Source organism: Pseudomonas sp. TWR3-1-1, assembly GCF_049896545.1.
GTDB classification, from domain to species: domain Bacteria; phylum Pseudomonadota; class Gammaproteobacteria; order Pseudomonadales; family Pseudomonadaceae; genus Aquipseudomonas; species Aquipseudomonas weihenstephanensis.
Map to the genome: position 1 here is coordinate 249,655 of NZ_JAFCUO010000002.1, position 114,086 is coordinate 363,740.

Sequence of the window (114,086 nt, forward strand, 5' to 3'; positions counted from 1 at the left end):
CTAACCATTTGCCTATTAATGCCACTGGCCGCCCACGCCACCAATCGTGAGCAACATCTTCCTTCGGGCTTCACCGGTTACACCGCAAAATCATCTGCGAGTGCTCCGTTTGTCGCCTCTAACAGCAAAACCGTCACACGCCCGACCTCCAGTAAAGTTCATCGCAAAGCCCCAGGCAAAATTGCGACCCCGGCACTGGTCGCGGCCAACAAGCAAAGCAGCAGTGTACTGAGCCGTGCCGTCAACGTGCTGGGTACGCCTTATCGTTGGGGCGGTAGCAGCCCAAGTAAAGGCTTTGATTGCAGCGGCCTGGTCAAATACGCGTTCAACGATGTGGCGGCCGTCAATTTGCCACGCAGCTCCAGCGCGATGGCCAGCGGTCATGGCCAAAAGGTTGATCGCAAGGACCTGAAGCCAGGCGACTTGCTGTTTTTCAACATCAAGAGCCGCAAGGTCAATCACGTTGCTATTTACCTGGGCAACGACCGGTTTATCCATGCCCCCCGTCGCGGCAAGTCGGTCTCTATCGACACCTTGAAAAAACCTTACTGGCAGAGCCACTACGTGGTCGCCAAGCGCATTTTGCCCAAAGAGAAAACCACCCTGCGGGTTGCTCAGCGCTAAACATCCCATCTCTGTAGGCGCGGGTACGCTCGCGTTTACAGGATGTCGCCCCTCTGTCTGAGCCGTGCCAGGCTCATGTCCAGGGTTTGCATCCCTACCGCGCCGCCGGTCTGGATTGCCGACACCATTTGCGCCACCTTGTTTTCCCGAATCAAATGCCTGATGGCTGGCGTGCCCAGCATGATTTCGTGCGCCGCCACGCGCCCGCCTCCCTTTCGCCTGACCAACGTTTGCGCAATCACCGCCCTCAGTGATTCGGACAGCATCGTGCGTACCACGGCTTTCTCTTCTGCAGGAAATACATCCACCATGCGGTCGATGGCTTTTGCCGCAGACGGTGTGTGCAACGTCGCAAAGACCAAGTGCCCGGTTTCAGCGGCGCTAAGCGCTAAGCGAATGCTGTCCAGGTCGCGCATTTCGCCCAGCATGATCACATCCGGGTCTTCACGCAGCGCTGAACGTAGCGCGGCGCTAAAACTGCCTGTGTCGCGATGCACCTCGCGCTGGTTAATCAAGCACTGGCGCGGCGTGTGGATGAACTCAATCGGGTCTTCGATGGTGAGAATGTGCAGGGGGCGGGTGCTGTTCAAGTGGTCAATCATGGCCGCCAAGGTAGTGGTTTTACCGGACCCCGTGGCGCCCGTAAGCAGTATCAACCCGTGCGGCGCATGACTCAGCTCACTGAACACCCCGCTCAAGCCCAGTGACTCAAGGCTGGGCACCGTCGAGGCAATGCTGCGAAACACCGCACCCGCGCCGCGCTGTTGCTCAAACGCATTCACCCGAAAGCGGCCCAAGCCCGCCACCGCGTATGAAAAATCAGCTTCGCGCTCGGCCTTGAACGCGACACGCTGTGGCTCGGTCATGACGCTGTGGATAAGCCCACGCACAGCGTCTGAGTCCAGCACGGGCCACTCGCCCCGCTGCATGTCGCCGTCGATACGCAGCATGGGCGCCACGCCCGCTGACAGGTGCAAGTCTGAAGCCCCGCGATTGACGCAAACGGCCAACAGGTCGGCGATGTCCATCCCCCCTCCCAATTCCAGTAGAATGCCGCAGACTTTCACCACGGCGGGCTTAATTGAATGTCCACGATAGCTGACAACATCGCTCAGGTTGAGGCGCGCATCCGTGCAGCGGCACTGGCTGTGCAACGTGATGTAACGAGCATTCACTTGCTGGCAGTCAGCAAGACCAAACCCGCTGGCGCACTGCGCGAAGCGTATGCCGCCGGGGTTCGCGACTTCGGCGAGAATTACCTGCAAGAAGCCCGCGCCAAACAGACTGAATTAGCTGACCTGCCCTTGTGTTGGCACTTCATCGGCCCCATTCAATCGAACAAGACGCGCGACATCGCTGAACATTTCGCGTGGGTGCACTCCGTGGACCGTCTGAAAATCGCCCAGCGCTTGTCTGAACAGCGCCCGGCTGAGCTGGCGCCGCTGAACATCTGCATTCAGGTCAACGTCAGTGGTGAAGCCAGTAAATCCGGCTGCACCCCGGCAGATTTGCCCGCGCTGGCTGCCGCGATCCATGCGTTGCCCCGTTTGAAGCTGCGCGGCTTGATGGCGATCCCGGAACCCACCGAGGACCGCGCCGAACAGGATGCTGCCTTTGCGACGGTACGCACGCTGCAAGAGAGCCTGAACTTGGGGCTAGACACGCTTTCGATGGGCATGAGCCACGACCTGGAGTCGGCCATTGCCCAAGGCGCCACATGGGTGCGGGTCGGTACTGCACTGTTTGGCGCTCGAGACTACAGCCAGGCCTGAGAAAGCCTGCCTCACTTTTGATAAGGATCTGTTATGAGCAAGACGCGTATTGCCTTTATCGGAGCCGGTAACATGGCTTCCAGCCTGATCGGCGGCCTGTTGGCCAAAGGTCTGGACGCTGCACAGATCCGCGCCAGCGATCCCGGCGCCGACACTCGCGCCAAGGTCGCTGAACAGCACGGTATCGAGCTGTTCGCCGATAACGCGCAAGCCGTTCAAGACGCGGATGTGATCGTCATCGCCGTCAAGCCGCAGGCCATGAAAGCCGTGTGCCAGGACCTACGCCCACACCTCAAACCGCATCAACTGCTGGTGTCGATTGCCGCCGGCATTACCTGCGCCAGCCTGCTTGAATGGCTGGGCACTCAGCCACTGGTGCGCTGCATGCCCAATACGCCTGCCCTGCTGGGTAAAGGCGTGAGCGGTTTGTACGCCACTGCTCAGGTGACGCCAGCACAACGCCAGCAGGCCGACGAGTTGTTGAGCGCTGTGGGCATCGTGGTCTGGGTCGAAACAGAAGCCCAGATCGACGCGGTAACCGCCGTATCGGGCAGCGGCCCGGCGTATTTCTTCCTCTTGATCGAAGCCATGACCGCCGCCGGCGTCAAACTTGGCTTGAGCCATGAGGTGGCAGAGCAACTGGCGGAGCAGACCGCACTGGGCGCTGCCCATATGGCTGTGAGCAGCGATGTGGACGCAAGCGAACTGCGCCGTCGCGTGACCTCGCCTGCGGGCACCACTGACGCTGCAATCAAATCATTCCAGGCCAGTGGTTTTGAAGCCATGGTCGAAAAAGCATTGAGTGCCGCCGCGCACCGCTCGGCCGAAATGGCCGAACAACTGGGTCAATAAAGGAGCAAATGATGTCAGGACTTAATGGCGCTGCCATTTTTGTGGTTCAAACCCTGGGCAGCCTGTATTTGCTGGTCGTGCTGCTGCGCTTCATCTTGCAGCTGGTTCGGGCCAACTTTTACAACCCGATCTGCCAGTTCACCGTCAAAGCGACGCAAACCCTGCTCAAACCGATGCGCCGCGTCATTCCAAGCGTGCTCGGCCTGGACATGTCCTCGCTGGTGCTGGCGATTCTGGTGCAGATGGTGGTGTTCGCCATTGTGCTGACCTTGAGCTACATCCCGTTCAACGTCCTCGGGCTGTTGGTGTGGGCGATCATTGGGGTGACGGCACTGTTTCTCAAAGTGTTCTTCTTCGCCATGATCATCAGCGTGATTCTGTCGTGGGTGGCACCGGGTAGCACCAGCCCTGGCGCCGAGCTGGTCAACCAGATCACAGAACCTGCACTGGCACCGTTCCGCCGCTTCTTGCCGAGCATGGGCGGCCTGGATATTTCACCGATTCTGGCGTTCATGGTGATCCAGCTGATCCAGAGCTACGTGATTCCGCCCCTGGCGGTGTACGTCAACATGCCGCCTGAGCTGTTCGGCCTGATCTGATGAGCTATTTCCGCTGGGACGGTGACGACCTGATTCTCGACTGTCACTTGCAACCCAAGGCCAGCAGCGATGAGTTTGCTGGCCTGCACGGTGACCGCCTGAAAATCCGCCTCACCGCCCCACCGGTTGAAGGCAAAGCCAACGCCCACCTGGTGGCCTTCCTGGCCAAGGCGTTCGGCATTTCCAAGAGCCAAGTGAGCTTGATCAGCGGCGAACTCAATCGCCAAAAACGCGTGCGTTTGCATGGCCCTAAAAAGTTGCCAGACCTTCCAGGGCTTGCCAAACCTTGAGTCAGCCTCTGTAGTCGCTGCCGCAGGCTGCGATGGAGGCAGGCCGACCTCCAGCAGCGCATTTGCATGCAGCCTCGGTAGCGACTACGGGTTTGGGGCAGGTGATAAATCAGCCCCGAGCATTGCTTGCCGCTTGCTACCGCGCTCATTAGACTTACGCCTCATTTAAATGAGAGCAGGGTCGATGCCAACTGCCTTTCCCCCCGATTCCGTTGGTCTGGTTGTGCCACTCGTTGCACACTTCGGCGAACCGCTGGCTTTGGCCTGCGGGCGCTCACTGCCTGCCTATGACCTGATTTACGAAACCTATGGCCAGCTCAATGCCACGGCCAGTAACGCGGTACTGATTTGCCACGCGCTGTCGGGGCATCATCATGCCGCCGGTTATCACAGCGTCGACGATCGCAAACCCGGCTGGTGGGACAGTTGCATTGGCCCCGGCAAGCCCATCGACACCCGTAAATTCTTCGTGGTCAGCCTCAACAACCTCGGTGGATGCAACGGCTCAACCGGCCCGAGCAGCATCGATCCGCAAACCGGCCGCCCCTTTGGCGCCTCGTTCCCGGTACTGACCGTTGAAGACTGGGTGCACAGCCAGGCGCGCCTGGCGGATCGCCTGGGCATCACGCAATGGGCCGCCGTGATCGGTGGCAGCCTGGGCGGCATGCAAGCCTTGCAGTGGAGCATCAGCTACCCCGATCGCCTGCGCCATTGCCTGGCTATCGCCTCGGCACCCAAGCTGTCCGCGCAAAACATTGCGTTCAACGAAGTCGCGCGCCAAGCCATCCTCACCGACCCCGAGTTCCACGGCGGTTCGTTCCAGGAAAAAGGCCTGATCCCCAAACGCGGCCTGATGCTGGCACGCATGGTGGGCCATATCACTTACCTGTCGGATGACTCGATGGGCGAGAAATTCGGCCGCGGGCTTAAGAACGAAAACCTCAACTACGACTTCCACAGCGTCGAGTTTCAGGTCGAGAGCTACCTGCGTTATCAGGGCGAAGAGTTTTCCGGACGCTTCGATGCCAACACCTATTTGTTGATGACCAAGGCCCTGGACTACTTCGACCCGGCGGCCAACTTCAACGATGATCTGGCCAAAACCTTTGCCGGGGCCAAGGCGCGCTTTTGCGTGATGTCGTTCACCACCGACTGGCGCTTCTCGCCTGCGCGCTCGCGCGAACTGGTGGATGCGCTGATGGCCGCGAAAAAAGACGTGTGTTATCTGGAAATCGACGCGCCGCAGGGCCATGACGCCTTCCTGATCCCGATCCCGCGCTACCTGCAAGCCTTCAGCAACTACATGAACCGCATAGACCTGTGAGAACGCCATGAGAGCCGACCTGGAAATCATCCAAGACTGGATCCCCGCCGGCAGCCGCGTGCTCGACCTCGGTTGTGGTGATGGCGAACTGCTGAGCTGGCTGCGCGACAACAAGCAAGTCACCGGCTACGGCCTTGAAAACGACCCGGACAACATTGCCGAGTGCGTGGCCAAAGGCATTAACGTCATCGAGCAAGACCTCGACAAAGGGCTGGGCAACTTTGCCAGCAACAGCTTTGACATCGTGGTCATGACCCAGGCGCTGCAAGCGGTGCATTACCCCGACCGGATCCTCGACGAAATGTTGCGCGTCGGCCGCCAATGCATCATTACCTTCCCCAACTTCGGCCACTGGCGCTGCCGCTGGTATCTGGCCAGCAAAGGCCGCATGCCGGTGTCCGAGTTTTTGCCGTACACCTGGTACAACACGCCCAACATTCACTTTTGCACTTTTGAAGACTTCGAAGCGCTGTGCCGTGAACGCGAAGCGCAGGTCATCAACCGTCTTGCCGTGGATCAACAACACCGGCATGGGTGGGCGAGTAAGTTATGGCCTAACCTGTTAGGCGAGATTGGCATTTATCGTGTCAGCAGTCCTGGCCTTCAGGATCACAAAGTCGCGGTTTAACAGGTTCGCTCAAAGGAGAAAGACCATGGGTCGTATTGGATTACTACTGCTTTCAATGTGTTTGGGGGCGAACGCGCTGGCCGCCGACCAAACGGGGGCCCAACGCCAGCAGACATTTGGCGATACCACGGTGTACTACAACGCCTTCCCGTCTACTTTTCTGACGCCCGGCATCGCCAACACGGTGGGAGTCACGCGCAGCAAACAGAATGCCGTGTTGAATATCACCGTGAACAAGGCGGGCAAGAATATTGCCGCCAATGTGCAGGGCAGCGTAAAAACCGGGGATGAAAAAGCAACACCGTTGAGGTTTCGTGAAGTCGGCGAAAACGGCGAAATCAACTATCTCGCTCAATTCCCGGTCAAAGGCCCGCAGACTTTCACCTTCAAAGTGGACGTGAAAGCTCCCGGAGCCACGTCTGAAACAATCGAATTTACTCAAATGGTCGCTCCAATCGAATGATGAACTTCACGCAACTGGTACTCGCAAGCCACAACGCGGGCAAACTCAAAGAACTTCAGGCCATGCTCGGCGAGTCGGTGCAGTTGCGCTCGATTGGAGAATTCAGCAGCGTCGAGCCGGATGAAACCGGCTTGTCGTTTGTTGAGAACGCGATTTTAAAAGCCCGTAACGCGGCGCGAATTTCGGGTTTGCCAGCCTTGGCTGACGACTCGGGGCTGGCCGTGGATTTTCTGGGTGGCGCGCCGGGCATTTACTCGGCCCGCTACGCTGACGGCCAAGGCGATGCGGCGAACAACGCCAAACTGCTCGATGCCCTCAAAGACGTGCCCGACGCCGAGCGCGGCGCACAGTTTGTGTGCGTGCTGGCGTTGGTGCGCCACGCTGACGACCCCTTGCCAATCATCTGCGAAGGCTTGTGGCACGGGCGTATTCTGCCCGCCGCCAGTGGCGAGCACGGCTTTGGCTACGACCCGTTGTTCTGGGTGCCTGAGCGTAACTGCTCCAGCGCTGAACTCAGCCCGACAGAAAAAAACCAACTGAGCCACCGCGCTCGCGCCATGGTCTTGCTGCGCCAGCGTTTGGGCCTCAAATGACCCACGACACACCGCCACAGCCGCTCTATCTGGGCGCGGCTGGCTTTACCCAGCAGGCGCCACGCGCGCCGCTGAGCCCATTGCCTCCCTTGTCGCTGTACATCCATATCCCGTGGTGCGTGCGTAAATGCCCGTATTGCGACTTCAACTCCCACACCGCCAGCCCTGTGCTGCCCGAAGACGAATACGTCGACGCCCTGCTCGCCGATCTGGACCAGGACCTGCACGCAGTGTATGGCCGTGAGCTGAGTTCGATCTTCTTTGGCGGCGGCACGCCGAGCCTCTTCAGTGCTGCCTCGCTGGGTCGCCTGCTCGCGGGGGTTGAAGCGCGCATTCCTTTTGCCAGCGACATTGAAATCACCCTGGAAGCCAACCCCGGCACGTTCGAGCAAGAAAAGTTCGTGGCGTACCGCAAATTGGGGATCAATCGCCTGTCGATCGGCATCCAGAGTTTTCAGCAAGAGAAACTCAAGGCGTTAGGCCGCATCCATAACGGCGACGAAGCAGTACGCGCCGCTGGCATGGCGCGTCAGGCCGGTTTTGACAACTTCAACCTGGACTTGATGCATGGCTTGCCCGATCAGTCGCTGGACGATGCCCTGAGCGATCTGCGCCAGGCCATCGCCCTGAAGCCGACGCACCTGTCGTGGTATCAACTGACGCTCGAACCCAACACCGTGTTCTGGAACCAGCCGCCCACGCTGCCGGAAGACGACACGTTGTGGGACATTCAAGAAGCCGGACAAGCCCTGCTCGCCGAGCACGGCTACGCGCAATACGAAGTGTCCGCATACGCGTTGCCCGACCGCCCCGCGCGGCACAACCTCAACTACTGGAGCTTTGGCGACTTCATCGGCATTGGTGCCGGTGCCCACGGCAAGTTGAGCCATCCCGATGGTCGTATCGTACGCACATGGAAAACCCGTCTGCCAAAGGACTACCTCAATCCGGCCAAAAACTTCCAGGCCGGGGAGAAAACCCTGACTGCCGAAGAGCTACCGTTTGAGTTTCTAATGAACGCCTTGCGCCTGACGGACGGCGTAGATTCAGAGCTTTACCCACAGCGCACCGGCCTGACTCTCGACAGCTTGAAAACAGGGCGAGAAGCTGCCGAACAAAGTGGCTTATTGCAGGTCGAACCGACACGCCTGGCGGCGACTGCCCGCGGCCAATTGTTTCTCAATGACCTGTTGCAGCACTTTTTGACCTAAGGAAATCGAATGGACTTGGTACTCGACCTGCTTGCCACAGTATCGCGCTGGAGCCGCAGCCACCTTTCAGACATCTCTCTGGCGTTGATTGGCTGTTTGCTGGTGTTGTTTGGGGCGGACTTCAAGGGCTGGGTCGAGCAGCGTCTGGGCAGCATCGCCGGCGCCCTGCGCGTCCCCTTGATGGCCTTGCTGTGCCTGGTGGGCAGCGGCGCTGCATTAATCTACGCGACCCCCTGGGTAGAGCGCGGCCTGAGCCAATTCAACAACTACAGCTTGGCGCCCGTATTGCTCGTGGTGCTGGTACTGATTGGTGTGGTTGCAGACCGCCGTTGATTTCGCCTGTTACCTGTAGCAGCTGCCGCAGGCGGCGTTGAACCAACGTATTCATTCCACCTGCTAAACCGTGCCCTCAGCATTTGCGATCGCTGCGCAATCGGACGCAGCCTTCGGCAGCGACTACAAGTGTGCGTCAACTACCTCTCAACTTCGTAGTAGCTGCCGAAGCCGTCGTTGAACCCGCGCACTCAGTCCACCTGCTAAACCGTGCCCTCAGCATTTGCGATCGCTGCGCAATCGAACGCAGCCTTCGGCAGCGACTACAAGTGTGCGTCAGCCACCTCCCAACTTCGTAGCAGCTGCCGAAGCCGTCGTTGAACCCGCGCACTCAGTCCACCTGCTAAACCGCGCTCTCAGCATTGGCGATCGCTGCGCAATCGGACGCAGCCTTCGGCAGCGACTACAAGTGTGCGTCAACTACCTCTCAACTTCGTAGTAGCTGCCGAAGCCGTCGTTGAACCCGCGCACTCAGTCCACCTGCTAAACCGTGCGCTCAGCATTTGCGATCGCTGCGCAATCGGACGCAGCCTTCGGCAGCGACTACAAGTGCGCCGCAGACTCCCCGGCGGCGAAGCCGTCGGTGAACCCGCGCCTTCATTCCACCTGCTAAAACCGTGACCTCAGCATTTGCGATCGCTGCGCCAGCGGCTACAAATTGTGGGCTACGCTTGGGTATCGCTTACTGTGAGCACCGCCCATGCCGAAGGTTTTGAATGGCAATCTCGATGCGCTAAAGGTTGTGCTGGCGATTTGTGTTGTCGCGTTGCACTGCAAGGTCTTCGGCGGCAATGACACTGCCATCGGTTACATGCTGGGCAACGGGTTGTTTAGGGTCGCAGTACCGGTTTTTTTCATCATCAACGGGTATTACCTGTTCCACACCCTCAGCGAAGGCCATTCTTTCAGCAAGTGGTTCCAGCGCGGGCTGTGGATGTACCTGTTCTGGATGCTGATTTACAGCCCGTTTTACGTCGATCCGGCCACGCTGGGCAGTCTCAAAGGCGTACTGGGTGTGGTGAAGTCTTTGCTGATCGGTTATTTCCACCTCTGGTATCTGGTGGGTATGCTCGGCGGCGGCTTGATTCTGTATGCCCTGCGACACGCGCCAACCCAGCGGCTGATCACGTTAGCGCTGATCGCCTACCTGATCGGTCTGACGCTGCAATACATGCGCGTTTACTACGTGCTGCCCAACCCTTTCTTGCAACACTTCAATCAAAACGATTACGCCGCGCGCAACTTCCTGTTTATGGGCTTCCCGTTCATGTGCCTGGGATTTGTGTTTGCCAAGCATAAAATCACTCAGACCGTTACACGCCCTGTGGTGTGGATCTGGCTGGTATCCGGTACTGCGTTGATGCTGGCCGAGTCGTACACAAACTACTCGCTGCGGGCCAATCCACAGCTGTACTTCGACTTTATGTTCTCGCTGCCCATCCTCACTCCTGCGCTGTTCATGCTGGCGTGTGTGTACTTCAGGGCGGCGACCAGCAACGTACCGGCCAAGGTGTCCTCGGCGGTGTACTACATTCATCCATTGTTTATTGTGGGCGCCCTGGCAGCGGGTATGGCCTACGGCAATCTGCTTGCACTGCTGGTCATCGGCCTGGCGCTGGTCGCGGCCCCATTGCTGATTGCGCTGAGTAAACGTGTGAGGTTTGTTTTGTAGTGCAAGGCGACGGTCGTCGCGCAAAGAAACCGGCCTCGGGGCTGAGGCCGGTCATTGAAAAACGGCTTAGGCCAGTTTTTCGAACTTCAAGTCCCACACGCCATGCCCAAGACGTTCGCCACGACGTTCGAACTTGGTGATCGGACGCTCAGCAGGACGCGGCACACAGAGGCCGTCTTCAGCCAGGTTGCGATAACCCGGCGCCACGTTCATCACTTCCAGCATGTACTCGGCGTAAGGTTCCCAGTCGGTGGCCATGTGCAGCACACCGCCTACTTTCAGCTTGGAACGCACCAGTTCGGCAAACGACGCTTGTACGATGCGGCGCTTGTGGTGACGGCTCTTGTGCCACGGGTCCGGGAAGAACAACAGCAGACGATCAAGGCTGTTATCGGCCACGCAACGGGTCAGCACTTCAATGGCGTCACAGTCGTAGACGCGCAAGTTGGTCAGGCCCTGGGTCAACACGCCATTGAGCAGTGCGCCCACACCCGGACGGTGAACCTCGACCCCAATGAAGTCTTGCTCAGGCGAAGCAGCAGCCATTTCCAGCAGGGAGTGACCCATGCCAAAGCCGATTTCCAGGGTGCGCGGCGCAGAACGACCGAACACCTGGTCGTAATCCACCGGCGCATCGGCCAACGGCAATACATACAGCGGCGTGCCTTGATCGAGGCCACGTTGCTGGCCTTCGGTCATGCGCCCGGCACGCATCACGAAGCTCTTGATGCGACGGTGCTGGCGATCTTCGCCTTCTTCCGGGGTTGGGGTATCGAGTGGTTCAGTCATCAGGGGCTCTTACTTGATCAGACCATCCAGCGGCGAGGAGGCGCTGGCATAGAGTTTTTTCGGCATGCGCCCGGCCAGATAGGCCAAACGACCCGCCTCAATGGCGTACTTCATGGCTTGAGCCATGATGATCGGGTGCTGGGCATTGGCGATGGCCGAGTTCATCAGCACCGCTTCGCAGCCCATTTCCATGGCGATTGTCGCGTCGGAGGCTGTGCCTACGCCCGCATCCACCAACACCGGAATTTTTGCTTCTTCAAGGATGACCCGCAGGTTGTACGGGTTGCAGATGCCCAGACCGCTGCCGATCAGGCCGGCCAGTGGCATCACGGCCACGCAGCCCATGGCTTCCAGCTCGCGGGCGATAATCGGGTCATCGCTGGTGTAAACCATCACGTCAAACCCTTCCTTGACCAGCACTTCGGCGGCCTTGAGGGTTTCGATCACGTTAGGAAACAGGGTCTTCTGGTCGGCCAGCACTTCCAGCTTGACCAGGTTGTGGCCGTCAAGCAGCTCACGGGCCAAACGGCAGGTGCGCACCGCTTCAATGGCGTCAAAGCAACCGGCCGTGTTCGGCAGGATGGTGTAACGGTCGGGCGGCAGCACATCGAGCAGGTTCGGCTCACCGGGATTCTGACCAATGTTGGTGCGACGAACCGCCACCGTGACGATTTCAGCACCCGAGGCTTCGATGGCCAAACGGGTTTCTTCAAGGTCACGGTACTTGCCAGTGCCTACCAGCAAACGCGATTGGTAGGTACGGCCGGCTAAAGTAAACGGCTTGTCGCTGCGAACATTGCTCATCGGTAATCCTCTTGGAATGTGAGTTCTCAGTGGGGCTGGGTTCAAACGTCGGCCCGCAGCCTAGCCGCCACCGATGGCGTGCACCACTTCAACCTGGTCACCCTCTTTGAGCACGGTCTGTGCGTGCTGGCTGCGCGGGACGATGTCCAGGTTCAGCTCAACTGCCACGCGACGGCCGGTCAGCTCGCGCCGCGCCAAAAGGGCCGCGACGGTCTCGCCGTCCGGCAGCTCAAAGGGTTCACCGTTCAACTGAATGCGCATGCGCGACGCTGCCTTCGTTTTTAGGGGGCCAGCATTCTAGCCCGATCCATCAGGTCGACCCAAGCCATTCATCTTGCAGGTTCAGCTCAGGCGCCAGGCGGCCAGCCCCAGACACAACCAGCCGGCCAAAAAGGCGACGCCGCCAATCGGTGTGATGATGCCCAGCTTGCTGATACCGCTCAGGGTCAGCAGGTACAAACTGCCGGAAAACAACACGATCCCCAGCGTGAAGCAGATACCGGCCCACGTCACCAAACGGCTTTGCAACTGCGTCGCGAGCAGCGCTACACCGATAATGGCGAGGGTATGGACCAACTGATAGGTCACGCCGGTGTGAAAAATGGCCAGGTACTGCTCGCTCAAGCGGCCCTTCAAGCCATGTGCGGCAAACGCGCCCAAGGCCACGCCGGTAAAACCAAAGAAGGCAGCCAACATCAGAAATACGCGCAACATGGAACATTCCCCTCAGGATCATCGAATGACGCAGGGTCTGTATAATGGCCCGCTCAACGGGTTCGGCCAAGCCATCTATGCTGCGTTTACTGGTTCATCGTTTGCTCAAAGCCTTGCTGTGGTTCGCAGCGGGCAGCGCGTTGCTCGTTTTAATCTTTCGGTGGGTGCCACCACCAGGCACCGCGCTGATGGTCGAGCGCAAGGTTGAATCCTGGTTCGATGGCCAGCCCATCGACTTGCAACGCAGCTGGCGCCCCTGGGATGAAATCTCCAACGAGTTGAAAGTGGCCGTGATTGCCGGGGAAGACCAGAAGTTCGCCGAGCATTGGGGCTTTGATTTCAGCGCCATTCGCGCCGCTTTCGTGCACAACGAGCGCGGCGGCACACTGCGCGGGGCCAGCACACTCAGTCAGCAAGTGTCGAAGAATGTGTTTTTGTGGTCGGGCCGCAGTTGGCTGCGCAAAGGTCTGGAAGCCTGGTTTACGGCATTGATCGAAGTGCTGTGGCCCAAGCAGCGAATCCTTGAGGTGTACCTCAACAGTGCTGAGTGGGATGACGGCGTGTTCGGTGCAGAAGCGGCCGCACAGCATCATTTTGGTGTAAGCGCTGCACGTTTGAGTCGCCAGCAGGCCAGCCAACTGGCCGCCGTGCTGCCTAACCCGCGCAACTGGAGTGCCAGTCACCCGACGCCGTATGTGAGCACGCGAGCCGCCTGGATCCGCCAGCAAATGCGCCAGCTGGGGGGCGATAGCTATCTCGATACGCTGAATAATTCGCGTAAGGCGCCGTGGGCTGAGTAATCACGCGCTTACAGGATAGGGCCGAGCATGGTCGCTGAAGCTCGCCGCCTTCGGCAGCTCCTGCGGGATTGCGCATACAAAAACGCCCCGAATGATCGGGGCGTTTTTTTATCGGGCCGGTTTAGGCGGCAATCGACAGTTTGAGCTTGTTCATCGCGCTTTTTTCCAGCTGACGAATACGCTCGGCAGACACGTTGTACTTCTGCGCCAGGTCATGCAGCGTGGCTTTCTCTTCAGCCAACCAGCGCTGATAGAGAATGTCGCGGCTGCGGTCGTCCAGCACTTCCAACGCTTCGTGCAGGTTGCTGGTGGAGTTATCGGTCCAGTCAGCATCTTCCAGTTGACGCGCCGGGTCGTACCGGTGGTCTTCCAGATAATTGGCTGGCGACTGGAACGCACTGTCGTCGTCAGCTTCGGCAGCCGGGTCGAACGCCATGTCATGGCCAGTCAACCGGCTTTCCATCTCGCGCACTTCGCGAGGCTCAACACCCAGGCTTTCAGCCACACGATGCACTTCATCGTTGTTCAGCCAGGCCAAACGTTTTTTCTGGCTGCGCAGGTTGAAGAACAGTTTGCGCTGAGCCTTGGTGGTGGCTACTTTCACGATCCGCCAGTTACGCAGGATGAATTCGTGAATTTCGGCTTTGATCCAGTGCACCGCAAACGACACCAGACGCACACCCATTTCAGGGTTAAAGCGTTTAACCGCTTTCATCAGGCCAACGTTACCTTCCTGGATCAGGTCAGCCTGTGCCAAGCCATAGCCCGAATAACTGCGGGCAATGTGTACAACAAAACGCAGGTGGGCGAGCACCATCTGCCGAGCCGCCTCAAGATCCTGCTCATAATAGAGACTCTCGGCCAGTTCACGCTCCTGCTCCGGTGTCAGCAGTGGAATGCTGTTCACGGTGTTTACGTAGGCCTCAAGGTTCGCACCAGGGACTAACGCATACGCAGGTTGCAAAGAAGTGGTCATACGAAAAACCTCCGACTCACATAACTCGTGCAGTTCAGCACTGCGAAAATTGACCGGGAACCACGAAAAAAGTTCCCACATAAGCTGAAAAGGTCAACAGGTAAAAATGAAACTACTTGGGTGAAAGCTCACGTAAATGACGTGCTACCGCAATCCATGCACCGATATACCCTAACAGCACCGCGCCAAGCAAGAGAGACAGACCATCGGCTACCGGCACACCGGCCAGTGCAAAATTACTGCCGTACAACCCGGCAAGCCCCACAACCGCGTCGTTGAGCCAGTTCAGGCCAAAGGCCAAAACGCCCCACGAAAGTACGCCAGCGCCCAAACCATAAAGCGCACCCATGTATAGAAACGGCCTACGCACATAGCTATCAGTGCCACCGACCAGCTTGGTGACCTCGATTTCGACTCGGCGGTTCTCAATATGCAGGCGAATCGTATTACCGATGACCAGCAACAGCGCCGAGACCAGCAACACCGTCAAACCGAACACAAAACGATCACCCAACTTCAGAATGGCCGCCAGGCGCTCGACCCAGACTAGATCAAGCTGCGCCTGTTGCACCTTCGGCAGCTCGGAAAGACGCTCGCGAAGGGCTTCAAGGGTGGCTTTGTCAACCTGATTGGGGGTCACCAGCACTACGCCGGGCAGCGGGTTATCCGGCAGCTCTTTAAGCGCTTCGCCCAGCCCTGACTGCTGCTGGAACTCTTCGAGGGCTTTTTCGCGGCTGATGAATTCAGCGTCCGCGACCCCTGACATACCTTTTATCTGATTGCTCAGCTGTTCGCCTTGATCACCACTGGCGTCCATCTGCAGATACAGCGAAATCTGTGCCGCACGCTGCCACGAACCGCCCAGGCGCTCTACGTTGTTGAGCAACAACGACAGGCCCATCGGCAAGCTCAGCGCCACCGCCATCACCAGGCAGGTGAAAAAGCTGCCAATCGGCTGTTTGCCTAAACGTCGCAGGCTGTCGAGCAGACTGGCGCGATGCGCTTCGATCCAGGCGTGAAACAACATGCCAAAGGTTGGCCCGTCGTCTTCATCGTGTTTTTTCTTCGACGGCTGTGGGTCGGCAGCCTTGGGGGCTACGCGCTCAGACACTTTGGGGCTGCGTGTTGCACTCATTGCCCTGCCTCCCCGTCACCGATCAATCGGCCGCGCTGTAAGGTCAGCATGCGGTGGCGCATGCGGGCGATCAGGGCCAGGTCGTGACTGGCGATCAGGACACTGGTGCCCAAACGGTTGATGTCTTCGAATACGCCCATGATTTCCGCCGCCAGACGCGGGTCGAGGTTACCGGTGGGTTCATCGGCCAGCAGCAAGGCCGGGCGATGCACGATTGCGCGCGCAATACCCACGCGCTGTTGTTGGCCGGTGGACAAGTCGCCAGGGTACAAATCGGTTTTATCCGACAGCGATACGCGCTCCAGCGCCGAATCAACGCGTTTGGCGATTTCAGCCTTGGACAACCCAAGAATCTGCAACGGCAAGGCTACGTTGTTGAACACGGTGCGATCAAACAGCAGTTGGTGGTTCTGGAACACCACGCCAATCTGACGACGCAGAAACGGGATCTGCGCATTGCTGATCTGGCTCAGGTCCTGGCCGGCCAGTAGCAGTTTGCCGCTGGTGGGCCGCTCCATCGCCAGTAACAGGCGCAACAACGTGCTTTTGCCCGCGCCAGAATGGCCGGTCACAAAAAGGAATTCGCCACGGCGGACCCGAAAGCTCAGCTCGTGCAGGCCCACATGTCCATTTGGATAGCGTTTACCGACCTGCTCGAAACGAATCATGGACGCTCCCGCTCCGCAAACAGAGCTTGGACAAAGGGTTCGGATTCAAAGGTGCGCAAATCGTCGATACCTTCACCGACACCGATAAAGCGGATCGGGATGCTGAATTGCTTGGCCAGCGCGAAAATCACCCCGCCTTTGGCCGTACCGTCAAGCTTAGTCAAGGCAAGCCCTGTGAGCGCGACGGTCTGGTTGAATTGCTTGGCCTGGCTGATCGCGTTCTGGCCGGTGCCCGCGTCGAGCACCAGCAGCACTTCGTGTGGCGCGTCTGCGTCGAGCTTGCCGATCACGCGGCGCACCTTTTTCAACTCTTCCATCAGGTTGTCTTTGGTGTGCAGGCGCCCGGCGGTGTCAGCAATCAACACGTCCACGCCACGGGCTTTGGCGGCCTGCACGGCGTCGAAAATCACCGACGCCGAATCAGCGCCCGTGTGCTGTGCAATCACCGGAATGTTGTTGCGCTCGCCCCACACTTGCAACTGCTCAACGGCAGCCGCACGGAAGGTATCGCCCGCAGCGAGCATGACTTTCTTGCCTTCGAGTTGCAGCTTCTTGGCCAATTTGCCGATGGTGGTGGTTTTACCCGCACCGTTGACGCCCACCACCAAAATCACGAAAGGCTTGTTCTGTGATTCGATCTTCAGTGGCTGTTCGACCGGCTTGAGCATCGCCGCCAGCTCGTCCTGCAAGGATTTGTAGAGCGCATCGGCGTCGGTCAGTTGCTTGCGGGCAACCTTTTGCGTCAGGTTCTTGATGATCACCGAGGTGGCTTCAACGCCCACGTCAGCGGTCAACAAGCGGGTTTCGATCTCTTCAAGCAGGTCGTCATCAATGGCTTTTTTGCCCAGAAACAGGCTCGCCATGCCCTCGCCGATGCTGGCGCTGGTTTTCGAAAGGCCTTGCTTGAGGCGCGAGAAGAAACCGCTTTTAGCTTCTGGAACCGGTTCGGCTTTGGGCGCAGGCGCTTCAATGACAGCGGGCGGTGCCTGCACGACAGGTGCAGGGACCGCAGCCGGTTGTACAACCGCGACTGGCGCGATGACCGCGACTGGCTCTGGCTCTGGCTCTGGCTCTGGCTCTGGCTCGACAGGCTCTACGACGGGTTCAAGCACTTCAAGCACTTCGATCACAGGCGCAGGCGCAATCACCGGCTCAACCGCCACCTCAACTTCGGGCACAGGAATCGGCGGTACAACATGCGGCGCTTGCACGTCCTCAACCAGCGCAACCGGTTCTTCTGCCACCGGCAGAGTTGGCCACGGTTGATGCGTAATTGGCGGCTCGGCAGCAGGCGTTGGTTCAGGCTCAGCGAGCACTGCCACTTCACGCACCGTTTCGATCACGACGGGCGTGGGTTCGATCAGCGGCTCGGGCGTGACTTCGGGAGCAGATGGCTGCTCAACGACGGTTTCCTGCGGCTTTCTGCGCAGCCACCCGAACAGGCCTTTTTTCTCGCCAGCCTTGGCTGGGTTCTTCTTGTCGTCGTTGGAACCAAACATGGAGGACGGCTATCTCATCGTAGCGACGCGCCACTGTGGCGCCCCGGCAAATAATATTCGGTGTGAAAAAGACTGTATTTTCGTCAGCTCGTTCGCACACAACTTAGTCGAAGGGTAAAAAACACCTGCGAAACTTCGTCTTTACTCGGACTTTGAACAGAAAAATCGGCAAAAACATGAAATTTACCGACATGCATCCACATCGCCAAGCGGGCTTCTATACTGCCCGATCAAACGTCGCCTGATCGTCAAAGGCCGGATAGACGTGGCCGCCAGTAAAACGGATCAGTATCCTAGCACCTCCTCACCCGCCGACGCTAAGGCCAAGCGGGCAGCCCAACAGGTTTAAAAACGAATGAATGCTCTAGCCCGCCGCGCTGCTGGCCTGTTGCTCAGCACAGTTTGCCTCCCGCTTTCGGCCCTGGCGGCCGAACCGCAGCCTACCCACGAGTTCCGCCTGGACAACGGCCTTAAAGTCATCGTGCGCGAAGATCACCGTGCGCCGGTGGTGGTGTCACAGGTCTGGTACAAGGTGGGCTCCAGTTACGAGACGCCCGGCAAGACCGGCCTCTCGCACGCCCTTGAACACATGATGTTCAAAGGCAGTAACAAAGTCGGTCCCGGCGAAGCCTCGTTGATCCTGCGCGACCTCGGCGCACAGGAAAACGCCTTTACCAGCGATGACTACACCGCCTATTACCAAGTGCTGGCTCGCGACCGCCTGGGTGTGGCGTTCGAGCTTGAAGCTGACCGCATGGCCAGCCTGCGTCTGCCGCCAGAAGAGTTCAAGCGCGAAATCGAAGTCATTAAAGAGGAGCGCCGCCTGCGCACCGATGACCAGCCCATGAGCAAAGCTTACGAGCTGTTCAGCGCAATGGCCTACCCCTCCAGTGGCTACCACACGCCGACCATTGGCTGGATGGTTGACCTGGAGCGCATGAACGTTGCCGAGCTGCGTGCCTGGTATGAAGAGTGGTATGCCCCCAACAACGCCACACTGGTGGTGGTGGGTGACGTGACCCCGGATGAAGTCAAAAAGCTGGCCCAGCGTTATTTCGGCCCGGTAACTCAGCGGCACATTCCAATTGCCAAGGCACCGCTTGAACTGGCGAGCCCCGGCGAACGGTTGCTCAAAGTCCACGTTCAAACCGAACTGCCAAGCCTGATGATGGGTTTCAACGTACCGAGCGTGTCCACCGCCAAAGACCCGGTCACCGCCAACGCCTTGCGCCTGATTTCAGCCTTGCTGGATGGCGGCTATAGCGCGCGCATGCCGACACAGCTGGAGCGTGGTGAAGAACTGGTGTCCGGCGCTTCGTCGAGCTACGACGCCTTCACCCGTGGCGACAGCCTGTTCCTGCTCAGCGCCATGCCCAACAGCCAGAAGAAAGTCACCCTGGCTCAAGCCGAAGCGGGTGTATGGCGCCTGCTCGATGAGCTGAAAAAAACGCCGCCTACCGCGCAAGAACTGGAGCGCGTGCGCGCCCAAGTGATCGCCGGGCTGGTCTACGAGCGTGACTCGATCACCTCCCAAGCCACCTCTATTGGTCAACTCGAAACCGTCGGTTTGTCCTGGAAGCTGATGGACACTGAACTGCAAGACTTGCAAAAAGTGACCCCGGCCGACATCCAGCAAGCCGCGCGTACCTATTTCACTCGCGACCGTCTGAGCGTTGCGCATGTACTGCCCGAGGAGAAAACCCATGAGTGAGCGTAAAGGTCCCCGCTACGCCCTGCTCGGCCTGACCACCGCAGTCCTGGTCGGCGCACTCGGCTATTACTTCGCCAGCCCGGCCGTGTCCGTGGCCAGCCCCGCACTTGAACACGCCAAGACCGGGCACACGCTCGAATCGCTGGCCGAACTCGACGGCAAGGCCCCCAGCCATCGCGCGATGAACGTGCAAACCTGGAAAACCGCCGAGGGTTCCAAAGTGCTGTTTGTCGAAGCCCGGCAACTGCCGATGTTCGACCTGCGCCTGACTTTTGCCGCCGGCAGTAGCCAGGACGACAACACGCCCGGCCTGGCCTTGCTGACCAATGCCATGCTCAACGAAGGCGTGGCGGGCAAAGATGTCGGCGCGATTGCCCAGGGCTTTGAAGGGCTGGGCGCTGATTTTGGCAACGGCGCCTATCGCGACATGGCGGTGGTCTCGCTGCGCAGCCTGAGCGACCCGGCCAAACGTGCCCCGGCGCTTAACCTGTTCGCTGAAGTGATTGGCAAACCGACGTTCCCGGCCGACTCCCTGGCGCGCATCAAAAATCAGTTGCTGGCCAGCTTTGAGTTCCAGAAGCAAAACCCCGGCAAACTGGCCAGCGATGAACTGTTCAAGCGCCTGTACGGCAACCACCCGTACGCCCATGCCAGCGATGGCAACGCTGACAGTATCGCGTCGATCACCGTCGATCAGCTCAAAGCCTTCCACAACAAGGCCTACACCGCAGGCAATGCGGTGATCGCGATTGTCGGTGATCTGTCGCGTGAAGAAGCCCAGGCAATGGCGGCGCAGGTTTCAGCTGCACTGCCTAAAGGCCCGGCGCTGCCCAAAACCGTACAACCGGGCGAACCCAAAGCGGGCGCTACCCACATTGAGTTCCCGTCCAAGCAAACTCACTTGCTGTTGTCGCAATTGGGCATTGACCGTGACGACCCGGACTACGCGGCACTGTCACTGGGCAACCAGGTGTTGGGCGGCGGCGGTTTCGGCACGCGCCTGATGACCGAAGTACGTGAAAAGCGTGGCCTGACCTACGGCGTTTACTCAGGCTTCAGCCCGATGCAAGCGCGCGGCCCGTTCATGATTAACCTGCAAACACGCGCCGAACTGAGCGAAGGCACGCTCAAACTGGTGCAAGACATTCTGGCCGACTACCTGAAACAAGGTCCGACGCAAAAAGAACTCGACGATGCCAAGCGTGAGTTGGCAGGCAGCTTCCCGCTGTCCACCGCCAGCAACGCGGCAATCGTCGGCCAACTGGGCGCAATGGGCTTCTACGATTTGCCTTTGGACTATCTCGAAACCTTCATGCAGCAGTCCCAGAACCTGACTACCGAGCAGGTCAAGGCCGCCATGAACAAGCACCTGAGCGCCGACAAAATGGTCGTAGTGACCGCCGGCCCAACCGTGCCGCAAAAACCACTGCCACCTCCAACCGACAAACCTTCAGAGCAACCTCTTGGGGTTCCGGAGCATTAATGGCAAAGCCAAAAAACACATCGCACTCGGGTGCGGGTCAGTTACGCATCATTGGCGGGGAATGGCGCAGCCGCAAGCTGGACTTCCCCCACGTAGAAGGTCTGCGTCCTACACCCGACCGGGTCCGTGAAACCCTGTTCAACTGGCTGGCACCGCACATCGGCGGCGCCAAGGTTCTGGACGTGTTTGCCGGTAGCGGCGCGCTGTTCCTCGAAGCCATGTCCCGCGGCGCTGCCAAAGGCGTGGCGCTGGACAGCAACCGCGATGCGATTTCCAACATCCGCGAAAACATGGGCATCCTGCGCTGCACAGTGGGTGAAGTGCAGCAAACCGACGCCCTGCGCTACCTGGATGCAACGCCCAGTGACACCTTTGACGTGGTGTTCCTCGACCCGCCGTTCCACAAAGACCTGCTCAAGCCTGCGTGCGACTTGCTGGAACAACGCGGCTGGTTGGCAGACGAGGCGTGGGTATACACCGAAAGTGAACTGCGCCCCTCTGAACTGGGCCTGCCCACCAATTGGCGCCTGCACCGCGAACAAAAAGCCGGGGGCGTGAACTATGCCCTGTGGCAGCGTGAAGCGCTTCAAGCGTAAAACGTGAACCCAGCCAGCGCACCTATAAACGGTGTGCTGGCTGTTTGGCGCTCTGCCCAGCGACCTGTTGCGCCTCCCGCCCCGTCTACCCGACACATCCGCACTGATTTCTTACCCTGCGCACTATTTATCTACCGCACGCCTAAGTGCTCTGTCCCGCATTCTGCCGCCTCTATCAGTCGTACGCGCACAAGCGCGTCCCAGAGCAATGGAATGTGAAAATGACACTCTTTACCGCGAAACCGACCCATACGTTCACCCTCGACAACGGCTTGCAGGTGATCGTGCGCGAAGACCACCGCACCGCTGCATTTTGTGCATCGTTATTTCATAAAATCGGCACCCGCAATGAACGCCCAGGCCAGCGCGGTCTGGCTTATCTGACAGGCAGCGCAGCATTCAAAGACAAAGCGCTGGTGAAGGCGTCAGGCGGCGTGGCCAACGGCTGGCTCGATTACGATGTGAGCACCTACAGCCTCGAAGCACCCCGCGCAGCGCTGGCCCCGATGCTGAACCTGCTGGCGATGCGAATGCTCGCGCCGGTACTGTCGCAAGAGCGTCTCAATGCGGGCATCAAGCACACCCAGACACTGGAGTTGGGTGAACCCTATTTCACCTCTGATTACTGGATTACACCCGCGTTCGAACAACTCATTTTTCCGAACGCCGGCAAAGCCTACAAGTTTGGCGACATCGCCGATCTTGAGCGCATCACGATTGACGACGTGCTGGGTTGGCACAAAAACGGCTACGCCCCTGACAACTCTATTCTGGTGATTGTTGGCGATGTCTCGCTTGAAGAAATCCAACCCGTGGTTCAGCGCCTGTTCGGGGATATCCCGCGGGTCGATGGTTTGGCTCGCCTCGATCAAGCCGCAAGCGACGTACAAACAGACCCGCGCACACTGACTGAACACCTCGATACCGCGCGTCAACGGCTGCAAATGGCCTTCAATGTACCGAGCCTGGCCACCGTCGCTGACGTGCGCGACATGCGAGCCCTGCAAGTCATCAGTGCGCTGCTGACCTCAGGGCCCGAGGCTTGGTTACCCGGCCGTTTATCTGAAGGCCAGGCAACGTTGAGCAGCGTCATTACGCGCCTGCCAGCGTATCGCCGTTCGGATGACCTTTTCCTGATCGCCGCCACTGCGGGTGAGCACACATCACTGTCGTTGCAGCACATCGAGCTGGAGATCAAACAGCTGCTGGAGACCCTCAAAACCCAGACACTGGACACCCTCACGCTGGCGTACGCCCAACAACAGGCCATTGAGAAGCTCAGTGAGCTAGAGACCCTTGAGACCCAGACATCAATCATTGGCAACCTGCACGTCATTGGCCAATCCTGGACGTTGAGCGATAGCGAAGCGCAACAACTTCAAAGCATTACGGCCCAGGACATCCAGCGCGTCGCCAGCCTGTACTTCACTCCAGAACGCTTGAGCGTCGCCTACATCTTGCCGCGCACAGCCTGATCAAAATACCTGTGAATACGGCCTGATAGCTATGTACCACCTTGCAGCCTGAGGGTTGATCCAACCTGTTCTGACATACACGCAGAACACTTAAGGATTGCCCCTCATGAAACGTTCGATACTCGGTCGCTGGCTGATCACGCTGTGGCTACCAGCGACAGCCTTTGCTATCCCCGCGCCTTCCACCCAAGAGTTCATCCTGGATAACGGGCTAAAACTCATTGTTCACGAAGACCACCGTTCGGCCGTGGTGCATACGCATCTGTGGTATCGCGTCGGCTCAAACAACGAACCGCCGGGGCAGTCAGGCATATCGCACGCCGTGGAACATATGGTGTTCAACGGCAGCAGCAAACTCTGTTCGGGTGAGGGCGACCATATTCTCCAGACCCTGGGCGGCAGCGACAATGCAACCACGCGTAATGACACCACGCTGTACTTTCAAACCCTGGCCCCGCATGCGCTCGGCGTGAGCTTTGAAATACTGGCCGATCGAATGAGCACAGCCCACCTGTCCGCCGCGCAATGGTTGGGGGAGCGCGAAGTGATCAAAAACGAGCGCAGTGAGTCCGTTGACAACAGCCACGTGCAACGAGGGCTGGAAATGACACTGCGCATCGCCAGCCCTTCCAGCGCGGCAGGCAACCCGACCATCGGCTGGAAACACGACCTCGATCGACTGAACGTCGAGGAGCTGCAACATTGGTATCGCAGTTGGTACGCACCTAACAACGCCATTTTGGTCGTCACAGGCGGTATTGAGACAGAGCACGTCAAGGCACTGGCCGAGCGTTACTTCGGGGGTATTGCCCGGCGTGAGGTACCCGTGAACAAAATAGCGCTCGAAGTGGCGGCACCGGGCGAGCGCAAAATCACCCAATACTTTGCGCATCAACCGGCCATGCTGCACATGCTCTTCAACGTACCGAGCATGAGCACCCAAACAGACCCGCGGACTGCCCCGTCGCTGGAGCTGCTCAGGGAACTGCTCGCGGGAGGACGCAGCGCCTTGCTCAACGCTCAATTAGTGCATAACGAAGCGCTTCTGATTGCAGTCACAGCGGAATATAACGCCATCAGCCGCAGTGATGAATTGTTCAGCATCACCAGCTTTCCTGACCTTGAGAAGGCCAAATCCACAGACGCTGCCACCCAGCGTATATGGGCCGTTATCGACTCACTGAAAAATGCGCCTCCCGCCCTCGAAGACCTTGAGCGAGCGCGCACGCAGCTTATTGCCCAACAAGTGTTTAAGCGCGACGAACTAGAAGACCATGCACGCTACCTCGGCGAGCTGGAAATTGCCGACCTTTCATGGCGCACAGAACAAGCGCGTCTGGATGTCATGAAGTCCATTACCCCTGAGGACATACAGCGTACCGCGCAGCGCTTTTTGGTCCGTGATCGTTTAACCACCAGCGCTGTACTGCCTCTGGAGCGTGCTCATGAATAACCCAAACTTTATCGCGCGCTGTAAAACCGCGTGCGTGCTAGCCCTGCTGTGCGTTGCCCAAGTCTGCGCGGCGTACGCTAACGTCACACCTGCCCCGCCCAGCGCTCACCTGCAATCACTGCGCGAGCTGAAGGAGCCGTCCGTGGTGCACCGCTTGCCAGTCATCAAAGCCTGGAAGCTTGCGCAAGGCACTAAAGTGCTATTTGTCGAAAACCACAATTTGCCGATGATCGACCTGAAAATCAGCTTTGCAGCAGGCAGCTATCAAGATGGCGATACACCCGGGCTGGCAGCCATGATGCTGGCTCTCTTCAACGAAGGCTCCACGCTAAAAGACGCCACGGCCCTGGCCAGGGGGTTCGACAATCTGGGCGTGGTAATGGGCAACGGAATCAGCAAAGAGCAAAGCTTTTTCACGCTGCGCACCCTGAGTGCGCGCGAAATAGCAGACCCTGCAATGGCTTTATTCACCGAAATGCTCGCTCAACCCGGGCTGAGCGTTGACGCCATACGCCGGGTCAAATATGAACTCGGCTTGCTGCTTAAAGCCGAACAGGAAACGTCGTACGCACGAGCACTGACACGCATTCACCATGCTCTGTATGCCGATCACCCCACGTTGCGCTCAGTGTGTGGCTCACCCGCCAGCATCGAATCTATTGAGGCTGCGCACTTGCTCGCGTTCTACCGCCGCGCGTATACCGCTGCCAACGCGCAAATTACGATTGTCGGCGACCTTACGCCCGAACAAGCCCAAAGGATGAGCAAGGCTTTGGCCGATGCCTTGCCGGCAGGTCCCGCACTGCCTGCTCCGGCAGTACTGGTTGCATTGGCAAACACAGACAACACGTTGCATACCGAGGATGACAGCACAAACACCCTGATCATGATGGCGCAAGATGCAGTGCCCCATCAGCACCCCGACACAGTGGCTTTACGCATTGGTAATGTGGTGTTCAACCAGATCCTGAATGAGCATTTGCGTGAGCAGCACAGTGTCACCTACGGCGTGTCGTCCGATATTGCTCAGGTGCGGGGCTCAGCGCCGTGGGTCATTCATCTCAACACGCCGTCACGCTACAGCCTCGACACAATGGCCCACATCAAAACCCTGTTTGCCACTTTTTTGCGGGACGGGCCTACGGATGAAGAGTTGGACGACATCAAAAAATACTTGAACAAAGCTCTGCCACAGCTCACCTCGACCAACAAGGAGATGCGTAACGAACTGTCGATTATCAACCGGTTTAACCAGCCCTTGAGCTTCGATTACAAAACCCGTGAAGTTCAAAAAATGACGCCCGAACAGATAAAAGCAGCCATGAATCGCCACTTCAAAGCGGACGGCTGGGTCAGCCTGACCTCAGGCCCCCGTGTTGAACAATTACCGCTGCCTGAGATAAGCACTCCCGAGGCGATTGCACAAAACGGCTGCACCTCCACCAATTGACCCGTTCAAGGCAAGCACACAACACTTGGGTGCGGGTCTGGGTTGTGGCAACTTAAGCACACCCCTGTCCCCGCTACCCGATGAGAACCCAAGTGCGCGACATCGCTTCCCCTGTCATACCTGCTCAACCGTTTACCCCGGCTTCGGGCCTTGGAAATCCTCATGTCCAAACGCTGTGGGGACCGTTGTGGCGCACCAAACCGCTCATTGATCATCAGCGTGAGCGCCTGTGGCTGGACGACGGCGACTTTCTGGACCTGGATTGGCACGGCACCCCGTCAGCCTATGCGCCGCTGGTGTTGCTGCTGCATGGCCTGACCGGCTCTTCGGCTTCGCACTACATCGTGGGCCAGCAGCGCGCATTAGCGGCGCAAGGCTGGGTCAGCGTCGCCCTGAACTGGCGCGGCTGTTCCGGCGAGCCCAACTTACTGGCCCGCAGTTACCACTCCGGCGCCAGTGAAGACCTGGCCGCCGCCGTGGCTCACCTGCGGGCCAGATACCCACTGGCACCGCTGTATGCCGTGGGCTATTCGCTGGGGGGCAACGTGTTGCTCAAGTACCTGGGCGAAACGGGGGCGGTCAGTGAGCTGCAAGGCGCCGTGGCGGTGTCGGTGCCCTTTCGCCTCGACCAGTGCGCCGACCGCATTGGCCTGGGGTTTTCCAGGGTGTACCAGGCTCACTTCATGCGTGAGATGGTGGCGTACGTCAAAAACAAGCAGCGCCAGTTTGAGCACGATGCCAAACAGGAAGGGCTGGCCACACTGGCCGAACTGGGCACGCTCAAATCCTTGGGCAAAATGCGCACGTTCTGGGAGTTCGACGACCGCGTCACGGCCCCGCTCAACGGATATTTGAATGTCGACGATTACTACCGTCGCGCCTCCAGTCGCTATTTTCTGGGGGCTATTCAAACGCCGACACTGATTATCCAGTCCCAAGACGATCCGTTTGTCTTCACACACAGTATTCCCGAGGCCTGCGAGCTGGCGCCCGACACTGAGCTGGAGCTGCACGCCAAAGGCGGGCATGTCGGTTTCATCGAAGGCTCGCTGAGGACGCCCCAGTACTATCTTGAGCGGCGCATTCCACAATGGCTGGCTTCCCTGCACTGCGGTTCGGCGTGATGGACAGCGAGCAGGGTGAGTCCATCCGGTTTTGGCAAACGCCGCCCTTGGCGGGCGTCGAGTTGCTCACCGCTCGCTACATCGAACACCGCTTTGTGCCGCATGTGCATGATGGCTTTGTGATCGGCATGATCATGGCGGGCGCCCAGCGTTATCGCTATCGCGGTGCAGAGCATCTGGCGGCCACGGGCACGCTGGTGTTGATCAACCCCGACGAGGTGCATAACGGTCACAAGGGGCATGACGCAGGCTGGCGTTATCGCGCTTTCTACCCGGATAACGCGCAAATGCACCGCTTGCTGGACGAACTGGAACTGCCCGGTGCACACCTGCCCCTGTTCAATGACACCTTGCTGCAAGACCCTGAACTGTTCAGCGGGTTGTGCCAGTTACATCAATTGCTCGAAGGCCCGGAATCAGCGCTGCAACAACAAACGGTGTGGCGCCAGATGATGTTTGCCTTGCTGCATCGCCACGCACGATTACCCACGCCCGCCAAACCCGGTGTCGAACACCGCGCGGTGAATCAAGCCAAAGAGTTGTTGCAGACGCGGTTGGCACAGCCGCCGTCGCTGGAAGAACTGGCTGCGGCGGTCAATCTGTCGCCGTTTCACTTTGCGCGCGTGTTTCAACGGGCCACCGGCATGCCGCCGCACACCTGGCTGATGCAACAACGCATCGCCCATGCCAGAGCGTTATTGCAACAAGGGTGTTTGCCCGTGCAGGTCGCCGCCCAGTTGGGTTTTGCCGATCAAAGCCACTTGAGCCGGCAATTCAAGAAGGTCTATGGCGTTGGCCCGGGGGCCTATCGCGCAGCGCGTAACAACGCTCATTTGACGTAGCGATCGCAGCTTAATCGCCCGTAGCAACGCCTCGTTGCGCATCGTTGATCCATTCGCTCCACGACCCCGCGTACAGCTTGCCCAGTGGATAACCCGCCAACGCCAGCGCGAACAGGTTATGGCACGCCGTTACCCCGGAACCGCAATATGCCACCAGTGCATCTGGCGAACGCCCCGCCAGTTTTTCAGCAAAGCGTTGTTTAAGTTGCTCAGCCGGTAGAAAACGCCCCGTGCTGTCGAGGTTTTCGCCAAACGCTGCACACTGCGCGCCCGGAATATGCCCTGCAACAGGGTCTATCGGCTCAACGTCACCGCGAAAACGCGGCAGCGCGCGCGCATCGATCAAGGTCAATTGTGGATCACCCAGGCGCGTTTGCAGCTGCTCGGCACTCAGTACCAAGTGTTTATCCGGCGCACCCTCGAAGGTGCCGAGCGGCGTCGTCACGGCATCCAGGCTCAACGAGAAACCGGCCGCATGCCACGCTTTCAAACCGCCATCGAGCATAAACACACCGTCGCGCTTGCCCAGCCAGGCAAGCAACCACCATGCGCGTGCGGCAAACGCACCTGGTCCGTCGTCATACACCACCACGTCGCTGTCTGCATTGACGCCCCACGCCTGCAAGCGCTCAACCAATGCCCGCGCATCGGGCAACGGATGACGGCCCGTCACGCCTTTGACCACCGGGCCGCTCAGGTCCCGTTCCAGGTCTGCATACTGCGCGCCTTCGATATGCCCTTCGCCATAGCTGCAACGGCCATAGTCGGGGTCTTCCAGGGCAAAGCGGCAGTCCAGAATAATCAGGCCGGGTTGCGCCTGACGTTCTTTCAGGGCGTGAGGGCTGATCAGTTGCGCAACGGGCATAGTGAACTCCTGTGAAGGGGTGAAACGCAGTTAGTGATCGTCTAGCGCAAAGTCCAGCGGCACATAATATTCCTGAATCAACTCATCAATGGCATCACGCGCCTGATCGGTCACAAAACCGGCTTCAAGGACCAGCAGTTGATAAACACCCCGTTTGATCGCTTGCTCACTGAGCTGATCACTCGTCTCACGGGTGGTGCACAAAAAACCGATCCACGACGTAAGAATGATCCAGGCATTGAGGGTCACCGATTCGATTTGCAGTGGCGTCATGTTGAGAATGCCAGCGTCGACAAACCCTGAATAAATCGCCTGCGCCTGCTTCAAGCATTGCTGTGAAAAATGCCGATATCGGGTGGCCAGCTCGCTGTCGCTGTGCAGCAAGTGCTCGATATCGCGGTACAGAAAGCGGTAACGCCACATGGCATCGAGCAATTGCTGCAAATAAAAATGCTTATCCGCAACGGTGGGTAAACGCCCTTCGGGAAGGCGCAGAAAACTCAGCACCAGCGCTTCATACTCGTTGAACAACACCGAGATGATCGCCTGCTTGTTGGGGAAGTGGTAATACAGATTGCCCGGAGATATCTCCATATGGGCGGCAATGTGGTTGGTGCTGACAGCGCGCTCGCCCAGCTGGTTAAACAACGCCAGGCTGTTGTTGACTATGCGCTGGCTGGTTTTTATTCGCGTGGCCATAGGCTTGGGCTTTAATTTGAGAACGGACGGCATCTTACGGCCTAACCTCAGTTCGATAAACATCGCGGCGGGCAGGCCCCCTGATTGACAACTTAGAGCATAGGCTCTAGAAACGTCCTTGCTCTCTTAAAAATTACACCTATAAAAATCAGCTCGGAGCGACCCATGTCTGTCGACAGTGCCTACCCCAAAGACGCCTCAGACTTACTGAGTGATCTGCATCTTCTGCTCGACAAACAACGGCAGGCTTACGCTGCGCATCCTTACCCACCCCTTGAGCAACGTCAGCAATGGCTAAAAAGCCTGCGCCAGCTGTTAAGTGATGAGCGTGAAGTCTTAATCGACGCCATCAGCCAGGACTTTAGCCATCGCAGCGCCGATGAGACCTTATTTGCCGAACTGATGCCCAGCCTGCATGGCATCGACTACACCCTCAAACACCTTAAACGCTGGATGAAACCCTCTGCCCGCAGCGTAGACGTCATGTTTCAACCTGCCAGCGCCCACGTCATGTATCAGCCCTTGGGGGTGATCGGCATCATCGTGCCGTGGAACTACCCGCTTTATCTGGCAATGGGCCCGTTGATCGGTGCATTGGCGGCCGGCAATCGGGTGATGCTCAAACTCAGCGAGTTCACCCCGGCCACCGGGCGCCTGCTCAAAGACTTACTGGGGCGCATCTTTCCTGAAGACTGTGTGGCGGTGGTCTTGGGCGAAGCCGATGTCGCCGTTGCGTTCTCCGGGCTGGCGTTTGATCACTTGCTGTTCACCGGCTCCACCCAGGTCGGCAAGTTGGTCATGCGTGCCGCCGCTGAACACCTCACCCCCGTGACGCTGGAGCTGGGCGGTAAATCTGCGGCCATCGTGTCGGCCGATGTACCCCTCAAAGACGCAGCACAGCGCATTGCCTGGGGCAAAAGCCTGAACGCCGGGCAGACTTGCATCGCCCCGGACTACGTATTGGTGCCAGAAAACCGCGTTCAAGGGTTTGTCGACGCTTACCGCCAGGTGATGCACAGCTTCTACCCGACGCTGATCGATAACCCGGACTACACCGCCATCATCAACGAGCGCCAACTGGCCCGGCTTGAACACCTCAAAACAGACGCCGTGGCCAAAGGCGCCCGCCTGATCCCTCTTTATGAACAGGGTCAGGGCCGACGCATGGCCCACTGCCTGGTACTGGATGTCAACGACGACATGCAGGTGATGCAAGAGGAAATTTTTGGTCCCTTGCTGCCCGTCGTGGCATACCGCGACTTGGAGCAGGCGCTGGCCTACATCACTGAGAGGCCGCGACCGCTAGCGCTCTACTATTTTGGTTACAACAAAGTTGAGCAACAGCGTGTGCTGCAAAACTCCCACTCAGGTGGTGTGTGCATCAATGAAACCTTGCTGCATGTGGCCGTTGACGACCTGCCGTTTGGTGGTGTCGGGCCTTCCGGCATGGGCCGTTACCACGGCCATGAAGGGTTTCTGACCTTCAGCCATGCCAAAAGCGTATTGGCCAAGCAGCGAGTGAACAGCTCACTGGCCATTTATCCGCCTTATGGGCGAAAGCTGGGGCGTTTGGTTCAGAAGCTGTTCATTCGTTAACGAGGCCCGACCATGCCCGAACCCCGTGTTGAAAACGCGCTGCTCTCACGTCGTGGCGCCCTTAAAGTGGGGCTGTGTGCCAGTGCGCTACTGGCGACAGCCGGGTTGGGCGCCAGCCTCACAGGCTGCTCGGCCCGTGACAACGCCCGCGGCTTTGCGGTACTGCGCAGCAGCGATCTGGCTTTTTTGCGCACGCTGATTCCGGTGATGCTGGCCGCCAGCACTGCCGCGCCGCTCATGCCCAGCGCTGCCGATGCTACGTTGCACACGCTGGACGATAACCTCAACCGCCTGTCACCCGCCTTGTTCACTCTCACCCGGCAATTATTCGACGTCGTGGCCATGCCCATTACGCGCGGCCCGTTGACTGGCGTCTGGGGTCGCTGGGAAACCGCCAGCCCTGAGCAGGTTCGCCACTTTCTTGAGCGCTGGCAAAACAGCAGCCTGAGCCTGCTGCGCATGGGTCACGCCTCCTTGGTGCAACTGGTGATGATGAGTTGGTACGAGCGGCCAGAGTCCTGGGCCCATTGCGGGTATCCGGGACCGCCCACAGTCTGAATGCCCCCATAAAAACACGTTCGCGCCTACCGGTTTTCAGTGAGCAGACGACCTGCCACTCATAAAAATAAAAAGACAAGGAACACCTTAATGCCCGTACCGGATCTCTTTCGCGAAGGCTTGGCCCGAGGCTGGAAAACCTACAACGGCTCACAACTGGACAGCGACCTGACGCTGCACGCTGATGTGGCCATCATCGGCAGCGGCGCGGGAGGCGGCACCACGGCTGAAATCCTCAGCGCGGCGGGTTTCAAAGTGTTGATCATCGAAGAAGGCCCGCTCAAAACCAGCAGCGACTTCAAAATGCTCGAAGGCGAGGCCTACACCAGCCTGTATCAGGAAGGCGTAGGCCGCATGACCCAGGACGGCGCCATCAGCATCCTGCAAGGTCGGGCCGTGGGTGGTACAACGCTGGTCAACTGGACGTCCAGCTTTCGCACTCCCGCGCAAACCCTTGAACACTGGGCTCGCGAACATCACGTGGTCGGCCACAGCAGCGAACAAATGGCACCGTGGTTCGAGCAGATGGAACAGCGTTTAGGCGTAGCGCCGTGGCTGATACCCCCGAATGCCAACAATCAAGTCATCCGCACCGGCTGCGAAAAGCTCGGCTATAGCTGGCATGTAATCGCGCGAAACGTTCGCGGTTGCTGGAACCTGGGCTATTGCGGCATGGGCTGCCCGACCAACGCCAAGCAATCCATGCTGGTGACCACTATCCCTGCGACCCTCGAAAAAGGCGGCGAGCTGCTGTATCTGGCCCGCGCCCAGCGCTTGATAATCAAGGGCGATCAGGTCACCGGCCTTGAGTGCCAAGGCATGGACCCGCGTTGCGTGACACCCACTGGCCGCACCATCACTGTCAAGGCGCGGCATTACGTGATCGCGGGCGGAGGCATCAACACCCCCGGTTTACTCATGCGCTCAGATGCTCCAGACCCGCATAAAACACTGGGCAAACGCACCTTCCTGCATGTGGTCAACTTCTCTGCGGCAACCTTTCCCACGGCTATTAATGCGTTTGAAGGCGCACCGCAGTCGATTTACTCCGATCATTTTCAGTGGAAAGACGGCACCACCGGCTCAATGGGCTACAAACTCGAAGTACCGCCGATCCACCCCGCACTGGCTGCCACGTTATTCGCCCGCTACGGCGAGAGCAGCGCCGAACACATGGCCCAACTGCCCAATACGCACATGATGTTGGCGCTGATGCGCGACGGTTTTCATCCAGACAGTCGCGGCGGCAACGTCCAATTGCGCAATGACAGCACCCCGGTGCTCGATTACAGCCTCACGCCGTATGTCTGGGAGGGGTTGAAACGCGCTTACCACAGCATGGCCGAGATTCAGTTTGCGGCGGGTGCCAGCGCCGTCATGCCGCTGCACAGCGATGCGCGCTATGTGAACAACTTGAGTGAAACGCGTGAACTGATAGACAGTTTGAGCCTGGAGTTGTATCGGACACGTCTGGCCAGTGCCCACGTCATGGGTGGTTGCGCTATGGGAGAAAATCCCCACATGGCGGTCACCGACAGCCTTGGGCGTCATCATCAATTGCGCAACGTATCGGTCCACGACGGCTCGCTATTCCCCACCAGCATTGGCGCAAACCCACAATTATCGGTGTATGGGCTCACTGCAAAACTGGCGACTCAGCTAGGCAAGCGTCTTGAAAATCCGTGAAAAAGGACGAATTCGGCGGCGTCTATAGTGCTTTCTTCTGCGAATGGCGACTTGGCCGACCGGGAATGCTGCGATACCATCCGACTCCCCAACGGATTCCCGCCAGGACGACGCGATGAACCGAGTGTTGTACCCAGGTACATTCGACCCTATTACCAAGGGCCATGGCGACCTGGTTGAACGCGCCTCGCGCTTGTTCGACCACGTCATCATTGCTGTTGCGGCCAGCACCAAGAAAAACCCGTTGTTCCCTCTGGAACAGCGTGTTGAGCTGGCACGTGAAGTCACCAAACACCTGCCCAATGTCGAAGTGGTGGGGTTTTCGACCCTGCTTGCGCACTTTGCCAAAGAGCAGAACGCCAATGTGTTTCTGCGTGGCCTGCGTGCGGTGTCTGACTTCGAATACGAGTTCCAGCTGGCGAACATGAATCGCCAACTGGCACCAGACGTCGAGAGCCTGTTTCTCACGCCGTCAGAGCGCTATTCGTTTATATCGTCGACATTGGTCCGTGAAATTGCGGCATTGGGCGGCGATATCAGCAAATTCGTGCACCCGGTGGTCGCGGACGCATTGACCGAACGCTTTCGCAAGAAATGACCGCTGAAGCGGCGCCCGCGTGCACTGCGGGCGCCAATGCGGCACAATTGCCCGCATTCGATTTCAGTTGCCCGGGCCGACCGCCCCGGCAGGAGTACCCATGTCCCTGATCATCACCGACGATTGCATCAATTGCGACGTCTGCGAACCCGAGTGTCCGAACGCCGCCATTTCCCAGGGCGAAGAGATCTACGTCATTGATCCGAACCTGTGCACCCAGTGCGTCGGCCATTACGACGAGCCGCAATGCCAGCAAGTGTGCCCGGTCGACTGCATCCCGCTGGACGAAGCCCACCCGGAAACCGAAGCCCAATTGATGGAAAAATACCGGGCGATAACCGGCAAAGCGTAAGTCGGTATCGCCGGCAGCCGTTGCCGAAGGAACGAGGCTACGCCAGAGCCGCGTGCTACTTCGCCAACGTCCTTGCGACATGAGACTTGCGGCTTGCCCGACGCAGAGCAAACCTGATCTCACAACGGGTTCGCTGCCAGACGCAGCGTCGGGCTGCTTGTCAGCGGCTAGGGTTTTTCGTGATTGCGTCTACGACTGGCAGCGCGGGCAAAATACGCTGGAGCGCTGGCCCAGTTTGACCTCGCGTAACTCGCTGCCGCATACCTTGCACTGCTCGTAGGCCCGGCCGTACACAAACAGTTCTTGCTGAAAATAACCGGGCTGACCATCGCCACCGATAAAGTCGCGCAAGGTAGTGCCTCCGCGCTCAATGGCGGCGGCCAAAATCCGTTTGATTTCAATCGCCAGCTTCAAATAGCGCGCCCGCGAGATGCTTTTGGCTTCTCGGCGCGGGTCTATGCCGGCGGCAAACAGCGCTTCGGTGGCGTAGATATTGCCCACACCCACCACCACCGCGTTGTCCATGATGAACGGCTTGACCGCCATCGAACGTTTGCGCGACAGCTGAAACAGCCGGTCGCCATCAAACAGGTCGGTCAGTGGCTCCGGCCCCAATTTGATCAGCAGTTCGTGATTAAGCGCATCGTGGGTCCACAGCATCGCGCCAAACCGGCGCGGGTCGGTGTAGCGCAAGGCCAGCCCGGACTCCAGTTCGATATCCACATGCTCATGCTTGGCCGCCAGCGACCCGGCCTCAACCAGACGCAAATTGCCCGACATGCCCAAATGGCTGATCAGCGTACCCACTTCGGCGTTGATCAATAAATACTTGGCGCGCCGCTCGACCAATACGATTTTCTGCCCCGACAAACGTACATCCAGGTCTTCGGGGATGGGCCAACGCAGGCGCCGTTCACGCACAATTACCCGGCTGACCCGTTGCCCTTCCAGGTGAGGAGCGATACCGCGACGGGTGGTTTCAACTTCAGGTAATTCAGGCATGCAAGACTCCTGCGGGGAAAAACCTAGTGAGCACCCAGCTCGCGGATGCTCTCTTTGAGGTTTTCAAAGTCGTATTCGGACAAACCGATGTAATCGAGCACCAAGTGGCTGATGCTGTTCCACTCGTGGTCTTCGCGCTGATTACCCAACACCTTGTGCGAGGCGCAAATGTGCTCAGCCATCTTGAGGATGGCCAGCAGGTTTTTCAGTTGGCTGTTGCGCGACGAGTCATCGCTGAAAATCGCCAGCGCATTGTGGTGATTGGCAATGGCGTGGGTCAGGTGTTCCGGCAAACGCCAGGACTTGGCCGTGTAATAACCGACCACCGCGTGGTTGGTGTTGAAATGGCGGTTTTCGGTGTCAACCACACGGCTGGCCGGGCCGGCATTGGCGTAGGCTTGCTCCAGCACGGTCATGTAGTCAGGGAAGCGCTTGAGCATCAGCGGGATGCCGCAATCGTGAAACAACCCCAGCGCGTAGGCTTCATCGACTGCCTGAGAGCCGGTGCGTTTGGCCAGCGTCATGCTGGTCATGGCCACGTCCTGCGCGGTGTCCCAAAAACGGTTGAGGGTCACGATGGTTTCATCGCACATCTCGCCCTTGATCGACTGCGCGTTGATCAGGTTGATCACGGTACGGCTGCCCAGCAACGTGACAGCACGTTGAATCGAGGCAATTTTGTTGCTCAGACCGTAATGCGGCGAGTTGACGATCTTCATCAAGGCGCCCGATAAACCGGGGTCTTGGGCAATCAGACGGGCGATCACTTCCAGGTCCGGATCGGGCATGTACTGCTCCATCTGCAAATCCACCATGATTTGCGGTTGAGGCGGCACACTGATGCCTTGCAGCGTTTGGCTGATCTGTTCGGATGAAAGCTCTGGGGGCATGACGACACACTCTGGAATAGCCCGCGATTCTAACGGAATTTTCGGCAGGGTTGGGCACGTAATCCGACGCAATGCGGTGAATCAACCAAGCCCCACGCTTGCGTCTAAGGCTATAATCGCGCCCTTTTCAATACCCGGAGCGACGTCATGTCCCTGCCAAGCCTGCGCCTTAAAGCCAATGCCGATCGACGCCTGCGCGCCGGCCACTTGTGGGTCTACAGCAACGAAATCGATGTAGCCACCACTCCGCTGCACGGCTTTAAGGCTGGCGACCAAGCGGTGCTGGAGACTGCTGGCGGCAAATCGCTGGGCATCGTTGCCATGAGCCCTAACAACCTGATCTGCGCGCGCCTGCTGTCGCGCGACGTGAAAGTGCCCTTAGACAAATCGTTTTTGGTTCACCGCCTCAACGTGGCCTTGTCCTTGCGTGATCGCCTGTTCGACAAGCCTTACTACCGTTTGGTGTTCGGCGATTCCGATCTGCTGCCAGGCCTGGTGGTGGATCGTTTCGGCGACATCCTGGTGGTGCAACTGGCCTCTGCAACCATGGAAATGCACAAAGCTGACGTGATTGCAGCCTTGGTCCAAGTGGTCAAGCCAAGCGGCATTCTGTTCAAGAACGACTCGGCTGCCCGTGATGCCGAAGGCCTTGAGCGTTACGTCGAAACCGTCTTCGGCCTGGTGCCGGAGTGGGTCGCGCTGGAAGAAAACGGCGTCAAGTTCGAAGCACCGGTCATTGCCGGTCAGAAAACCGGCTGGTTCTACGACCACCGCATGAACCGTGCCCGCCTGGCACCGTACGCCAAAGGCAAACGTGTCCTGGACTTGTACAGCTACATCGGCGGCTGGGGCATTCAAGCAGCGGCCTTTGGCGCCAGCGAAGTGATGTGTGTTGACGCGTCCTCGTTCGCACTGGACGGTGTTGAGCGTAACGCGGCACTGAACGGTTTTGCCGAGCGTGTGACCTGCATGGAAGGCGACGTGTTTGAAGCGCTTAAAGAGCTCAAAGCCAACGAAGAACGTTTCGACGTGATCGTGGCCGACCCTCCGGCGTTCATCAAACGCAAAAAAGACCTGAAAAACGGCGAAGGCGCGTATCGCCGCCTCAACGAGCAAGCCATGCGCCTGCTCACCAAAGACGGCATCCTGTTCAGCGCATCGTGCTCCATGCACCTGCCCGAAGACGACCTGCAAAACATCTTGCTGACCAGCGCCCGCCACCTGGACCGCAACATCCAGTTGCTGGAACGCGGCAGCCAAGGCCCGGATCACCCGGTACACCCGGCGATCCCAGAAACTCGCTACATCAAAAGCATCACCTGCCGCTTGCTGCCCAACAGCTAAGCAGTAGGGTCAACCCGTAGCCGCCAGCGGCTACGGGTTGCGCTTCATGGCTGGGGTTCGCGGTCCAGTTTGGGGTTCAACTCAACCTCGCCAATCTGCAATGACTGGTAGCGCGGCTTCACCACCTTCACCTTCCCTGCCCGAATCTGATCAATCAGTTGAAGTGGGCTTTCGCCACCTTCATAGGTGCCCGCACGCTTCCATTCGCCTTGCGCATCGCGCGTAAAAAAGTACAGCCCGTCAGACCAACCTTGCTTGGGCAATTGCAGTACTTCCACCTGCCCGTCGTTGTCCAGATCCACGGCCCACAGTGCGCAACCCGGCGCCCAGCACGGCTGCCCGCCTACGCCCGGCAGATCAAATTGCTCACTGCCTTCAACCTTGGGGCCGATCCATTCCAGCACCCGCGCATTCGGCGCTCGAACACCACCGCCGGTGTCTGCATCCTTCAGACGTTTGAGCAGCACTTGGCGCTCAGGCTCCGTCAATACCTGCCCTTGCTCCACTTGCGCCAGCAACGCGTCATAGGCCTGTTTGCCGGGAAGCCCCAAGCGATAGCGCAAGGCATCGGCATCAAAGGTTTCGACCGATGACTGGCCACTCAAGACCCGGTTTATCTGGTTTTTGGCGCTGAACTGCAACGGGCTGAACCACGGGGTGTGAATCGCCAGCAACACCACCACGCTCAGCAGTGCAATTACCGGGTTGCTGACCCGCAAGCGCCACAACCACTGACGCTGCGGCACCACGGCGGCCCAAGCGGCGGCCACGCTGTGCACCAGCATCACGACCACCAGCAGCATCGCCAGTAAACGGGTTGGCGTCAGGCCGTACTGCTCAATTCTTAACCAGCTCGAATACCCGGCCAACACCACCAGTACTGGCAGGCACAACAGGCACAGGTCGACCATGCGCAGCAGCCACTTCGGATAGCCGCTTTCGTGCTCGCCGTCTTGCACCACACCGTTGAGCAAAAACAGATTGACCGCCACCAGGCACAACATGATCGGCGTCGAATACCCCGTGTCCCAGATCGGGCCTAACCCGGTAAAGGCCAGGGCGAAGGTGAACACGAGGGCAATCAATGCCCCCAGAGGCAGCAAGAAGCGGCATAGCGTGAGCAGAATGCCGCGCAACAGGCCAATGACCCGATCGTTGTCGCGGCCCATCTTCACGCCCAGTGCAAACACTACGGCTGAACTGATGTAGATGAACCCGTCCGTGGAGAACAGTTGGTTAAGCGCCACAATCCCGAGCATCTTGAACAGGCTGCCCCACAGCAGAATCAAGGCCCAGAACACGCCGTTAAGCAGCAATCCCAGCAACACGATGAACACCGTGTCCCACGCGTGACGGAACAAGTCTTCGTAGCGCGGACAGCGCCCTTCGCGGGTTGGCCAGCTTAAGATGAAGGCCGTACAAATGTAGGCAATCACCACGGCAAAACACGTCCAGCTGCCGGTCAGCCAACTGCTGGAGCGCCACTGCTCCCCGCCGTCCCAAAACACCCAGGCGCTGATGGCCGACATCACCACCGTCAACGCCACTACCAGCCACAGGGTGCCGCGCTGACGCAGGGCATCGCCCAGTAGCAGCGCATTGGTGCCCCCCACCAAAACCGCCGTGACCAGCGCAAACTTGATGCCATGTTCGCTGATACCGCTGGCCAACCAGAGCAGCAGTCCCTGCACCAGGCCAATGCCCAGGCAGGCCTTGATAGAGCGTGTAAGGAGTGGCATGCAGAATCCCTTGCTGAAATTTTCTGGTTAGCACTCTATCGCTTCAACCCACCTGCGCCTACACCGCGACTGAATGAGGTTAAGCCATGTGCTATAGGCCTCACAGGCTGAAAAATGGTTTTTCCTACACAAAGACAGGCCCTGACTGACTCGATACCCCGTTGAAACTGCCGTCTCCCGCGCCCGACACTGCCCGCTCAAAAAGTGAGGGTCGCATGACGCAATCGAATTCACCTGTCAGCCCATTGCAACGCTGGACAGCCGTCTGGTTGCTTACGGGTATGACCGTGCTCGCAGTGTTCCCCCTTGATGTGGTGCTGCCTTCCTTTCCAGCCTTGGCCGCACATTTTCAACGTTCCCCCGGCGATATCGCGTTTTCCATCAGTCTGTTCGCAGTCAGTGTCGCCCTGTCGCAGTGGGTGATAGGGCCGTTGTCTGACCGCATGGGACGTAAACGCCTGCTGCTCACGGGTATCGGCGTCTCCGTGATTGGCGCTATCGGCTGCGTGCATGCGAACGACTTCATCTGGTTCTTGTTTTTCAGGTGCATGCAGGCCGTTGGCTGCGGGTGTTTTGTCGTGTCTCAGGCACTGATCCAGGACCTGTTCAGCGGCAACCAACGCGATCACCTGCGCATCCTGATGGTCACCGTCAGTGGGTTGGCCATTTCCCTGTCGCCTTTGGCCGGCACGGTGTTGCAAGAAGCATTTGATTGGCCAGGCAGCTTTTGGGCGTTTATCTGCCTGGCCGCTGTAGTCTGGGTCAGTGCCTGGCGCCAACTCAAGGACACTCGCCCCAACGTGCCGCCCACGCAGAGCATTTTGAGGGCCTATGGTGTGGTCTGCCGAGACGCGACCTTCATGAGCTACTGGCTGATTTCAGGCATCGCCTTTGCCTGCCACTTCTCGTTCATTGTGCTTTCGCCGCTGCTGTTTCTGGAGCAGCTACAACTGTCCAGCTATACGTACTCGTGGATTTTGCTGCTGTACGGCGTAGCTTATTTGGTTGGCGGCCTACTCGCGCATAGGCTCAGCAGGCGAATGAGCGCAGATGCACAAATCATCACAGGGTTGTTGCTGATGGTGTCCGCTGGCGTACTGATGTTCATGCTGCACGCGTTGTGGGGGCAGACGGTTTTTAGCGTGTTAATGCCCATGATCGTCTGCACCACAGGTATCACCATCGCTCGGCCGATCGCTACCTCACGGGCGATGGACGTATTTCCAGATCTGGCTGGCACAGCCTCTGCTGCCGGAAGTGCGCTGATTTTCATGTGTGGGGGAGCCGTCAGCGCGGTTGTGAATCTCAGTCCCGTCAGCCTGCAAGACACGCTGGCCAGTGCGTTTATCGTACTGAGTCTGATTGCGTTGGGTCTGATCTGGCGGATCAGCACACATTCGGCGGTATCACCTCCTGTGTAACGCTTTTGCGCATTAGGCCAGCGTTGTGGCCCATTCCCTCCGCACGCCAGCCGTGTAGAATCGACGCATTCATCGCCAATCATCCCCGGCGGGTTTATGAGCTCAGGCCCAGGCACGCGGCGATCCCGCAGCGCTCACGGCAGCTTTCGGACACGTAGTCATTTTCTGTGTGGTCCCTCAGTCATTAGAAGCTCACTTCCCTGTTTGTTACCTGATTAGCCGCCCGGAGTTGTTCCATGCCTGACTATCGTTCAAAAACCTCCACCCACGGCCGCAATATGGCCGGTGCCCGCGCTTTGTGGCGCGCCACGGGGATGAAAGATGCCGACTTCAAGAAGCCGATCATCGCCATTGCCAACTCCTTTACCCAGTTCGTACCCGGCCACGTCCACCTCAAAGACATGGGTCAACTGGTTGCCCGCGAGATCGAACGCGCTGGCGGCGTTGCCAAAGAATTCAACACCATCGCCGTCGACGACGGCATCGCCATGGGCCACGACGGCATGCTGTACTCGCTGCCGAGCCGCGAGATCATTGCCGACTCCGTTGAGTACATGGTCAACGCGCACTGCGCCGACGCCATCGTGTGTATTTCCAACTGCGACAAAATCACCCCCGGCATGCTGATGGCTTCGTTACGCCTCAACATCCCGGTGATTTTCGTCTCGGGCGGGCCAATGGAAGCGGGCAAAACCAAGCTCGCCAGCCACGGCCTCGACCTGGTAGACGCCATGGTCATCGCCGCCGACTCCAGCGCTTCTGACGAGAAGGTTGCCGAGTACGAGCGCAGCGCATGCCCCACCTGCGGTTCGTGCTCCGGCATGTTCACCGCCAACTCGATGAACTGCCTGACCGAAGCCCTGGGCCTCGCCTTGCCGGGCAATGGCTCGGCACTGGCCACCCACAGCGACCGCGAGCAATTGTTCCTGCAAGCGGGGCGCACCATTGTCGACCTGTGCCGTCAGTACTACGTCGAAAACGACGAGTCGGTACTGCCGCGCAACATCGCCAACTTCAAGGCGTTCGAAAACGCCATGACGCTGGACATCGCCATGGGCGGCTCCACCAACACCATCCTGCACTTGCTGGCCGCCGCCCAGGAGGCCGAGATCGATTTCGACCTCAAAGACATCGACCGCCTGTCGCGCCATGTGCCGCAGCTGTGCAAAGTGGCGCCAAACATCCAGAAGTACCACATGGAAGACGTGCACCGCGCAGGCGGCATTTTCTCCATTCTCGGCTCGCTGGCCCGTGGTGGCTTGTTGCACACCGACCTGGCAACCGTCCACAGCAAGACAATGGCCGAAGGCATTGCCAAGTGGGACATCACCCAGACTGACGACGAAGCCGTCCACACCTTCTTCCGCGCAGGCCCGGCCGGTATCCCGACACAAACCGCGTTTAGCCAGTCAACCCGTTGGGACACGCTGGACGACGACCGTGAAAACGGCTGCATCCGCAGTGTCGAACATGCGTATTCGCAAGAGGGCGGCCTGGCCGTGCTCTACGGCAACATCGCGCTGGACGGATGTGTGGTTAAAACCGCTGGCGTTGACGAGTCGATTCACGTGTTTGAAGGCAATGCCAAAATCTTCGAAAGCCAGGACAGCGCCGTGCGCGGCATTTTGGCAGACGAGGTAAAAGCCGGCGATATCGTGATCATTCGTTACGAAGGCCCTAAAGGCGGCCCCGGCATGCAAGAGATGCTCTACCCCACTTCGTACCTCAAATCCAAAGGGCTGGGCAAAGCCTGCGCGCTGCTGACCGATGGCCGCTTCTCGGGCGGTACTTCGGGCCTGTCCATTGGCCACGCTTCGCCAGAAGCGGCCGCCGGTGGCGCGATTGGTTTGGTGCAGGACGGCGACAAAGTGCTGATCGACATTCCCAACCGCTCGATCAACCTGTTGATCAGCGATGAAGAAATGGCCACTCGTCGTGCCGCGCAAGACAAAAAGGGCTGGAAGCCGGTGGAAGTACGCCCGCGCAAAGTCACGACAGCATTGAAGGCGTATGCCTTGCTGGCCACCAGTGCCGACAAAGGCGCGGTGCGTGACAAAGCCTTGCTGGACAAGCTGGTGCCATAAGCCAGGCGGCTCCATTCAAAAATCCCGGCCACGTGCCGGGATTTTTGTATCGCGCAGGGGGACGAGGCTTATACCCAAAACATAGGTAGTCATTCCAGAACGGTATATTTCTAGCTATATCAACCTGTTAGCATTTCCGGTTCGAAATTGTTACAACCCAAGACTGGTACAAGTCGCCCCCCCGGAGCTTTCATGAATTACCCGCTGATCCTCAATCTGCTGGTGTTCCTCGCGTTGCTGTTCGGCTTGTCGCTGACCCGCCACACCGCGTGGAGCCTGGCGAAAAAAGTCCTGCTGGCGCTGGTTGTCGGTGTGATGTTTGGTCTTGGTTTGCACCTGATCTACGGTGCAGAAAGCCCAACCCTGAAAACCTCTATCGGCTGGTTCGATCTGGTCGGCAGCGGCTATGTGCAACTGCTGCAAATGATCGTGATTCCGCTGGTCTTTGCTTCGATCCTCAGCGCGGTCGCGCGCCTGCACAACGCATCGTCGTTGGGCAAGATCAGCTTTCTGACCATCGGCACCCTGCTGTTCACCACCATGATTGCAGCGCTGGTCGGCATCGGCCTGACCAACCTGTTCGGCCTCACGGCTGACGGCCTGGTGGCGGGCGCAGCTGAAATGAGCCGCCTGCAAATCATCCAGAGCGATTACGCCGGTAAAGTGGCCGACCTGAATGTGCCGCAGTTGCTGCTGTCGTTCATCCCGCAAAACCCGTTTGCTGACTTGGCCCGTGCCAAGCCGACGTCGATCATCAGCGTGGTGATCTTTGCCGCGTTCCTGGGGGTTGCTGCGCTGCAACTGTTCAAGGACGAGCCTGAAAAAGGCAGCAAAGTGCTTAACGCCATCGACACCCTGCAAGCCTGGGTGATGCGTCTGGTGCGTCTGGTGATGAAGCTCACCCCGTACGGCGTGCTGGCCTTGATGACCAAAGTGGTCGCCATGTCCAACCTGCAAGACATCATCAAACTCGGCAGCTTTGTGGTGGTGTCCTACATCGGCCTGGCGCTGATGTTCGTGATTCACGGCGTGATTGTGTCGTTTTCCGGGGTTAACCCGCTGCGTTTCTTCCGCAAAGTATGGCCAGTGCTGACGTTCGCGTTCACCAGCCGTTCGAGCGCCGCCAGCATCCCGTTGAGCATTGAAGCGCAAACCCGTCGCCTGGGGATTCCGTCGTCCATCGCCAGCTTCGCGGCCTCGTTTGGCGCGACCATCGGGCAAAACGGCTGTGCCGGTCTGTACCCGGCGATGCTGGCGGTGATGGTTGCCCCCACCGTGGGTATCAACCCGCTGGACCCGCTGTGGATTGCCACGCTGGTAGCGATTGTGACCCTGAGTTCGGCCGGTGTGGCGGGCGTGGGCGGTGGTGCAACCTTCGCCGCGCTGATCGTCTTGCCAGCGATGGGCTTGCCGGTGTCGCTGGTGGCGTTGCTGATCTCGGTCGAGCCGCTGATCGACATGGGCCGCACGGCCTTGAACGTGAGTGGCGCAATGGTCGCCGGTACGGTAACCAGCCAGATCATGAATGAAACGGATAAAGCCATTTTGGCTGAAGACGATCATGGTGAGCTGGCGCACGCGTAAATTCGCGTAACCCCGTTGGAACTGCCGCAGGCTGCGAGCTTCAAGAGCAAAAGATCGCAGCCTTCGGCAACGCATACGCAACTGCGCGTAAAGCGTTTACAAAATGTTAGACCCTTTCCCACACCTCAAAACTGAAACCCGGCTTGCCCTCTTCAGCCGCATGCGGCTCATTCGACACCCGCGTCCACTGCGCCTGATCAAACTCAGGGAACCACGCATCGCCTTGCGGGCTAAGCCCCACACGCGTCAGGTACAACCGGTCGGCATCTGCCAGCGCCTGGGTGTACAACTGCGCGCCGCCAATCAACATCACTTCGCTCACGCCCTGCTCTTTGGCCCACGCCTGTGCGCGCTCCACGGCCGCATCGAGCGAGGCAAACACCTCGGCACCTTCAAGCTGCAAGTCGGCCTGACGACTGACCACCAGGTTCAAGCGCCCCGGTAAAGGGCGGCCCAGCGAATCCCAGGTTTTGCGACCCATAATGATCGGCTTGCCCAGGGTGGTGGCCTTGAAATATTTGAAATCCGCCGGCAAATGCCACGGCATGCTGTTATCGACGCCGATCACGCGGTTTTCACCGAGGGCTGCGATCAGGCTGAGGGGGAGAGTTTTTTTCATGCTGGCGAGGATACCAGAGCGACCCGCGCCCGCAGTACCCCGTGCGACGTAACAGCGGTTATGCTCTTGGCTCACTTGAATGGATTGGCCTGTGACTCAACTTTCCCCTTTGCAACGCCTGTGGCTGACTGAAACCGTGCGCCTGCGCGAAGAACACGCGGGCCCGCTGGATGACCAGGAAGCCAATCGTCGCGCCCGCAGCAGCGGCGGCGACCTGACCCACCGCCTTGAGCATCGGGCCTTGTGGTTGGCTGAACGCGATGGTTTGCTCAGCGCCCTGCACCATTGGCTACAAGGCGCACGGCTGGCGGTGCTGGTGCTGGCGGTGTTGGCCGTGATCAGTGGCGCAGGGCTGGCCTTTGCCGCGCTGGGCAACGGGCAAACCCCGGTTAATGTGTTCTGGGCGCTGGGCAGCCTGCTGGGCCTCAACTCGATTTTATTGCTCAGTTGGGTGCTTGGCCTGCTGTTGGCCGGTGAGCACGGCGCCAGCCTTGGCCGCGTATGGCTGTGGCTCAGCGACAAGCTCGCCCGCGATGCCAAGGCCGCCCAACTGGCCCCCGCCCTCCTGTTGTTGCTGCAACGGCGCAAGCTCAATCGCTGGGCGCTCGGCGCATTGGTCAACGGGCTGTGGCTGCTGGCAATGCTCAGCGCATTGGTGATGATGCTGCTGCTCATGGCCACCCGCCGCTACGGGTTTATCTGGGAAACCACCATTCTGGGGGCCGATGCGTTTGTCGCCGCCACACGGGCACTGGGCGCTCTGCCGAACTGGCTGGGGTTCAGCGTGCCCACGGTGGAAATGATCCTCGTCAGCACTGACAGCAGCCTCTACAACAACGAACTGGTACGTCAGTCGTGGGCGATCTGGCTTGTCGGCGCGGTCCTTATTTATGGCGTGATCCCGCGCTTGCTGCTTTACCTTTTCTGCCGCTGGCGCTGGAAGAGCGGGCGCAATGCGCTGCAACTGGACCTCAACTTGCCCGGCTACAGTCAACTGCGCGAAACCTTGATGCCGAGCAGCGAACGCCTTGGCGTGAACGACATCGCGCCCGAGCAACTGCACACGGTACAGGCTGGGAACACAGATCTGCACACCGATGGCGCACTGATCGTGGCCATCGAACTCGACGACCAACACCCGTGGCCGCCCACATTGCCCGCAACGGTGAAAGACGCAGGCATCCTCGACAGCCGCGAATCACGCCAAACCCTGCTGGAGCAAATGACCCGTTTCCCGCCTGCGCGGCTGGCGATTGCCTGTGACCCCAGGCGCTCACCGGATCGCGGCAGCCTGGCGTTAATCGGCGAACTGGCCCGCAGCGCTGCTCAAACACGGGTCTGGCTGCTGCAAGCCCCGCCCGGCCAGGCGCTGGACGCCGACCGCCTGAGCGACTGGCACACCGCGCTCAAGCAACTGGGCCTGCCGTTCGCCACCAGCGCCCCCTTGAACTGGCTGGAGACAGGTCATGACTAAGCCTCTGACGCTGGCCGTGGTCGGCCACACCAATGTCGGCAAAACCTCGCTATTGCGCACCCTCACGCGGGATGTGGGTTTCGGTGAAGTGTCCCATCGCCCCAGCACCACTCGGCATGTCGAAGGGGCGCGGCTGTCGGTGGACGGCGAGCCGTTACTGGAGTTGTACGACACACCGGGGCTGGAAGATGCCATTGCGCTGCTCGACTACCTTGAGCGCCTCGACCGCCCCGGCGAACGTCTGGACGGCCCGGCGCGCGTCGCGCGCTTTCTTGAAGGCAGCGAGGCCCGCCAGCGCTTTGAGCAAGAAGCCAAAGTGTTGCGCCAATTGCTGGCCTCGGATGCGGGGCTGTACGTGATTGATGCCCGCGAACCGGTGCTGGCCAAGTACCGCGACGAACTCAGTGTGCTGGCCAGTTGCGGCAAACCGTTGCTGCCAGTATTGAATTTCGTCAGCAACCCGCAGCAACGCGAACCCGAATGGCGCGACGCACTGGCGCGTCTGGGCTTGCATGCGTTGGTGCGCTTCGACAGCGTGGCCCCGCCCGAAGACGGCGAGCGCCGTTTGTATGAAAGCCTGGCGCTGTTGCTGGAGCACTCACGGGACGCGTTGCAGCGCCTAATCACTGACCAGCAGGCTCAACGCGTGGCGCGCAAGCACAGCGCATTGCGCCTGATCGCCGAATTGCTGATTGATTGCGCCGCGTGTCGGCGCAGCGTAATCAGCGAAAAAAGTGCCGAGCAAGACGCCATCAACCAACTGCGACAGGCCATTCGCCAACGTGAACAACGTTGCGTCGAAGCCTTGCTCAAGCTCTATGGCTTTCGCGCCAGCGACGCAGCGGCCAGCGATTTGCCGCTGCTGGACGGGCGCTGGGGCGATGACCTGTTCAACCCTGAAACCCTCAAGCAACTGGGCGTGCGGGTGGGCGGCGGTATTGCCGCGGGCGCCGCGGCGGGGGCGGGTGTGGACTTGATGGTCGGCGGCCTGACCTTGGGCGCGGCGGCGTTGGCCGGTGCCATTGCCGGTGGCGCCCTGCAAACCGCGCGCAGTTACGGCAGCCGCCTGCTGGGCAAGATCAAAGGTCAACGCGAACTGACCGTGGACGACAGCGTGTTGCGCTTGCTGGCCTTGCGCCAACGCCAACTGCTGCGTGCGCTGAATGCGCGGGGGCACGCGGCGGTGGACAGTATCAAGGTGGCAACACCGCAAGAGAAAACCTGGCGCGAAGGCAAACTGCCAGAGGCGCTGAGCAAAGCGCGGGCACACCCGCAATGGTCGTCCCTCAACCCGCACCCGAAACTGAGCCAGGCCGAACGCCAAGCGCAAATCGAAGCGCTGGCCGAGCAGATTTGATGCCGGACGCTGTCGCAAAGAGGCACGAGGCTGCGATGGGTTGCGCAGCGGCCCACTTATGTTGAAGGGCCTGCGGCCCTTATCGCAGCCTGCGCCAGCGACTACACAGCTCAGGCCAGCAGCTTTAACGCTTTGCCCTTGAGCAGGTTCAAGTCGATCAGCGGTACGTTCATGGCCTTGGCCTGTTCATCCCACACCCGCATGCGCAAGCTCAGGGCGCACAGCGGGTCTTGCTCGAACGCGTCAGCCTCGGCGTCACTCATGACCCCGCCCTGATAACCCAGGGTTCGCAGGCTGGCCTCACTCAATAGGGCGTAATAGCCCGGCTGACGCAGTGTGAGGTAGCGTTTGGCCTGTACGTGGTACTCCACCAGTTTGGCGATGCGCTCACTGAAGCCTTGATCGCGCAGATACCTGGCGCCCAGCAACTCGTGGCTGATCACACCGTAACCGCCCATGTTGTTCGCGGTTTTGGCGCAAATGTGCCCGATATCGTGAAAGAACGCCGCCAGCACCACTTCATCGTCATACCCTTGCGCCAACGCCAGCTGTGCGGCCTGGGACATGTGCTCGATCTGCGACACCGGTTCGCCGATGTAATCGTCAGCACCATATTGCTGATACAGGCCAAATACCTCTTCAACCACCTGCTGCGCGTTCCTCATCACAGCTCCTCCAGCATCCGGGCGATGTTGGCCTCGGCCATGGCGGGGCCAACGCTCATCCCCACGCCTGTATGCATCAGTGCTGCATTCAGGCCAGGCGCGACGCTTAACCACGTAAACGGTTTGGCGCCTTTAGCGCCATAGACACCTTGCCAGCGCTCGACCACCTGCACGCGACAACCCAGTGTGTCTTCGCACAGTTGCAGCATCCAGTTGTCGACCTGTTCGCCGTTAAAGGGGGATGGATCGTCAGCGTAATCGTGAGAATCGCCGACGATCAAATCCCCGTGCGGCGTAGGGCTGATCAGCAGGTGAATGCCGTGTTCATCCAGGTGCGGGCTGTCACGCAGGATGTTCGCCCGCACCGCTGCGGCTTCGGGCAGGTCGGCGAACGCACCGTAATGCACGCAGCTCAAACCCGTGAGCAAGGCGTGTTGCAGGTTTAAATCCACCGCAGGGCGTACGCGCAGCATTTGCAGGCGACAGATTTTCGGGTCAAGCCGCGCCATCGGTTGCGCTAATAGCGTCTGGTAGTCATGGCCCGAACAGACAATGACGTGAGCGCCGCTGAAAGTGCCAGCCGTGGTGTGTACCACGCCCGGTTCAACCTCGCGCACCAGCGTCGAGAAATGAAATTCGACACCCAGCTCGCGGTGCAGAAACTCGATCAATGCCGGGATGGCTTCGCGTGAGTAGACCTGTTGATCGTCCAGCCCATGCAAGGCGGCGCGGTGGTGTTTGAACTGGCCGCCGTACAAATCGCGCAGATCCCCTGCGCGCAGTAACTCGGCGCGATAGCCATAGGCCGGGGCACGATTTTGGCAGAAGGCATCGAGCAGGTGCTCTTCGGCTTCGGTGCGCGCGAACAGGTAAGAGCCGTTGCGCTTGAGTTCGAAGCCTGCCTGTTGTGACCATTGAGCCCAGATGTCGCGGCTGGCGCGGGCCAGGTCCAGCATCACACCGGGTGGCTGGCCGGTGACCAGCGCCTGGCCAAAGTTGCGCACCGAGGCACCCAGTGGCGTGGCGGTGCGTTCGAAAACCCGGACCTTAAGCCCGCGCCTGGCAGCGGCGTAGGCATGGGACAGGCCCAAAATACCGGCGCCGACGATGAGAACTGGAGGGGATGGGGGCATTGCGGATTCCTTGTCTGACTTAACCCTTAGGGACTTTACGGCGCCGCTTTCTCAGACTTGCCGTCATAGCGCTTACGCCATTCGGTCAAAATTTGATCGCGGTTCTGCGAAGCCCACACAAAGTCGTTTTTAATCAGCCGCTGCTCGTAATCAGCGGGCAACTCCGTCTGCGGCTTGGCAATCCCCGGCTGGGCCAACACCGCAAAATTTTCTTTATAAAGCTCCATCGCCTGCGGACTCGCCGAAAAATCCGCCAGCTTTTGCGCCGCTTCCGCATGCGGTGTGCCTTTGATCAGCGCCGTGGCTTCGATCTCCCAGCCCAACCCCTCTTTGGGCAAGATGATGTCCAGGGGCGCGCCCTGACGCTTGAGCTGCACCGCCGGGTATTCAAACGAGATCCCTATCGGAAACTCACCCGCCGCCGCCAATTTGCACGGCTTGGAACCGGAGTGAACGTATTGACCAATGTTCTGGTGCAAGTCGTCCATGAACTGCCAGCCCTGCTTTTCGCCAAAGGTTTGCAGCCACGCGCTCACGTCCAGAAACCCCGTGCCGGACGACGCCGGGTTGGGCATTACGATCTTGCCTTTGTACTCAGGCTTGGTCAGGTCTTGCCAGCTCACAGGCTTGGTCAGCCCCTGTTTTTCAGCCTCGATGGTGTTGAAACACAGGGTCGCGGCCCACACGTCCATGCCCACCCACGCCGGGGGGTTGGCGGCATCGCGGTAGTTCGGGCCGATTTTGCTCAAGTCTTTGGGTGCATAAGGCTGCAACATGCCTTGTTGATCAAGGATCGCCAGGCTTGACGCCGCCAGTCCCCACACGGCATCCGCTTGTGGACGGGCTTTTTCGGCCAGCAGTTTGGCGGTGATGATGCCCGTGGAGTCACGCACCCATCTGATTTCGACGTCCGGGTTGGCTTTCTCGAAGGCTTGCTTGTAGGTCTTGAGCTGCTCGGCTTCGAGGGCGGTGTACACCGTCAACTCGGTTTTGGCCGCAAACGCATTGACGCTAAACGCAGTGAGGACAGCAGCAACAAGAGCAAGAGGCTTGAACATGGTGCGTTTCCTTTTGGTTTTAGGGGCACGAATCATTGCGCAGGTACGTCCTGACGCCAGGCTTGGGAGCGACGCAGCACGCCGCGCGACGCCCAGGCCAACAACAGGGAGACACCCGCCGAGGTGAACAGAATCAAGGTCGACATCGCGGCCGCGCCGCCTACGTTGCCTGCGTCATCCATGTTCAACACCGCCACCGCCGCAAGGATGGTGTCCGGGCTGTAGAGGAAGATCGCAGCCGACACCGTGGTCATGGCCGAGACGAACAGGTAGCGCACGATGTCCAGCAACGCCGGCAGGCAAATCGGCACCGTGACCCGCAAGTAGTGGCGGTACAGCGGCGCCTTGAGCGACAGCGCGGCGGCTTCGAACTCGCTATCGAGCTGGCGCAGGGCCGTGGTGGCGGTCATGTGTGCGGTGGTCAAATAATGAGCAATGGTGCACACCACCAGCAGGATCATGCTGCCGTACAGCACATGCAGCGGATTGCCGGGCACATTGAAAAAGAACACGTAGCCCAGCCCCAACACCAGACCCGGCACAGCCATCGGCACAAAACTGAGCATGCGCAGCGCCAGATTCAGGCCTTTTTGGCCTTTGGTTTTCTCCATCAGGTAGGCACCCGTGAAGATCACCGCGCTGCCGATCAACGCCGTGTAAAACGCCATCGTCAGGCTATTGCGATAGGCCAGCCAACCGCCGCCCGCCGTGTCGTTGAACTGATAGTGATGCAACGACAACGACAGGTTGTACGGCCAGAACTTGACCAGTGAGGCGTACACCGCCATCCCGAATACCAGTAACAGAGCGGCGCATATCAGCATCACGATGGCCAGGTAGCAGCGGTCGCGCCCTTTGCCAGGCACAGGCTTGAACACTTGAGCGCGACCGCTCATTGAGTCGCCCTGCTGACGGCGCAGCCACGCATCCACGCCGAAGCTCAACAGTGCAGGCAGCAACAAGACCATGCCAATCAAGGCCCCGCGCCCAAATTGCTGCTGGCCAACCACGGCTTTATAAGCCTCCAGCGCCAGCACTTGGTAATCGCCGCCTACCACGACGGGCACGCCGAAGTCGGTGATGGTCAGGGTAAATACCAGGCAGAACGCTGCGAACACGGCTTGTTTTGTGCCCGGCCAGGTAATGCTGCGAAAGGCTTTGAACGACCCGGCACCCATGCTCGATGCCGCGTCAAACAGGCGCGCATCGGCCAGCGACAACGCCGACAGCAAGATCATCAGCGCATGCGGAAAGGTGTAGATTGCTTCGCCCAGCACGATGCCCCAGAAGCCATAAATGTTGTCTGACACCAGACCGCGCAACAGGCCCTGATTGCCGAACAGGTACACCAGCGCAATGCCCGGCAGCATCGACGGTGCCATCAGCGGCAACAGCGATAGCCCGCGCCACACGCGCTTGCCGGGAATCATCGTGCGTTGCAGGGCGTAGGCAAACAGGTATGCCAGCGGGACGACAATGACCGCCACGCTCAGCGACACCTTAAGGCTGTTGCCCAGCAACCAATGGAAGTTGTCACTGCTGACCAGCTCCCGCGCAGCGATCCAACCCCCACCCTGGCCGTCTGCTGCACTGAACCCGCGCCAGAAAATCGCCAGCAACGGCATCAACACCGCGACGCCCAATAGCAACAGCAGCAGCCATTTGCCGCCGACCACGAAAATCTTGTCAGCGCGCTCGGCTCGCGACGTGAGGCCGGTCATTTTGCCGGTGTGCGGCAGCGTCATGTCAGCGGCCATCTCAGGCAAACACCTGCAAGCAGCTCGGCGGCAGGGCGACCACGATGTCCTGATTGCCCAGGCGCGGCAGGTCGTGGCTACCCACTTCGGCCGTCAAGGCGTGGCCCGGCAGGTGGTTGAGTTCAAAACGCATGCGGCAGCGATTGCCGAGAAACGTGATGTCGCGCACCCGCGCCGGGAACAGGTTTTCCTGATGCTGCACCGGATTCACGGTGATGGCTTCGGGGCGGCAAAACAGGCGGCCAGACGCCACACCGCTGGCGTCGTCGGCCAAACGCATGTTCAGGCCGCCGACCTGCGCGTGGCTGTCGCTGCTGCGCTGGAACGGCAGCCAATTGCCCTGCCCGACAAACTCGGCCACAAACGGCGTGGCGGGTTTGTTGTAGATGGCCTGCGGGGTTGCGTACTGCTCGACCTTGCCGTGGTTCATCACCGCGATGCGGTCAGCCATGAGCATGGCTTCGTCCTGGTTGTGCGTGACCATCAGCGTGGTGATACCGAGCTGGCGTTGCAGTTGGCGCAACTCCGTACACAAATGCTCGCGAACCCTGGCGTCGAGGGCCGACATCGGCTCATCCAGCAACAACAACGAAGGCGCTGGCGCCAAGGCGCGGGCCAGAGCCACACGTTGCTGTTGGCCGCCCGAGAGCTGGCCGGGGAATTTCTTTTCGCTGCCGTTCAGGCCCACCAGTTCGAGCATCTCGCTCACGCGCTTGCGCACCACGTCGCGGTTGCTGCCCGCCAGCCCGTAGGCGATGTTGGCTTCGACACTGAGGTTGGGGAATAACGCGTAGGACTGAAACAAAATGCCGTAATCGCGCGCTTGCGGGGCGAGGTCAGACACATCGCGACTGCCCAGATACAACACGCCGCTGTCCTGACGCTCAAGGCCTGCGATACAACGCAGCAGGGTGGTCTTGCCGCAGCCGGACGGCCCGAGCAGACACACCAGTTCACCGGCGGCGACTTCCAGCGACACATCATCCAGCGCGGTGAAAGCGCCGAAGCGTTTGCTCACATTGCGCACCTTCATCGGCACGCCGGGTTGGGACACAGCGGTTGCGTTCGAGCGGTTCATGGATGCACCTCATCAAGCAGATGAGGGTCATCCTAGAGAGGCAATGCGTACACGATGTGGCAGCGAGGCAAAAGTTGCCGATAGTGGTATTGGTGGATTTGGGTGTGATGCACGATCAAAAGCCCCTCTGCCCCGGGTGAGGGGCGAGGTTGCCCCCGGTCTTACTTCTGCGTCCCGTCATCATGTTGCAAGTTGGCCTGGGTCAGGTTGCACCCAGCCGGTACGCTGCGGGTCAGCCACACATTGCCGCCGATGGTCGAACCCTGACCAATGGTGATGCGCCCCAAAATCGTCGCCCCGGCATAAATCACCACGTCGTCCTCAACAATCGGATGGCGCGGGTGACCTTTTTGCAATTGCCCCGACTCGTCCGCCGGGAAGCGTTTGGCGCCCAGGGTCACGGCCTGATAAATCCTCACGCGCTCGCCAATGATGGCGGTTTCACCAATCACGACGCCCGTCCCGTGGTCGATGAAGAAGCTGCGGCCGATCTGCGCGCCGGGGTGGATGTCGATGCCGGTGGCCGAGTGGGCAATTTCGGCACTGATGCGCGCCAGCAAAGGCAAACCTGCACGGTACAAGTGGTGCGCCAAACGGTGATGAATCACCGCCAGAATCCCCGGATAGCACAGCAGCACTTCGTCCACACTGCGCGCCGCCGGATCGCCGTGATAGGCCGCCAGCACGTCGGTGTCGAGCACGCTGCGCAAGCTCGGCAGGGCCAGGGCGAAATCCTGAATCAATAAAGTGGCCGTGGCATCCACACCGTCATCGAGCTGGCCACTTTGGCGCGCCGCGTAACGCAATTCCAGACGCGCTTGTGCCAGCAGGGCGTTGAGCGCCACGTCCAGCGTGTGGCCGACGTAGAAGTCTTCGCTTTCTTCGCGCAGGTCCACCGGGCCAAGACGCATGGGGAACAATGCTCCGCACAGCGCTTCCAGAATATCGGCCATCGCTGCACGCGAGGGCAGTTCACGCCCGCCCAGCTCGCCACTGACACGCCCGTTCTGCGTGCGCCATTGATTACGCGCCGTGCGCAACTGGCTGACGATGGTTTGCAATTGCCAAGGATTGGAACGCTCGCTCACGATGAATACTCCGCACGCTGGCGGCCGGATTAACCGGCCGCGAAATGGCAATGATTTTACGGTATCAAGGGATGTCGGACTCGGACAATTACGCGCTCACTGATGACGATGACGCCAAACACGCCAACCCAGCCCGATCAACACCAGCAGCGCCAGCGCCGCCAGAATCACCCCGCTCAAGCCGTTATAGCTGAACAGCGGCTTTTCGATGCGCACGTAACCCGGCTCTGCAAACAACTGGCGCAACGCATGATTGGCCTCCTCCAGGCTCACAGCCTGCAAGCGTTTGGCCGGATCGGCAAAGCGGCTTTGGTCATAGTCACCCAGCGCGCTCCAGTAATAATCGGCCAGCGCACTGTTGCCCTGCACCGCCCACGCCTGCCGCGCAATGGCCGCTTGCTTGAGGCGGGCGAAGCGCTGCGGGTCGAGGCCGTCGTTGAGCAGTTGAGCTTTGAGTTGGGACATGACCTGCTGGGCCTTGGCCACATCGTCGCGTTCAAGGTCGGCATTGAGGCTCAAGAATCCTACGCCGCCAAACACCTCGCGCTCTGACCACGGCCCGTACGACAACCCGTGTTTGAGCCGCAGTTCGCTGTACAGCGCCCACTCTAGGTAATCGCGCAGCAAGTCCCAGGTGTCGTCGCTTTGGCCCGCAATCACCGGTTCCGGCAACAGCCAGTGCAGCTTGGCCGTGTCACCGACGACGCCGCGCAGCAACACGCGCTCTGCGTCGGCGCGGGCGTCAATGTCGGCCAACGGTTTGTGATCGCTGGGATCGACCGGCTCCAGCGCCCCATAGGTACGCTCCAGATAGGCCGGCAACACGCGGTCGAGTTCGCCGACGATAATCAGCGTCATGTTATTGGGCGCGTACCACGCCTTGCGCACGGTTTCGAGCTGTTCACGGGTGAGGCCCTGAACCTGCGCGCGCTCGGCGCATTTGAGGCCCAGCTCAACCGCCAGTTGATTACTGGCGCTGTGGCCCACGTCCTGCCGATCGAGCCAACGTTGCAAGTGCGAGTAATGGCCGCCGTCTTCGCGCTCAACCACTTGCTTGGCCTCTGCAATGCGCTGTTCGGTGAGCTGGGTTTGCGTCAATAAGCTGAGTAACAGGTCGAGCACCTTGCGCTGGTTCTTTGCCGGGGCCTCGATCACAAACGTGGTGTCTGCGTGGCTGGTAAAGGCGTTCCACTCACCGCCCAGCGCCTGCATGCGTTCTTCAAGCCCGCCCTCGCCGGTGTCGTCTGTGCCGCTGAACAACAAATGCTCCAGCAAGTGCGGCAGTTGTTGGTCGGCACAGCTGAAATCGTCCAGCCCGACGCCCACCACCAAACGAATCGACACATGGCCGCTATCACGGGTGGGCTTGAGGATCAGTTGCAGGCCGTTGGGCAGTTGATAGCCCTCAACACTGGAGCGATCAAGGGCAAAACTCTGGGCTGCGCCAAGCAGCAGGCAGATGAACAGCAGGCAACGCATAAAAAATCCCTGAATCCCTGTTGGGTGATGAAGCAGTCAGTGCAGGTTAGTCGCTGCTTAAAGACTGACAACAGTGAATTGCGCAACGTTCAAGGCGAGTGTGTGGTGTCAGTGATCTCATCGAGCAGCAATGCGCCGGTTTCAGAGGTTTCGAGCACCACGTAGGCGCTGGCGCAAAACAACGAGTTGAGGCGTTGCATGTCGGCGATCAGTTCCAGGTGCATGGAGCTGGTTTCAATGCTTTGGGTGATTTTGCGCTGTAAACGGCTGACGTGAGCGTGGGCCAAGCGCCGCTCCTGCGCACGAAAACGGCGTTTTTCACGCAGTAATTGCCGGGCACTTTGCGGGTCACCGGTGAGGAAGACCGTCAGCCCGAGTCGCAGGTTGTCGATCAACTGGCGCTGCAAACCGGTCAACTCTTCAAGCCCGTCTTCAGAGAAGGAGCGGCGTTTGGAGGTCTTCTGTTGCTGCACTTTGCGCAGCATGCGTTCGATAAGGTCACTGGCCAGCTTGAGGTTGATCGCCAGTTCGATGATTTCAGCCCAGCGCCGACTGTCTTGCTCGCCCAAGTCCTCGCGGGGCATTTGTGCCAGATACAGTTTGACCGCGCTGTAGAGCACTTCGACGTCATCGGCCAGGGTGCGCATCTCTTGGGTGACGGCGGTTTGCTTACCGCGCAGCACGTCGAGCATGTTCACCAGCATGTTGTCGATCAAGTCGCCAATGCGCAGGGTTTCACGTACCGCGTTGGCCAACGCCAGGCTTGGGGTTTCCAGCGCTGTAAGGTCCAGATGGCGGGGTTTGACTGCGCCGTTGGCCTGCTCGCGCTCGGGCAATAACCAGGCGCACGCCCGGGCCATCAGGCCGACGGTGGGCAGCATCAAGAAACACCGCGCGGTGTTGTAGAGCAGATGAAAGCCAATCACCAACTCTTGGGCGCTGTAACTGAGGGTGTCCATCCACGCCACCAGCGGGTCAAGCACCGGGATGATCAACAGCAACCCAAACAACTTGTACAACAGACTGCCCAATGCCACTTGGCGCCCGGCGGCGTTTTGCATGCTGGTGCTGAGAAACGCCAGCACGCCACTGCCGATATTGGCCCCTATGACCAGGCCAATGGCCACCGGCAAGCTGATCACACCTGCGCCCGCCAGTGTGGCCGTGAGCAGCACGGCGGCCAGGCTGGAGTAGGAAATCATGGCGAACAGGGCGCCGATCAACGCATCGAGCAAGATGTCGCCCGTCAACGAGGCGAAAATCACTTTGACGCCTTGGGCCTGAGTGATGGGGGCGGCGGCTTCGACGATCAGTTGCAGGGCCAGAATGATCAGGCCCAGGCCGATGCCCACCCGGCCCAACTGGCCCGCGCGGGTTTGCTTGCGCGACAGGAAAAAAATCACCCCGAGAAAAATCAGCAGCGGCGACAACCACGACAGGTCAAAAGTCAGCACCCGCGCCATCAGCGCCGTGCCGACATCCGCCCCGAGCATCGTGGCCAGGGCTGGCGTCAATGCCATCAAGCCCTGGCCAACAAACGAGGTGACCAGCATCGCGGTGGCGTTGCTGCTCTGCACCATGGCCGTGACCACGATCCCGGCGACAAACGCCAGCATGCGTTTGGACACGTTTTGCCCAATCACATGGCGCAGGTTTGAACCGTAGACCCGCAGAATGCCGGTCCGGACAATGTGCGTGCCCCAAATCAGCAAGGTCACGGCGGAAAGCAGATTAAGCAGGGTCAGCATGCAGGCTCCCTGTGCGATGGATGCCCTGGTGGGCTGGATCAAAGGGCTGCGGCCATTTCCTACAGTCGTTTCTTAAGCTGTAGTCGGCAAATAAGCAGAACGCCAGCATCGCATAGCTGGCGCAGCGTTGAAACATTTCTGAAACACTTACCGGAGGTTGCCGCCATTGCGCAGGAGCCGCCGCAAGCTGCGACCGTTGAACCGCTCGCAGCCTTCGGCAATCTCCTACCAATACTGCGGGTTAGAGCGTGCTGTAGAGCGGGAAGGTGCCCAGCAGTAACGCTGCCACCAAAATGCACAGGCACACTAAAACCGCCCACTTGAGCGTAAAGCGCTGGTGATCGCCAAACTCGATACCCGCCAAGGCCACCAGCAAGTAGGTCGACGGCACCAACGGGCTGAGCAAGTGTACGGGCTGACCGACAATCGAGGCACGGGCCATTTCGACGGCGGTGATGCCGTAATGGCTGGCAGCTTCGGCCAATACCGGCAACACGCCGTAGTAGAACGCGTCGTTGGACATGAAGAAGGTGAACGGCAGGCTGACCAACGCGGTGATCACGGCCAGGTACGGCCCCATCGCTGGCGGAATCACGGCCAGAAGGCTTTTGGACATGGCATCAACCATGCCTGTACCCGAGAGGATGCCGGTGAAAATACCCGCGGCGAAAATCAACCCGACCACCGATAACACGCTGCCAGCATGGGCGGCCACGCGGTCTTTTTGCTGTTGCAGGCACGGGTAGTTGACGATCATCGCAATGCTGAACGCGACCATGAACAACACCGGCAAAGGCAGCAGACCTGCGATCAGGGTGATCATCAACGCCAGGGTCAATGCACCGTTGAACCAGATCAGTTTGGGACGGCGGGCATCCGGGAACTGCGAGACGCTGATTTCGCTGTGGTCCACTTCGTCGCCATGCAGGTGCAGTTCACCCAGCCGCGCACGCTCACGCAAGCCATAGCACCAGGCGATGACCAGAATCGCCGCACAGCCTGCGAGCATGGCCGGGATCATCGGTACAAAAATGTCAGAAGGGTCGACATGCAGCGCACTCGCTGCCCGCGCCGTCGGGCCGCCCCACGGCGTCATGTTCATCACGCCACCGGCCAGGATAATCAGCCCCGCCATGATTCGCGGGCTCATGCCGATACGCTTGTAGAGCGGCAGCATGGCGGCTACGCAAATCATGTAGGTGGTCGCGCCATCACCGTCCAGCGACACCACCAGCGCCAGCACAGCGGTGCCGACGCTGATTTTCAACGGGTCGCCTTTTACCAGCTTGAGAATTTTGCGCACCGCCGGGTCGAACAGGCCGGAGTCGATCATCAGCGCGAAATAGAGGATGGCGAACATCAGCATCACGCCGGTCGGGGCCAGCTTGGTAATGCCTTCAAGCATCATCGGCCCGATTTTGGGCGCAAAACCGCCGAAGACGGCAAACAGGATCGGTACCAGGATTAACGCGATCAGCGCAGACAGGCGCTTGGTCATGATCAAGTACATAAACGTAATGACCATGGCAAAGCCAAGGAAGGTCAGCATAAACAATCACCATTCTTATTGTTGTCGAGTGGGCGCTGGCAACGGCTTACACCGCGGCTCTGGCCTGCCGGTCTAATGCCGGGGGTGACGGGATGCTAGTGATGATTTCTTTCATCCCGCTTTCACGGGTAAGTTTTCTGAGCAGTGGCGCTGAAATACCTGAGAGAACAGGCCTAAAGAGAAGAGTCTGACCACTGGTAGCGGATTATTCCTACGCGCTGGCATATGTTTAATCACAGGCTGATTGCAATGCGCCAGCCCTGGTGTGAAGGACTTGCCTGTGAAGGGTTTCAGCTCCATGCGCGAATCACCGCAGCGGCATTCGGCCAAGGCGTTGATGTGGCTGGCGGGTGGGGTTGTGCTGCTCACACTCACGGCGCCAGCGGCCTGTGCATTCAGTACAGCGCCCGACACCCACGCTGCGCGGGCCTGCAATGAACGCCCGGCCAAACCCGTCAAACGTCGCGCCTGGGTGCCGGACAACCCCGCGCTGGGGTATGTGCCGGGTCAGAGCCTGATCCGCAACCGCCCGCGCCTGTCGGCACCCATCGTGCCGTGGGTGGCGCAGGGCGAGCGTTATCCGTTCCCGTGGCGAGGTGGACCGTTCCGTCTGACCCAAGGCCCCGGCGGGTCTTACAGCCATCAGGACGTGCGCAGCCGATACGCGATGGACATCGCCATGCCCGAGGGCACGCCCATCATCGCGGCGCGTGCGGGCCGGGTGCTGGATCTGGAGAACAGCCAGAGCGGCGCGTGGCCCAACCCATCAGGCAATTTTGTGCGGGTGCTGCACAGCGACGCCAGCACCGGGGTGTACCTGCATCTGAGCCGTGGATCGGTGCGGGTGCAGGTGGGGCAACAGGTGATGCTGGGGAGTGTATTGGGTCTGTCTGGCAACACCGGCCACAGCAACGGGCCGCATCTGCACTTTGTGGTGCAACGCAACTCGGGGCTGGGCTGGGTGTCGATCCCGTTTCAGTTCAACCAACCGCTGCAGGGCCTGCCGAACTTTGCGCTCGGCAGGTAAAACCCCCTGACCTGTCTACGCGTTGGGGTTAGTCCAGCTTGAGGACTTTGGCCAAGACGATTTTCGGGCCTTTCATCTTTTTGATGATGATGCGCAGGCCTTCGACTTCCAGCAGCTCTTCTTCTTCGGGCACCCGCTTGAGGGTGTCGTAGATCAAGCCTGCGACGGTTTCAGCTTCGACGTGGTCCAGGTCAACGCCGAGCAAGCGCTCGATCTTGAACAACGGCGTGTCGCCCCGCACCAGCAGCTTGCCCGGCTGGTACGACAGAATGCCGCGCTCGGCCTTGCGGTGTTCGTCCTGAATGTCGCCCACCAGCACTTCGAGCACGTCTTCCATCGTCAGGTAGCCCACAACCTTGCCGTCAGCTTCTTCGACCAGCGCAAAGTGCGCGCCGCCCTTGCGAAACTGTTCGAGCAACTGCGACAGCGGCATATGGCGCGACACGCGCTCCAGTGGCCGGGTCAGCTCTTCGAGGTTGAAGGTTTCGGGCAGGTGATCAAGGTCAGCCAGCTCCAGCAACAGGTCTTTGATGTGCAACAGCCCGACGAAGGTGTTGTTTTCGGCGTCGTAGACCGGGTAGCGGCTGAACTTGTGGCGGCGGAACAACGCCAGGATTTCTTTGAGTGGCGCCTTGGAATCAAGGGTCACCAGGTCTTCGCGCGAATTGGCCCAGTCGACCACCTCCAGCTCACCCATTTCGACCGCCGACGCCAGCACTCGCATGCCTTGATCGCTGGGGTCCTGACCACGGCTGGAGTGCAGGATCAGTTTGAGCTCTTCGCGGCTGTAGGCGTGGTCGTGATGGGCGCCCGGCTCACCTTGGCCGGCAATCCGCAAAATCGCGTTGGCACTGGCGTTGAGCAAGTAAATGGCCGGGTACATGGCCCAGTAGAACAGGTACAGCGGCACGGCCGTCCACAGCGACAGGGCTTCGGGTTTACGAATGGCCCAGGACTTGGGCGCCAGCTCGCCGACGACGATGTGCAGGTACGAAATGATGAAGAAGGCGGTAAAGAACGACACGCCCTTGACCACTTCGGCCGACTCAACGCCCAAGGCGCTGAGCAGCGGCTCCAGCAAGTGCGCGAACGCCGGCTCGCCGACCCAGCCCAGGCCCAGCGATGCCAGGGTGATACCCAGTTGGCACGCCGAGAGGTAAGCATCGAGTTGGTTGTGCACGGTGCGCAGGATACGTCCGCGCCAGCCGTTCTGGTCAGCAATGGCCTCGACCCGGGTCGAGCGCAGTTTGACCATGGCAAATTCGGCCGCAACGAAGAAGCCGTTGAGCAAAACCAGGATCAGTGCAAAAAGAATCATGCCGAAATCGGCGAACAGTGTGGCGAGGGTCAAGCCAGGGGAAGGGTCCATGATGGAGTTTTAATGGTTCCGTTGTTTCAAATAGGGGGAGGGTCAGGTGCCTGAACAACAGGCACATGGCAAGCAATGTAACGACTGACGTAGCCCTTGCCTAGTGGGCTAACGCCGCATGGCTCAGTCGATCGGGTCCACGCTAAGGGTTTTTGTCACCTGAACCGGCGCGAAATGGCAGGTAAACGTACTGCCGTGACCCAACACGCTGCTGATCTCAAGGCGGGCACGATGGCGTAACAGCACATGTTTGACGATGGCCAGGCCCAGGCCGGTGCCGCCGGTGCTGGCATGGCGGCTGGAGTCGACGCGGTAGAAACGCTCGGTCAGGCGCGGCAGGTGTTTGCTGTCGATTCCGACCCCGGAATCTTGCACGCTCAGGTGCGCACCCGAGGCGTCGGCCCACCAGCGAATCCGAATACTCCCACCGTCCGGGGTGTATTTGACCGCGTTAAACACTAGATTCGAAAACGCACTGCGCAGCTCAGTCTCACTGCCTTTGAGCGCTACATCGGCTTGCGCCTCCAGCGTGATGGTCTGGTTGCGCTGACCGGACAACGCCTGTGCGTCGCTTTTGACTGTGCGTAATAAACGCTCGACCTGCACCGGCTGGTTATCTGAGGGGTAATCGGTGGCTTCCAGCTTGGCCAGCAGCAGCAGGTCGTTGAGCAACGTTTGCATGCGCTCGCCCTGTTGCTGCATTTGCGACAGCGGGCGCTTCCAGCGCGGGTTCACGTCGTCGACGTTATCGAGCAGGGTTTCCAGATAGCCACAGATCACTGTCAACGGCGTGCGCAATTCGTGGGAGACGTTGGCGATGAAATCTTTGCGCATTTGTTCGAGCTGATGAATGCGCGTGACATCGCGTACCAGCATCAAGTGCTCATTGTTGCCGTAGCGGGTGATGTAGAGCTGGATACGCAGGTGATCGTTGACCGGCGAAGGGATGTCCAGCGGCTCAGCGTAGCTGTCCTGTTCGAAATATTCCTTGAAGCGCGGGTGACGCACCAGGTTGGTCACGGGCTGGCCGCTGTCCTGTGGCGTCTTGAGGCCCAGCAAGGTCTCTGCGGCGCGGTTCCACCATTCGAGGTTGCCGTCGCTGTCGAGCATTACTACGGCGTCTTTGAGCGCTGCGGTGGACTCTTGCACGCGGTCGATCACAGCTTGCAAGCGCCCGCGTACCCGTTGATCGCGCCGTTGCAGGTGATAAATGCTGTCGAACACTTCACCCCACAGGCCATAGCCATCAGGGGGGGCTTCGTCGGGTTGGTGATTGCGTAACCAGTCGTGCAGACGTAACAGCTGTTTGAGCGTCCAGCCCAGGTACAGCGTCACACCTGCGGCCAGGCTCCAGCCGTAATAACCGCTGACCAGGCCGATCAACAGGCAGGCGGTGACCAACAGCAACAAATGACGAATCAGCGTGCTATGCCAGTTTTGATTCACGTCGCGCGGGTCCTTGCTTGGCGTTGAGTCTGAAAGTGCAAATCAGGCTTTGGTCGAAAAACGATAGCCCGTGCCGCGCACGGTTTGTACCAGATTCTCGTACGCCTCGCCGAGCGCTTTGCGTAAACGGCGAATGTGCACATCCACGGTGCGCTCTTCGACATAAACGTTGCCGCCCCATACTTGGTCGAGCAACTGGCCACGGGTGTAAGCGCGTTCCTGATGGGTCATGAAAAATTGCAGCAGGCGGTATTCAGTGGGGCCCATTTCCGCGGGCGTGCCGTCGATGGTGACGCGATGGCTGATGGGATCGAGCAGCAAGCCGCCGATTTCAATCGGTGACTCGCCATCGGCCGGGCCAGCGCGACGCAACACGGCCTTAAGGCGTGCTACCAGCTCGCGTGGGGAAAACGGCTTGGTGATGTAATCGTCAGCGCCGACTTCCAGACCCTGGATCTTGTTGTCCTCCTCACCTTTGGCCGTGAGCATGATGATCGGAATATCGCCGGTCATTTCTTCACGCTTGAGGCGTCGGGCCAACTCAATGCCGGAGGTGCCGCCGGGCAGCATCCAGTCGAGCAGGATCAAATCAGGTTTGCGGTCGACGATGATGGCGTGGGCCTGCTGAGCATTCTCTGCTTCGAGGCAGTCGTAGCCCGCCATTTCCAGGGCGACTGCGATCATTTCGCGGATCGGTGCCTCGTCATCAACAATCAGAATGCTCCTGCCAACCATGCCGTAATCCCCATGTCATTTAACTGTCTTGTGGCGCATTAGATAACGGAATTATTGCAGTCGTGTGACAACTTTGGGCAAGCGCCACGTTCGAAGGGCGAGTGAACTACGCTTGTAGGTTCAAATCGTACAACCACCTAGAGGACGATTCCGATGACTCACAGCTCGTTTTCCCTGAAGTCACTGTTTTTAGGCGCTGTATTGGCGCTGCCTGGCCTGGCGTTTGCCGCAGAACCGGCAATGACCCAAAACGGTGTGCTGGTTGATCATAGCGGCATGACGCTTTACACCTTTGCCAAAGATGCGGATGGCAAATCGATGTGCAATGACAAATGCGCTGAAAACTGGCCGCCGCTCAAAGCTGAAAGCACGGACAAAGGCGAGGGTAAATGGACCACCATTATTCGTGATGACCAGCAGATGCAGTGGGCCTATGACGGCAAGCCGCTGTACACCTTTGTCATGGACAAGAAGGCCGGGGACAAGACCGGGGACGGCAAAATGGAAGGTGCGTGGAAAGTGGCCAAGCCCTAGAAAGCTCAACAGCCCATAAAAAAACCTCGCCCCTGCATGCAGGAAGGCGAGGTTTTTATACCGCTGCCTTAAACCGCGCCGGGCGATTTAGGACGGCGTACATCAGGTTGCTTCCACGACTCTGCCGCCGATTCGTCAATGGCTTGCTGAATAGCCTTTTTACGATGCTCCTCAGCACGACGGCTGAAGAACCACACCATAAAGGTCACCAGCGACACCGCCAGCAAAATCAAGCTGGCCACGGCGTTGATCTCGGGTTTAACCCCCAGACGTACCGCCGAGAACACTTCCATCGGCAAGGTCGTGGAACCCGGCCCGGACACGAAGCTGGCCAGTACCAGGTCATCCAGTGACAAGGCAAACGACATCATGGCGCCCGCCGCCAGCGACGGCGCAATCATGGGGATGGTGATCAGAAAGAACACTTTCCACGGTTTGGCACCCAGATCCATCGCGGCTTCTTCGATCGACAAGTCCAGCTCACGCAGGCGCGATGACACCACCACGGCCACATAGGCCGAGCAGAACGTGGTGTGGGCGATCCAGATGGTGACAATGCCCCGCTCTTGCGGCCAACCAATCATTTGCGCCATCGCGACAAACAGCAGCAGCAACGACAGACCGGTGATCACTTCGGGCATGACCAGCGGCGCGGTCACCAGACCGCCAAACAGGGTGCGGCCCTTGAAGTGGCTGATACGCGTCAGCACGAAGGCGGCCAACGTGCCCAGCGCGACCGCTGCAATCGCCGTGTACAAGGCGATTTCCAGCGAACGCATCACCGAACCCATCAACTGCGTGTTGTCCAGCAAGCCGGTGTACCACTTCAGCGACCAGCCGCCCCAAACCGTCACCAGTTTGGAGGCGTTGAACGAGTAGATCACCAGAATCAACATCGGCAGGTAGATGAACAGCAACCCGACGACCAACATGAAGCTCGAAAAACGGACGCGATTCATATCTTGCCCTCCAGCTCTTTAGCCTGGCTGCGGTTGAACAGGATGATGGGCACGATCAGGATCGCCAGCATGACCACGGCAAGCGCAGACGCTACCGGCCAGTCACGGTTGTTGAAGAACTCTTGCCACAACACTTTACCGATCATCAGGGTTTCGGGGCCGCCCAGCAGTTCCGGGATCACGAACTCACCCACCACCGGGATAAACACCAGCATGCAGCCCGCGATAATGCCGTTTTTGGACAGCGGAACGGTGATTTTCCAGAAGCTGTTGATGGTGCTTGAACCCAGGTCAGACGCGGCCTCCAGCAAGCTGTGGTCGTGCTTCACCAGGTTGGCGTACAACGGCAGGATCATGAACGGCAGGTACGAATAGACGATGCCGATATAGACCGCGATGTTGGTGTTGAGGATCTGCAACGGTTCGCTGATCCAGCCCATCGACATCAAAAAGCCGTTGAGCAGCCCGTTGTTGCTGAGGATACCCATCCACGCGTACACGCGGATCAGGATCGCCGTCCAGGTCGGCATCATGATCAGCAGCACCAGCACGGTCTGCATCTCTTTGCGCGCATTGGCAATGGCGTAGGCCATTGGATAGCCGATCAGCAGGCATAACGCCGTGCTGAAAAAGGCCATCTTCAACGAGCCAAGGTAGGCAGCGATATACAGCTCATCGTCGCCCAACATGGCGTAGTTGCCCAGGTTCAGCAGGATTTGGATCTTTTGGTCGATGTAGCTGTAGATCTCGGTGTACGGCGGGATCGCAACGTCGGCTTCAGCAAAGCTGATTTTCAGGACGATGAAAAACGGCAACATGAAGAACAAAAACAGCCACAGGAATGGAATCCCGATCACCGCATGGCGGCCCTTGGGGGTTATTCGTTGCAGACGGCGTTTAAGTTTTCGCATGTTCATGAGCGCAGTACCACGCCGCTGTCGTCTTCCCACCACACGTAGACTTCGTCGTCCCAGGTAGGACGCGCGCCACGGCGTTCGGCGTTGGCCACAAACGATTGCACCAGTTTGCCGCTCGGCAACTCGACGTAGAACACCGAGTGGCCGCCCAGGTAGGCGATGTCATGCACCTTGCCGCGCGACCAGTTGTATTCACAGGTCGGCTTCTCGGTGGTGACGAGCATTTTTTCCGGGCGAATCGCGTACGTGGTGTGCTTGTCTTCAACCGAGGTGCTGACGCCGTGACCGACATAAATATCGTTCTCCAGCTCCGGGCAATTGATGCGCGCATAGCCTTCCGCGTCGTCGACCACTTCACCCTCGAAAAGGTTGACGTTACCGATGAACTCGCACACCAGCCGGCTGACCGGGGTTTCGTAAATATCGATCGGGCTGCCGATCTGTGCGATCCAGCCCAAATGCATGATCGCAATGCGCTGGGCCATGGTCATGGCCTCTTCCTGGTCGTGGGTCACCATGACGCAGGTCACGCCCACGCGCTCGATGATTTCAACCAGTTCGAGCTGCATTTGCGAACGCAGTTTTTTATCCAGCGCGCCCATCGGCTCGTCGAGCAGCAACAGTTTCGGGCGTTTGGCCAACGAACGGGCCAGGGCCACACGCTGACGTTGACCACCGGACAATTGGTGCGGCTTGCGCTTGGCGTACTGGCTCATGTGCACCAGCTTGAGCATTTCGTTCACGCGCGCATCAATCTCGGCGCCGGACATTTTGTCCTGCTTGAGGCCGAACGCGATGTTCTGCGCCACGGTCATGTGCGGAAACAAGGCGTAGGACTGGAACATCATGTTGATCGGCCGTTCGTACGGCGGCATATCAGTGATGTCTACACCGTCGAGGAAAATACGGCCCTCTGTTGGGCGCTCGAAACCGGCGAGCATGCGCAGCAAGGTGGATTTGCCCGATCCCGATCCGCCGAGCAAGGCGAAGATTTCGCCTTTGTTGATTTCCAGGGACACGTCGTCCACCGCAATCGTCTCGTCGAATTTTTTCGTGACCCGGTCGATTTTGACCAGCACCTGTTTAGGTGTCTGGTCGCCCTCGAGGGCTTTCTTATAGGCGCCGGAGGCAACAGCCATTACGAAACTCCCAACAAATTTAGCAGCCCGACTTCAATAGCCGGGCCTTGGATAGGCGGTCGCGGGGGTTATTTACCCGTTTTGACCTTGGTCCACGTGCGCGTCATCAGACGCTGCACTTTCGGGGGTAGTTCGGTGGAAACGTACGTTTTGTCCAGCACCGCCTGGGTTGGGTAAACCGCTTCGTCGGCACGAATGGACGCATCCATCACCTTGTCGGCGGCCGGGTTGGGGTTGGCATAGCCGACATAGTCACTGACCTGAGCGATCACTTCAGGCTTGAGCAAGTAGTTGATGAAGGTGTGAGCTTCTTTTACGTTGCCGGAATCTTTGGGGATCGCGAGCATGTCAAACCACAGGGCGCCGCCTTCCTTGGGCACGATGTAGGCGATGTTGACGCCTTTTTTGGCTTCTTCGGCACGCGCTTTTGCCTGGAACACATCGCCGGAGAAACCAATGGCGACACAGATGTTGCCGTTGGCCAGGTCGGAAATGTACTTGGAGGAGTGGAAGTAGGTGACGTATGGACGCACCGACATCAGCACTTCTTCAGCTTTCTTGTAATCCTTGGGGTTGGTGCTGTTGGCATCCAGCCCCAGGTAGTTGAGTACGGTGGGCAGCATTTCATCTGCCGAGTCCAGAAAAGCCACGCCGCAGCTTTGCAGCTTCTTCATGTTTTCGGGCTTGAACACCACGTCCCAGGAGTCGATGGTGTCGACGCCCAGCACTTCTTTGACCTTGTCCACGTTGTAACCAATGCCATTGGTGCCCCACAGGTACGGCACGGCATATTGGTTGCCCGGATCGTTGGCCTGAAGGCGCTTGAGCAGGGCCGGGTCAAGGTTGGAATAATTGGGCAGTTGCGCCAGATCGAGTTTCTGGAACGCGCCTGCTTTGATCTGCTTGCCCAGGAAGTGGTTAGACGGCACAACCACGTCATAACCGGTACGCCCGGCCAGCAGTTTACCTTCCAGGGTTTCGTTGGAATCGAAGACGTCATACACCGGTTTGATGCCAGTGGCCTTTTCAAAATCCACCAGCGTTGTCGGCGCGATGTAGTCCGACCAGTTGTAAATGTGCACGGTAGGTGCTGCTTGTACGCTGACGGCAAGCGTCAAACCAGCGCCGACCAGCAAGGTCCTGCGAAACAAAGATGTAGACACGTGATGGTCCTCAAAATAGTTGGGCCTGAGTTGCCCGCGTCACACGGCAGCAGAACCGCCAAAGACAAAACCGGCGCGCAACTTACCCTCGATAAACGTGCACAGCAAAGTTTTCTGCGATTTATTGCTGTAATGCCCTGATTTAGCGCTGATTTCACCCTAAACCGTAGGAGCTGGCGCAGGTTGCGATCTGTTGAACGTTTATAAAGATCGCAGCCTGTGACCGCTCCTACAGGGTATCGGGTTACTTACCGGACTTGATTTTGGTCCAGCTACGCGTCAGCAGGCGCAAGGTGGTAGGCGGCAAGTCACTGATCGCATACAGCTTGGCTTTCACTTCGTCGGACGGGTAGATGCTCGGGTCGCCCGAGATGTCTTTATTCACCAGCGGCGTTGCAGCCTTGTTACCGTTGGGGAAGCGCACGCTGTTGGTGATTTCGGCCATCACCTCAGGCTGCATCAGGAAGTTCATGTAGGCGTAGGCGGCCTCAACGTTTTCGGCGTCTTTAGGGATGGCGACCATGTCATAGAAGCTGCCAGCACCTTCTTTCGGGATCACGTACTTGAGCTTGACCTTGTCGCCGGCTTCTTTAGCGCGGGAAATCGACTGTTCCAGGTCGCCCGAGTAGCCCACGGCGACGCAGATGTTGCCGTTGGCCAGGTCGGAGATGTACTTGGAGGAGTGGAAGTAACCCACCGAAGGACGGATTTTCAGGAACAGGTCTTCCGCTGCTTTCAAGTCATCCTTGTTCGTCGAGTTGGTGGGCTTGCCCAAGTAATGCAAGGCAGCCGGGATCATTTCGGTCGGCGAGTCGAGGAAGCTGATGCCACAGCTTTTCAGCTTGGCCGCGTTCTCGGGCTTGAACAGCACATCCCATGAATCAATGGTGTCGACGCCCAGGGCCGCTTTGACCTTTTCAGGGTTGTAGCCGATGCCAATGGTGCCCCACATGTACGGGAACGCGTGTTTGTTATCCGGATCGCTGGCATCGCCAACGGCCTTGAGCAACGCAGGGTCGAGGTTTTTCCAGTTGGGCAGCTTGGACTTGTCCAGCTCCTGGTAAACCCCGGCCTTGATCTGCTTGGCCAGAAAGTTGTTGGACGGCACGACGATGTCGTAGCCGGACTTGCCCGCCAGCAGCTTGGCCTCAAGGGTCTCGTTACTGTCGAACACGTCGTACACCACTTTGATACCGGTCTGGTCTTCAAACTTTTTCACGGTATCGGGTGCGATGTAGTCGGACCAGTTGTAGATGTGCAGCACTTTGTCGGCTGCCTGAGCTGCCCCCGCCATCACACCCATCAAAGACAGGGCGAGAAGGGTCTTGCCAGCTTTTTTAAAACCTGATGCCTTCATCTGTAATGCTCCACTTATTCTTTTAAACCACCGATTCAGCGTCCTGAGATCAGGGTGACTAAAGCCGGCGGCTAGTCTGGCAAGATCCGGGGCAGGCTTTCAAGGGAAGAGCCTTTATTCTTAAGGCTTAGAGCGTAATTACCTACGTAAAAGCGGTAGTTGTCTTACGCTCGGAGCCTAGCAGTTAACCCTGAAGCACTTCCAAGGTCAGATCCAGGCACTTGCGAGCCTTGGTTACCAGCTCATCGATCTCGTCTTTGCTGATCACCAGCGGCGGCGAAATGATCATGGTGTCGCCCACGGCGCGCATGATCAGACCGTTATCAAAGCAGAACTGGCGGCAGATCATGCCAACCCCACGGCCTTCATAACGTTTGCGCGTGGCTTTGTCCTGTACCAGTTCAATGGCACCCAACATGCCAACGCCGCGCACTTCGCCCACCAACGGGTGATCGTTCAGTTCGCGTAAACGCTTTTGCAAATACGGTGCCGTTTCGGCCTGAACTTTTTCGATAATTTTTTCGTCGCGCAGGATGCGGATGTTTTCCAGCGCAACGGCTGCCGCTACCGGGTGACCGGAGTAGGTAAAGCCGTGGTTGAAATCGCCGCCTTCGTTCAGTACCGCCACCACTTCGTCGCGCACGATCAGGCCACCCATCGGGATATAGCCCGAGGTCAGGCCCTTGGCGATGGTCATCATGTCGGGCTTGAGGCCGTAGAAATCGCTACCGAACCACTCACCTGTGCGGCCAAAACCGCAAATCACTTCATCGGCCACGAACAGAATGTCGTACTTGGCCAGAATCTCTTTGATGCGCGGCCAGTAGGTATCAGGTGGCACGATCACGCCGCCTGCGCCCTGAATCGGCTCGGCAATAAAGGCACCGACGTTATCGACGCCGATTTCGAGAATTTTCTCTTCCAGTTGATTGGCCGCCCAGATGCCGAACTCTTCCGGGGACATGTCACCGCCTTCACCGAACCAGTAAGGCTGCGGGATGTGCGTGATGCCCGGGATCGGCAAGTCGCCCTGTTCGTGCATATAGGTCATGCCGCCCAGGCTGGCACCGGCCACGGTCGAACCGTGATAGCCGTTTTTGCGGCTGATGATGGTTTTTTTGTTCGGTTGGCCTTTGATCGCCCAGTAGTGGCGAACCATGCGCAACATGGTGTCGTTGCCTTCGGAGCCGGAGCCGGTGAAGAACACGTGGTTCATGCCTTCAGGCGCAATCTGGGCAATGACTTTTGACAGCTCAAGCACCGGGGGGTGAGCGGTCATGAAAAACAGGTTGTAGTACGGCAGTTCGCGCATTTGCTGACTGGCAGCGTCTGCCAGTTCATCGCGCCCGTAACCGATTGCCACACACCACAGGCCGGCCATGCCGTCGAGAATCTTGTGACCTTCGCTGTCCCACAAATACACGCCCTTGGCGTGAGTGATGATGCGCGGGCCAACTTCCTTCAATTGTTTGAAGTCACTGAACGGCGCCAGGTGGTGATCATTACTGAGGTTTTGCCATTCGCGGGTTTGCGGGTTCTTGTTAGTCATACGGCTTCTCCTTTATTCAGTGGGGAGCCGCGCTTCCCAAGCGCGGCTCCGGCGTGTCAGACGGCGAACAGCAGGAATTCCCGCTCCCACGAACTGATGACGCGCTTGAAGTTTTCGTGCTCGGCACGTTTCACCGCGACGTAGCCGGTGATGAACTTGGTGCCCAGGTACTTCTCGACAGTCTTGCTGTTTTCCATGCGCTCCAGAGCATCTTCGATGGTCAGCGGCAAGCGCAGGTTGCGACGTTCGTACCCGCGCCCCACCACCGGTGCGCTCGGGTTGATGCCTTCAACCATGCCGATGTAGCCACACAGCAAGCTGGCCGCAATCGCCAGGTACGGGTTGGCGTCGGCGCCCGGCAAGCGGTTCTCGACGCGGCGGTTTTGTGGGCCGGCATCCGGCACACGCAAACCTACCGTACGGTTCTCTTCGCCCCACTCCACGTTTACCGGTGCCGAGGTATCAGGCAAGAAACGACGGAAGGAGTTCACGTTCGGTGCAAACAGCGGCAACAGCTCTGGAATGAACTTCTGCAAGCCGCCGATGTGATTGAGGAACAGCTGGCTCATGCTGCCGTCTTCATTAGAGAAGACATTTTTGCCGGTTTCGATGTCGATGATGCTCTGGTGCAGGTGCATGGCACTGCCAGGCTCGCCGGTCATGGGCTTGGCCATGAAGGTGGCGGCCACGTCGTGCTTGAGCGCGGCCTCGCGCATGGTGCGTTTGAACACCAGAATCTGGTCGGCCAGCGACAGCGCATCGCCGTGACGGAAGTTGATTTCCATCTGCGCGGTGCCGTCTTCGTGGATCAGTGTGTCCAGATCCAGCTCTTGCAGCTCGCACCAGTCGTAGACGTCTTCGAACAGCGGATCGAATTCGTTGGCAGCTTCTATAGAGAAGGACTGACGGCCGGTTTCGGGGCGACCGGAGCGACCGACAGGCGGCTGCAACGGGTAGTCCGGGTCGTCGCTGCGCTTGGTCAGGTAGAACTCCATCTCTGGCGCCACGATCGGCTGCCAACCGTGGTCGGCATAGAGTTTGAGGACCTTTTTCAGCACGTTGCGCGGCGACAACTCAATCGGGTTGCCCTGCTTGTCGTAGGTGTCGTGAATCACCTGAGCCGTAGGCTCAATCGCCCAAGGCACGAGAAATACGGCGTTCTGATCGGGACGGCAGACCATGTCAATGTCGGCCGGATCGAGGAGTTCGTAATAGATGTCGTCTTCGACATAGTCGCCCGTTACGGTTTGCAGCAATACGCTCTCGGGCAGGCGCATGCCTTTTTCGGCAATGAACTTGTTGGTCGGCGAAATCTTCCCGCGAGTAATCCCGGTAAGGTCGGCGATCATGCATTCGACTTCTGTGATCTTGTGGTCTTTCAACCAATCGGTGAGCTGGTCGAGGTTGTTACTCATAAATGCCTCTGGGCTGAGTGTCCTGACTTGAATTAGTCAGGCGTTTACTGACGCATCGGCGTCGCGTTGGGTTGCGCGCCTTCTACAGGCATCGCCAAATGCCTGAAAGATGGCGAGGTAAATCGGGTTAGAGCTTACCTGCCATTCGGGGTGCCACTGAACAGCTAAAGCAAAAGCCTTGCCGCCCTCGACCGAGACGGCCTCTACCAGGCCATCGGGTGCTGTAGCTTCCACCCGTAAACCGGGGGCCAAGCGATCAAGGCCCTGGGTGTGAATGGAGTTGACGTCGAACTCGGCAGGCAAGCCCAAGCCCGCCAATACGCCGCCGGGTTGAACGTGCATGGCGTGGCTGGGTGCGTACTGCACATCGACTGGCGCGCTCGGGTCTTCACGGTGCTCGAGAAAGCCTTCGACTTCATGCAGTTTCTGGTGAAGCGAGCCGCCGAGGGCTACATTCAATTCCTGAAAGCCACGGCAAATGCCGAGCACGGGAACGCCGGCAGCCAGTGCCGCGCGAATCAGGGGGAGTGTGGTGCGATCACGGTCAGCGTCGTGCAGCGTGCCGGGCGCGCTGGCAGGACCGTGATACAAATGAGGCTCGATATTGGAAGGTGACCCGGTAAATAGCAGGCCGTCCAGACCGTCAAGAATATCGGTCGGATCAATCAGCTCCGCTAAAGACGGAACGATCAGAGGCAAGCCTTGGGCTGCCACCGCAACTGCTCGCACGTACTTGTCACCGGTGATGTGATAAGGATGCAAACCGATCTGCTTGGTGCAGGCGGTGACGCCGATTAACGGCAGGCGTGACATGTAACACCCCGGTATTATTGCTGTTATGGGTTTGAATCGAGCTTAGCCTTGTTCATTTTTTTACACAACACCCCCGTAAAAAATACAACACGGCCCGCTCAAGCCTGCGGGCGTCACGCTTTTTTTTAGGCATCAGACGCTCTAAAAAGCGTCAAAAATGCCCTTTAAGCGCTTTTTTAGGGCAAAAAAGAGGCTGCTTGACTTCGGTATGCCGTTCGGGTTGACTGAAACCCGTAGCGCTCAATGATTGATATTTTTAACAACAAAGGTGTTGCATCATGTCGGTACCCCCGCGTGCCGTTCAGCTGAATGAAGCGAACGCGTTCCTTAAGGAACATCCTGAGGTTCTGTACGTTGACCTTCTAATTGCGGATATGAATGGTGTAGTGCGCGGTAAGCGCATTGAACGCACCAGCCTCCACAAGGTTTACGAGAAAGGCATCAACCTGCCAGCCTCTCTATTTGCTCTGGATATCAATGGCTCAACGGTGGAAAGCACCGGTCTGGGTCTGGACATCGGCGACGCAGACCGAATCTGTTATCCAATCCCTGACACCCTGTGCAACGAGCCGTGGCAAAAGCGCCCTACCGCGCAACTGCTGATGACCATGCACGAACTTGAAGGTGAACCTTTCTTCGCCGACCCGCGCGAAGTGCTGCGTCAAGTTGTTACTAAATTTGACGAGCTTGGCCTGACCATCTGCGCCGCTTTCGAGCTTGAGTTCTACCTGATCGACCAGGAGAACGTGAACGGTCGCCCGCAACCTCCGCGCTCGCCGATCTCCGGCAAACGCCCGCACTCGACTCAGGTGTACCTGATCGACGACCTCGACGAATACGTCGACTGCCTCCAGGACATTCTGGAAGGTGCGAAAGAGCAAGGCATCCCGGCTGACGCCATCGTTAAAGAAAGTGCCCCGGCGCAGTTCGAAGTGAACCTGCACCACGTTGCCGACCCGATCAAGGCCTGCGACTACGCGGTACTGCTCAAACGCCTGATTAAAAACATCGCCTACGACCATGAGATGGATACCACGTTCATGGCCAAGCCTTACCCAGGCCAGGCGGGCAACGGACTACACGTACATATCTCGATTCTGGACAAAGAAGGCAAAAACATTTTTGCCAGCGAGGATCCCGAGCAGAACGCCGCATTGCGTCACGCGATCGGCGGTGTGCTGGAGACCCTACCGGCGCAGATGGCGTTCCTATGCCCTAACGTCAACTCGTACCGTCGTTTCGGTGCTCAGTTTTATGTACCGAACTCGCCATGCTGGGGCCTGGATAACCGTACGGTGGCTATCCGCGTACCGACCGGTTCGTCTGATGCTGTGCGCATCGAACATCGGGTAGCCGGTGCCGATGCCAACCCGTATCTGTTGATGGCGTCTGTGTTGGCCGGTATTCACCACGGGCTGACCAACCAGATCGAGCCGGGTGCTCCGGTCGAAGGCAACAGCTACGAGCAGAACGAGCAAAGCCTGCCAAACAACCTACGCGATGCACTGCGTGAGCTGGATGACAGCGAAGTCATGGCCAAATACATCGACCCCAAATACATCGATATCTTTGTGGCCTGTAAAGAGAGCGAGCTGGAGGAGTTTGAACACTCCATCTCCGACCTCGAATACAACTGGTACTTGCATACCGTGTAAACGATTGCTGCTCTAAAAAAACGCCGCCGGCCTTACAGCCTGCGGCGTTTTTTTGTGGCTTTTTCTTTCTTCTTTTACGTCGCTATCCACAAGGAATCAGGAAAAAACCTACATAAAAAAGTACTCCGAGCTCCCAAGATGATCGGCTTAATGAGCCACACGCAGGGTGCTCAGCCATCTTTACCGGACCGCATTTACATGCCTATCGCTAAAAAGCTCCCCTACACAAAACACCATCGCCTCGCGGCGGTCATTTTGTTGATCGGCTTGTTTGTTTGTCACAGTGCACGGTCTGAGGATCAACCTTGGCACTTTACGACGCCTACCGTGGCCGACGATTGCTCGCAGCAGTCCCCCGAAGGGGCGCCGTACGGGTGTGGAGAGTTGCAGTCACCTATCAACATCAAGCATTCACTGCGCGCTCATCTGCCCGAACTGGACACGCGATACAGTCCAGGGCCAGCAACGGTTAAGCATATTGGCCATACCCTGGAAGTCAGGACCGAAATGAAGGGGCTTATCACATTGGGGACCAAGTCCTACGATTTTGAGCAGTTGCATTTTCATCAGCCTGGAGTAGACCTCATAAAGGGTCGCAGCTACCCGCTGGTCGCGCATCTGGTGCATAGAAGTTCAACCGGCGAAGTGGCTGTGGTCGCCATCGTCTTTAAAAGAGGCCAGGAAAACGCCAATCTTGCACAGTTACTCGCCGTAATGCCGCGTCATAAGGGCGATGCATTTGTCTTGGGGAAATTCGATATCGCTCAACTGCTTCCACAACAGCGTGAGTACTACGCCTATAAAGAATCGATGTCCGCGCAGCCCGACATTGAAGGCATTAACTGGCATATTTTGAAGACCCCGATGGAAGTATCGGATGCGCAACTGCACGCCTTCCAATTGATACTCCCTGCGCACAGGCGGCCGGCGCACCCTGCGCGCAACCGCGCGGTTCGGGTCGGTGGCTAACCGACTATCCGGCTCGTACAATGTCTGCTGCCCGCAGGAGACACCCATGACGGCCCCCGTGACTTCACGCGCTACACCTCGCAAGGCCCGCGCACGCAGCCAGGCTCGAATCGACACCATATTGAACGCCGCCCGCACACTGCTGGCGACAGAAGGCGTGGCCAGTCTTTCGATTTACAGCGTGGCTGAGCGCGCAAAAATCCCACCCTCTTCGGTGTATCACTTCTTCAACAGTGTGCCCGCCTTGCTTGAGGCGCTGACCGCAGACATACACGCCGCCTTCCGCGCTTGCCTGCAAGCACCTGTGGAACATCAGCACCTCAAGAGCTGGCGAGACCTGGCGCGTCAGGCTGAGCAACGCATGCTAAGGATTTACAACGAGGATGGGGCTGCCAGGCAGCTGATTCTGGCCCAGCACGGCCTGACGGAAGTGACCCAGGCTGACCGTCAACACGATCTGGAACTGGGCCAGCAATTGCAGGCATTGTTTTCACGCCACTTTGAACTGCCTGCCTTGCCCGATGACGTGGATGTTTTTGCGCTGGCAATGGAGCTCGGCGACCGGGTCTATGCGCGCTCCATTCAGCTTCACGCCAGCATTACCCCACGCATGGCCGAAGAAGGCATGCGGGTTTTCGAGGCTTATCTGGCCCTCTACTTACCGCCCTATTTACCTAAACGTGAAGTGCCCGCGCAGTGTGACCACTGATCGGGCGAGGGCTTTTTGAACACATAAAACAGATTCGGCTCACTGACCACGTAGACCGTGCCTTCATCGTCCATCGCAATGCCTTCGGCTTGCGGGACTGATTTTTTCAAGCCATGCCGACCTTTCTTCAACGACAAAGTACTGATCGGGCGCCCTTCGACATCCAGTTCAATCAGCAACTTGGACTCATCCGACAACGCCAGTAAATGACCGCTGCGCTCATCGAACTGCAAACTCGACAAGTCACGTACGAATAATCGCGAATCACGCCGTGGATTATTCACCACGTGAGTCGCATACGGCTGTTGCGGGTTAGCTTGAGGAAAGCCGCGTACTTCATAAATCAGCATGGGATCACGTTCCTTGGCGACAAACAGCCGTTTGCCCGCCGAGTCATACGCCAGCCCTTCAAAGCCCTTGTTGCCCGACAGATTGATGCCAAGGATCAATTGCTCTGCATCAGCGGCATCCAGGGAACGCGTAGCGTCATCTACATGCACTTTGATCAGTCGCTGCTGGCGCTCGTCGGTGATGACGTAGGTGTCGGGGCCAATGAACTCCACGGCCTCTGCATCACCAAACCCGATCAACGGGATACGGCGCAACACCTTGCCGTCCAAGGAGAGTTCAATCAGTTCGGCTTTCTGGTTGGTGACTGTAAACAGGGTTTTTCGTAACGGATCGTAGGTGAGAGCAGACACATCATCCTCAAGCCCTTCGATTTTCTGGCCTTGCAGCACAGCACGATACTCACCCAGGTTGATCGCGTTGGGGTCCATAGGCTCCCAGAGTTGGCGGGCATTGAACCAGGTGCGCTCGAACAAGCGGTAATGTTGTGCAGCAAACCCGCCTGCTACAAAAACCACGAGCAGCAGGCTGATGAAAAACACGGTCGAACGGCTGGCACGGCGCATGGGGGCATGACTCAAAAATCAGATCAGGCCGTGTAGATACCACGGCTGTATGAATTAAACCTTAATCCACAACACCCCTCTTCGCCTTTAAGAATATTCCTACATTAGCCCCAGCTTATTTGGGTGCCTTCTCGAATCGATAAAACAGGTTCGGCTCACTCACCATGTACAACGTGCCGTGCTCATCAATGGCCACGCCTTCGGCACGAGGAATGGTGTTTTTAAGGCCGTTGAAACCGCCAAGCAACGTCATAAAGCTGACTTGTTCGCCCAGTTCATCCAGTTCGAGCAACATGTGCGAGTCTGCTGAGAGCACCAGGGTGTGGCCGGTGCGAGGATCAATGCTCAATGCCGAGAGGTTGCGCAGATCAAGCTCATCACTGGGCACTTTTTGTTTGTTGCCCGTGAGAACCTGACTGCCATCACTCTTCCAGACAAACATGGCAGGTGGACGCTCTTCACCGAGTAATAATTGTTGGCGACGCGGGTCCCAGGCAATGGCTTCGAATGCTTTGTTCTGATCCTTGGAAACACCCAGGTTGTACTTGGGGAAATCGGCAATGTTCAAGCTTTTGGTGTTGGCATCGACCTTCACAATCGTCAACAAATGTTCACGTTCATCAACGATGGCCAACAGCCCGTTCTCCATGACTGTCAGACCTTCCGGGTTACTCCAGCCCACCAGAGGAATTTTGCGTAACACATCACCCTCAAGTGTCAGCTCGACCAGGAAAGGGTTTTTGCCCATGACCGAAAACAATGTTTTGCTGAGGGGGGAATACGCCAGATCGGAGGCTTCGTCCTTCTCCATGCCGGGCAAAGGCTTGGCATCGATGACTGCCGTGTAATCGGGCAGCCAGACGCTTTCGCTCTGCTCGGAGCTGCTTTCAAACCGCTCCAATACCCACAATGCACCCCGATCATCCCAGTGCATGACGGCTGCCACGCCGTAAAGCAATGCTGCCAACAATAAAAGCCAGTAATACCAGCGCAACGAGAAGCGAGAAGGTTGGCGGACAGATGGGGTCAGCAGAGGATCGGTGGCCATTGATGTGCTCTTCCAGAAAATTTTTGCTACGTCTGAGTAACACAAACAGGTTACGCAGGCTGCTCAGGCAAGAGGCATTATGCAGACTGAATGTGAAATTAATGGCAAAAGCGCCACGCGCAGCCCGCAAGACTAGAGGAAACCCGAAAAAATCCAAATAATGGCACTGAGCCATGTGCCGACAGCGTATTAAAGATGACACGCAGAACGCTATACCCCGAAAAATATAAATTTAACGTAGGAAACTTTTACCCTCTGCGCGACAACTTCTCTACGCTTGCGCCGCCAGAAACTAGGCCGCTCTAAATATATTGCACTTTGCACATCGACTTGCACCGCCCACCTATTTAATTATGTGCAGACATTGAGATAACAAATGTCGACCAGGATAATGACTTTCCGGTTCCACCGCCCGCCCGGTAGGATCTTTCTGAATAATAAGACGACATGCGTATTCACCAACTTCAAACTTGACACTCCTCCATCCAGCCTCTTATCTAATAAAACAGATCGGCCCACGCTCGAACTTACCGGCGCTGCACAAGCACCTGTATTGAGCGAACGGCATCGATCACGCGCACTCAGAGACGAAGGCGCCTAGCTCCTGACTTTCACTAGAGAACCGCCCCCTCTGGTGTGCGCGGCCATTTATTAAATTAATGATTTCGGAGTTCATATGCCTTTCACCTCGCACGCCAATAAACTCGCACCCCCCGCTCTTTATCAAACTAATAAGCCGCTGATTTGTGCCCGGGCCGCCGAGCAGCTATTTATAACCGTACCGCCCTACTTAGATATGGAAGAAGGTGACCTGATCGAATTGTTCTGGGACGGCTGCTATGTAACTTCACGGCAACTTGTGAAGTCTGATATCGGCCAACCCTGCCAGCTAAGAGTGCCCGAAAGTTTTATTCAAAATGGCTCGGCGCGACTCTATTACCGCGTGATGCATATCGGCAGCAGTCCTGCTCTTTCAGCCCAACTCAAGGTGTTGGTTAAACTTGATTGCCCCGGCGGCAAAGCCATCGGCGAAGAAAACCAGGGGCTTGCACCGGTGGGGATTCCCGGCCCCATCCAGCGGTATGGGGTCAATGCCAGCCAAATGAAACGCGGTGTGCCCCTGATCATTGAGCCCTACCCCAACATGGCCATCGACGATGCCATTACCTTGATGTGGGGCGATATACGCATGGACGTGCCCAAATTGCGCCGAGAGGACATCGGCAAGGCCGTCAACGTGTTCGTGCCACCCGACATCATTCAGGAAGCCGGGGAAGACACCAAACTGGAAGTCACCTACTGCGTGATTGATCGCGTCGGCAACAACTCACGTTGGGCGCCCGCACGCACGCTCAAGGTGGGTGCTAACAGGCGCTATGTAAACCCGACCTCCAACGCGTTACTGCGCGTCGCTGAACCCAGGCCCAATTGGCGAGACTAGCCCAAACGGGCTGTGAGAAAGGTCTATCCATATTCCTAAAAGTTAGTTCTTTAAATTTTTATACTCGATTAGGGTATATAGACCGGACCACCGGACTCTCTAGCGTTTATTCGCGCCGCTGACACGGCGCTTCCCTGAGATGCGAGGTAGGTATGGTCAGTAACACAATCACCCTTGTGCGTAACGCCAGGGCATTGAGTGCAGCCAAGGAGCGGTACTGATGTCTAACTTGGCTAATGCACATTTGCAAAGCGACCACGATGTCGCGCCCTTGTTGTTATCAGCGCATGTCCTGCGCAACGACAACGAAGCCCTTCAAGCCGCGCATGCCCTGGCTGCCGTGGCCCGCGAACACGCGGCCAAGCGCGATCAGCAACGCAAGTTACCCTGGTCACAGCTCGAAGCGTTTACGCAAAGCGGGCTGGGCAGTATTTCTGTCCCCCGTGAATTCGGTGGGCCTCAGGTGTCCTACGTCACCTTGGCCGAAGTCTTCGCCATCATTTCGGCCGCTGATCCGGCGTTGGGGCAAATCCCGCAAAACCAGGTGGGCATTCTTAACCTGATCCAGAGCACGGCCACCCACGCCCAAAAAGAGCAATTGTTCAGCAGCGTGCTGCAAGGCTGGCGCATCGGTAATGCCGGGCCTGAGCGCGGCAGTAAAAACACCCTCGACCTCAAAGCCCGCATCACCACGGATGGCGACGAGGTCGTCATTAACGGCCAGAAGTTTTACTCAACCGGTGCACTTTTCGCTCACTGGATTGCCGTCAAAGCGCTGAACGAAGACAGCAAACAAGTCATTGCCTTTGTACGACGCGGCACACCGGGCTTGCGCGTGGTCGATGACTGGTCAGGTTTTGGTCAACGCACGACCGCCAGCGGCACCGTGTTGCTCAATGATGTGCGCGTAGACGCCGACCTGGTCGTCGACAACTGGCGCATCAACGAAAGCCCCAATATTCAGGGCGCAGTCTCGCAATTGATCCAGGCAGCCATCGACTTGGGTATCGCCCGCGAGGCCATTGCCGACACCATCAGTTTTGTACGCGAACGCTCACGCCCCTGGATCGACGCCAAGGTGGAGCGCAACAGCGATGACCCTTATGTGATTGCCGACATCGGCAAGCTCAGCATTGAACTGCACGCCGCCCATGCGCTGCTGCGCAAAGCGGGCCGTGTGCTGGATGAGGTCAGCGCAAAGCCGATAGACGCCCAAGCGGCTGCACGCGCCTCGATTGCGGTGGCCGAGGCCAAGGTGCTGAGCACTGAACTGTCGCTATTGGCCAGTGAAAAGCTCTTCGAACTGGCCGGTAGCCGCGCCAGCCTCGCCGAATTCAACCTTGACCGGCACTGGCGCAACGCCCGCGTGCATACCTTGCACGACCCGGTGCGCTGGAAATACCACGCCATCGGGGCGTATCGCCTTAACGGCACCTTGCCTGCCCGACATTCCTGGATCTGACGCTGGAGAACACCATGTCACTGACATCCAAACAGGTCCCGGTGCTGCACAGCGACGCCGAGGCCCTGAAGGTCGCCCATGAGCTGGCCGCCGTGTTGAAACGCGACAGCGCACTGCGCGACCGTGAACGGCGCTTGCCGCACGATGAACTCGAACTGTTTTCCCACACCGGACTGTGGGGCATTTCCGTGCCCAAGGCTTACGGTGGCGCCGGGGTTTCCAACACCACGCTGGCCCAAGTCATTGCGTTGATTTCGGCCGCCGACAGTTCGCTGGGGCAAATCCCGCAAAACCACTTTTATGCCCTCGAAGTGCTGCGGGTAAATGGTCGCCCGCAACAAAAGCAACGCCTGTATGCCCAGGTGCTGGCGGGCGAGCGCTTCGGTAATGCACTGGCTGAACTGGGCACTAAAAATGCTCATGAACGCACCACCCATCTGGCCAAGGCCGAACACGGCTTTCGCATTACCGGTCGCAAGTTCTACGCCACGGGTGCGCTGTATGCGCAACGCATCCCCACGCTGGTGGTGGACGACGACGGCGTGCAGCACTTGGCGTTCGTACCCCGCGACAGCGAGGGCCTGAGCATCATTGATGACTGGAGCGGCTTTGGCCAGCGCACCACAGGCAGCGGTTCAGTGGTGCTCGACAACGTTTTTGCGGCCGCCGAAGACGTGGTGCCTTTCCAGAGTGCATTCGAACGTCCCACCACGGTCGGGCCGCTGGCGCAAATCCTTCATGCCGCCATCGACACCGGTATCGCCCGCGCCGCCTTTGAAGATGCGCTGCACTTTGTGCGCACCAAAACCCGGCCCTGGATCGACGCCACCACCGACATCGCCAGTGAAGACCCCTTGACCCTAAAAAGCTTCGGCCATTTGAGCGTACGCCTGAGCGCCGCCGAAGCCTTGCTGGAACGCGCCGGGGAGTTTCTGGACATTGCCCAGGGCGACCCGAACGCCAGCACCGTCGCGGCAGCCTCCATTGCCGTGGCAGAAGCGCGCGCCATCAGCACTGAAATCTCCCTGGCAGCGGGCAGCACGCTGTTTGAACTGGCGGGCAGCCAGGCCACGCTGGCCGAACATGGCCTGGATCGTCACTGGCGTAACGCCCGGGTACACACCTTGCATGACCCGGTGCGCTGGAAGTACCACGCGATAGGTAACTACTACCTCAACGATGAAAACCCGCCACTGCGGGGGACCATCTGATGGCCAAAAAGAAAATCCTGCTCAATGCCTTCAACATGAATTGCATTGGCCATATCAACCACGGGTTGTGGACACACCCGCGCGACAACTCCACACAATTCAACACCCTCGAATACTGGACCGAGCTTGCGCAGTTACTGGAGCGCGGGCTGTTTGACGGGCTGTTTATCGCCGACATTGTGGGCGTCTACGACGTGTACCAGAACTCGGTGCAAGTGCCGCTCAAAGAGTCGATCCAACTGCCGGTCAACGACCCGTTGCTGTTGGTTTCAGCCATGGCTGCCGTCACTAAAAACCTCGGTTTTGGCCTGACCGCGAACCTGACTTACGAGCCGCCGTATTTGTTCGCACGTCGCATGTCGACGCTGGACCACCTGAGCCGTGGACGCGTGGGCTGGAACATTGTCACCGGCTACCTCGACAGCGCCGCCAAGGCCATGGGCCTCAAAGAGCAAGTCGAGCACGACCGCCGTTATGACCAGGCCGACGAATACCTGGAGGTGCTCTACAAACTGTGGGAAGGCAGTTGGGAAATCGGCGCCGTGCTTAACGACCCGACACAACGTATCTACGCCCAGCCCGACAAAGTGCACAAAGTTCAACACGACGGCGAGTTCTATCAGGTGCAGGGCTATCACCTGTGCGAGCCGTCACCGCAGCGCACCCCGGTGCTGTTTCAGGCGGGCAGCTCCGAGCGCGGGCTGGAGTTTGCCGGGCGCCATGCCGAATGCGTGTTTATCAGCGGCCAAACCAAGGCTGCGACCAAAACCCAGGTCGACAAAGTGCGCGCCAGCGCGGTGGCGGCCGGGCGCAACCCTGACGACATCAAATTGTTCATGGGCCTAAACGTGATCGTCGCCCCGACCCCCGCTCAGGCGCAGGCCAAACGCGAGGAATACCTGAGCTACGCCAGCGCCGAAGCGGGCGTGGCGCACTTTGCCAGCTCCACCGGCATCGATTTTGCGGACTACGAATTGGACGAACCGATCCAGTACGTGAAAAGCAACGCCATCCAGTCAGCCACCCAAGTGCTGCAAAACAACGACTGGACGCGCCGTAAATTACTCGACCAACACGCACTGGGCGGGCGCTACATGACGGTGGTTGGCTCGCCAGAGCAGGTCGCCGATGAACTGGAGTCATGGATTGAAGAAACCGGGCTGGACGGTTTCAACCTGACTCGCATCGTCACCCCTGAAAGCTACGTCGATTTCATCGACCTGGTGATCCCTGAACTGCAACGCCGGGGTTCGTACAAAACGGCCTATGACAGGGGCAGCTTGCGCCAAAAACTGTTTAGCGAAGGTGATGCGCATCTGCCTGCACGGCATACCGGCGCCCACTACCGCCATAACGCTTAACCCCCCAGCCGCTGGCGCAGGCTGCGTCAGCGGCTGCGGGTTTCGAACTCTTTGACCGGATAACGCCCATGAACAAAAAATACGCACTGGTACTTGCCCTGGGACTGCTCGGCAGCCTCGCGCATGCAGCCGATAAACCGCTCAAAGTCGGCACCACCGCCGCCTTCGCCATCCCGCTGGAAACGGCGGTGGCCGAGGCCGGGAAACAAGGGCTAAACGTTGAACTGGTGGAGTTCACCGACTGGATCGCACCCAACACCACGCTGGCGGCCGGTGATATCGACGTCAATTACTTCCAGCACATCCCCTTTCTGGAAAATGCCAATGCGGCAGCGGGCAGCGATCTGGTGCCGTTCAAACCCGGAATCATCAATAACATCGGGCTGTACGCCAAAAAATATAAAAGCCTGGATGAGTTGCCGGTTGGCGCCACGGTGGCCATCGCCAATGACCCGATCAACAGCGGACGTGGCCTGCAATTACTGGCCAAGGCCGGTTTGATCACCCTCAAGCCCGGGGTCGGGTACAAGGCCACCGAAGACGACATCATCGCCAACCCGAAAAAAATCAAGATTCTGCAAGTCGAAGCGGTGCAACTGGTTCGAGCCTACGACGATGCCGATCTGGTGCAGGGTTACCCGGCTTACATCCGCTTGGCCAAAACGTTTGATGCAGGCTCTGCGTTGCTGTTCGACGGGCTCGATCACCCCGAATACGTGATTCAGTTCGTGATCAAGCCGGACAACAGAGACGACCCGCGCATCGCCAAATTCGTCGACATTTATCAGCACTCGCCGGTCGTCAAAGCGTCGCTGGATAAAACCTACGGCACCTTGTACCAACCGGGTTGGGGAGGCTGATATGAGCGTGGCCATTGCTCGCGTGCAGCTCAACGAGCCGCCGCCCAACGCGACCCAGACCGAGCTGCACCCTGAACTGAGCCGTGCCCATGTGCGTTTCATCGGCGTAGGCAAAACCTATGACGGTCGCCAAGGCCCCGTGGCGGCGCTCAAAGGCATCGACCTGGCGATTCAACATGGCGAAATATTCGGCATTATTGGCCGCAGCGGCGCGGGCAAATCGTCGCTGATCCGCACCATCAACCGTCTGGAGCAACCCAGCAGCGGACGGGTGCTGATCGAGCAGACTGACATCAGCAGCTTCGATGAAAACGCGTTGGTGGGGCTGCGTCGTCAGATCGGCATGATCTTCCAGCACTTCAACCTGATGTCGGCCAAAACCGTGTGGCAAAACGTTGAGCTGCCGCTCAAGGTCGCAGGTGTGCCGAAGCTGCAACGTGAGCAAAAGGTCCGGGAGTTACTGGAGCTGGTCGGTCTGCAAGGCAAGCACGGCGCTTACCCGGCGCAGTTGTCAGGCGGGCAGAAACAACGCGTCGGTATCGCCCGCGCGCTGGTGCACAACCCCGCCATATTGCTGTGCGACGAAGCCACGTCTGCGCTCGATCCAGAGACCACGCAATCGATCCTCGGCTTGCTGCGCGAAATCAATCAGCGCCTGGCCCTGACCATCATCCTGATTACCCACGAAATGGCTGTGATTCGCGACCTCTGCCACCGCGTGGTGGTGCTGGAACAAGGGCACATTGTCGAGCAAGGCCCGGTGTGGCAGGTGTTCGGCGACCCGCAGCACGACGTGAGTAAAACCCTGCTCGCGCCCTTGCAGGACACCGTGCCCCCCGCACTGCAAAGCCGCATCACGGCGCAGCCGCTGTCGGCGCAATCGAGCGTGATTCTGCGCCTGCGCTTCACCGGCCAGCACGCACAAGCGCCAGACCTGGGCGCGTTGTTTAGCGCCCTGGGCGGTCAGGTGCACCTGCTGCACGGCGGGGTCGAACACATACAAGGCCATGCCCTGGGGCAACTGCTGGTCAGCGTAAGCAACAGCTCACTGGGCGCCGAAGCGTTACGCAAACGTGCACAACCGTGGGCACAACAGGTCGAGGTGGTGGGCTATGGGATTTGATCGTTTATGGCAAGGCGTCATCGACACCTTTTTGATGGTCGGCGTGTCATCGTTCATCGCACTGGTACTGGGCATTCCACTGGCCGTGATTTTGGTCACCAGCGACAAGGGCGGCATCTATCAGGCGCCAGCGCTGAACAAAGCACTGGGCGCGTTCGTGAACCTGTTTCGCTCCATCCCGTTTCTGATTTTGATGGTGGCACTCATCCCGTTTACCCGACTGATTGTCGGCACCACTTACGGCGTGTGGGCCGCGGTCGTACCGCTGACCCTGGCCGCCACACCGTTCTTTGCACGCATCGCCGAAGTCAGCTTGCGCGAAGTGGACCACGGCCTCATCGAGGCGGCCCAGGCGATGGGCTGCAAACGCCATCACATCATCTGGCACGTTCTGCTGCCCGAAGCGCTGCCGGGCATCGTGGGCGGTTTTACCATCACCCTGGTGACCATGATCAACTCTTCCGCGATGGCAGGTGCCATCGGCGCGGGCGGATTGGGCGACATCGCCTATCGCTACGGCTACCAGCGCTTCGATACGCAAGTCATGCTCACCGTGATTGTGTTGCTGGTGGTGCTGGTGGCCGTCATCCAGCTGGGCGGTGATCGTTTGGCGCGAGTGCTGAACAAGCGTTGATAGGGCCAAGGCTGCGGTGTCTTTTTAAGTGCGCGAAGGTCAACACCTTCGGCCTCAATGCCCGTGGCTTCGACCTACATGACTCGGCTCACCTTCGGGGGCACTCACCGAGCCGCTGACTTCCAAACGTTGCAAAATCGCACAATGTTCCCCTTCAGGCCCTGCGCCGCACCGTTGGCGCAAGTCCAGCAGTTGCGTCTGTAACGCCAACAAGCCGTCGATACGCGCCTTGACGTGCTGGATGTGCTCATCAATCAATGCGTTCACGCTTTCGCACTGGTCCTGCGGGCTGTCACGCAGGTTGAGCAGGCTGCGGATTTCTTCGAGGGTCATGTCCAGGCTGCGGCAGTTGCGGATGAATGTCAGCCGTTCCACATGCGCCTGCGTGTACAAACGGTAATTGCCCTCACTGCGCGCAGGCTCCGGCAGCAGCCCTTCACGCTCGTAATAACGGATGGTTTCGACCTGACAGTCGGTCAATTTCGCCAGTTCACCGATTTTCATCGCGCATCTCTCCAAAAGGTCGCTTGACCCTATAGTGGCTACAGGGTCTTTACTTGGCAACAAGCACCTTTTTGGACGCACCCTAATGAGCGATTCCATTCACACCCCGCACACACCCGGCGCTGATCACGATCACGATCACGGCGCACAGCATGAGCATGCCGCGCATGCCCACAGTTGCTGCTCGGCCGCTCAAGCCCCGAGCGTGATCACACTTGACGCAACCCCTACCGCGGGCGCCCGGTTGAGCAGCTTTCGGATCGAAGCGATGGACTGCCCGACCGAGCAAACCCTGATCCAGAACAAACTGGGCAAGCTGGCGGGCGTGCAGCAGCTGGAATTCAACCTGATCAACCGCGTACTCGGCGTGACCCACGATTTGGCGTCTACCGACCCGATAGTCGCGGCTATCAAGTCCCTTGGCATGCAGGCCGAGCCGTTGGAGTCGGGCAGCGAGACCGCGCCTGCGCCAACCGTGCAAAAGCATTGGTGGCCATTGGCTGTGTCCGGCGTGGGCGCGTTGGCGGCCGAAGTGCTGCACTTCACCAATGCCGCGCCGACCTGGGTGATTGCACTGGTGGCGCTGGTGTCGATTTTCAGTGGCGGCCTTGGCACCTACAAAAAGGGCTGGATCGCCCTGAAAAACCGCAACCTGAACATCAACGCCCTGATGAGCATCGCTGTGACGGGCGCCATCCTCATCGGCCAATGGCCCGAAGCTGCAATGGTGATGTTCCTGTTCACCGTGGCCGAGTTGATCGAGGCCAAATCCCTGGACCGTGCGCGCAACGCCATCGGCGGCCTGATGCAAATGGCCCCGGACAAAGCCACCGTGCAACAGGCGGACGGCAGTTGGCGGGAGCAGGACGTCAAAGACATCGCGCTTGAGGCCATCGTGCGCGTGCGGCCCGGCGAACGCATCGGGCTGGACGGTGAGGTGATCTCGGGCAGTTCAACCATCGATCAGGCGCCCATCACTGGCGAAAGCCTGCCGATTGAGAAAACCGTGGGCGATAAAGTGTTTGCCGGCACCATCAATCAGGCGGGGTCTTTGGAGTATCGCGTCACCGCTGCGGCGAATAACTCGACGCTGGCGCGCATCATCCATGCCGTGGAGCAGGCCCAGGGCGCCCGTGCGCCGACCCAGCGGTTCGTCGACAGCTTCGCCAAAATCTACACCCCGGTGGTGTTTGTGCTGGCGTTGGCCGTGGCCGTCATCCCGCCGCTGTTCATGGGCGAGCTATGGTTTGACTGGATCTACCGCGCCTTGGTGCTGCTGGTCGTGGCGTGCCCATGTGCGCTGGTGATTTCGACCCCGGTGACCATCGTCAGCGGGCTGGCGGCCGCGGCGCGCAAAGGCATCTTGGTCAAAGGCGGGGTCTACCTCGAAAGCGGCCATAAACTCGATTACCTGGCACTCGACAAAACCGGGACCATTACCCACGGCAAACCGGTGCAAACCGATTACCTGCCGCTCGACCCGCAGCTGGCTGACAGCGCCCTACTGCTGGCGGCCAGCCTGGCCTCGCGCTCCGATCACCCGGTGTCACTGGCAGTGGCCAATGCGGCTGTGGATAAAAAGCAGGTCTTGAGCGCTGTGGATAACTTCACCGCACTGGCCGGTCGCGGCGTGCGCGGTGAAATCGACGGCACGCTCTACCACTTGGGTAACCACCGCCTGGTTGAGGAGCTGGGCCTGTGCTCACCTGAACTGGAAGCCAAACTCTTCGCGCTCGAAGAGCAGGGCAAAAGCGTGATCCTGCTGTGCAACGACGCCCGGCCAATGGCGCTGTTCGCCGTGGCCGACACCGTTAAAGCCTCAAGCCGCGAAGCCATTGCCGAGTTGCATGCGCTGGGGATCAAAACCCTGATGCTGACCGGCGATAACCCGCACACCGCCAAGGCCATCGCGGCCCAAGTGGGTATCGACGAAGCGCAGGGCAACTTGCTGCCTGAGGACAAACTCAAGGCGATTGAAGCGCTGTACGCCCAAGGCCACCACGTCGGCATGGTGGGCGACGGCATTAATGATGCACCTGCGCTGGCGCGTGCCGAGATCGGGTTTGCAATGGCCGCAGCGGGCACCGATACCGCGATTGAAACCGCCGATGTCGCCCTGATGGACGATGATCTGCGCAAAATACCGGCATTCATTCGCCTGTCACGTCAGACCTCCAGCATCCTCAAACAGAACATTGCCTTGGCATTGGTCATCAAAGGCATCTTCCTTGCGGTAACCTTCCTCGGTTTGGCCACCATGTGGATGGCCGTGTTTGCCGACATGGGCGTGAGCCTGTTGGTGGTGTTCAACGGGTTACGCCTGTTGCGCAAATAAATAGAGAGGCCGTTGTGCTGAGTGCCGAGCTGAAAGCGTTTTACCGGGTGGCCCAATTGGGCAGCATTACTCAGGCCGCGAAAAAGCTCGGGCTTAGCCAGCCGACCGTGACCACGCAGGTGCGCCAGCTTGAAAGCCACTACGCGGTGGAGTTGTTCTACCGCGGTGGGCGGCGGTTAACCCTGACCGACGACGGTGTGCGCTTGATGCCGATGGTCAAGGCGCTGTTGCAGCAAGAAGCCGACATCGAGTTCTTCCTGCGTAACAGCGGCCAGGGTGCAGGCGCATTGCGTATCGCGGCCACCGCGCCGTATTACATCCTCGATCTGGTCAAAGCTTTTCGCGAGCGTTTGCCGAACATCGAAGTGTCGGTGGACATTGGCAACTCGCAGCAAGTGCTGGAGGCGCTGGAGGAATACCGCGTCGACATCGCAGCGTCCTCACAATTGCTTGAAGACCCGCGCCTGATTCGCCGGGTGCTGGGCAGTGATCCGCTGGTGCTGGCCGTGCACCGCAATCACCCGCTGGCCACACTCGATCATGTGCCGCTTACGGCACTGGCCGGGCATTGCCTGTTGATGCGTGAAGAAGGCTCGACCACCCGCCGACTGACCGAACAATTGCTCGCCACGGCCGGTATTGGCTTTGGCCCGCTGCTGGAAATCGGCAGCCGCGAGTCGATTCGTGAGGCCGTGCTGCGCAACATTGGCATCAGCATCATTGCGCGTCAGGAAGTGCCGCACGACCCGCACTTACGGGTACTGACGCTGGAGAATGCGCCGGTGATCCACGAGTATCTGTACTGCCTCAAGGAGCGAAAAACGGCACGTTTGCCTGCCGCGTTTCTGGGGCTGGCGCAGGAAATGGCGGGGTGCTGAAAAGCCCCTCAACCCAACCCTCTCTCAAAGGGAGAGGGTTACGGTGAGCGGCTTTTGATCTAGCGAGCCCTGCGTACACCTTCAGCCAATGCCGCGCACAGACTCAACACGCCGTCCACGGCCTGTTCAGGCGTCGCAGCATTTTCGATTTTGTCGATCAGGGCCGAACCCACCACCACGCCATCGGCCAAGCGGGCAATGGCTGCGGCCTGTTCCGGGGTGCGAATGCCGAACCCTACGCTGATGGGCAGGTCGGTATGGCGACGCAGACGCTCAATGGCTTCGCGCACTTGATCGGTGGTGGCCGACCCCGCGCCCGTCACACCCGCGACCGACACGTAATAGACAAAACCCGAGCTGCCCGTCAGCACTTTAGGCAGGCGTGCATCGTCGGTGGTCGGGGTGGTCAGGCGAATGAAGTCCAGCCCCGCTGCTTGTGCCGGGTCGCACAGCTCGCTGTTGTGCTCGGGCGGCATGTCGACCACGATCATGCCGTCGACACCTGACGCTTTGGCCTCGGCAATGAATTTGGCCACGCCGTAATGGTGGATCGGGTTGAAATAGCCCATTAGCACCAGCGGTGTGTCGCTGTTGCCTTCACGGAACTCGCGCACCATTTGCAGGGTTTTGGCCAGGTTTTGTTTGCCTCCCAGCGCGCGAATGTTGGCCAGCTGGATTGCCGGGCCATCCGCCATCGGGTCAGTGAACGGCATGCCCAGCTCGATCACATCGGCACCTGCTGCGGGCAGGCCCTTGAGGATGGCCAGCGAGGTGGCGTAATCCGGGTCGCCGGCCGTGACAAAGGTCACCAACGCAGCGCGGTTTTGTTCTTTGAGTTCAGCAAAGCGAGTGTGCAGGCGGCTCATCAGTGTTTCTCCTGCTGGGACTGTTCGACGTGATGCATCACGGTTTGCATGTCTTTGTCGCCTCGGCCCGACAGGTTGACCACCATCAAGTGATCCGCTGGCAGAGTCGGCGCGCGCTTGAACACTTCGGCCAGGGCGTGGGCGCTTTCGAGCGCCGGGATAATGCCTTCAAGACGGCAGCATTTGTGGAAGGCATCGAGTGCTTCGTTGTCGGTCACCGAGGTGTATTCGACGCGGCCGATGTCGTGCAACCACGCGTGTTCCGGGCCAATGCCGGGGTAATCGAGACCCGCAGAAATCGAATGCGCGTCGATGATCTGACCGTCGTCGTCCTGCAACAGGAAGGTGCGGTTGCCGTGCAGCACGCCCGGTTCGCCGCCATTGAGGCTGGCCGCGTGCTTGCCGGTCTCGATGCCGTAACCGGCCGCTTCGACGCCGATGATTTCAACGCTGGTGTCATCCAGGAACGGGTGGAACAGGCCCATCGCATTGGAACCGCCACCGATGCACGCCACCAGGCTGTCCGGCAGGCGGCCTTCCTGGGCTTGCATCTGCTCGCGGGTTTCCTTGCCGATCACGGCCTGGAAATCACGCACCATCGCAGGATACGGGTGCGGGCCTGCCACTGTACCGATCAGGTAGAAGGTGTTGTCGACGTTGGTCACCCAATCTCGCAGCGCTTCATTCATCGCGTCCTTGAGCGTGCCGGTGCCGGCCACGACCGGGATCACTTCAGCGCCCAGCAGCTTCATGCGAAACACGTTGGCTTGCTGGCGCTCGATGTCCGTGGTGCCCATGTAGATCACGCATTGCAGGCCGAAACGCGCGGCAACGGTGGCGGTGGCTACACCGTGCATGCCCGCGCCAGTCTCGGCGATGATGCGCTTTTTGCCCATGCGCCGCGCCAGCAGGATCTGCCCGATGCAGTTGTTGATTTTGTGCGCGCCGGTATGGTTCAGCTCTTCGCGCTTGAGGTAGATTTTTGCGCCACCGCAGAACTCGGTCAGGCGCTCGGCAAAGTACAGCGGGCTTGGGCGGCCCACGTAGTCGCGCTGAAAGTACGCCAGCTCTTTGATGAATTGGGGGTCGGTTTTGGCCAGCTCGTATTCGCGATCCAGATCGAGGATCAACGGCATCAGGGTTTCGGCCACGTAACGGCCGCCGAATGAGCCGAACAGGCCATTGGCATCCGGGCCGTTACGCAGGTTGGATTGAGTCATGGGACGCTCCAGCTGAAAAGGTACGAAGGTCGATGGGCCTGACTTTACCCGCGACAGCCGCGGATGAAAACCGATAAGATCGCCGCAACCTGTCAGGAAAACTCACATATCCCATGAGCCGCGATCTCCCGCCCTTGAACGCCTTGCGCGCCTTTGAAGCCGCTGCCCGCCTGAGCAGCGTCAGCCAGGCGGCCGAGCAATTGAACGTCACCCACGGCGCCGTCAGTCGGCAGCTAAAAGTCCTTGAAGAGCATCTGGGCGTGAGCTTGTTCGTCAAAGAAGGCCGCAGCCTGAAGCTCACCGAGGCAGGTGTGCGCTTGCGCGATGCCAGCAGCGAAGCGTTTGATCGTTTGCGCAACGTATGCACTGAACTCACGCAAAGCCATATCGACGCGCCATTTGTGCTGGGGTGCTCGGGGAGTTTGCTGGCACGCTGGTTTATCCCGCGCCTGGGCCGTTTGAATGCGGACCTGCCGGATTTGCGCCTGCACTTGTCAGCGGGCGAAGGTGATCTTGACCCGCGTAAACCCGGGCTGGATGCGTTGCTGGTGTTTGCCGAGCCACCGTGGCCCGCCGATATGCAGGTGTACGAGTTGGGCAGCGAACGTATCGGGCCGGTGCTCAGCCCACGCTTGGGCCGTTATCAACAGTTGTGTCACGCCCCGGCCAGCGCCCTGCTGGGCGAGCCTTTATTGCACACCACATCGCGGCCACAGGCATGGCCAAGCTGGGCGCAGCAGCATGCGCTCGACGCGAAAGCGTTGAACTATGGGCAGGGGTTTGAGCACTTGTACTACTTGCTTGAAGCGGCGGTGGCGGGATTGGGTGTGGCTATCGCCCCTGAACCGTTGGTGGCCGAAGACCTCAAGGCAGGGCGCCTGGTTGCGCCGTGGGGTTTTAAGCAAACCCCGGCGCAACTGGCGTTATGGCTGCCCAAGCGCGCCGCAGATGGGCGTGCCCGGCAACTGGCGCAGTGGCTCAAGGCTGAGCTTGCGCGTGACGCGGATTAATTACCGCGTTTGCACATCAAGAACGCGGCCAACAGGCCCAGTGCACCGATGGCAACACCGGCAGTGGCATACGGATGCTCTTGAGCGTATTCGCGGGTGGCAATGGCCGTTTCGCGGGTTTTGTCCTTCACTTCCTCGAAGGTTTCGCTGAGCAGGTGACGCGAATGTTTCAGCGCGTTTTCGGCGTTGCCTTTCAGGGCCTTGAGGGTCTTTTTAGACTCGTCCGAGGCGTCGTCCTTGAGGCTTTCCAGAGACTTAAGCAGGCTCTCGATCTCAGCTTCCATGCTTTGCAATGAGGCTTTACGTAAAGAATTGCTAGCCATTAGGGCTCTCCTGCATTGATGAGTGACTGTGTGTGTTAAGTCCGACTGCACCGTTTTCAGAAAGTGCAGTAAACCTGAACTTTTCCTTTCACGGCGCTTCCCAAGTATTGAGCAGATTCGCTGCTAGGCTTTGACCTACGACAAAAGGAGAACGTTATGTCTGACCATCACACCTACAAGAAAATCGAACTGGTAGGCTCGTCCCCGAGCAGCATAGAAGACGCCATCAGTAATGCACTGGCCGAGGCCAACAAAAGCATCAAGCACCTGGAATGGTTCGAAGTGCTCGATACGCGCGGTCATATCAAGGACGGCAAGGTGGCGCACTATCAAGTGACCCTCAAAGTGGGATTCCGCATCGCCAGCAGCTGAGTCACGCCATCCTTTTGAACTTAAGGGCTGGCCGTTTGCCATAAACTCCGCTACACCGTCTGGGTGCGACGCTGTGCAAGCGCGGCGCACCCTATTTGTTTTGAACAGGGGATGTGACGGATGAAGAAGATTTTAGTGGCTGTCAGTTTGATGACGCTGGCGAGTACAGCCTTTGCCGCGAAAGACTGTGGTGAGCTGAAAAACGAAATCGCTGCCAAGCTTGACGCCAAAGGCGTTGCACACTACTCGCTGGAGATCGTCGACAAAGGCGCATCGGCCGACGGCAAAGTGGTCGGCACCTGCGGTGGCAACACCAAAGAGATCGTTTACAAGCGCGGTTAACCCAACGCGCACAAAAAAGCCGACGCTGAGCGTCGGCTTTTTTACGCCTGCGAATTTACTTGGACAGGGTTTTAACGCCTTCTGGCGTGCCCAGCAGCAGCAAATCGGCAGGTCGCGCGGCGAACAAGCCGTTGGTGACCACACCGACGATGGCGTTGATTTGACGCTCCAGCTCCACCGGATTGGTGATCTGCATGTTGAACACGTCAATGATGATGTTGCCGTTGTCGGTGATCACACCTTCGCGGTACACCGGATCGCCGCCCAGCTTGACCAGCTCGCGGGCCACGTGACTGCGGGCCATCGGGATCACTTCGACTGGCAGCGGGAAGGCGCCCAGCACCGGCACCAGCTTGCTGGCGTCGGCGATGCAGATGAAGGTTTTGGCGACTGCGGCCACGATTTTCTCGCGGGTCAGGGCTGCACCACCGCCCTTGATCAGGTTGAGGTTTTCGTCGCTTTCGTCGGCGCCATCTACATAGAACTCCAGGTCGCTGACGGTGTTGAGCTCATACACAGGAATGCCGTGACCCTTGAGGCGGGCGGCGGTGGCTTCGGAACTGGCAACGGCGCCGTCAAACGCGCCCTTGTGCTGGGCCAGTGCGTCGATGAAGCAGTTGGCCGTGGAGCCGGTGCCGACCCCCACGATGCTCTTGTCATCCAGCTTGGGAAGGATGAAATCGACCGCCGCTTGGGCGACGGCCTGTTTGAGTTGATCCTGGGTCATTGCGGGCTCCGGGGCGGGAAGGAAAACAGAAGGCCGGCATTATACGGCCAACCATTGAACTGTGGGTGGGGGCTGACAGCGGGTGCGACCTTTGCCCTCACCCCAGCCCTCTCCCCTGGAAAAGGCTGGGTATATAAACCTTCCATTTCGTATGGTCGCCCGTGTAAACGCTGGGGTAGACTCCCGGGTCCCTGCCAACTCGCACAGTGACGCTTTCCGATGCTCGAACAGTACGTTAAGAAGATCCTCACCTCGCGCGTTTATGACGTTGCCGTTGAAACGCCCCTGCAAGCCGCCAACCAGTTGACCGAGCGGTTGGGCAATCAGATTTTGCTGAAACGTGAAGATCTGCAACCGGTGTACTCGTTCAAGATTCGTGGCGCTTACAACAAACTCATGCACCTGACGGATGCCGAGCGCGCCTGCGGCGTGGTCACGGCATCGGCCGGTAACCATGCGCAAGGCCTGGCGCTGGCCGCCAAGGTGTTGGGGGTCAAAGCCACCATCGTCATGCCTAAAACCACACCCGAGATCAAAATCGAAGGCGTGCGCTCGCGTGGCGGCATTGTGGTGCTGCACGGTGATTCTTTCCCTGAAGCGCTGGCGTATTCGCTGCAACTGGTTGAGCAAAAAGGCTACGTCTACGTTCACCCCTACGATGACCCGCACACCATTGCCGGGCAGGGCACCGTGGCGATGGAAATTCTGCGTCAGCACCCGGCACCACTGGACGCGATTTTCGTGCCCGTCGGTGGCGGCGGACTGATCGCAGGTATTGCGGCGTATGTGAAATACCTGCGCCCGGACATCAAAATCATTGGTGTCGAGCCGGATGACTCCAACTGCCTGCAAGCCGCGATGGCCGCAGGAGAGCGTGTCGTGCTGCCCACCGTGGGGATTTTCGCGGACGGCGTGGCCGTTGGCCAGATCGGCCAGCACACGTTCGACATCTGCAAAGACTACGTCGACGAAGTGATCACCGTCAGCACTGACGAGATCTGCGCAGCGATCAAGGACATCTTCGACGATACCCGCTCAATCACCGAACCTGCTGGCGCGCTGGGCGTGGCGGGGATCAAAAAATACGTCGAACAGCGCGGTGTTCGCGGCCAGACTCTGGTAGCCATCGACTCGGGCGCCAACGTCAACTTCGACCGTTTGCGCCATGTAGCCGAGCGGGCTGAGTTGGGTGAAGGTCGCGAAGCCATCATCGCCGTGACCATTCCTGAAGAAGCAGGCAGCTTCAAAGCGTTCTGCCAGGCGATCGGCAAGCGCCAGATCACCGAATTCAACTACCGCTACCACACCGGCAGCGAAGCGCACATTTTTGTCGGTGTGCAAACCCACCCGGTCAACGATCCGCGCAGTGCCTTGCTGGCGAGCCTTAAAGAGCAAGGCTTCCCGGTGGTCGACCTGACCGACAACGAGCTGGCCAAGTTGCACATTCGGCACATGGTGGGTGGGCACGCGGCCAAGGTCAGTGATGAGTTGTTGTTCCGTTTCGAATTCCCGGAGCGTCCGGGGGCGCTGTTCAACTTCCTCAACAAACTGGGCGGGCGCTGGAACATCTCGATGTTTCATTACCGCAACCACGGCGCTGCCGACGGCCGCGTGATGGCCGGGCTGCAAGTGCCTGCCGATGAGCGTCATTTGGTGCCTGCGGCGTTGGCCGATATCGGTTACCCCTACTGGGATGAAAGTGATAATCCGGCCTATCAGCTGTTTCTTGGCTAAGAGCCGCTACGCTGATTGAACTGCTCAAGGAATCAATGACATGGAAACCTTCACCGCGTTGAAGTTGCTGCATGGCGTGTCGACACTGCTGTTGTTTGTCAGCGCCATCGCTTTGTTGGTGGTGGTGATTCGCCGCTGGCGTGCCGGGGACAAAGACCTGTCGGGTGGCGCCTTGCGTCGTCCGTGGGGGTTTGTCTGGGCGCTGATGGGACTTTGCCTGCTGGCCTTGCCGGTGAGTGGCTGGTGGTTGGTGCACCTGGCGGGCTGGCCGCTGAGTCAACTGTGGTTGTTGGCGGGCAGTTGCCTGTATGGGCTGGGCGCGTTGAGCTGGTTATGGCTGGTGGTACGGCTTAACCGCTTGCGCTTGGGCCGGGTGGCCAAACATCCACGCTTAACGCTGGGGCTGGCAATTTTTTGTGCCGCTTGCTTTATCGCCATTGCGGGGTTGATGGGCGCCAAGCCGGTTTAACGGCCCCGCCCGCTGTAGGAGCCGCCGCAGCCCGCGGCAGCTCCTGCACGTTTTTCAGCGTAGCGAGATGACCGGCCAGCCGCGCTTGAGGGCTTCAGCCCGCAGGTTCTCATCGGGGTCAACCGCCACTGGATGCGTGACTTGCTCCAGCAACGGCAGGTCATTCATCGAGTCACTGTAGAAGTAGCTGTCTTGCAGGCTATAGCCGTTTTCTTGCATCCAGCGATTCAACCGTGTGACTTTGCCTTCGCGAAAGCACGGCACGTCGGTGCTGCGCCCGGTATAGCGGCCGTCGACGATTTCGCATTCGGTGGCGATCAAATGTTCCACGCCAAGTTTTTGTGCAATCGGGCCCGTGACCACGCGGTTGGTGGCGGTGATGATCACCAGCGTGTCGCCAGCTTCGCGGTGTTGGGCCAGCAGGGCCAAGGCCTTCGCCAGCATCAATGGCTCAATGCAATCGCGCATGAATTCGCGGTGCCATTGATCCAGTTGCGCCATGTCATGGCGGCCAAAAATTTCCATGCTGAAATTCAGGTAGGCGGCATTGTCGAGCTTGCCCGCCAGGTAATCCTGATAGAACGCGTCGTTACGCGCCTTGTACGCGTCGCCGTCCAGAATGCCGCGCTGGCACAGGTAGTCGCCCCACGCGTGGTCACTGTCGCCGCCTAAAAGGGTGTTGTCCAAGTCAAATAAAGCCAGACGCATTGCAATTACCCGCTGAGCTGTCGTTGAAGGCCCACCACAATACGGTCTTTTAATAAGAGTGCACATAAGGCAGGAAGGCGCGTTGCTGCTTTCACAACCTTTGTGGAACAATGCGGCGACATGCGTTTGCGAGGTTGTTGCCGTGATCGACCCCGATGGTTTCCGTCCTAATGTCGGGATTATTCTGACAAATGATGCTGGTCAGGTACTTTGGGCTCGCCGAATCAATCAAGACGCGTGGCAGTTTCCCCAGGGCGGTATCAACCCTGATGAGACGCCGGAAGACGCCTTGTACCGTGAGCTGAACGAAGAAGTTGGCCTTGAACGCGAAGATGTAGAAATTCTTGCCTGTACGCGAGGCTGGTTGCGCTATCGTTTGCCGCAACGTTTGGTCCGTACCCACAGCCAGCCGCTGTGCATCGGCCAAAAACAGAAGTGGTTTTTGCTGCGCCTGATCTCTAACGAGCAGCGGGTGCGGATGGATTTGACCGGTAAACCGGAGTTCGATGGCTGGCGTTGGGTCAGTTATTGGTACCCGTTGGGCCAGGTGGTGACATTCAAGCGCGAGGTCTACCGTCGCGCTCTCAAAGAGCTTGCCCCGCGCCTTTTAACGCGCGCCTGACACGGAGTTCGACCCCGAGCCATGCTCAATACGCTGCGCAAGATCGTCCAGGAAGTTAACTCCGCCAAGGATCTCAAGGCGGCGTTGGGGATTATTGTGTTGCGCGTCAAAGAGGCCATGGGCAGCCAGGTCTGCTCGGTCTATTTGCTTGATCCAGAGACCAACCGTTTCGTGCTGATGGCCACCGAGGGCTTGAACAAGCGCTCGATCGGCAAGGTCAGCATGGCGCCCAACGAAGGCCTGGTGGGCCTGGTGGGCACCCGTGAAGAACCTCTGAACCTCGAAAACGCCGCCGATCACCCGCGCTATCGCTACTTCGCCGAAACCGGTGAAGAACGTTATGCCTCCTTCCTCGGCGCGCCGATCATCCACCACCGCCGTGTGGTGGGCGTACTGGTGATCCAGCAAAAGGAACGCCGCCAGTTCGATGAAGGCGAAGAAGCCTTTCTGGTGACGATGAGTGCGCAACTGGCGGGCGTTATTGCCCACGCCGAAGCCACGGGTTCGATTCGTGGCCTTGGACGCCAGGGCAAGGGCATTCAGGAAGCCAAGTTTGTCGGGGTTCCGGGGTCGCCCGGTGCTGCGGTCGGCACAGCGGTGGTCATGTTGCCTCCAGCTGACCTCGATGTGGTGCCTGACAAAACCATTACCGACATTCCCGCTGAAATCGCCCTGTTCAAGACCGCCCTTGAAGGCGTGCGCAATGACATGCGCGCGGTGTCGAAAAAACTCGCCACGCAACTGCGCCCCGAAGAACAGGCGCTGTTTGACGTGTACCTGATGATGCTCGATGACGCCTCGCTGGGCAGCGAAGTCAAAAATGTGATCAAGACCGGCCAATGGGCACAGGGCGCGCTGCGCCAGGTGGTGACGGATCACGTCAACCGTTTTGAATTGATGGACGACGACTACCTGCGGGAGCGGGCGTCGGATGTGCGTGATCTGGGGCGCCGCCTGCTGGCCTATTTGCAGCATGATCGCAAGCAAACCATGGTCTACCCCGACCACACGATTCTGGTCAGCGAAGAGCTGACCGCGACCATGCTCGGCGAAGTGCCTGAGGGCAAGTTGGCCGGTCTGGTCTCGGTACTGGGCTCGGGTAACTCCCACGTAGCGATTCTGGCCCGGGCGATGGGCATCCCGACGGTCATGGGCCTGGTCGACCTGCCGTACTCGAAGGTTGACGGCATTCAGATGATCGTCGACGGCTATCACGGCGAGGTGTACACCAACCCCAGTGATCTGCTGCGCAAGCAATACGCCGAAGTCGTTGAAGAAGAGCGCCAGCTGTCTCAGGGCCTCGACGCCTTGCGCGAGCTGCCGTGCATCACCCCCGACGGGCATCGCATGCCGCTGTGGGTCAACACCGGCTTGCTGGCGGATGTGGCGCGCGCGCAACAGCGTGGCGCAGAAGGCGTGGGTCTGTACCGCACCGAAGTGCCGTTCATGATCAACCAGCGCTTTCCGAGCGAAAAGGAGCAGCTGGCGATTTATCGCGAGCAACTCGCCGCCTTCCATCCGCAACCGGTGACCATGCGCAGCCTGGACATTGGCGGCGACAAGTCACTGTCGTATTTCCCGATCAAAGAAGACAACCCGTTCCTGGGCTGGCGCGGGATTCGCGTCACCCTCGACCACCCCGAAATCTTTCTGGTTCAGGCCCGGGCCATGCTCAAGGCCAGCGAAGGCCTGAACAACCTGCGGATTTTGCTGCCGATGATCTCCGGCACCCACGAACTCGAAGAAGCCCTGCACCTGCTGCACCGTGCCTGGGGCGAAGTGCGCGATGAAGGCACCGACGTACCGATGCCGCCGATTGGCGTGATGATCGAGATTCCGGCAGCGGTGTATCAAACCAAAGAGCTGGCGCGTCAGGTCGACTTCCTGTCCGTAGGCTCCAATGACTTGACCCAGTATTTGCTGGCGGTAGATCGCAACAACCCGCGTGTTGCCGATTTGTACGACTACTTGCACCCCGCCGTGCTGCAAGCGTTGCAGTCAGTGGTCCGCGACGCCCATGCCGAAGGCAAACCGGCGAGTATCTGCGGCGAAATGGCGGGTGATCCGGCGGCGGCGATCCTGTTGATGGCCATGGGTTTTGACAGCCTGTCGATGAACGCCACCAACCTGCCGAAAGTGAAATGGATGCTGCGCCAGGTCAGCCTGAGCCGCGCCAAGGAACTGCTGGCAGAAGTGATGACCATCGATAACCCGCAGGTCATCCGCAGCACCGTGCAGTTGGCGCTGAAAAACATGGGGCTGACCCGCATGATGAACCCGGCGGCGATCAAACCGTATTAAGCGTTAAGCCGGGCGTTCTGCAAGTCGCTGACAAGGCACGAGGCTGCGATAAGGGCCCAAGGCCTTTCAAAGGAACGGGGCGGCTTCGCGGCCCATCGCAGCCTCGCGCCTGGTCAGTGACGCCAGCCTTTCGGTTCTCAAACCTGTAGGCGCACCTCGCCCAAACGCCCGCCATAAGGCCCATAGCTTTGTTCAACCATGACCCTTGAACCGTCTGCTTTGACGATCAGTGCCGTGCTGGCGCGCGTCCCATACTCGGGGCTGGCAATAAATACACTCGACAACAAAGACTCGGTGGCCAAACCCACACCGGTATCAGGCAGCTCACTGGTCTGCGCACGGGTCTGATCCCCAAGCAAGTTGAGCAAGGCGCTGGTCTGCGGGTCACTTAACAGCTTAAGCAGCTCAGCCTTGGCTTTGATCAACTTGGGCCAGGGGCTATCAAGGCCTGCGTTGGATAAACCATAGACACCGGCGCTCAAAGGCACTGGCGCCGTTTGATGGGAGTTGAAATGCCACAGCTCATCACGTGTGCCCAGCAACAAGTTAAAGCCTGCGTAATCCAGAGAACGTCGCCCAACGTCTTTAAAGTAGTCCCCTATTGGCTGGTTACCACTCAGGAAATCCCCCACCAGTTCGCCCCGCGAACGGCGCGAAACAGGCTTGTGCGACTCCCTAATATTGGTCAGCGCCGCAAAACGGCCATCAGCGCCAATCCCCAGCCATGTGCCACCCGCCTCAAGATCGCGCCCGGCATACACCTGTGGCGCGTCGGCCCACTGGGCCAGCGGTTTGGTGGGGCGTGCATAAAACTCATCACGGTTGGCCGCTACCACCAGCGGCTGTGCATGGCCGGGGCGCCAGGCAAACACAATCAAGCACATGGGCAGTCCTTAATGTTTTTTTAACCCCACTACTTATAGATTGCCCCGGCGTCTCGCGCCATGTGTGGAGCCTAAGCCGTTGCTCCGTTACCATGCGGATCACATTTGGGGGGCGTCATGGAATTTCTGCTCTATCTGGTGCTGGGAGGCTTCGCAGGGGTTTTGGCCGGGCTGTTTGGGGTCGGTGGCGGGATTATCATCGTTCCGGTGCTGGTGTTCAGTTTCACCTTGCAGGGGTTCAACCCCCAGGTGCTGACTCACTTGGCCGTGGGCACGTCCCTGGCGACGATCATCTTTACCTCGATCAACTCGATCCGTGAACACAACCGCAAAGGCGCGGTGCGCTGGGCGCTGTTTGTGTGGATGGCGCTGGGTATTTTGATCGGCGCGGGCATTGGCGCACTCACAGCCGAAGCAATCGCCGGCCCCCATTTGCAAAAGATCATTGGCGTGTTTGCCTTGGTCATTGCCGTACAAATGGCCCTGGAGCTTAAACCCAAGGCCAGCCGAACGGTCCCGGGCAAAGTCGGTCTGACCCTGGCCGGTACGGTAATTGGCTGGGCCTCGGCGATTTTCGGGGTGGGCGGTGGCTCCTTGACCGTGCCGTTCCTGAGCTGGCGCAGTGTGCCGATGCAGCAAGCGGTCGCCACTTCGGCGGCGTGCGGCTTGCCGATTGCGTTGGTGGGTGCATTAAGTTTCATGATCATTGGCTGGCACAACCCCGACCTGCCCGCGCATAGTCTTGGGTTTGTGTACTTGCCGGCGTTGCTGGGGGTTGCCCTGACCAGCATGTTTTTCGCCCGTTTCGGTGCGCGTTTGGCCCATAAGCTTTCGCCGCGTCTGCTGAAACGGCTGTTTGCCGCACTGTTGTTCTGTGTCGGTGTGAGTTTCCTGATCTAACAAGGAGTCGCAATGCTGCCTTACCCGCAGATTGACCCGGTGGCATTGGCCATCGGCCCGCTGAAAATCCATTGGTACGGCTTGATGTACCTGATCGGCATTGGCGCCGCCTGGCTGATCCTGTCGCGCCGCCTCAACCGCTTCGACCCGACCTGGACCAAAGAGAAACTCTCTGACCTGGTGTTTTGGGTGGCGATGGGCGTGATTGTCGGCGGTCGCTTGGGCTACGTGCTGTTCTACGACCTGAGCGCTTACATCGCCAACCCGCTGCTGATTTTTGAAGTATGGAAAGGCGGCATGGCGTTCCACGGCGGGCTGATTGGCGTGATGCTGGCTACCTGGTGGTTTGGCAAGCGCAACAACAAGTCGTTCTTCCAGATCATGGACTTCATTGCCCCGGTGGTGCCGATTGGTCTGGGGGCCGGGCGCATCGGTAACTTCATCAATGCCGAGTTGTGGGGCAAGGCCAGCGACGTGCCGTGGGCGATGATTTTCCCCACCGACCCGCAGCAACTGGCGCGTCATCCGTCGCAGCTTTACCAGTTTGCCCTCGAAGGTGTGGCACTCTTCCTGATTCTTTGGCTGTACTCGCGCAAACCGCGCCCGACCATGGCCGTTTCCGGCATGTTCGCCCTGTTCTACGGCATCTTCCGGTTCATCGTTGAGTTCGTCCGCGTGCCGGATGCTCAGCTAGGCTATCTGGCGTTCGGCTGGGTGACGATGGGGCAAATCCTCTGCATCCCGATGATTGTCGGTGGTCTGCTGTTGATCTGGTGGGCTTACCACCGCGACTCGGCGACACAGAAAACAGCGCAATAAATTCGAATCGCAGGGCTGCCCGGCCCTGCATTCAAACGGTAGGAAAACCATGAAGCAATATCTCGACCTCGTTGCCAACGTCATTAAAAACGGCACCCTGCAAGCCAACCGTACCGGCGTGAAGACCATCAGTCTGCCCGGCGCCATGTTGCGCTACGACCTCAAAGAAGGCTTTCCGGCCATCACCACCCGGCGCATGGCGTTCAAATCGGCGATTGGCGAAATGTGCGGGTTCTTGCGCCCCGTCAACAGTGCCGCCGACTTCCGCGCGCTGGGCTGCAAAGTGTGGGATCAGAACGCCAACGAAAACGCCCAATGGCTGGCCAATCCGTTCCGTCAGGGTGAAGACGACCTCGGTGAAATCTACGGCGTGCAATGGCGCAAATGGCCCGCCTACAAACAAGTGGCACGCAGCAATCAGGCCGCCATCGAGTTGTGCCTGAGCCAGGGCTACCGCCAGATCGCAGAAGGCGAGGAAGACGGCCAGGCTTACGTGGTGCTGTACAAGGCCATCGACCAAGTGCGCCAGTGCGTGGACACCATCATCAACGACCCGGGCAGCCGCCGCATTTTGTTCCACGGCTGGAACTGCGCCCAACTCGACGAAATGGCCCTGCCGCCGTGCCACCTGCTGTATCAGTTCCACCCCAATGTCGAGACCAAGGAAATTTCCCTGACCCTCTACATTCGCTCCAACGATCTGGGCCTGGGCACGCCGTTCAACCTGACCGAAGGCGCGGCGCTGCTGAGCCTGATCGGCCGTCTGACCGGTTACACGCCGCGCTGGTTCACCTACTTCATCGGCGACGCCCATGTGTATGAGAACCACCTGGACATGCTCAACGAGCAACTGACCCGCGAGCCGTTCCCGATGCCCAAACTGGTGATCTCGGACCGTGTGCCTGAGTTTGCCAAGACCGGCGTTTATCAGCCCGAATGGCTGGGTTTGATCGAGCCGAGTGACTTCAGCCTCGAAGGGTATGAGCACCATGCGCCCATGACGGCGCCAATGGCGGTCTGACTCCCCCCTGCTACAGATTTCGCCCTTCCCACACGTCAAAAACCCCGAAAGGCTTACGCCGTTCGGGGTTGTGGGTAACCCACGCTTACAACTTGGCGATCGACACTTCGGTGGATTTCACAAACGCGATGACTTCGCTGCCCACCACCAGCTCCAGCTCTTTGACCGAGCGGGTGGTGATGACGGAAGTGACGATGCCCGAAGCCGTTTGTACGTCGATTTCAGACAGCACGTCGCCCAGCACGATTTCCTTGATGTGGCCTTTGAACTGGTTACGCACGTTGATGGCTTTAATGGTCATGGTGTCGATTCCTGTCTTGGGAGAGAAAACTGAGGTTATTGCGCCCAACGCAATTGCGTAGGCAACGGTGCAACGGGTTCTGGCTCAGGCGGCAAGCCAGGTAAAGCAAGCACTCGGTTAAGGACTTCGGTTTCCAGCGCCGCCAGCCGATGTGAGCCACGCACGCGCGGTCTGGGCAGTTCGACGAGGAGGTCCAGCCCCACTTCGCCGTCTTCAATCAGGATCACCCGATCAGCAATGGCCACCGCTTCGCTGACGTCGTGGGTAACCAGCAACACAGTGAAACCATGCTGGCGCCACAAGCGTTCGATCAGTTGCTGCATCTCGATGCGGGTCAGTGCGTCAAGCGCACCCAGAGGCTCGTCCAGCAACAGCAAACGCGGTTGATGAATAAGCGCGCGGGCCAAGGCCACACGCTGTTTTTGTCCGCCCGATAACGCAGCGGGCCACTCGTGGGCGCGCTCGGCCAGACCGACCTCTTCCAGCGCCTTGAGCGCTTTGGCACGCCAATCGCCTTTAAGCCCCAGGCCCACGTTGTCGATGACTTTTTTCCATGGCAGCAAACGCGCTTCCTGAAACATCAAACGGGTGTCGTCGTGCGCGTCTTGCAGCGGCGCGCTGCCTGCCAGCAATTGCCCCGCCGTGGGCTGATCCAGCCCGGCCAGCAGGCGCATCAAGGTGCTTTTGCCACAACCGCTGCGCCCCACGACAGCCACAAATTGACCGGCCGGGATGTGCAGGTTGATGTCGCGCAGTACGCGGCGCTCGCCAAAGGATTTTTGCAGGCCGTTGATCGCCAGCGGTATGCCCTGACGCAAGCGCGGGGGTTGTTGAGCCGTCATGCTGCACCGCCTTTAACCACTTGATACGCCGGGTGCCAACGCAACCACACGCGTTCCAGACCTCGGGCCGCGCTGTCGGCCAACTTGCCGAGCACCGCGTACAAAACAATCGCCAGCACCACCACGTCGGTCTGCAAAAACTCCCGGGCATTCATCGCCAGATAGCCAATGCCGGAACTGGCAGAGATGGTTTCAGCCACGATCAGCGTCAGCCACATAAAGCCCAGCGCGAACCGCACGCCCACCAGAATCGATGGCAACGCGCCCGGCAAAATCACCTGGTGAAACAGACTGAAACCGGACAGGCCATAGCTGCGCGCCATCTCCACCAGCGCCGGGTCAACGTTGCGGATGCCGTGATAGGTGTTGAGGTAAATGGGGAACAACGTGCCCAGCGCGACCAAAAAAATCTTCGCCGACTCATCAATCCCGAACCACAGGATCACCAGCGGAATCAGCGCCAGGTGCGGCACGTTGCGGATCATTTGCACCGAGCTGTCGAGCAGGCGTTCGCCCCACTTTGACAGGCCGGTGATAAAGCCCAAGGCCAGGCCAATACTGCCGCCAATGACAAAGCCCAACCCGGCGCGCCAGCCGCTGATGGCGAGGTGCTTCCAGATCTCGCCACTGCGCACCAGCTCAACGCCTGCCGCAAACACGGCACTGGGCGCGGGCAGAATGCGCGTCGACAACCAACCGGCCGACACCGAAAGCTGCCACACCGCCAACAACAACACGGGCAAGGCCCAGGGCGCTACTGTGTGGCCGAAGTTACTAAGGCGTGAAGCCTTCGCTGTACTCATGGCCGCCTCAGCTCTGCGACGCGGCTTTGGGGAGGATGTCGTTGGCCACCATTTCGCCAAACGGGCTCACATATCCAGCACTTTTCGGCAGGTCCGGGCGCTCGATATCCAGGTGCGGGAACAACAGCTCCGCCACGCGATAAGACTCTTCCAGGTGCGGGTAGCCGGAGAAGATGAACGTGTCGATGCCCAGGTCGGCATATTCCTGAACCCGTGCCGCGACCGTTGGGCCGTCACCGACCAGCGCCGTGCCCGCGCCGCCGCGCACCAGCCCCACGCCCGCCCACAGGTTGGGGCTGACTTCGAGGTTGTCGCGGCTGCCGCCGTGCAGCGCAGCCATGCGTTGCTGGCCCACCGAATCAAAGCGCGCCAAAGAGGCCTGGGCGCGGGCGATGGTGTCGTCGTCCAGATGCGATATCAGCTTGTCTGCGGCTTTCCATGCCTCTTCATTGGTCTCGCGCACGATGACGTGCAAACGAATGCCGAAGCGCACCGTGCGCCCCAGCTTGGCGGCTTTGGCGCGCACTTGTTCAATCTTTTCAGCGACCGCGGCAGGTGGCTCGCCCCACGTCAGCACCATTTCAACTTGTTCGGCGGCCAGATCCTGCGCCGCTAGCGACGAACCGCCAAAGTACAGCGGCGGACGCGGTTGCTGGATCGGCGGGTACAACAACTTGGCGCCTTTGACGCTGATGTGCCGGCCATCGTAGTCCACGGTTTCGCCTTCGAGTACACGGCGCCAGATGCGGGTGAATTCCACCGACGCCTGGTAACGCTCTTCATGGCTGAGGAACAGGCCATCACCGGCCAACTCCTCCGGGTCACCCCCCGTCACCAGATTGAACAGCGCCCGCCCGCCCGACAAACGATCAAGCGTCGCCGCCTGCCGCGCGGCCACGGTGGGCGAAACGATGCCAGGACGCAAAGCCACCAGAAATTTCAGGCGCTGGGTCACCGGGATCAGTGCAGCGGCCACCAGCCAGGAGTCTTCGCAGGAACGGCCGGTGGGGATCAATACCCCGCCAAAACCCAGCCGATCCGCCGCTTGCGCCACTTGTTGCAGGTAACCGTAATCGACAGCGCGGGCGCCTTCGCTGGTGCCAAGGTAATGGCCATCACCGTGGGTAGGCAGGAACCAGAAAATATTGAGGCTCATGGAGTGGTCTCCTAAATGGGTACGGCAAGCGTTAGAGGGCTTTGGCCACAGCGGCCGGGGGCGTCCAGATCACGTCTTTGACCACCAGCGGTTTGGGGATCAACTTGAGCTGGTAAAAACTGTCAGCGATTTTTTGCTGTGCGTTGATCACCTCCGGGGTCAGAAACTGCGCGCCGTAACCCTGGCGTTTGACGGCTGTGAGGGTGATCTCGGGAGACAACCCCAGCAGCGGCGCCACTTGTTGGGTTACCTCTTGAGGGTTGGCTTTGGCCCACTCGCCAATGTTGCGCACTTCATCCACCAGGGTTTCGATCACCTTGGGGTGCTGCTGCGCATACGGCTTGGTCGCCAGGTAGAACTGATGGTTGTCTGCGATACCGCTGGCATCACGCAGGGTGCGCGCTTGCAGCTGTTGCTCGGCGGCGGCCTGGTACGGGTCCCAAATCACCCACGCATCCACACTGGCGCGTTCGAACGCCGCACGCGCATCCGCCGGTGGCAGGAATAAAGTCTGGATATCGGAATACTTCAGGCCCGCGTCTTCCAGTGCACGCACTAGCAGGTAATGCACATTGGAGCCTTTGTTGAGCACGACTTTTTTGCCCTTGAGGTCTTTCACCGAGGTGATCGGCGAATCCTTGGGCACCAGAATCGCTTCGCTGGTGGGCGCCGGTGGCTCGTAGGCGACGTAGAGCAAATCAGCGCCAGCCGCTTGAGCGAACACGGGGGGTGTTTCACCGGTGACGCCGAAGTCGATTGAGCCGACGTTCAAGCCTTCCAACAGTTGTGGGCCACCGGGGAACTCAGTCCACTGCACCTCGACGCCCTGCTCGGCCAGACGCTTTTCCAGCGTGCCTTTGGCTTTGAGCAGCATCAGCGTGCCGTATTTTTGATAACCGATGCGCAGGGCATCTGCTTGAGCTTCTAACACGACGCCGAAGGACACAGCCGCAGCTAACAGTGCGACCAGACCTCGACGCAAAATGACAGGGCGCATGGCGCTCTCCTTTTGTTATTCGAGATTCGGGTTGCACCTGCCGAGCCGTTAGCGGGTCAGTAAGGTGGGGAAAGCGTTAAATCAGATACTCCAGCGAGCCGCGACCAGGCGCTCGTTCAGAAGGTTGGGGGCCAGCGGCTTGGGGCGACGGGCCAGCGCGCTGTAAAACTGCTCCAGCGACTCGTTCAAGCGCTGTTCCAGTACCGGCGCCAACTGTGCTTGAGCGCTGCCTTCGCCATAAGCAATCTGGCTGTCATCGGCAAAGATACCGTGCAGCATTTCTTGGGCCTTGAGCGCCGACAACACGGGTTTGAGTGCGTAATCCACTGCCAGCATATGGGCGATGCTGCCGCCCGTAGCAATGGGCAACACCACCTTGTGACTCAGCGCGCGTTCAGGCAATAAATCGAGGACGGTTTTCAGGGCGCCGCTAAAAGATGCCTTGTACACCGGTGTCGCAATCACCAACCCGTCGGCGTTTTCGATCTGTTGCAGCAGGTCGATGATTTTCGGGCTGTCGAACCGCGCATGCAGCAAATCCTCAGCTGGGAAATCGCGCACCTGGTAACTCACCACTTCGACGCCTTGGCGGTTGAGCCAACCTTTGGCGCGGTCCAGCAATACCCCGCAGCGGGATCGTTGGCTTGGGCTTCCTCCGAGAGTCACAACCAGCATCTAGGTATTTCCTTGCATGAATGTGTGCAAACCGCTGTCAGCGTTTTCGCTTGAGTGAAGAGACCTTAACAGGGGATTTTTATATCTATAAATCATATTTATTCATTTGTTTATTCCTTAAATGAATATGCAGCGCGATGCTTTCAGGCACCCACCCCGCCTGGATTCGACACCCTCTTAAAACTGCGTCCCCCCGGGCCGTTTACGGGCGCATTCGCGCCTCCATTCGCGGGCGCAAATAACAGCTATGTACCTCTCAGCCTCGGGTCTGGCGACATAGGGTGCAGGTCATTACTCACAAGGAATGCATGATGAGCGAGAGGCCTGCGAACCCTTTTTATTCACCCCTTTCTGTAAAAGAAAGTTTTCTGACCCATGCACGCGAGGCACTGGCGCGCGCAGATATCACGCTGGCTGAAAAACAGTGGATAGACACCTGCGCGACACCCCGCGAGACCGTGCCCGATCCCCCGGCTATCGGCGGCTATGCGTACCATCTCAGCATCAGCTATCCCAATGCGCCGGCTATCACCTTTAAAGGCGTTTGCCTGCTGTGTGCCGAACCCAACAACGCCAGCAGCTACTTCCTGTACTCGCTGGTAGAGGGCTTTAAGACATTTGGCCAATGGTCTGAGGTTGTTGACCATATACGCCTCCGCCTGGCTAACGCGGAGGCTGGGTTGATCTATTCCACGCCTTTCTCTATGCGCCATCGTTTGGCAGAAACCAGCGACGCTGCGTTGGTAAAAACAGGTATAGCGGGCGATGTGTTTGAAAGCATGAGTGAGCGGTTCGATGATCAAAGCGACGCCGACCGGCTTGTCACGGTGACGTTAATGTCCCAACTGCCTTCTGCCCGCTCAGCCCTGTTTCAACGACTTCAAGCAGCCACTCACATTGCCGGGCCATCGACGGGGGCGGTTGAAAAAACCTGCGCCATCACTTCGCTCACGGCCGGGCACCCAATAGTGGATTGGGCATTTGAGTACTACTTGAAAGGCACCATGGTCGACAGTGAGTTCGTTGAATACAGGCCCTCTACTACCTGCAACCCGCCAGTCATCACGAGTCGCAGTGAAATCGAACTCAAGCTGATCAGGATGATGGCAAGTACAACCCATGATCTGGACGCCGAAATTGCCAAGGAACTCTTGGAGGCCTGGACCGCCCTTCAACTGCCCTTTCCGACGTTGCAAGCCACACTGGTCTACGAACTAAGTGACCGCTTTTTGAACGAACTCCTCCAGGCGCGACATTCCGGCCGCGTGAGTTCGAACACATTCAACCAACTGTTTGGGGGCATCTATCTAAACAACGGGGCGCCACTACAGAGTGTTTTGTTGCACATGAATCAAACGCTGTTTTCACCCATCGCCTGGGAGGGGTGGTATGGCATCTTTATTGGCGACACGCGCGGTCAATTCATTGTCATGACCGACATGGGCCTCGAAGTATTTGATTCGTGGGCGCATTTCACGCTCACCGTTTTGCCTCGCGTCACGTTATCACTGTTCCAAAAACGCGTTGATGGCCCCCAAGGTCTGGAACCGTCCTTAGCGCGCCATATGGCGCGCGGCGATCGCGCAAACTTAAGCCTGACGTCGCCACTTGCGTTCGGCCACACGTTGCTTCATGGCAACCTGTTTGCAACCGTAGAACAACGGCTTTTTCAAAAAGTCATCGCTGATGCGCATTACTTGTCTGAATGGATAAAAAAGCTGGCTTACCCACAGGGGTCTTATACCGCGAAGGACTATGCCGGTCTGATATCAGCAGTACTGGATGACGCACTGGATATTCGCGCCCTGGTGAACCCGGCGCTGATACCGCTGTTTAATCAGCAGCGCTGGAGCACTCATCTGTCCTTGGGACAAAGCACTATCGCAACCGAAGGTAATGTATTGAGTGTTGTGAAATCCTCCGTCCAGGAAATCAAAACAGATTTACAGGCACTTGATAACCAGCTCGACCGGCTCCTGGCAGCCTTTCCCAGTGTCGCGTCATTCGTTAAACACCTGTTCGCTCAGCACTGGTTGAGCACCAACAGACTGGCGCTGGAGATTGAAAAAATAGAGGTGTATGACTCTTCGCTGCTCACCCCCCCTGCCACACCGCCAACCCTGATTGATGCCCTGTTGGAGCACGTGACGGGGCATACGCCGTTACCGATCAAGTACACCCGTGTGCGTTATCAAATAAAACAGCAGGACAGCACCCCCGCCACCCTGATCGACGCAGCCCAAAGTGCAGCGATTCATCGGGTGTTATTCACGATGGCGCAGGGCTTTAGTGCTGCACTGATTGATTACTTCACCGAAGCGCTGCTGCACGAACAAAAAAACCCACTGCCAACACCGCCTGACCAACCCATGAGCGGTATTAAAAAACTGGCTGATTTACGCCTTAAGAACCTCTGGGCCAGCGGGCTGTATTTTTATCAATATGACCCCTCACTCTCAACGCACGACACAAGCTGCATTGAAATATTCAACCTGGGCTGGCAGCGCAATGAGCGCGCGTCGTATTACCACTTTGTGTCCGATGTGTTTAAAGTCATTCTTTATTCGCGCCAGGCCGGTATCACCGCCACCCTTGAAGAGTGTTTTCTCATCACGGAACGCGGCGGGCTGGACCCCTCCTGTTGCGGGCGAGCTTATTTTTGGTCTCCGGCCAAAAAGTTCGAAGTGTTCGCCACTCTCACGGCCTGCCAGGCCGCCTTGCGCAAACGGCTTTTTGATAACAAAGAGAGCGAGACATTAATCTCGACCCTGGGCCGTGTTCAACGAGCGACCGTGATTGCCAACCGGGCAATGCTGCTGGCCGAAAACAGCGACCTCTTTAGTTTTGAAGTTTTCGAGGACAACTTTTTAGAAGCCTTGTCGCGCAGCAGCACCCAACAACATATACAAGACCTGTCGGCGGTGATGGACGAAGCCATCGACATCAACATGCCAAGTGCCATGCTGCAAGACAGCGTTCTTAATTACAAAACGCGCATCCGCCACAGTTTCAATCTCACGGCCCTCCTTCAATACGTTGACACGCTGCAGTTTGAGGCGGCCCTGCCAAAAGCCTTAAAAGAAGCCCCCTTACAAGACCAACTTGAATACGCCAACCTGTTAGAGCGTTACCGGGATGCGGTCAGAAACAACCACGACTACTTGCACGATATTCCCGATATCAACGACTTCGCCTACAAGGCACTCAAAGCTCAGCTGAGCGCGGACTACCCACACACTGAACTGGACCCGCATGACATTGAGGTCACTGTCACCGTTACCACATCACCCGCCTGGACGGCACAAATTGCAGCGACGGGAGGGGCCGTGTCCAGAACCATCCAATCCTTCACAGCGTATGCGCTTCGAGGATTTGGGCAACTGACAGGGCAGCTATCGCTGCGCTCGCTAAGCGCGAATGTGTTACCGCCAGCGCTCAATGAGTTCGCAGTCAAAACGCTGGTGCGACACTTAAACATCGGTGGCCAGTACCGAGCCTTGCTGGGTGAAAAACTGCCCCGTGGCAAACCGGACTATGCCGCACGGTTCGGGATGTTCTGTAATCAACTGCCTCCTCAAGTTCTGGAAACAGCGTTCAACCTTAAGTTGGCAGGCCAGCTCACAGACGCGGCGTACCGCTGTATTGAACAGGTCATGAACATGCCCGATGGCGGCGCACGCGAACCTGTCAACGGCAAGCGGATCCGTTTGCGGCGCTTACAACTGTGCACATCCAGCGATGCGACCCCCGACCCGGTGAAAGGGGTGTATGTGATCAGCCCCGAGGCCCCTGGCGAAGGGCCTTTTGTGGTGTGGGCCACGTACAGCGAGGATTTTTCATTCAAGGAGTATCCCGATGAACAGCACTTTATTTTCGACCTGTGTTCGCGGGCCACACTGCAATCGCTAATCCTGAGCAGGCTCACCCCCTACACCCGAAAAAAATACGATAACGGTGGTTTTAAAGAGCCGCACATCACCTACATCTCCCAAGACTTCTTCAGTTTTGATGTGTATTCAACACCCGGCCCGGTCACGCTCTCCAGCGAGGCCATCGAAGGCAATGCATTTTTGACCTTGTACGACGACAACACCGTGATGTTGCTGGATATGGCCAAACAGCAATCGGTCACCACCTCAGAAGCCGACTGGGCATCGTTCAAGA

The 114,086-nt window shown here is 58.8% G+C and carries 106 protein-coding genes and 1 pseudogene (2 of these 107 only partly in view); 57 read left to right on the forward strand and 50 right to left on the reverse strand.

Annotation, left to right across the window (positions count from 1 at the left end):
- A protein-coding gene (locus ACP7A4_RS06690; RefSeq protein WP_048364052.1) for a C40 family peptidase crosses the window boundary here: on the forward strand, window positions 1-624 show its 3' portion. Its footprint begins 24 nt before the window's first position; only the last 624 of its 648 coding nucleotides appear in the window; the start codon falls outside the window, past its left edge; it ends in the stop codon at window positions 622-624.
- Window positions 625-659: 35 nt separating this feature from the next.
- Here ACP7A4_RS06690 and ACP7A4_RS06695 read toward each other — a convergent pair whose 3' ends face one another.
- Entirely contained in the window at window positions 660-1,652 is a 993-nt protein-coding gene (locus tag ACP7A4_RS06695; protein ID WP_426246097.1) for a type IV pilus twitching motility protein PilT, read from the reverse strand.
- A gap of 57 nt (window positions 1,653-1,709) precedes the next feature.
- On the opposite strand from ACP7A4_RS06695, the gene ACP7A4_RS06700 reads away from it, so the two are divergent.
- The 11 genes from ACP7A4_RS06700 (at window position 1,710) to ACP7A4_RS06750 (ending at window position 10,361) form a co-directional block, all read left to right on the forward strand.
- Window positions 1,710-2,396 carry a YggS family pyridoxal phosphate-dependent enzyme gene (locus tag ACP7A4_RS06700; protein WP_203301998.1) on the forward strand — a complete coding sequence of 229 codons (687 nt, stop codon included), beginning with the start codon at window positions 1,710-1,712 and terminating at the stop codon, window positions 2,394-2,396.
- Between the two features lie 33 nt (window positions 2,397-2,429).
- The gene (proC, locus tag ACP7A4_RS06705; RefSeq protein WP_203301999.1) at window positions 2,430-3,248 is read left to right on the forward strand and encodes a pyrroline-5-carboxylate reductase; all 819 of its coding nucleotides are present in this window, start codon (window positions 2,430-2,432) and stop codon (window positions 3,246-3,248) included.
- Between the two features lie 11 nt (window positions 3,249-3,259).
- Entirely contained in the window at window positions 3,260-3,847 is a 588-nt protein-coding gene (locus ACP7A4_RS06710; RefSeq protein WP_048364048.1) for a YggT family protein, read from the forward strand.
- Entirely contained in the window at window positions 3,847-4,137 is a 291-nt protein-coding gene (locus tag ACP7A4_RS06715; RefSeq protein ID WP_048364047.1) for a DUF167 domain-containing protein, read from the forward strand. Before ACP7A4_RS06710 ends, ACP7A4_RS06715 begins: the two co-directional genes overlap by 1 nt.
- A gap of 184 nt (window positions 4,138-4,321) precedes the next feature.
- The gene (metX, locus tag ACP7A4_RS06720) at window positions 4,322-5,461 is read left to right on the forward strand and encodes a homoserine O-succinyltransferase MetX (RefSeq protein ID WP_048364046.1); all 1,140 of its coding nucleotides are present in this window, start codon (window positions 4,322-4,324) and stop codon (window positions 5,459-5,461) included.
- 7 nt (window positions 5,462-5,468) lie between these two features.
- Window positions 5,469-6,089: a methionine biosynthesis protein MetW gene (metW, locus tag ACP7A4_RS06725; protein WP_048364045.1), complete on the forward strand. Its 621-nt coding sequence runs from the start codon at window positions 5,469-5,471 to the stop codon at window positions 6,087-6,089.
- A 25-nt stretch (window positions 6,090-6,114) separates the two neighbouring features.
- Window positions 6,115-6,552 carry a DUF4426 domain-containing protein gene (locus tag ACP7A4_RS06730; RefSeq protein ID WP_203302000.1) on the forward strand — a complete coding sequence of 146 codons (438 nt, stop codon included), beginning with the start codon at window positions 6,115-6,117 and terminating at the stop codon, window positions 6,550-6,552.
- Window positions 6,549-7,145, forward strand: coding sequence for an RdgB/HAM1 family non-canonical purine NTP pyrophosphatase (gene rdgB / locus ACP7A4_RS06735; RefSeq protein WP_203302001.1), 597 nt, complete (start codon window positions 6,549-6,551; stop codon window positions 7,143-7,145). The genes ACP7A4_RS06730 and rdgB overlap by 4 nt, the downstream gene beginning before the upstream one ends.
- Window positions 7,142-8,356: a radical SAM family heme chaperone HemW gene (gene hemW / locus ACP7A4_RS06740; protein ID WP_238938226.1), complete on the forward strand. Its 1,215-nt coding sequence runs from the start codon at window positions 7,142-7,144 to the stop codon at window positions 8,354-8,356. The genes rdgB and hemW overlap by 4 nt, the downstream gene beginning before the upstream one ends.
- A 9-nt stretch (window positions 8,357-8,365) precedes the next feature.
- Window positions 8,366-8,689: a DUF3392 domain-containing protein gene (locus ACP7A4_RS06745; RefSeq protein ID WP_048364041.1), complete on the forward strand. Its 324-nt coding sequence runs from the start codon at window positions 8,366-8,368 to the stop codon at window positions 8,687-8,689.
- A gap of 700 nt (window positions 8,690-9,389) precedes the next feature.
- Entirely contained in the window at window positions 9,390-10,361 is a 972-nt protein-coding gene (locus tag ACP7A4_RS06750; protein WP_426246103.1) for an acyltransferase family protein, read from the forward strand.
- A gap of 66 nt (window positions 10,362-10,427) precedes the next feature.
- Here ACP7A4_RS06750 and trmB read toward each other — a convergent pair whose 3' ends face one another.
- From trmB to ACP7A4_RS06770, 4 genes are all read right to left on the reverse strand, one after another.
- Window positions 10,428-11,150: a tRNA (guanosine(46)-N7)-methyltransferase TrmB gene (trmB, locus tag ACP7A4_RS06755; protein WP_048364039.1), complete on the reverse strand. Its 723-nt coding sequence runs from the start codon at window positions 11,148-11,150 to the stop codon at window positions 10,428-10,430.
- Window positions 11,151-11,159: 9 nt separating this feature from the next.
- Window positions 11,160-11,954, reverse strand: a complete 795-nt coding sequence (locus ACP7A4_RS06760) for a thiazole synthase (RefSeq protein ID WP_048364038.1) — start codon at window positions 11,952-11,954, stop codon at window positions 11,160-11,162.
- A gap of 60 nt (window positions 11,955-12,014) precedes the next feature.
- A complete protein-coding gene (gene thiS, locus ACP7A4_RS06765) occupies window positions 12,015-12,215 on the reverse strand; it encodes a sulfur carrier protein ThiS (RefSeq protein WP_048364037.1) in 201 nt (66 codons plus the stop codon).
- Window positions 12,216-12,296: 81 nt separating this feature from the next.
- Window positions 12,297-12,668, reverse strand: coding sequence for a DUF423 domain-containing protein (locus tag ACP7A4_RS06770; RefSeq protein WP_048364036.1), 372 nt, complete (start codon window positions 12,666-12,668; stop codon window positions 12,297-12,299).
- A gap of 44 nt (window positions 12,669-12,712) precedes the next feature.
- Here ACP7A4_RS06770 and mtgA point away from each other — a divergent pair, with 44 nt between their 5' ends.
- Window positions 12,713-13,468 (forward strand): monofunctional biosynthetic peptidoglycan transglycosylase, encoded by a 756-nt coding sequence (gene mtgA, locus ACP7A4_RS06775; RefSeq protein WP_082706846.1) that lies wholly within the window; start codon window positions 12,713-12,715, stop codon window positions 13,466-13,468.
- Between the two features lie 121 nt (window positions 13,469-13,589).
- Here the strand turns inward: mtgA and rpoH are convergent, their stop codons facing one another.
- From rpoH to ftsY, 4 genes are all read right to left on the reverse strand, one after another.
- A complete protein-coding gene (rpoH, locus tag ACP7A4_RS06780; RefSeq protein WP_048364291.1) occupies window positions 13,590-14,444 on the reverse strand; it encodes an RNA polymerase sigma factor RpoH in 855 nt (284 codons plus the stop codon).
- 112 nt (window positions 14,445-14,556) lie between these two features.
- Window positions 14,557-15,579 carry a permease-like cell division protein FtsX gene (ftsX, locus tag ACP7A4_RS06785; RefSeq protein ID WP_048364034.1) on the reverse strand — a complete coding sequence of 341 codons (1,023 nt, stop codon included), beginning with the start codon at window positions 15,577-15,579 and terminating at the stop codon, window positions 14,557-14,559.
- Window positions 15,576-16,247: a cell division ATP-binding protein FtsE gene (gene ftsE / locus ACP7A4_RS06790; RefSeq protein ID WP_048364033.1), complete on the reverse strand. Its 672-nt coding sequence runs from the start codon at window positions 16,245-16,247 to the stop codon at window positions 15,576-15,578. Before ftsE ends, ftsX begins: the two co-directional genes overlap by 4 nt.
- A complete protein-coding gene (ftsY, locus tag ACP7A4_RS06795; protein ID WP_426246108.1) occupies window positions 16,244-17,746 on the reverse strand; it encodes a signal recognition particle-docking protein FtsY in 1,503 nt (500 codons plus the stop codon). The genes ftsE and ftsY overlap by 4 nt, the downstream gene beginning before the upstream one ends.
- A 355-nt stretch (window positions 17,747-18,101) precedes the next feature.
- Between ftsY and ACP7A4_RS06800 the strand changes: the two genes are divergently transcribed.
- From ACP7A4_RS06800 to ACP7A4_RS06835, 8 genes are all read left to right on the forward strand, one after another.
- Window positions 18,102-19,457 carry a M16 family metallopeptidase gene (locus ACP7A4_RS06800; protein WP_426246110.1) on the forward strand — a complete coding sequence of 452 codons (1,356 nt, stop codon included), beginning with the start codon at window positions 18,102-18,104 and terminating at the stop codon, window positions 19,455-19,457.
- Window positions 19,450-20,940, forward strand: a complete 1,491-nt coding sequence (locus ACP7A4_RS06805) for a M16 family metallopeptidase (protein ID WP_426246112.1) — start codon at window positions 19,450-19,452, stop codon at window positions 20,938-20,940. The genes ACP7A4_RS06800 and ACP7A4_RS06805 overlap by 8 nt, the downstream gene beginning before the upstream one ends.
- Window positions 20,940-21,536 carry a 16S rRNA (guanine(966)-N(2))-methyltransferase RsmD gene (gene rsmD / locus ACP7A4_RS06810; RefSeq protein WP_059765590.1) on the forward strand — a complete coding sequence of 199 codons (597 nt, stop codon included), beginning with the start codon at window positions 20,940-20,942 and terminating at the stop codon, window positions 21,534-21,536. Before ACP7A4_RS06805 ends, rsmD begins: the two co-directional genes overlap by 1 nt.
- 221 nt (window positions 21,537-21,757) lie before the next feature.
- On the forward strand, window positions 21,758-23,011 hold the full coding sequence (locus ACP7A4_RS06815) for a M16 family metallopeptidase (RefSeq protein WP_426246115.1): 1,254 nt from the start codon (window positions 21,758-21,760) through the stop codon (window positions 23,009-23,011).
- A gap of 106 nt (window positions 23,012-23,117) precedes the next feature.
- Window positions 23,118-24,464 (forward strand): M16 family metallopeptidase, encoded by a 1,347-nt coding sequence (locus ACP7A4_RS06820; RefSeq protein ID WP_426246117.1) that lies wholly within the window; start codon window positions 23,118-23,120, stop codon window positions 24,462-24,464.
- The gene (locus tag ACP7A4_RS06825; RefSeq protein ID WP_426246119.1) at window positions 24,457-25,914 is read left to right on the forward strand and encodes a M16 family metallopeptidase; all 1,458 of its coding nucleotides are present in this window, start codon (window positions 24,457-24,459) and stop codon (window positions 25,912-25,914) included. Before ACP7A4_RS06820 ends, ACP7A4_RS06825 begins: the two co-directional genes overlap by 8 nt.
- Window positions 25,915-26,006: 92 nt before the next feature.
- Window positions 26,007-27,038 (forward strand): hydrolase, encoded by a 1,032-nt coding sequence (locus ACP7A4_RS06830; protein ID WP_338101685.1) that lies wholly within the window; start codon window positions 26,007-26,009, stop codon window positions 27,036-27,038.
- The gene (locus tag ACP7A4_RS06835; protein WP_203302149.1) at window positions 27,038-27,880 is read left to right on the forward strand and encodes an AraC family transcriptional regulator; all 843 of its coding nucleotides are present in this window, start codon (window positions 27,038-27,040) and stop codon (window positions 27,878-27,880) included. Before ACP7A4_RS06830 ends, ACP7A4_RS06835 begins: the two co-directional genes overlap by 1 nt.
- 10 nt (window positions 27,881-27,890) lie before the next feature.
- Here ACP7A4_RS06835 and ACP7A4_RS06840 read toward each other — a convergent pair whose 3' ends face one another.
- The gene (locus ACP7A4_RS06840) at window positions 27,891-28,745 is read right to left on the reverse strand and encodes a sulfurtransferase (protein WP_203302010.1); all 855 of its coding nucleotides are present in this window, start codon (window positions 28,743-28,745) and stop codon (window positions 27,891-27,893) included.
- A 30-nt stretch (window positions 28,746-28,775) separates the two neighbouring features.
- Entirely contained in the window at window positions 28,776-29,444 is a 669-nt protein-coding gene (locus tag ACP7A4_RS06845) for a TetR/AcrR family transcriptional regulator (RefSeq protein ID WP_059765604.1), read from the reverse strand.
- A 165-nt stretch (window positions 29,445-29,609) separates the two neighbouring features.
- On the opposite strand from ACP7A4_RS06845, the gene ACP7A4_RS06850 reads away from it, so the two are divergent.
- From ACP7A4_RS06850 to ACP7A4_RS06870, 5 genes are all read left to right on the forward strand, one after another.
- Entirely contained in the window at window positions 29,610-31,040 is a 1,431-nt protein-coding gene (locus tag ACP7A4_RS06850; protein WP_203302011.1) for a coniferyl aldehyde dehydrogenase, read from the forward strand.
- A gap of 12 nt (window positions 31,041-31,052) precedes the next feature.
- Window positions 31,053-31,598 carry a hypothetical protein gene (locus ACP7A4_RS06855; protein WP_059765609.1) on the forward strand — a complete coding sequence of 182 codons (546 nt, stop codon included), beginning with the start codon at window positions 31,053-31,055 and terminating at the stop codon, window positions 31,596-31,598.
- A 90-nt stretch (window positions 31,599-31,688) separates the two neighbouring features.
- Window positions 31,689-33,284, forward strand: a complete 1,596-nt coding sequence (locus ACP7A4_RS06860) for a GMC family oxidoreductase (protein WP_203302012.1) — start codon at window positions 31,689-31,691, stop codon at window positions 33,282-33,284.
- Window positions 33,285-33,399: 115 nt separating this feature from the next.
- On the forward strand, window positions 33,400-33,882 hold the full coding sequence (gene coaD, locus ACP7A4_RS06865) for a pantetheine-phosphate adenylyltransferase (protein WP_019409197.1): 483 nt from the start codon (window positions 33,400-33,402) through the stop codon (window positions 33,880-33,882).
- A 100-nt stretch (window positions 33,883-33,982) separates the two neighbouring features.
- Window positions 33,983-34,234, forward strand: a complete 252-nt coding sequence (locus tag ACP7A4_RS06870; RefSeq protein ID WP_048364018.1) for a YfhL family 4Fe-4S dicluster ferredoxin — start codon at window positions 33,983-33,985, stop codon at window positions 34,232-34,234.
- Between the two features lie 189 nt (window positions 34,235-34,423).
- Here the strand turns inward: ACP7A4_RS06870 and mutM are convergent, their stop codons facing one another.
- Window positions 34,424-35,236 (reverse strand): bifunctional DNA-formamidopyrimidine glycosylase/DNA-(apurinic or apyrimidinic site) lyase, encoded by an 813-nt coding sequence (gene mutM, locus ACP7A4_RS06875; RefSeq protein WP_048364017.1) that lies wholly within the window; start codon window positions 35,234-35,236, stop codon window positions 34,424-34,426.
- A 23-nt stretch (window positions 35,237-35,259) separates the two neighbouring features.
- A complete protein-coding gene (locus ACP7A4_RS06880) occupies window positions 35,260-36,072 on the reverse strand; it encodes an HDOD domain-containing protein (protein WP_165599953.1) in 813 nt (270 codons plus the stop codon).
- A gap of 201 nt (window positions 36,073-36,273) precedes the next feature.
- On the opposite strand from ACP7A4_RS06880, the gene ACP7A4_RS06885 reads away from it, so the two are divergent.
- Entirely contained in the window at window positions 36,274-37,470 is a 1,197-nt protein-coding gene (locus ACP7A4_RS06885; protein ID WP_048364015.1) for a class I SAM-dependent rRNA methyltransferase, read from the forward strand.
- A 44-nt stretch (window positions 37,471-37,514) separates the two neighbouring features.
- Here ACP7A4_RS06885 and ACP7A4_RS06890 read toward each other — a convergent pair whose 3' ends face one another.
- Window positions 37,515-39,209, reverse strand: coding sequence for a DUF4153 domain-containing protein (locus tag ACP7A4_RS06890; RefSeq protein ID WP_426246124.1), 1,695 nt, complete (start codon window positions 39,207-39,209; stop codon window positions 37,515-37,517).
- 215 nt (window positions 39,210-39,424) lie between these two features.
- Here ACP7A4_RS06890 and ACP7A4_RS06895 point away from each other — a divergent pair, with 215 nt between their 5' ends.
- The 3 genes from ACP7A4_RS06895 to ACP7A4_RS06905 all read left to right on the forward strand — a co-directional run bounded on the left by ACP7A4_RS06895 (window position 39,425) and on the right by ACP7A4_RS06905 (window position 44,298).
- The gene (locus ACP7A4_RS06895; RefSeq protein ID WP_426246126.1) at window positions 39,425-40,630 is read left to right on the forward strand and encodes an MFS transporter; all 1,206 of its coding nucleotides are present in this window, start codon (window positions 39,425-39,427) and stop codon (window positions 40,628-40,630) included.
- 236 nt (window positions 40,631-40,866) lie between these two features.
- The gene (ilvD, locus tag ACP7A4_RS06900) at window positions 40,867-42,714 is read left to right on the forward strand and encodes a dihydroxy-acid dehydratase (RefSeq protein ID WP_059765624.1); all 1,848 of its coding nucleotides are present in this window, start codon (window positions 40,867-40,869) and stop codon (window positions 42,712-42,714) included.
- 192 nt (window positions 42,715-42,906) lie between these two features.
- Window positions 42,907-44,298 carry an L-cystine transporter gene (locus tag ACP7A4_RS06905; RefSeq protein ID WP_059765627.1) on the forward strand — a complete coding sequence of 464 codons (1,392 nt, stop codon included), beginning with the start codon at window positions 42,907-42,909 and terminating at the stop codon, window positions 44,296-44,298.
- A gap of 106 nt (window positions 44,299-44,404) precedes the next feature.
- Here the strand turns inward: ACP7A4_RS06905 and ACP7A4_RS06910 are convergent, their stop codons facing one another.
- A complete protein-coding gene (locus ACP7A4_RS06910) occupies window positions 44,405-44,917 on the reverse strand; it encodes a dihydrofolate reductase (RefSeq protein WP_426246128.1) in 513 nt (170 codons plus the stop codon).
- 91 nt (window positions 44,918-45,008) lie between these two features.
- On the opposite strand from ACP7A4_RS06910, the gene ACP7A4_RS06915 reads away from it, so the two are divergent.
- Together ACP7A4_RS06915 and ACP7A4_RS06920 are read left to right on the forward strand one after the other, a co-directional pair.
- Window positions 45,009-46,391: a DUF2868 domain-containing protein gene (locus ACP7A4_RS06915; RefSeq protein WP_426246130.1), complete on the forward strand. Its 1,383-nt coding sequence runs from the start codon at window positions 45,009-45,011 to the stop codon at window positions 46,389-46,391.
- Entirely contained in the window at window positions 46,384-47,748 is a 1,365-nt protein-coding gene (locus tag ACP7A4_RS06920; RefSeq protein ID WP_426246132.1) for a GTPase/DUF3482 domain-containing protein, read from the forward strand. The genes ACP7A4_RS06915 and ACP7A4_RS06920 overlap by 8 nt, the downstream gene beginning before the upstream one ends.
- 110 nt (window positions 47,749-47,858) lie before the next feature.
- On the opposite strand, the gene ACP7A4_RS06925 is transcribed toward ACP7A4_RS06920, so the two are convergent.
- From ACP7A4_RS06925 to ACP7A4_RS06965, 9 genes are all read right to left on the reverse strand, one after another.
- Window positions 47,859-48,413 (reverse strand): phosphonate degradation HD-domain oxygenase, encoded by a 555-nt coding sequence (locus tag ACP7A4_RS06925; RefSeq protein ID WP_059765637.1) that lies wholly within the window; start codon window positions 48,411-48,413, stop codon window positions 47,859-47,861.
- Window positions 48,413-49,546: a TIGR03364 family FAD-dependent oxidoreductase gene (locus ACP7A4_RS06930; RefSeq protein ID WP_236442232.1), complete on the reverse strand. Its 1,134-nt coding sequence runs from the start codon at window positions 49,544-49,546 to the stop codon at window positions 48,413-48,415. Before ACP7A4_RS06930 ends, ACP7A4_RS06925 begins: the two co-directional genes overlap by 1 nt.
- 35 nt (window positions 49,547-49,581) lie before the next feature.
- On the reverse strand, window positions 49,582-50,604 hold the full coding sequence (locus tag ACP7A4_RS06935; RefSeq protein WP_059765642.1) for a putative 2-aminoethylphosphonate ABC transporter substrate-binding protein: 1,023 nt from the start codon (window positions 50,602-50,604) through the stop codon (window positions 49,582-49,584).
- Window positions 50,605-50,636: 32 nt separating this feature from the next.
- Complete coding sequence (locus tag ACP7A4_RS06940) at window positions 50,637-52,361, reverse strand: putative 2-aminoethylphosphonate ABC transporter permease subunit (RefSeq protein ID WP_426246135.1); 1,725 nt, start codon at window positions 52,359-52,361, stop codon at window positions 50,637-50,639.
- Between the two features lies 1 nt (window position 52,362).
- Entirely contained in the window at window positions 52,363-53,439 is a 1,077-nt protein-coding gene (locus ACP7A4_RS06945; RefSeq protein WP_059765646.1) for a putative 2-aminoethylphosphonate ABC transporter ATP-binding protein, read from the reverse strand.
- Window positions 53,440-53,600: 161 nt separating this feature from the next.
- Window positions 53,601-54,527 carry a serine O-acetyltransferase EpsC gene (gene epsC, locus ACP7A4_RS06950; protein ID WP_048364000.1) on the reverse strand — a complete coding sequence of 309 codons (927 nt, stop codon included), beginning with the start codon at window positions 54,525-54,527 and terminating at the stop codon, window positions 53,601-53,603.
- Window positions 54,528-54,623: 96 nt separating this feature from the next.
- Entirely contained in the window at window positions 54,624-56,006 is a 1,383-nt protein-coding gene (locus tag ACP7A4_RS06955; protein ID WP_059765648.1) for a M16 family metallopeptidase, read from the reverse strand.
- 89 nt (window positions 56,007-56,095) lie between these two features.
- The gene (locus ACP7A4_RS06960) at window positions 56,096-57,754 is read right to left on the reverse strand and encodes a Na/Pi cotransporter family protein (RefSeq protein WP_048402276.1); all 1,659 of its coding nucleotides are present in this window, start codon (window positions 57,752-57,754) and stop codon (window positions 56,096-56,098) included.
- Between the two features lie 241 nt (window positions 57,755-57,995).
- On the reverse strand, window positions 57,996-59,303 hold the full coding sequence (locus tag ACP7A4_RS06965) for a CitMHS family transporter (RefSeq protein WP_059765650.1): 1,308 nt from the start codon (window positions 59,301-59,303) through the stop codon (window positions 57,996-57,998).
- Between the two features lie 562 nt (window positions 59,304-59,865).
- Here ACP7A4_RS06965 and ACP7A4_RS06970 point away from each other — a divergent pair.
- Window positions 59,866-60,330, forward strand: a pseudogene (locus ACP7A4_RS06970) (M23 family metallopeptidase); the annotation flags it as partial.
- Between the two features lie 28 nt (window positions 60,331-60,358).
- Here ACP7A4_RS06970 and ACP7A4_RS06975 read toward each other — a convergent pair.
- The 3 genes from ACP7A4_RS06975 to phoB form a co-directional block, all read right to left on the reverse strand.
- Window positions 60,359-61,699, reverse strand: coding sequence for a hemolysin family protein (locus ACP7A4_RS06975; RefSeq protein ID WP_048363996.1), 1,341 nt, complete (start codon window positions 61,697-61,699; stop codon window positions 60,359-60,361).
- Between the two features lie 123 nt (window positions 61,700-61,822).
- Window positions 61,823-63,145, reverse strand: coding sequence for a phosphate regulon sensor histidine kinase PhoR (gene phoR / locus ACP7A4_RS06980; RefSeq protein WP_426246140.1), 1,323 nt, complete (start codon window positions 63,143-63,145; stop codon window positions 61,823-61,825).
- Window positions 63,146-63,187: 42 nt separating this feature from the next.
- Entirely contained in the window at window positions 63,188-63,880 is a 693-nt protein-coding gene (gene phoB / locus ACP7A4_RS06985; protein WP_048363994.1) for a phosphate regulon transcriptional regulator PhoB, read from the reverse strand.
- Window positions 63,881-64,033: 153 nt separating this feature from the next.
- On the opposite strand from phoB, the gene ACP7A4_RS06990 reads away from it, so the two are divergent.
- On the forward strand, window positions 64,034-64,414 hold the full coding sequence (locus tag ACP7A4_RS06990; protein ID WP_059765654.1) for a COG4315 family predicted lipoprotein: 381 nt from the start codon (window positions 64,034-64,036) through the stop codon (window positions 64,412-64,414).
- Window positions 64,415-64,482: 68 nt separating this feature from the next.
- On the opposite strand, the gene ACP7A4_RS06995 is transcribed toward ACP7A4_RS06990, so the two are convergent.
- The 8 genes from ACP7A4_RS06995 to ACP7A4_RS07030 all read right to left on the reverse strand — a co-directional run bounded on the left by ACP7A4_RS06995 (window position 64,483) and on the right by ACP7A4_RS07030 (window position 73,726).
- The gene (locus ACP7A4_RS06995) at window positions 64,483-65,373 is read right to left on the reverse strand and encodes an ABC transporter permease subunit (protein WP_059765656.1); all 891 of its coding nucleotides are present in this window, start codon (window positions 65,371-65,373) and stop codon (window positions 64,483-64,485) included.
- On the reverse strand, window positions 65,370-66,290 hold the full coding sequence (locus tag ACP7A4_RS07000) for an ABC transporter permease subunit (RefSeq protein WP_048363991.1): 921 nt from the start codon (window positions 66,288-66,290) through the stop codon (window positions 65,370-65,372). Before ACP7A4_RS07000 ends, ACP7A4_RS06995 begins: the two co-directional genes overlap by 4 nt.
- Window positions 66,287-67,429, reverse strand: a complete 1,143-nt coding sequence (locus ACP7A4_RS07005; RefSeq protein WP_048363990.1) for an ABC transporter ATP-binding protein — start codon at window positions 67,427-67,429, stop codon at window positions 66,287-66,289. The genes ACP7A4_RS07000 and ACP7A4_RS07005 overlap by 4 nt, the downstream gene beginning before the upstream one ends.
- A 68-nt stretch (window positions 67,430-67,497) precedes the next feature.
- Entirely contained in the window at window positions 67,498-68,592 is a 1,095-nt protein-coding gene (locus ACP7A4_RS07010; protein ID WP_048363989.1) for a polyamine ABC transporter substrate-binding protein, read from the reverse strand.
- A 244-nt stretch (window positions 68,593-68,836) separates the two neighbouring features.
- Window positions 68,837-69,949: a polyamine ABC transporter substrate-binding protein gene (locus tag ACP7A4_RS07015; protein ID WP_059765659.1), complete on the reverse strand. Its 1,113-nt coding sequence runs from the start codon at window positions 69,947-69,949 to the stop codon at window positions 68,837-68,839.
- 184 nt (window positions 69,950-70,133) lie between these two features.
- Window positions 70,134-71,498 (reverse strand): aspartate aminotransferase family protein, encoded by a 1,365-nt coding sequence (locus tag ACP7A4_RS07020; protein ID WP_048363987.1) that lies wholly within the window; start codon window positions 71,496-71,498, stop codon window positions 70,134-70,136.
- 56 nt (window positions 71,499-71,554) lie between these two features.
- Window positions 71,555-72,913, reverse strand: a complete 1,359-nt coding sequence (locus ACP7A4_RS07025; RefSeq protein ID WP_048363986.1) for a glutamine synthetase family protein — start codon at window positions 72,911-72,913, stop codon at window positions 71,555-71,557.
- 36 nt (window positions 72,914-72,949) lie between these two features.
- Window positions 72,950-73,726: a gamma-glutamyl-gamma-aminobutyrate hydrolase family protein gene (locus ACP7A4_RS07030; RefSeq protein ID WP_426246145.1), complete on the reverse strand. Its 777-nt coding sequence runs from the start codon at window positions 73,724-73,726 to the stop codon at window positions 72,950-72,952.
- A gap of 278 nt (window positions 73,727-74,004) precedes the next feature.
- On the opposite strand from ACP7A4_RS07030, the gene ACP7A4_RS07035 reads away from it, so the two are divergent.
- Genes ACP7A4_RS07035 through ACP7A4_RS07045 form a run of 3 tightly spaced genes read left to right on the forward strand, consistent with a single transcriptional unit; the run spans window position 74,005 to window position 77,059 of the window.
- Window positions 74,005-75,381, forward strand: coding sequence for a glutamine synthetase family protein (locus tag ACP7A4_RS07035; protein ID WP_059765661.1), 1,377 nt, complete (start codon window positions 74,005-74,007; stop codon window positions 75,379-75,381).
- 54 nt (window positions 75,382-75,435) lie between these two features.
- The gene (locus tag ACP7A4_RS07040) at window positions 75,436-76,350 is read left to right on the forward strand and encodes a carbonic anhydrase family protein (RefSeq protein WP_426246147.1); all 915 of its coding nucleotides are present in this window, start codon (window positions 75,436-75,438) and stop codon (window positions 76,348-76,350) included.
- A gap of 58 nt (window positions 76,351-76,408) precedes the next feature.
- Entirely contained in the window at window positions 76,409-77,059 is a 651-nt protein-coding gene (locus tag ACP7A4_RS07045) for a TetR/AcrR family transcriptional regulator (RefSeq protein ID WP_059766207.1), read from the forward strand.
- Here ACP7A4_RS07045 and ACP7A4_RS07050 read toward each other — a convergent pair.
- Complete coding sequence (locus tag ACP7A4_RS07050) at window positions 77,017-77,973, reverse strand: SdiA-regulated domain-containing protein (protein WP_426246149.1); 957 nt, start codon at window positions 77,971-77,973, stop codon at window positions 77,017-77,019. The genes ACP7A4_RS07045 and ACP7A4_RS07050 overlap by 43 nt on opposite strands.
- Before the next feature lie 115 nt (window positions 77,974-78,088).
- Complete coding sequence (locus tag ACP7A4_RS07055; RefSeq protein ID WP_059765666.1) at window positions 78,089-79,021, reverse strand: SdiA-regulated domain-containing protein; 933 nt, start codon at window positions 79,019-79,021, stop codon at window positions 78,089-78,091.
- A 676-nt stretch (window positions 79,022-79,697) separates the two neighbouring features.
- Between ACP7A4_RS07055 and ACP7A4_RS07060 the strand changes: the two genes are divergently transcribed.
- The 7 genes from ACP7A4_RS07060 (at window position 79,698) to ACP7A4_RS07090 (ending at window position 87,113) form a co-directional block, all read left to right on the forward strand.
- Window positions 79,698-80,462, forward strand: a complete 765-nt coding sequence (locus ACP7A4_RS07060) for a hypothetical protein (RefSeq protein ID WP_426246150.1) — start codon at window positions 79,698-79,700, stop codon at window positions 80,460-80,462.
- A gap of 220 nt (window positions 80,463-80,682) precedes the next feature.
- Complete coding sequence (locus tag ACP7A4_RS07065; RefSeq protein WP_426246151.1) at window positions 80,683-81,924, forward strand: SfnB family sulfur acquisition oxidoreductase; 1,242 nt, start codon at window positions 80,683-80,685, stop codon at window positions 81,922-81,924.
- Window positions 81,925-81,938: 14 nt separating this feature from the next.
- On the forward strand, window positions 81,939-83,135 hold the full coding sequence (locus ACP7A4_RS07070) for an SfnB family sulfur acquisition oxidoreductase (protein WP_426246153.1): 1,197 nt from the start codon (window positions 81,939-81,941) through the stop codon (window positions 83,133-83,135).
- Window positions 83,135-84,496: an LLM class flavin-dependent oxidoreductase gene (locus ACP7A4_RS07075; RefSeq protein ID WP_426246155.1), complete on the forward strand. Its 1,362-nt coding sequence runs from the start codon at window positions 83,135-83,137 to the stop codon at window positions 84,494-84,496. Before ACP7A4_RS07070 ends, ACP7A4_RS07075 begins: the two co-directional genes overlap by 1 nt.
- Before the next feature lie 68 nt (window positions 84,497-84,564).
- Window positions 84,565-85,356 carry a MetQ/NlpA family ABC transporter substrate-binding protein gene (locus ACP7A4_RS07080; protein WP_426246157.1) on the forward strand — a complete coding sequence of 264 codons (792 nt, stop codon included), beginning with the start codon at window positions 84,565-84,567 and terminating at the stop codon, window positions 85,354-85,356.
- Between the two features lies 1 nt (window position 85,357).
- Entirely contained in the window at window positions 85,358-86,479 is a 1,122-nt protein-coding gene (locus ACP7A4_RS07085; protein ID WP_426246159.1) for a methionine ABC transporter ATP-binding protein, read from the forward strand.
- Window positions 86,469-87,113, forward strand: coding sequence for a methionine ABC transporter permease (locus ACP7A4_RS07090; protein ID WP_048363975.1), 645 nt, complete (start codon window positions 86,469-86,471; stop codon window positions 87,111-87,113). The genes ACP7A4_RS07085 and ACP7A4_RS07090 overlap by 11 nt, the downstream gene beginning before the upstream one ends.
- A 54-nt stretch (window positions 87,114-87,167) precedes the next feature.
- Here ACP7A4_RS07090 and cadR read toward each other — a convergent pair whose 3' ends face one another.
- Entirely contained in the window at window positions 87,168-87,617 is a 450-nt protein-coding gene (gene cadR / locus ACP7A4_RS07095; RefSeq protein WP_048363974.1) for a Cd(II)/Pb(II)-responsive transcriptional regulator, read from the reverse strand.
- Window positions 87,618-87,702: 85 nt separating this feature from the next.
- Between cadR and ACP7A4_RS07100 the strand changes: the two genes are divergently transcribed.
- A complete protein-coding gene (locus tag ACP7A4_RS07100) occupies window positions 87,703-89,952 on the forward strand; it encodes a heavy metal translocating P-type ATPase (RefSeq protein ID WP_426246162.1) in 2,250 nt (749 codons plus the stop codon).
- Window positions 89,953-89,966: 14 nt separating this feature from the next.
- Entirely contained in the window at window positions 89,967-90,830 is an 864-nt protein-coding gene (locus ACP7A4_RS07105; protein WP_059765685.1) for a LysR family transcriptional regulator, read from the forward strand.
- A gap of 59 nt (window positions 90,831-90,889) precedes the next feature.
- On the opposite strand, the gene trpA is transcribed toward ACP7A4_RS07105, so the two are convergent.
- Together trpA and trpB are read right to left on the reverse strand one after the other, a co-directional pair.
- On the reverse strand, window positions 90,890-91,696 hold the full coding sequence (gene trpA, locus ACP7A4_RS07110; RefSeq protein WP_059765686.1) for a tryptophan synthase subunit alpha: 807 nt from the start codon (window positions 91,694-91,696) through the stop codon (window positions 90,890-90,892).
- Window positions 91,696-92,916, reverse strand: a complete 1,221-nt coding sequence (trpB, locus tag ACP7A4_RS07115; protein WP_059765688.1) for a tryptophan synthase subunit beta — start codon at window positions 92,914-92,916, stop codon at window positions 91,696-91,698. The genes trpA and trpB overlap by 1 nt, the downstream gene beginning before the upstream one ends.
- A gap of 113 nt (window positions 92,917-93,029) precedes the next feature.
- On the opposite strand from trpB, the gene ACP7A4_RS07120 reads away from it, so the two are divergent.
- Window positions 93,030-93,926 (forward strand): LysR family transcriptional regulator, encoded by an 897-nt coding sequence (locus ACP7A4_RS07120; protein WP_426246165.1) that lies wholly within the window; start codon window positions 93,030-93,032, stop codon window positions 93,924-93,926.
- On the opposite strand, the gene ACP7A4_RS07125 is transcribed toward ACP7A4_RS07120, so the two are convergent.
- Window positions 93,923-94,249, reverse strand: coding sequence for a DUF883 family protein (locus tag ACP7A4_RS07125; RefSeq protein ID WP_048363968.1), 327 nt, complete (start codon window positions 94,247-94,249; stop codon window positions 93,923-93,925). The genes ACP7A4_RS07120 and ACP7A4_RS07125 overlap by 4 nt on opposite strands.
- A gap of 156 nt (window positions 94,250-94,405) precedes the next feature.
- On the opposite strand from ACP7A4_RS07125, the gene ACP7A4_RS07130 reads away from it, so the two are divergent.
- Both ACP7A4_RS07130 and ACP7A4_RS07135 read left to right on the forward strand, forming a co-directional pair.
- Window positions 94,406-94,621, forward strand: a complete 216-nt coding sequence (locus ACP7A4_RS07130) for a dodecin (protein ID WP_048363967.1) — start codon at window positions 94,406-94,408, stop codon at window positions 94,619-94,621.
- A gap of 120 nt (window positions 94,622-94,741) precedes the next feature.
- Window positions 94,742-94,963: a DUF1161 domain-containing protein gene (locus ACP7A4_RS07135; protein WP_059765692.1), complete on the forward strand. Its 222-nt coding sequence runs from the start codon at window positions 94,742-94,744 to the stop codon at window positions 94,961-94,963.
- A 55-nt stretch (window positions 94,964-95,018) separates the two neighbouring features.
- Here the strand turns inward: ACP7A4_RS07135 and rpiA are convergent, their stop codons facing one another.
- The gene (rpiA, locus tag ACP7A4_RS07140) at window positions 95,019-95,690 is read right to left on the reverse strand and encodes a ribose-5-phosphate isomerase RpiA (RefSeq protein ID WP_048363965.1); all 672 of its coding nucleotides are present in this window, start codon (window positions 95,688-95,690) and stop codon (window positions 95,019-95,021) included.
- Window positions 95,691-95,909: 219 nt separating this feature from the next.
- Between rpiA and ilvA the strand changes: the two genes are divergently transcribed.
- Window positions 95,910-97,424, forward strand: coding sequence for a threonine ammonia-lyase, biosynthetic (gene ilvA, locus ACP7A4_RS07145; RefSeq protein ID WP_059765697.1), 1,515 nt, complete (start codon window positions 95,910-95,912; stop codon window positions 97,422-97,424).
- Window positions 97,425-97,464: 40 nt separating this feature from the next.
- Complete coding sequence (locus tag ACP7A4_RS07150; RefSeq protein ID WP_426246168.1) at window positions 97,465-97,893, forward strand: DUF2269 family protein; 429 nt, start codon at window positions 97,465-97,467, stop codon at window positions 97,891-97,893.
- Window positions 97,894-97,947: 54 nt separating this feature from the next.
- Here ACP7A4_RS07150 and ACP7A4_RS07155 read toward each other — a convergent pair whose 3' ends face one another.
- On the reverse strand, window positions 97,948-98,601 hold the full coding sequence (locus tag ACP7A4_RS07155; protein ID WP_059765700.1) for an HAD family hydrolase: 654 nt from the start codon (window positions 98,599-98,601) through the stop codon (window positions 97,948-97,950).
- Window positions 98,602-98,743: 142 nt separating this feature from the next.
- Between ACP7A4_RS07155 and ACP7A4_RS07160 the strand changes: the two genes are divergently transcribed.
- Together ACP7A4_RS07160 and ptsP are read left to right on the forward strand one after the other, a co-directional pair.
- Window positions 98,744-99,223: an RNA pyrophosphohydrolase gene (locus tag ACP7A4_RS07160; protein ID WP_047278492.1), complete on the forward strand. Its 480-nt coding sequence runs from the start codon at window positions 98,744-98,746 to the stop codon at window positions 99,221-99,223.
- A gap of 21 nt (window positions 99,224-99,244) precedes the next feature.
- Window positions 99,245-101,524: a phosphoenolpyruvate--protein phosphotransferase gene (ptsP, locus tag ACP7A4_RS07165; protein ID WP_048363961.1), complete on the forward strand. Its 2,280-nt coding sequence runs from the start codon at window positions 99,245-99,247 to the stop codon at window positions 101,522-101,524.
- A 137-nt stretch (window positions 101,525-101,661) separates the two neighbouring features.
- Here ptsP and ACP7A4_RS07170 read toward each other — a convergent pair whose 3' ends face one another.
- Complete coding sequence (locus ACP7A4_RS07170) at window positions 101,662-102,408, reverse strand: NRDE family protein (RefSeq protein WP_426246171.1); 747 nt, start codon at window positions 102,406-102,408, stop codon at window positions 101,662-101,664.
- A 117-nt stretch (window positions 102,409-102,525) separates the two neighbouring features.
- On the opposite strand from ACP7A4_RS07170, the gene ACP7A4_RS07175 reads away from it, so the two are divergent.
- From ACP7A4_RS07175 to ACP7A4_RS07185, 3 genes are read left to right on the forward strand one after another with little or no spacing between them, the layout of a single operon-like run.
- A complete protein-coding gene (locus ACP7A4_RS07175; RefSeq protein WP_059765705.1) occupies window positions 102,526-103,308 on the forward strand; it encodes a sulfite exporter TauE/SafE family protein in 783 nt (260 codons plus the stop codon).
- A 12-nt stretch (window positions 103,309-103,320) separates the two neighbouring features.
- On the forward strand, window positions 103,321-104,127 hold the full coding sequence (gene lgt, locus ACP7A4_RS07180) for a prolipoprotein diacylglyceryl transferase (RefSeq protein ID WP_048363959.1): 807 nt from the start codon (window positions 103,321-103,323) through the stop codon (window positions 104,125-104,127).
- Window positions 104,128-104,176: 49 nt separating this feature from the next.
- Window positions 104,177-105,148 (forward strand): thymidylate synthase, encoded by a 972-nt coding sequence (locus tag ACP7A4_RS07185; protein ID WP_203302032.1) that lies wholly within the window; start codon window positions 104,177-104,179, stop codon window positions 105,146-105,148.
- Window positions 105,149-105,233: 85 nt separating this feature from the next.
- Here ACP7A4_RS07185 and ACP7A4_RS07190 read toward each other — a convergent pair whose 3' ends face one another.
- The 6 genes from ACP7A4_RS07190 to ssuE form a co-directional block, all read right to left on the reverse strand.
- On the reverse strand, window positions 105,234-105,449 hold the full coding sequence (locus ACP7A4_RS07190; RefSeq protein ID WP_003444581.1) for a TOBE domain-containing protein: 216 nt from the start codon (window positions 105,447-105,449) through the stop codon (window positions 105,234-105,236).
- A 35-nt stretch (window positions 105,450-105,484) separates the two neighbouring features.
- Window positions 105,485-106,291 (reverse strand): aliphatic sulfonates ABC transporter ATP-binding protein, encoded by an 807-nt coding sequence (gene ssuB, locus ACP7A4_RS07195; RefSeq protein ID WP_203302033.1) that lies wholly within the window; start codon window positions 106,289-106,291, stop codon window positions 105,485-105,487.
- Complete coding sequence (gene ssuC, locus ACP7A4_RS07200; RefSeq protein WP_426246173.1) at window positions 106,288-107,094, reverse strand: aliphatic sulfonate ABC transporter permease SsuC; 807 nt, start codon at window positions 107,092-107,094, stop codon at window positions 106,288-106,290. The genes ssuB and ssuC overlap by 4 nt, the downstream gene beginning before the upstream one ends.
- Before the next feature lie 7 nt (window positions 107,095-107,101).
- Entirely contained in the window at window positions 107,102-108,250 is a 1,149-nt protein-coding gene (ssuD, locus tag ACP7A4_RS07205) for an FMNH2-dependent alkanesulfonate monooxygenase (RefSeq protein WP_426246175.1), read from the reverse strand.
- 31 nt (window positions 108,251-108,281) lie between these two features.
- Window positions 108,282-109,247, reverse strand: a complete 966-nt coding sequence (locus tag ACP7A4_RS07210) for a sulfonate ABC transporter substrate-binding protein (protein WP_426246177.1) — start codon at window positions 109,245-109,247, stop codon at window positions 108,282-108,284.
- Window positions 109,248-109,328: 81 nt separating this feature from the next.
- Window positions 109,329-109,922 carry an NADPH-dependent FMN reductase gene (gene ssuE / locus ACP7A4_RS07215; protein ID WP_426246179.1) on the reverse strand — a complete coding sequence of 198 codons (594 nt, stop codon included), beginning with the start codon at window positions 109,920-109,922 and terminating at the stop codon, window positions 109,329-109,331.
- Window positions 109,923-110,233: 311 nt separating this feature from the next.
- Here ssuE and ACP7A4_RS07220 point away from each other — a divergent pair, with 311 nt between their 5' ends.
- Window positions 110,234-114,086, forward strand: the 5' portion of a protein-coding gene (locus ACP7A4_RS07220; RefSeq protein ID WP_426246181.1) for a dermonecrotic toxin domain-containing protein. Its footprint extends 1,490 nt past the window's final position; the window shows 3,853 of its 5,343 coding nt (coding positions 1-3,853); its start codon is at window positions 110,234-110,236; its stop codon lies beyond the right edge, outside the window.

Bases quoted from the DNA above. Each gene is read 5' to 3' on its own strand.
- ACP7A4_RS06695 (WP_426246097.1), bottom strand. From the start codon at position 1,652: ATGGACATCGCCGACCTGTTGGCCGTTTGCGTCAATCGCGGGGCTTCA.
- ACP7A4_RS06700 (WP_203301998.1), top strand. From the start codon at position 1,710: ATGTCCACGATAGCTGACAACATCGCTCAGGTTGAGGCGCGCATCCGT.
- proC (WP_203301999.1), top strand. From the start codon at position 2,430: ATGAGCAAGACGCGTATTGCCTTTATCGGAGCCGGTAACATGGCTTCC.
- ACP7A4_RS06710 (WP_048364048.1), top strand. From the start codon at position 3,260: ATGTCAGGACTTAATGGCGCTGCCATTTTTGTGGTTCAAACCCTGGGC.
- ACP7A4_RS06715 (WP_048364047.1), top strand. From the start codon at position 3,847: ATGAGCTATTTCCGCTGGGACGGTGACGACCTGATTCTCGACTGTCAC.
- metX (WP_048364046.1), top strand. From the start codon at position 4,322: ATGCCAACTGCCTTTCCCCCCGATTCCGTTGGTCTGGTTGTGCCACTC.
- metW (WP_048364045.1), top strand. From the start codon at position 5,469: ATGAGAGCCGACCTGGAAATCATCCAAGACTGGATCCCCGCCGGCAGC.
- ACP7A4_RS06730 (WP_203302000.1), top strand. From the start codon at position 6,115: ATGGGTCGTATTGGATTACTACTGCTTTCAATGTGTTTGGGGGCGAAC.
- rdgB (WP_203302001.1), top strand. From the start codon at position 6,549: ATGATGAACTTCACGCAACTGGTACTCGCAAGCCACAACGCGGGCAAA.
- hemW (WP_238938226.1), top strand. From the start codon at position 7,142: ATGACCCACGACACACCGCCACAGCCGCTCTATCTGGGCGCGGCTGGC.
- ACP7A4_RS06745 (WP_048364041.1), top strand. From the start codon at position 8,366: ATGGACTTGGTACTCGACCTGCTTGCCACAGTATCGCGCTGGAGCCGC.
- ACP7A4_RS06750 (WP_426246103.1), top strand. From the start codon at position 9,390: ATGCCGAAGGTTTTGAATGGCAATCTCGATGCGCTAAAGGTTGTGCTG.
- trmB (WP_048364039.1), bottom strand. From the start codon at position 11,150: ATGACTGAACCACTCGATACCCCAACCCCGGAAGAAGGCGAAGATCGC.
- ACP7A4_RS06760 (WP_048364038.1), bottom strand. From the start codon at position 11,954: ATGAGCAATGTTCGCAGCGACAAGCCGTTTACTTTAGCCGGCCGTACC.
- thiS (WP_048364037.1), bottom strand. From the start codon at position 12,215: ATGCGCATTCAGTTGAACGGTGAACCCTTTGAGCTGCCGGACGGCGAG.
- ACP7A4_RS06770 (WP_048364036.1), bottom strand. From the start codon at position 12,668: ATGTTGCGCGTATTTCTGATGTTGGCTGCCTTCTTTGGTTTTACCGGC.
- mtgA (WP_082706846.1), top strand. From the start codon at position 12,713: ATGGCCCGCTCAACGGGTTCGGCCAAGCCATCTATGCTGCGTTTACTG.
- rpoH (WP_048364291.1), bottom strand. From the start codon at position 14,444: ATGACCACTTCTTTGCAACCTGCGTATGCGTTAGTCCCTGGTGCGAAC.
- ftsX (WP_048364034.1), bottom strand. From the start codon at position 15,579: ATGAGTGCAACACGCAGCCCCAAAGTGTCTGAGCGCGTAGCCCCCAAG.
- ftsE (WP_048364033.1), bottom strand. From the start codon at position 16,247: ATGATTCGTTTCGAGCAGGTCGGTAAACGCTATCCAAATGGACATGTG.
- ftsY (WP_426246108.1), bottom strand. From the start codon at position 17,746: ATGTTTGGTTCCAACGACGACAAGAAGAACCCAGCCAAGGCTGGCGAG.
- ACP7A4_RS06800 (WP_426246110.1), top strand. From the start codon at position 18,102: ATGAATGCTCTAGCCCGCCGCGCTGCTGGCCTGTTGCTCAGCACAGTT.
- ACP7A4_RS06805 (WP_426246112.1), top strand. From the start codon at position 19,450: ATGAGTGAGCGTAAAGGTCCCCGCTACGCCCTGCTCGGCCTGACCACC.
- rsmD (WP_059765590.1), top strand. From the start codon at position 20,940: ATGGCAAAGCCAAAAAACACATCGCACTCGGGTGCGGGTCAGTTACGC.
- ACP7A4_RS06815 (WP_426246115.1), top strand. From the start codon at position 21,758: ATGACACTCTTTACCGCGAAACCGACCCATACGTTCACCCTCGACAAC.
- ACP7A4_RS06820 (WP_426246117.1), top strand. From the start codon at position 23,118: ATGAAACGTTCGATACTCGGTCGCTGGCTGATCACGCTGTGGCTACCA.
- ACP7A4_RS06825 (WP_426246119.1), top strand. From the start codon at position 24,457: ATGAATAACCCAAACTTTATCGCGCGCTGTAAAACCGCGTGCGTGCTA.
- ACP7A4_RS06835 (WP_203302149.1), top strand. From the start codon at position 27,038: ATGGACAGCGAGCAGGGTGAGTCCATCCGGTTTTGGCAAACGCCGCCC.
- ACP7A4_RS06840 (WP_203302010.1), bottom strand. From the start codon at position 28,745: ATGCCCGTTGCGCAACTGATCAGCCCTCACGCCCTGAAAGAACGTCAG.
- ACP7A4_RS06845 (WP_059765604.1), bottom strand. From the start codon at position 29,444: ATGGCCACGCGAATAAAAACCAGCCAGCGCATAGTCAACAACAGCCTG.
- ACP7A4_RS06850 (WP_203302011.1), top strand. From the start codon at position 29,610: ATGTCTGTCGACAGTGCCTACCCCAAAGACGCCTCAGACTTACTGAGT.
- ACP7A4_RS06855 (WP_059765609.1), top strand. From the start codon at position 31,053: ATGCCCGAACCCCGTGTTGAAAACGCGCTGCTCTCACGTCGTGGCGCC.
- ACP7A4_RS06860 (WP_203302012.1), top strand. From the start codon at position 31,689: ATGCCCGTACCGGATCTCTTTCGCGAAGGCTTGGCCCGAGGCTGGAAA.
- coaD (WP_019409197.1), top strand. From the start codon at position 33,400: ATGAACCGAGTGTTGTACCCAGGTACATTCGACCCTATTACCAAGGGC.
- ACP7A4_RS06870 (WP_048364018.1), top strand. From the start codon at position 33,983: ATGTCCCTGATCATCACCGACGATTGCATCAATTGCGACGTCTGCGAA.
- mutM (WP_048364017.1), bottom strand. From the start codon at position 35,236: ATGCCTGAATTACCTGAAGTTGAAACCACCCGTCGCGGTATCGCTCCT.
- ACP7A4_RS06885 (WP_048364015.1), top strand. From the start codon at position 36,274: ATGTCCCTGCCAAGCCTGCGCCTTAAAGCCAATGCCGATCGACGCCTG.
- ACP7A4_RS06890 (WP_426246124.1), bottom strand. From the start codon at position 39,209: ATGCCACTCCTTACACGCTCTATCAAGGCCTGCCTGGGCATTGGCCTG.
- ACP7A4_RS06895 (WP_426246126.1), top strand. From the start codon at position 39,425: ATGACGCAATCGAATTCACCTGTCAGCCCATTGCAACGCTGGACAGCC.
- ilvD (WP_059765624.1), top strand. From the start codon at position 40,867: ATGCCTGACTATCGTTCAAAAACCTCCACCCACGGCCGCAATATGGCC.
- ACP7A4_RS06905 (WP_059765627.1), top strand. From the start codon at position 42,907: ATGAATTACCCGCTGATCCTCAATCTGCTGGTGTTCCTCGCGTTGCTG.
- ACP7A4_RS06910 (WP_426246128.1), bottom strand. From the start codon at position 44,917: ATGAAAAAAACTCTCCCCCTCAGCCTGATCGCAGCCCTCGGTGAAAAC.
- ACP7A4_RS06920 (WP_426246132.1), top strand. From the start codon at position 46,384: ATGACTAAGCCTCTGACGCTGGCCGTGGTCGGCCACACCAATGTCGGC.
- ACP7A4_RS06925 (WP_059765637.1), bottom strand. From the start codon at position 48,413: ATGAGGAACGCGCAGCAGGTGGTTGAAGAGGTATTTGGCCTGTATCAG.
- ACP7A4_RS06930 (WP_236442232.1), bottom strand. From the start codon at position 49,546: ATGCCCCCATCCCCTCCAGTTCTCATCGTCGGCGCCGGTATTTTGGGC.
- ACP7A4_RS06935 (WP_059765642.1), bottom strand. From the start codon at position 50,604: ATGTTCAAGCCTCTTGCTCTTGTTGCTGCTGTCCTCACTGCGTTTAGC.
- ACP7A4_RS06940 (WP_426246135.1), bottom strand. From the start codon at position 52,361: ATGGCCGCTGACATGACGCTGCCGCACACCGGCAAAATGACCGGCCTC.
- ACP7A4_RS06945 (WP_059765646.1), bottom strand. From the start codon at position 53,439: ATGAACCGCTCGAACGCAACCGCTGTGTCCCAACCCGGCGTGCCGATG.
- ACP7A4_RS06955 (WP_059765648.1), bottom strand. From the start codon at position 56,006: ATGCGTTGCCTGCTGTTCATCTGCCTGCTGCTTGGCGCAGCCCAGAGT.
- ACP7A4_RS06960 (WP_048402276.1), bottom strand. From the start codon at position 57,754: ATGCTGACCCTGCTTAATCTGCTTTCCGCCGTGACCTTGCTGATTTGG.
- ACP7A4_RS06965 (WP_059765650.1), bottom strand. From the start codon at position 59,303: ATGCTGACCTTCCTTGGCTTTGCCATGGTCATTACGTTTATGTACTTG.
- ACP7A4_RS06975 (WP_048363996.1), bottom strand. From the start codon at position 61,699: ATGGACCCTTCCCCTGGCTTGACCCTCGCCACACTGTTCGCCGATTTC.
- phoB (WP_048363994.1), bottom strand. From the start codon at position 63,880: ATGGTTGGCAGGAGCATTCTGATTGTTGATGACGAGGCACCGATCCGC.
- ACP7A4_RS06990 (WP_059765654.1), top strand. From the start codon at position 64,034: ATGACTCACAGCTCGTTTTCCCTGAAGTCACTGTTTTTAGGCGCTGTA.
- ACP7A4_RS06995 (WP_059765656.1), bottom strand. From the start codon at position 65,373: ATGAATCGCGTCCGTTTTTCGAGCTTCATGTTGGTCGTCGGGTTGCTG.
- ACP7A4_RS07000 (WP_048363991.1), bottom strand. From the start codon at position 66,290: ATGAACATGCGAAAACTTAAACGCCGTCTGCAACGAATAACCCCCAAG.
- ACP7A4_RS07005 (WP_048363990.1), bottom strand. From the start codon at position 67,429: ATGGCTGTTGCCTCCGGCGCCTATAAGAAAGCCCTCGAGGGCGACCAG.
- ACP7A4_RS07015 (WP_059765659.1), bottom strand. From the start codon at position 69,949: ATGAAGGCATCAGGTTTTAAAAAAGCTGGCAAGACCCTTCTCGCCCTG.
- ACP7A4_RS07020 (WP_048363987.1), bottom strand. From the start codon at position 71,498: ATGACTAACAAGAACCCGCAAACCCGCGAATGGCAAAACCTCAGTAAT.
- ACP7A4_RS07025 (WP_048363986.1), bottom strand. From the start codon at position 72,913: ATGAGTAACAACCTCGACCAGCTCACCGATTGGTTGAAAGACCACAAG.
- ACP7A4_RS07030 (WP_426246145.1), bottom strand. From the start codon at position 73,726: ATGTCACGCCTGCCGTTAATCGGCGTCACCGCCTGCACCAAGCAGATC.
- ACP7A4_RS07035 (WP_059765661.1), top strand. From the start codon at position 74,005: ATGTCGGTACCCCCGCGTGCCGTTCAGCTGAATGAAGCGAACGCGTTC.
- ACP7A4_RS07050 (WP_426246149.1), bottom strand. From the start codon at position 77,973: ATGCGCCGTGCCAGCCGTTCGACCGTGTTTTTCATCAGCCTGCTGCTC.
- ACP7A4_RS07055 (WP_059765666.1), bottom strand. From the start codon at position 79,021: ATGGCCACCGATCCTCTGCTGACCCCATCTGTCCGCCAACCTTCTCGC.
- ACP7A4_RS07060 (WP_426246150.1), top strand. From the start codon at position 79,698: ATGCCTTTCACCTCGCACGCCAATAAACTCGCACCCCCCGCTCTTTAT.
- ACP7A4_RS07065 (WP_426246151.1), top strand. From the start codon at position 80,683: ATGTCTAACTTGGCTAATGCACATTTGCAAAGCGACCACGATGTCGCG.
- ACP7A4_RS07070 (WP_426246153.1), top strand. From the start codon at position 81,939: ATGTCACTGACATCCAAACAGGTCCCGGTGCTGCACAGCGACGCCGAG.
- ACP7A4_RS07075 (WP_426246155.1), top strand. From the start codon at position 83,135: ATGGCCAAAAAGAAAATCCTGCTCAATGCCTTCAACATGAATTGCATT.
- ACP7A4_RS07080 (WP_426246157.1), top strand. From the start codon at position 84,565: ATGAACAAAAAATACGCACTGGTACTTGCCCTGGGACTGCTCGGCAGC.
- ACP7A4_RS07085 (WP_426246159.1), top strand. From the start codon at position 85,358: ATGAGCGTGGCCATTGCTCGCGTGCAGCTCAACGAGCCGCCGCCCAAC.
- ACP7A4_RS07090 (WP_048363975.1), top strand. From the start codon at position 86,469: ATGGGATTTGATCGTTTATGGCAAGGCGTCATCGACACCTTTTTGATG.
- cadR (WP_048363974.1), bottom strand. From the start codon at position 87,617: ATGAAAATCGGTGAACTGGCGAAATTGACCGACTGTCAGGTCGAAACC.
- ACP7A4_RS07100 (WP_426246162.1), top strand. From the start codon at position 87,703: ATGAGCGATTCCATTCACACCCCGCACACACCCGGCGCTGATCACGAT.
- trpA (WP_059765686.1), bottom strand. From the start codon at position 91,696: ATGAGCCGCCTGCACACTCGCTTTGCTGAACTCAAAGAACAAAACCGC.
- trpB (WP_059765688.1), bottom strand. From the start codon at position 92,916: ATGACTCAATCCAACCTGCGTAACGGCCCGGATGCCAATGGCCTGTTC.
- ACP7A4_RS07120 (WP_426246165.1), top strand. From the start codon at position 93,030: ATGAGCCGCGATCTCCCGCCCTTGAACGCCTTGCGCGCCTTTGAAGCC.
- ACP7A4_RS07125 (WP_048363968.1), bottom strand. From the start codon at position 94,249: ATGGCTAGCAATTCTTTACGTAAAGCCTCATTGCAAAGCATGGAAGCT.
- ACP7A4_RS07130 (WP_048363967.1), top strand. From the start codon at position 94,406: ATGTCTGACCATCACACCTACAAGAAAATCGAACTGGTAGGCTCGTCC.
- ACP7A4_RS07135 (WP_059765692.1), top strand. From the start codon at position 94,742: ATGAAGAAGATTTTAGTGGCTGTCAGTTTGATGACGCTGGCGAGTACA.
- rpiA (WP_048363965.1), bottom strand. From the start codon at position 95,690: ATGACCCAGGATCAACTCAAACAGGCCGTCGCCCAAGCGGCGGTCGAT.
- ilvA (WP_059765697.1), top strand. From the start codon at position 95,910: ATGCTCGAACAGTACGTTAAGAAGATCCTCACCTCGCGCGTTTATGAC.
- ACP7A4_RS07150 (WP_426246168.1), top strand. From the start codon at position 97,465: ATGGAAACCTTCACCGCGTTGAAGTTGCTGCATGGCGTGTCGACACTG.
- ACP7A4_RS07155 (WP_059765700.1), bottom strand. From the start codon at position 98,601: ATGCGTCTGGCTTTATTTGACTTGGACAACACCCTTTTAGGCGGCGAC.
- ptsP (WP_048363961.1), top strand. From the start codon at position 99,245: ATGCTCAATACGCTGCGCAAGATCGTCCAGGAAGTTAACTCCGCCAAG.
- ACP7A4_RS07170 (WP_426246171.1), bottom strand. From the start codon at position 102,408: ATGTGCTTGATTGTGTTTGCCTGGCGCCCCGGCCATGCACAGCCGCTG.
- ACP7A4_RS07175 (WP_059765705.1), top strand. From the start codon at position 102,526: ATGGAATTTCTGCTCTATCTGGTGCTGGGAGGCTTCGCAGGGGTTTTG.
- lgt (WP_048363959.1), top strand. From the start codon at position 103,321: ATGCTGCCTTACCCGCAGATTGACCCGGTGGCATTGGCCATCGGCCCG.
- ACP7A4_RS07185 (WP_203302032.1), top strand. From the start codon at position 104,177: ATGAAGCAATATCTCGACCTCGTTGCCAACGTCATTAAAAACGGCACC.
- ACP7A4_RS07190 (WP_003444581.1), bottom strand. From the start codon at position 105,449: ATGACCATTAAAGCCATCAACGTGCGTAACCAGTTCAAAGGCCACATC.
- ssuB (WP_203302033.1), bottom strand. From the start codon at position 106,291: ATGACGGCTCAACAACCCCCGCGCTTGCGTCAGGGCATACCGCTGGCG.
- ssuC (WP_426246173.1), bottom strand. From the start codon at position 107,094: ATGAGTACAGCGAAGGCTTCACGCCTTAGTAACTTCGGCCACACAGTA.
- ssuD (WP_426246175.1), bottom strand. From the start codon at position 108,250: ATGAGCCTCAATATTTTCTGGTTCCTGCCTACCCACGGTGATGGCCAT.
- ACP7A4_RS07210 (WP_426246177.1), bottom strand. From the start codon at position 109,247: ATGCGCCCTGTCATTTTGCGTCGAGGTCTGGTCGCACTGTTAGCTGCG.
- ssuE (WP_426246179.1), bottom strand. From the start codon at position 109,922: ATGCTGGTTGTGACTCTCGGAGGAAGCCCAAGCCAACGATCCCGCTGC.